The organism is Pseudomonas sp. B21-053 (assembly GCF_026016365.1).
Taxonomy (GTDB): Bacteria; Pseudomonadota; Gammaproteobacteria; order Pseudomonadales; family Pseudomonadaceae; genus Aquipseudomonas; species Aquipseudomonas nunensis.
The window spans coordinates 3,904,002-4,019,344 of record NZ_CP087205.1 but is presented as its reverse complement, the minus strand read 5'-3'; the positions used below and the strand labels follow the sequence as shown (position 1 = coordinate 4,019,344).

Here is a 115,343-nt window from a genome sequence, read left to right as displayed (position 1 = left end):
CATCATAAAAAGACGGGGAAAAATCATGGGAAATCGACGTTTGGCAAACTTCTTGACCGGCGTGGCCTGCGTCATGCTGGCTGGCATGAGCGCGGCGCAAGCCCAACCGATCAGGTTCGCGGTCGCGGCAGAACCCTATCCGCCGTACACCGAGAAACAGGCCAATGGTGAATGGAAAGGCTTTGAAGTCGACCTGATTCACAAGCTCTGCAGCGAAATGAAAGCCGAGTGCGAGATCAAGGAAGTGGCGTGGGACGGGATCATTCCGTCGCTGCTGGCGAAGAAGATCGACGTGATTTTCTCCTCCATGTCCGTCACTGAAGAGCGCGAAAAACAGATCGCGTTCAGCAAGGCTTACTACGACTCGGTGATCGCGATTGTCGGGCCGAAGGGCGCTTCGGTGAAGAAGTACCCGGACGACCTCAAGGGCAAGACCATCGGCGTGCAGAACTCGACGGTGAGCGCGAGTTTCCTCAAGACCTACTACGAAAAAGTTGCCGATGTTAAGTATTACGACACCCAGGACTCGGCCAACGCCGACCTGATTGCCGGGCGCATCGACCTGATGATGGCGGACGGCACGGCCATGGCGGCCTTCGTCAAGACCCCCGATGCCAAGGACCTGGCGTACCTCGGGCCAGTGCCTTATGACCCGATCTTCGGCAAAGGCGTGGGCGCCGGTCTGCGCAAGGACGACACCGAGCTCAAGGCCAAACTCGACAAGGCCATCACCTCCTTGCTGGCCAGCAAGGACTACGACGACCTCTCCGAGCATTACTTCGGCACCAGCGTGAAACCTGCGTTCTGACCTGAACACAGTTCCCTGTGGGAGCGAGCTTGCTCGCGATAGCGGCCTGCCATTGAGCATGGATGTCGACTGACACACCGCTATCGCGAGCAAGCTCGCTCCCACAGGAACTGTGCCAGGCCAGTGATTGCGCTAATTGGAGAGCCAACAATGTTCGAGTTGATCAATTTCAGCGAAACAGGGTGGGGCGGGGCACTGCTCAAAGGGTTGTGGATGACCCTGCAGATTTCGGCCGGGGCGTTTGTGCTCGGGCTGTTGATCGGGCTGGTCGTGGCCTGCCTCAAGCTCAATGCGCCGAAACCGATTGCGACGCTGATGCGCGGCTACACCACGTTGTTTCGCGCAGTGCCGGAGTTGTTGCTGATCCTGCTGCTGTACTACGTCGGCTCCATGCTGCTCAACTCGTTGATGACCCAGTTGGGTTACGGCGTGGTGAATGTCAGCGGACCGCTGGCGGCCATCGTGGTGCTGGGTCTGGTGCAAGGCGCGTATGCCTCGGAGATTTTCCGCGCGGCGATCCAGGCGATTCCGTTCGGCCAGATCGAAGCGGCGCGGGCGTTCGGCCTGAGTGGGTTCGGCCTGTTCCGGCGCGTGACGTTGCCGATCATGGCGCCGTTCGCGATGGCGGGGATGGCCAACCTGTGGATCAACCTGATCAAGGACAGTGCGTTGATCAGCGTGGTCGGCACTAACGAGCTGTTGTACACCGCCAAGCAAGGCGCGGGTTCCACGCGTCATTATCTGTTGTTCTACCTCACGGCTGCGGCGATGTATTACGCGGTGACGTTGGTGTCCAACTACCTGTCGGGACGGCTTGAGCGACGCATTCGTCGCTGGATGCCTTTGGCTGAGTGATTGAAATGATTCCAGCGTGGATAGTTGAATACGCAGCGCTGTTGGGCCGAGGGTTGCAAACGACCGTCACCCTGCTGTTGCTGTCCAGTGTGTTCGGTTTCTTGTTGGCCATCCTGGTCGCACTGGCGCGGATCTCCAGATACAAGGTGATCGCCAAGGCCAGCCTGTTCTACACCAGCGTGTTTCGCGGCACGCCGTTGCTGATCCAGATCTACATTTTCTACTACGGGCTCGGCAGCCTGTTTGCGCAGTTCCCGCTGATTCGCGGCAGCTTCCTCTGGCCCTATCTGCGTGACGGCTACTGGTACATCGTGTTTGCCCTGGTGGTGTCGATGGGCGCCTATGTCGGCGAAGTGATTCGCGGTGGCCTGCTGGCGGTGCCGAGAGGTGAAATGGAAGCTGCTTCGGCGTTCGGCATGACCTCGCGCCAGTCGCTGTTGCGGGTGCGTTTACCCCGAGCGATGCGCTTGCTGTTGCCGACCTTGGCCGGGGAAACCGTGATGTTGCTCAAGTCCACGGCACTGGCCTCGACCATTGCGGTGATCGATTTGCTGGGCGCCGCCAACGTGGTGCGGGCGCAGACCCTGCAAGTCTATGAACCGTTGCTGCTGGTAGCCGGCGTGTATGTTTGCCTGACTTTCCTGATCGAGGCGTTGTTCGGCTTCGTCGAGCGGCGCGGGACGCCCGTGCGCAGGTCGGTGTAATGAGTTCGCCAAAGATCGTCGACCGCTCGTTGCAGGGCATCGGCCTGTGCACCTTGGGCTACGCGTTCCTGGCGTTGCAGGACGCGGTCATCAAGTGGCTGGTGGCCGACTATTCGGTGGTCACTATTCTGTTCTGGCGCAGCCTGGTGGTGGTCGTGGCTTGTCTGCTCGCGGGGCGTCTGCGGCTGGTTCAGCGGGCCTGGCGTTCGCCGAGCCGACGCTTGCTGGTGGTGCGCGGTTTGTTGTCGATCGTGGCGTGGTTGCTGTATTACACGGCCGCCCGGGACCTGACCCTGGCCGAGATGACTACCCTGTATTTTTCCGCGCCGATCATGGTCACCGTGCTGGCGGCGATGATCCTCAAGGAACGCGCCAGCGCCTGGCAGTGGTTCAGCCTGATCATCGGCTTCGTCGGCGTGATCATCGCCTGCCGGCCGAGCCACATCGCCGATCCGTTACCGATCATCCTGACGCTGCTGGCGGCGATGTGCTGGGCGTTCACCTACATCCAGTTGCGTCAGGTCGATGACCAGACCTCGGTGCTGGAGCAGATGCTGATCACCAACGTGGTGTTTGTGATTTGCATGACGATGGCGCTGCCCTGGACCCACACCCCGGCGCCGACCCCGGCCTGGCTGGGCATGCTGGCGGCCGGCCTGGTGGGGGGTATCGGTCAGTTCCTGCTGTTCGCCAGTTTTCAGCGCGCGACCGCGACCTTGTTGGCGCCGTTCGAGTACACCGGGCTGATCTGGGCCTTCGCGCTGTCGAACCTGATCTGGGGTACGTTGATGGACGTGTCACTGATGATCGGTGCCGGGCTGATCGCGGTCAGCGGCACCTTGGCCATGCTCTTCGGGCGCCACGCTTCACAGGATGTCGTCGGTGCTGAATGCTCCGTGACGCAGCCCCTTTATCCAGCAACGACAGATGTGCAGGCCGTTGGCGGGGCTGAAGGTTTCGGGGTTCAGGCACCACTCGATCCAGAGTCCGTCGAGCATCGCCGATAAACCAATGGCCGCCAGGCGCGTGTCGTGGATGACAAAACCTTCGCTGGCTGCCAGATCGTCGAGCAACTGGCGCAGCAGATCGAGGTAGGCGCGGTAACTTTTTTCGTGGGTCTGGCTGACGTGTTCCGAGTGCCGGATCAGGCTCCAGAACACCACCCAGACCCCAAGCAACTGCGGGTCCATGACCCGTGGCGAAAACGAGCCGACGAGGAAGGTGTCCATTTTTTCGGCCGGTGTGTTGGCCTGCTGGACTTCCTGGAGCAAGGCGCTGGTCAGCTCGCTGGCGAGGGTCTGGTAGGTGTCGGCGATCAGCGCATCGATGCTGCCGAAATGGTGATTGAGCAGGCCGACGGACACCCCGGCCTCGGTCGCGATGCGGCGCACGGAAATACCCGCGTGGCCGTCGCGGGCCAGGCAACGCAGGGTGGCGGCGATCAGCAGTTCGCGGCGCGCGTCGGCTTCAACGCGACGGAATTTTGGAGAGTCGGTGGTCACAAGCGAATCCTTGGGTGCAGTGCCTGGTTGGCGAGCTTAGTTGAACGTGCGTTCAAGTTCCAGCATCGGCAACAGCAATCCAGGGTTTTTTAACGATCAACACGGGAGGACAAGCGGATGGCGCAGGATATTTCGTTCAGTGTTCGCAACAACAATGGCGATCCGGCGCGGGTCGGCGCCTGGCGTTTTGAAGGCGATGGCAGTGGGCCGGAGGTGCATTTGCAGGCGGGAGTGCATGCCGATGAAATCGCCGGGATGCTGGTCCTGCACCTGTTGATGCAACGGCTGAAAGTCGCCGAGGCCGAGGGGCGGCTCAAGAGCAATGTGACCGTAGTGCCGCAAGCCAATCCGCTCGGCATCGGGCAGTTTCGCCAGGGGCGAATTCTCGGGCGTTTTCACGACGCCACCGGGCATAACTTCAACCGTGCGTTTGATCTGTCGGCGGTGCTGGAGCGACCTTCGACCAACGTCCAGGAGTGGCAAAAAAGCCTGGTGCAACTGGCGGCCACGGCGGACGTGATGCTCGACCTGCACACCGATGACGAAGCCCTGCCGTACCTCTACGTGCACCGCAGTTTCTGGCCCCGAGGCCGTGAACTGGCCGTGGCGATGAAAATGGAGGTGGCGATTATCTGGGATGACGGTGGCGACGGTTCTTTCGAAGAAACGATCATTGCGCCGTGGCTGCGCGAGGGCGTCACCGAGCAGAAAATGGCCGCGACCCTGGAGTTGCGCGGGCAGGGCGATGTCAGCGATTACTTTGCCGAACAAGATGCGCAGGGCTTGTACGCCTGGCTGAGCGCTATCGGCGCCATCGACGAGGCTGTGACAACCGCTGACTGGCCCGTCGAGACCATGCAGATGAGCCACATGGAAACTCACCTCGCGCCACAGCCTGGTGTGTTGATTTTCGAAAAGGAACTGGGGGATGTCGTCGAGGCAGGGCAGCGCTTTGCGCGGATCCTGCAGCGCCCCGGCGACCCTGCTTCCGAAGTGGTGTTGTACGCCGAACAGGCCGGCCGAATGGTCACGCGCTACCGGGATCGGCTGGTGTCGCAAGGCATGGTCGTCGCCAAGTTCACCGGCAGCCGGGAATCACGGCATTGGAGCGGCGGCTTACTGGATCCAAATTGACGCCGGCGCCTGACCGCATCCAAGCGCCGCTCGAAGGCTTTACGGCGGCGCTTTCCGTCAGATGAGGCTGCGGGAATGAAGGAAATATCTGAAAGATATTTTTCACTTTTGTAACTTTTTGTTTGCTTCACCGCCAAAATCCATGGTTATTATCCGGCGGCGCACCAGGCCAAAAGCCTGGCGCCAAAGGATTGCCATGTGTCCACAGACCCGGCAATCGCAGCCGATCGGGTCCACCCTAGCGCTGTTACCCTTGCGCAGGCCGTTCCCCGTCGTTGACCCTCAAACGAAAGGTGAGGTTTCAATTGGTCAAGCGGTATGCATTCGTCGGTGTAGTGGGCAGGACGACCGAAGTCGCCAATGTCCCCGTCAGTTCCCTTGCTGTTTGCGATTCACGCCTTGCAGCGCTGTTCGCCAGCCAAATCCCCCGCAACCCCTTGCGCGCCACTGCGTCCGCCCATGACGTGAGTCCGCGGGCACGCGCCGCACCATCCCCCTGATTTCGCACGACCGACCCGACACACACTGTCGGGCCTGACTGGCGGGTGATGAACGTCCCAGCCAAACACACAAAAATAATGTAGTCATGGACGGTAGCCTGATGTTCGACAAATCTTCCTTGCGTGGGACGACCTCCGCGCAGCCCAACGCTTTACCCGAAAATCCATCCGACACTGCGGCACTCGCTTACTGGCGTGAACGGCTGGCCGATGCCCCGACGTTGCTGGAGTTGCCCACTGACCGGCCACGGCCGGCGGTGCAGGGTGATCAAACCGCTTCGCATGCGCTGGTGCTGGATGCGCCACTGACCGAAGGGCTCAAGGTTTTGGGCCTGCGTCACGGCAACTCTCTGTTCATGACCTTGCTCGCGGGTTGGGCGGTGGTGCTGGCGCGGTTGTCCGGTCAGCACGAGGTGATGATCGGGGCGCGCACGGGAGATTTAGGCAACACGCTGCCACTGCGTCTGTCCCTGACGGAAGCTCCGTCCACGAGCCAATTGCTCGATCACACCCGCGCTGTGCTGCTCGGTGCCGAGGAACATCAGGACCTGCCGTTCAAGCAATTGCTCGCGCAACTCAACCCCGAACACAGCACCGCTTACCATCCGCTGATCCAGGTGCTGTTCGCCTGGAATCACTCTGAATCACTGCCTGCCGGATTCGACCTGACGCTGGTGCTGGCCGAAACGGACGGGCGCATCAGCGGCCATCTGCATTACGCCTCGGCGTTGTTCGACGCCGCGACCATCGAGCGTTTCACCGGTTACTTGAATACCGTTCTGCAGCAGATGGTCGCGCAACCCGCATGTTCGGTGATGGCGCTGGAAATGCTCAACCCCGCTGAACGCCAACAACTTCTGCACGACTGGAACAGCGCAGAACAACCATTCGACGCCACCCAATACGTACACGGTTTGTTCGAAGCCCAGGTCCTGCGCAACCCCGACGCTATCGCCGCACGTTTGAACGATGAGGCGCTGAGCTACGGTGAACTGAACACCCGCGCCAACCGCCTGGCCCATCACCTGCGCAGCCTCGGTGTCGGCCCGGACGTGCGCGTCGGGTTGTGCCTGGAGCGCTCGCTGGACATGCTGGTCGGCGTACTGGCGGTGCTCAAGGCCGGTGGCGCTTATGTGCCGCTGGACCCGGCGTATCCGCCCGCGCGGCTGGCGCACATGCTCGCCGACAGCGCGCCCGTCGTGGTGCTGACCCACGGTCCGGCCGCTGCGGCCCTTGAACATTCGACCGTGCTGGACATCACCGACACCCGCCCTTGGGCGTCGCAATCACCGGACAATCCCAACCCTCACACTGTCGGACTGACGCCTCGGCACCTGGCCTACGTGATCTACACCTCAGGCTCCACCGGCACCCCGAAAGGCGTGATGGTCGAGCACCGTGGGCTGATCGCCGTCAGCGCCGCGTGGGAAAAACTCTACGCCTTGGGCGAGCCCCTCAATCACCTGCAAATGGCCGGTTTTTCCTTCGACGTGTTCAGCGCCGACCTGATCCGTGCGCTGGGTTTTGGCGGCACCTTGGTGCTGTGCCCGCGTGAAACCTTGATGCACCCGCCAGCGCTGTATCGCTTGCTGAGCGAGGCGCGCATCGGTTTCGCCGACTTCGTGCCGGCGGTGCTCAACCCGTTGCTGGCCTGGGTCGAACAAAGCGGCCACGACCTGTCGTTCATGCGCACCGTGGTCTGCGGCTCGGACATCTGGACCGCCCACAGCGCCCGGCAATTGCGCCGGTTGTGTGGCGATCATGTGCAGATCGTCCAGGCCTATGGCGTCACCGAAGCGAGCATCGACAGCACCTGTTTCGAATTCAACACCGACAGCGTGGCCGACGGTGTGTTGCCGATCGGACGAGCGCTGGCCAACACTCGGATTTACCTGCTGGATGCCTTGGGCGCACCAGTGCCCGTGGGTGTCGCAGGCGAATTGCACATCGGTGGCGTCGGCGTTGCGCGAGGTTACCTGAACCTGCCGCAACTGAGCGCAGAACGCTTTATTGACAGCCCATTCGTGGCGGGCGAGCGTCTGTATCGTAGCGGTGATCTGGCGCGTTATCGGGCGGACGGTAATCTGGAATTCCTCGGCCGCAACGATTTCCAGGCCAAGCTGCGTGGCTTGCGTCTGGAACTGGGCGAAATCGAGGCGCGTCTGGCGGATATCGTCGGGGTGCGTCAAAGCCTGGTGCTGTTGCGCCAGGACACCCTCGGCGAATCGCGGCTGGTCGCTTATTACTGCGAAAGCCAAGGCGCGGCGCTGAATCCGCGCTCGCTGCGTGAGCAACTCCAAGTCAGCCTGCCGGATTACATGGTTCCCACGGCATACGTGCGTCTGGATGCGCTGCCGCTGACCGCCAACGGCAAACTGGATCGCACTGCATTGCCGATGCCGGATGCCGAGGCCTTTGATCAGCGCGACTATCAGCCGCCGCAAGGTCCACTGGAAATCGCGCTCGCCAACATCTGGGCCGAAGTGCTCGGCGTCGAGCGGGTCGGGCGTCAGGATCAGTTCTTCGCCCTCGGTGGTCACTCGTTGTTGGTGATGCGCGTGCTGGCTCAGGTTCGCCAGCAACTCGGTCTGGAAGTGGCTCCTTCGGCGCTGTTTGCCGTGCCGGTGCTGGAACAGTTCGCCGAACGCCTGAAACTCAATCAGGACAAGGCTCGCGTGGCGATAGCGACTGTTGAACGGTCGGGCGCGCAAACGTTGTCGTCTGCCCAGCAGCGCCTGTGGTTTCTCGCACAAATGGAGGGTGGCAACGCGGCGTATCACATGCCGTTGAACCTGCGCTTGCGCGGGCCGTTGCGGATTGCAGCCTTGGAACGCGCCTTCAATCAACTGGTGGCGCGGCATGAAGCGCTGCGCACCACATTCATCGCGGTTGAAGGGGAAGGGCGGCAACTGGTCGCGGCGCTCTGGCAGTTCATCAAGCTGTCGGTGGTTGACCTGCAAGGGCAACCCGAAGCGTGTCTTACGCAATTGATCGACGAAGAAGGCGCGAAACCCTTCGACCTGAGCCGTGGACCGCTGATGCGCGTCAGTCTGGTACGGCTGGCGGAGGACGAGCATGTGTTGCTGTTGACCCAGCACCACATCATCTCCGATGGCTGGTCGATGGGCGTGCTCACCCGAGAACTCGGCCTGTTGTATGAAGCCGCCATTCAGGATCGCGACGATCCGTTGCCGCCACTGCCCGTGCAGTATGTGGATTACGCGGTGTGGCAGCGCCAGTGGCTGACCGGCGAGGTGCTGGCCGAGCAGAGCCGCTACTGGCGCGACACCCTCAGCGGCGCGCCGGTGTTGCTGGAACTGCCGGCCGATCACAAACGTCCGCCGGTGCAGGATTACCTCGGCGGCTTCGTGCCGCTGGTGTTCAACCCGGCATTGACCGCGCAGTTGAAAGCTTTGTGCATGCAACAGGGCACCACGCTGTTCATGACTTTGCTGGCCGCGTGGTCGCTGGTGCTGTCGCGCCTGTCCGGGCAAGCCGATGTGGTGATCGGCGTGCCGTCGGCCAACCGCACGCAGCAGGAACTGGAAGGGCTGATCGGTTTCTTCGTCAACACCCTGGCACTGCGCATGACCCGCTCGGGTTCGCCGTCAGTGGCGCAGTGGTTGCAACAGGCGCGCCGTGTGGCGTTGGGTGCCCAGGAACATCAGGACCTGCCGTTCGAGCAAGTCGTCGAATTGCTCAACCCGCCTCGCAGCCTGGCCCACAGTCCGCTGTTCCAGGTGCTGTTTGCCTGGGAGCAGGATCAGGATTCCGATCTGGTGTTGTCGGGGCTTGAGGTCAGTCCGGTCGAGAGCAGCCATCACGTCGCCAAGTTCGATCTGCAACTGGCGCTGCATGAGCGTGACGGGCAGATTGTCGGCGGTCTGGAATACGCCTCGGGCCTGTTCGAACCGGCCACGGTGGCGCAATTCGGCGAGTACCTGCGCCGGGTGTTGACCCAGATGGTCGAGAACCCCGAGCAGCCGTTGAGCACGGTTGATTTGCTCAGCGGAGAACAGCATCAACAGATCGTCCACGACTGGAACCGCACCGAGCGCGACACCTCGGCCATGCCCGATTGTGTGGCGCGGTTTGAAGCCGTTGCCCGGCAAACACCACAGGCAGTGGCGTTGCTCGCGAATGACCGGCAACTGAATTATGGCGCACTGAATCAGGCTGCCAATCGCCTTGCGCATTACCTGATCGAACAAGGCGTGCGTCCGGAGCACCGGGTCGGTCTGTGCCTGGAACGTTCGCCAGAGATGGTCGTCGGTCTGTTGGCGATCCTCAAGGCCGGCGCGGCGTATGTGCCGTTCGACCCGGCGTACCCGAGCGAGCGTCTGGCCTTTATGTTCAGCGATGCGGCGCCGACCTTGCTGCTGACTCAATCGGCATTGCGCGACGTTCTGCCCACGGACACAAACGCCTGCTGTCTGGATACCGATGCGCAGCGTTGGGCGCACTGTCCGGACACCGATCCGCAAGTGGCCGTCAGCCCCGATAATCTGGGCTACGTGCTCTACACCTCCGGCTCCACTGGCCGCCCGAAAGGCGTCGCCCACAACCGCCGCGCCCTGGATAACCTGATCACCTGGCAGCTCGACCAAGCGCAGGCACCGGGCCGGGTCCTGCAATTCGCTTCGCTGAATTTCGACGTATCGTTCCAGGAAATCTGCAGCACCTTGTGTTCGGGCGGCAGCTTGTTGCTGATGACCGAGGACAGCCGCAAGGACCTCGCCGCGCTGCGTCCGACCCTGGTGGCTGAAGGCGTGCAGCGCGCATTCCTGCCGTTTGCCGTGCTGCAGCAACTCGCCGGACTGACCGAGGCCGACGCGCCGATGCCGGCCGGTGGCTGCGAGATCGTCACGGCGGGCGAAGCCCTGCAAATCAACGATGAACTGCGCGACTTTGTGCGTGGCCTCGGCGGCGCGCAATTGCACAACCAGTACGGCCCGACCGAAACCCATGTGGTCAGCCAGTTCAGCCTGTCGTGCAGTGACGCCGAACACTGGCCGGATGCGCCGCCGATTGGCCGTCCGATTGCCAACGCGCGGCTGTACGTGCTCGACGTCGATATGAACCCGGTGCCGGTCGGCGTGGCGGGTGAGTTGTACATCGCCGGCGCATGCCTGGCCCGGGGGTATCTGAATCGTCCGGACCTGACCGCCGAACGCTTCGTGCCAGACCCGTTCAGCGCCAAACCCGGCGCGCGCATGTACCGCAGCGGTGACTTGGCGAAGTTCCAGGCCGACGGTAACGTGCAGTACCTGGGGCGCATCGACCAGCAGGTCAAGTTGCGCGGTTTCCGTATCGAACTCGGTGAGATCGACAGCCTGCTGCAACAGCAGCCCGGCGTGCAGGAAGCCGCCGTTTTGCTGCGTGAAGATGTGCCAGGGGACAAGCGTCTGGTGGCCTACGTGGTTGGCCCGGCGTCCAGCGAAACCCTGCGCGCCGAACTGCAACGGCACTTGCCGGAGCACATGATTCCCACTGCCTGGGTCTCGATGGCGCAGTTGCCGCTGACCCGCAACGGCAAGCTCGACCGTCAGGCATTGCCCGTACCTGAACGCAACGCCGGGGCCACTTACGTCGCGCCGCGCAATGACACCGAACAGCAGATGGCCGAGATCTGGGCCGAGGTGCTCAAGTGCGAGCGGGTCGGGATTCACGACAACTTTTTCGAACTGGGCGGCCACTCGCTGCTGGCGACTCGGATGATCTACGCGATCAACCAGCGCATGGGCGCGCAGTTGTCCTTGAGCAGTCTGTTCAAGACTCCAGTGCTGATGGATCTGGCGGCGCAAGTGCAGGCCGGGCGCAGCGATGACGCGCAAATCGTCCCGGCCTTCCTTGAAATCGAGGCGGATCGCGATGCCCGGCATGCGCCGTTCCCCCTGACCGATATCCAGCAAGCCTACTGGTTCGGTCGCGAAGCCACGGTCAGCCTCGGTGGGGTGAGTGCCCACGGTTACGAAGAACTGCGCATTCCTGACTTCGACGCCGCGCGTTTCGAGCAGGCGCTGAACCGCATGATCCAGCGCCACGACATGCTGCGCGTGGTGTTTCTCAGCGACGGTACGCAACAGGTGCTGGAGCAGGTGCCGACCTACTGCATGCCCCGCAGCGATTTGCGCGGCGTACCCGCCGACGTCGCGCAACAGACGTTGCAAGCCACCCGCGAGCGCCAGTCCCACCAAGTGCTGGACGCCAGTCGCTGGCCGCTGTTCGAGTTCAGCCTGTCGTTGCTCGATGACGGCATCACCCATCTGCACATCAGCCTCGATGCGCTGATCGTCGATGCCGCGAGCACGCAGATTCTTGCCCGCGAGCTGATGGCGTTTTACGTCGATCCAAACCTGATCCTGCCCGAGCCAGGCCTGACCTTCCGCGATTACGTACTCGCCGAGCATCAACTGCGCAGCGGCATTCGTTACGAGCAGGCGCTGAGCTACTGGGGCGAACGGGTCACCAGTCTGGCGCCGGCGCCGGACCTGCCGCTGGTGCGCCAACCGGACAGCATCAGCAATCCGCACTTCACCCGCCGCGACCGCGACATGCCGGCGGCGCAATGGGCGCAGCTCAAAGCCGTGGCCAAACAGTTTGCGGTGACGCCGTCGGTGATGCTCCTGACCGCGTTCAGCGAAGTGCTGGCGCTGTGGAGCCGGCAGCCGCGCTTCACCCTGAGTTTGCCGCTGTTCAACCGCTTGCCGTTGCACCCGGACGTCGATGAAATCATCGGCGACTTCACTTCCTTGATGCTGCTGGAAGTCAGCATCGCCGGGGCCATGAGTTTCACCGACAAGGCCCGGGCGGTGCAGGCGCAGTTGTGGCAAGACATCGATCACTCGGTGGTCAGCGGCGTGCGGGTGCTGCGGGAATTGTCCCAGGCCCGGGGCGTGCAGCAGACGGCGATGCCGATTGTGTTCAACAGCACGTTGTCGGAGGCAGCGCCGGAGCTGGCGGAGTTCAACCTCGCGGACGCGTTGAACGCCAAACACATGCACAGCATCACCCAGACCCCGCAAGTGTGGCTCGACCATACCTTGCTGGAGCTGGAAGGACGCTTGCTGTTCAACTGGGACAGCATCGATGAGCTGTTTCCGGCAGGCATGATCGAAGAAATGTTCGTCGCCTATAACGCACTGCTGGATCGCCTTTTGGAACCGGCGGCCTGGGAAGCGAGTACGCCGCAATTGCTGCCGATGGCATGTTTGCCGGCACCCCTCGACACTCAAGAAGCGTTGCCGTTGATGCACGAGTTGTTTGAGCGTCAGGCGCTCATAACGCCGGACGTTGTGGCCGTGATCGCTGCGCAGCGGCAACTCACCTACGGGCAATTGCGCACGGAGGCGCGGTCCCTGGGGGCGCTGCTTCAGGCCGAGGGTGTGGTGCCCAATCGGCTGGTCGCCGTGATGATGGAACGCGGCTGGGAACAAGTGGTGGCGACCCTGGCGATTCTGTACGCCGGTGGCGCTTACCTGCCGATTGACCCGACGCTGCCAGCGGAGCGGGTGCGGCACATTCTTGAGCGGGCCGAAGTCAGCCTGGTGCTGACCCAACCGGCGCTGCTCGGCGTGATCGAGTGGTCTGTGCAGGTCAGCGCCATCGCCGTGACCGATGACGTCATGGTCGAACACGCGCCGTTGCAACCGGTCAACGTTGCACCGACCGATCTGGCCTACGTGATCTACACCTCCGGTTCCACTGGCCAACCGAAAGGCGTGGTCATCGACCATCGCGGCGCGGTCAACACCTTGCTCGACATCAACCGACGCTTTGCCGTCGGCCCGGCGGATCGGGTGCTGGCGATTTCGTCGTTGAGTTTCGATCTCTCGGTGTATGACTTCTTCGGCACCCTGGCCGTCGGCGCGGCGGTGGTGGTGCTTGAGCCGCAACTGGCCCTCGACCCGGCGCACTGGCGGGACTTGATCGAGCGTCATCAGGTGAGCCTGTGGAACTCGGTGCCGGCGTTGCTCGGCATGCTGCTTGAATACGTCGAGGGCGAGGGCGGCACGCTGCCGGCCAACCTGCGGGTGGCGATGCTTTCCGGTGACTGGATTCCCCTGACCTTGCCGCAACGGCTGTGGGCGTTGCAGCCGTCGGCGCAACTGTTCAGCCTCGGCGGCGCCACCGAAGCCTCGATCTGGTCGATCTGCTACCCAGTGCAACACGTCGATCCAGCGTGGCGCAGCATCCCTTACGGCAAGGCCCTCGATCACCAGCGTTTTTACGTGCTGGACGAAGCCCTGCAAGTACGCCCGACTTGGGTTGCGGGACAGTTGTACATTGGCGGCATCGGCCTGGCCCAGGGTTACTGGCGCGATGAAAAACTCAGCGCTGGCAGTTTCTTCCCGCACCCGCTGACCGGCGAACGCCTGTACCGCACCGGCGACCTCGGGCGTTTGCTCCCGGATGGCAACATCGAATTCCTCGGCCGCGAAGACAATCAGGTCAAGGTCCAGGGTTATCGCATCGAATTGGGCGAGATCGAAGCCGCGCTCAATCGCCACCCCGGCGTGCAAGGTGCGGTGGTGCAAATCCTCGGCAGCACGCTCGGCGAAAAACGCTTGGCCGGCTATGTGCTCAAAGCCGATCCTGCATTGCAGGCCAGCGACTTCGTCCAGTACCTGGCGGACAAACTACCGGCCTACATGGTGCCGTCGTCGTTCACCTTCGTGGACGCCTGGCCGTTGTCGTCCAACGGCAAGGTCGACAAGAAACGCCTGCCGGAACCCTCGCAACAGCAGGAATCCGGCCCGGCGCTGGAAGTCGAAGGCGCGCAGGAACAACGGCTGGTGGCGATTGTGCAAGGCGTGCTCAAGCGCGATGCCATCGCCGGCAACGCCAACCTGCTGAACCTCGGCGCGACGTCGATCGACATCGTGCGCATCAGCAACGCGCTGTCCAGTGAACTGCGGTTTCGTCCGCACGTGGCGCAACTGTTGGCGCAGCCGACGTTGCTGCACCTGATCGGCATGTACCGCCAAAGCCTGGCGCGCCAGGAACTGGTGAGCAATGCGCAGCAACGTCCGAACAGTCCCGAGGAAGTCATCGAAGATCCGCAACAGCGTGCGCAGTTCAAGGCTGATCAGCGTGGGCGCCGGACCTTTGCCCAGGCGTTGCCGAGCGTGGCGCTGACATTGCCGCAATCCCCGGCATTCACCCAGCGCTTCAGCGATTACCGCTCGGTGCGCCAGTACGCCGCGCAACCGATTGAAACCCGTGCCTTTGCCGAACTGTTGGCGGCACTTGCTCAGGGCCAACTCGACGGCGAAGTGAAGTACCAGTTTCCGTCGGCCGGCGGTTTGTACCCGATTCAGGCGTACCTGTACGTCAAGCCGGAACGGGTGCTCGGCGTGCCCGGCGGCGCGTATTACTACGACCCGCGCGAGCATCGGTTGCTGGCCCTCGACAGCGGGGTGCTCGACCCGGACACCTACGACTATTTCGTCAATCGACCGGTATACGAAAACGCCGCGTTCTCGTTGTTTTTCATCGCCGACATGGCGGCGATCCGTCCGCTGTATGGCGAGCGCAGTCGCGACTTCTGCCACATCGAAACCGGCGCCATCGCGCAATTGCTGAGCATGACCGCCGTCGAGCAAGGCCTGGGCCTGTGCGGCGTGGGTTCGATTGAGGAGGCGCAATTGCCGACGTTGTTCGACCTCGGGCCGAGCCATCAATTGATCTACTCGATGGTCGGCGGCCTGCGTACCACGGATGAGCAACACCGCGCCCCGGTCGAGGTTTTTGCGCCCGACCAGCCCAGTGACGACAGCGACATGGAGGAATTTGAGGTATGAACGCCTATCAATTGCTGGAGCTGTTCGCGCGTCACGCCGTGGTCCTTGAAGTGGACGGCGACAAGCTGCGCTGCAAGGCGCCTCGCGGATTTCTGACAGAAGAGATGCTGCAAGCGCTCAAGCTGCACAAGCCTGAACTGATTGCGTTGCTCGGTGGCCATGACGCCGCTGCGATTCCTTCAAGGGCCGGCGGCGAAGCGCACTGGCCGCTGTCGTTTTCGCAGCGGCAACTGTGGTTTCTCGATCAACTGGAACCGGGCAACGCGTTCTACAACGTGCCCACGGCGGTGACCCTCAAGGGGCCGCTGGAAGTGCCGCTGCTGGAGCGGGCGCTGAACGAGTTGATCCAGCGCCACGAAATCCTGCGCACGACGTTTTGCAGTGTGGATGGCGAGCCGCGTCAAGTGGTGCATCCGGCGATGCCGCTGGCACTGCATGTGACTGATCTACGTGACCTGCCAGCCGCCGAACGCGAGCAGCAGGTCCGAATGGCAGTCGATCACGACGCCCGCGCGCCATTCGATCTGGCTACCGGCCCACTGTTGCGCGCTTCGTTGCTGCGCCTGGCCGACGATGAATATCTATGGCTGTACAGCGTGCACCACATCATCGCCGATGGCTGGTCGATGGGCGTGATCCTGCACGAAGTCGCCAACCTGTACGGCGATTACCTGCGCGGCGAGCCGTCGAGTCTGGCGCCATTGCCGGTGCAGTACGCCGACTACGCCTGCTGGCAGCAGCAACGTCTCGGTGGTGATGCGTTAACCGCGCAACTCGAGTACTGGCGGCGCACCCTGGCCGACGCGCCGGCACTTTCGACCATCCCCGCCGACCGGCCACGGCCACTGGTGCAGCGTTATGCCGGCGCCACGTTCAGCTCATCCCTCGATGGCAACACCCTGCGCGAACTCAATGGGCTGGCCCGGCAAACCCAAGGCACTTTGTTCAATGTGTTGATGGGCGCGCTGGCCGTGCTGCTGTGGCGGCACAGCGGTCAGCAGGATCTGTGCATTGGTACGCCATTCGCCAACCGCAGCAGCCCGGAAATCGAGCCTCTGATCGGGCACTTCGTCAACACTTTGGTGGTCCGCCAGCGCCTGGATCCGCAGCAAACCTTCGCCGAACTGCTGCGTGATGTGCGCGGGCAAATGCTCGACGTTCACGCCCATCAGGACGTGCCGTTCGATCGGGTGGTCGAAGCCGTCAACCCGCCGCGCGATACCACTCATTCGCCGTTGTTCCAGGTGATGCTGGTATTGCAAAACACCCCCGGCGGCGCGCTGGAAATGCCCGGGTTGAGCCTGTCGCCCTACAGCACCAGCAGCGCCACAGCCAAGTTCGACCTGGCGTTTGAATGGGTCGAACGGGAAGGGCGGCTGAACCTGTTGGTGGAATACAACACCGACCTGTTCGACGTGGCGACCATCGAACGCTTGAGCGGGCATTACCGACAGTTGCTTCAACACATCGCCCAAGACCCCAAGCAGCCGATTGGCGCGCTGTCGTTGTTGCCCGAGGCCGAGCGCGAACAAATCCTGGTGGACTGGAACCGTTCCGAACCACTGACGCATCCAGCCGATTGCGTGCACCGATTGTTCGAAGTCCAGGTCGCGCGCAACCCGCAAGCCTGCGCGGTGGCGTTCGAAGCTGAAACCCTGAGTTACGGCGAATTGAACGCCCAGGCCAATCGTCTGGCGCAGCATTTGCGCAGCCTCGGCGTCGGCCCGGACGTGCGCGTGGCGGTGTGTGTCGAGCGCTCGCTCGAATTGCCGGTGGCGTTGCTGGCGGTGCTCAAGGCCGGCGGCGCGTATGTGCCGCTGGACCCGAATTATCCGGTCGGGCGCCTGAGCCACATGCTCAGCGACAGCACCCCGGCGGTGCTGCTGACCCTCGGCTCGGCGCACGCGATATTGCGCCAGGCCCAGCAAGGTTCGACCTGGGAAGCGCCGGTGCTCGACCTCAAGGCCGACGCCGCGCTTTGGGCCGGGCTGTCGCCGGACAACCCCGACCCGCGCAGCGTCGGTGTCACGCCCGATCACCTCGCCTATGTGATTTACACCTCGGGCACCACCGGGTTGCCCAAGGGCGCGATGGTTGCCCATCGAGGCTTGAGCAATCTGCTGCTGTGGTGTTCCCAGGTCTGCGGTGAAACCGGGGTGATGTTGCACAAGATTCCCTTCGGTTTCGACGCCTCGGCCTGGGAAACCTTCTGGCCGCTGACCACGGGCGGGCGCCTGGTTGTCGCGCGTCCCGGTGGTCATCTGGAGCCGGGCTATATGGCGAAAGTGGTGCGTGAGCAGAGGGTCACGGCGCTGGTGTTTGTGCCGGCGATGCTGCAACTGTTTCTTGAGGTCGATGAAGTCAGCCTGTGCACCGAGCTGACCGACGTCTTCAGCGGCGGCGGTGAGCTGTCGCCAGCCCTGGCCCGGCGTTTTCAGGAACGGCTGCCGCATGCCCGTTTGCACAATGTTTACGGACCGACCGAAACCACGGTGATCAACAGCGTCTGGACCCTGGAGCCCGGCGCCGAAGTGCCGGCCCTGCAAGTGCCGATTGGCCGGCCGATCGCCAACAATCGTTTCTACGTGCTGGACGAGCGCGATGCGCCGGTACCGGTGGGCGTGACCGGGCAATTGCACATCGGCGGCGTCGGTGTCGCGCGTGGTTATCTGGGACTGGCGCAACTCACCGCCGAGCGCTTTATCGACAACCCATTCGTGCCGGGTGACCGGCTCTATCGCAGCGGCGATCTGGCGCGTTATCGCCCTGATGGCCAGCTGGAATTCCTCGGGCGCAACGACTTTCAGGTCAAGTTGCGCGGCGTGCGCCTTGAACTCGGCGAGATCGAGGCGCGGCTGGAAGCCTTCGCCGACATCCGCGCCGCCGTGGTGCTGATGGTCGGCGACACGGCGCAGAACCAGCGGCTGGTGGCCTGTTGTGCGGTGATGGAAACGCCGGACGAGTCGGCGGTGCACGCGCACCTGGCGGCGACGCTGCCGAGTGCGGTACTGCCGAGCGCCTATCTGTGGCTCGACACACTGCCACTGACCGCCAATGGCAAAGTCGATCGCGTGGCCCTGACAACCTTGGCCGATCAAGACCTGGCCAATCGTCAGGTCAACCTCAGCAGCCCACGCGATCACATTGAATTGACGCTGTACCAAATCTGGAAAGGCTTGTTGCTGGCGACCCAGATCGGCATCCGCGACAACTTTTTCAATGTCGGCGGGACGTCCATTGCGGCGATCAAAATGGCCCACCAGATCGGCCAGGCGTTCGCCGTCGAAGTGCCGGTGCGCGTGGTGCTCGGCTACCCGACCATCGAAGCCCTGGGCGGCTGGTTACGCGCCGGGGCCAGTCCGGCGGCGGTGCAAAGCAACCTGATCGAATTCCGTCGCGGCACGGGCCAGCGCAATGTGGTGTGCATTCACCCAGCGGGCGGCACTGCGTTTTGTTATTTGTCCCTGGCCAAAGTGCTGCCGGAGGAGGTCGGTGTCTACGGCGTGCAGTCGCCTGGATTGAATCCGGGGGAGGCCACCGAGCCGACGGTCGAAGCCATGGCCGAGGCCTATTTACGCCTGATCGAACCCTTGATTACGCAACCGCTGGTGCTCACCGGGCTGTCCTTCGGTGGTCTGGTGGCTTACGAAATGGCCCGGCGCCTGACAGCCGCCGGAAATCGCCAAGTGACCGTGGTATTGCTCGATACCCAAGGCTCGGATGATCCGGGTTTTCGGCAACAGATCGGCACCGTCGATATGGCCGAGTTCCGCGACAAACTGGTGCGCTTCAACGGCATGTACCCCGGCATCGAAGACGCGCAAGTCGAGCGTTATTTCCACCTCTACAACCACAACCGCCTGGCCATGGCCGGCTACGAATGCGAACCCCGCGCCGGTCGCGTGGTGCTGATCCAGGCCCGGGAAGGTTTCAGTCGCCAGCAGTTGCATGAGCTGCGGGGCTTCTGGCGTCGGCGTGCCGGCGAGGGCTTCTTGGCGAAACTGGTGAACGGCGGTCACTGGGACATGCTCGAAACCGCTGAAGTGCACCGGGTCTCGCAGACCCTCAAGCAGGAGCTGCAACGCTTCGACGCGCAGGAGGCGAAATGATGAATCCACAGATGCTGACGTTGCTCGCACAATTTGCCGGTCAAGTACGGCGCAATCCCCAAGCCCAGGCAGTCGTCGATCATCACTCACGGCTGACCTACGCCGAACTGGCCAGCGCCAGTGAGCGCATCGCCCGAGGTTTGCTGGCCCGTGGCGTGCAACCGGGCCAGTCAGTGGCGCTGTGCATGCCGCGTGGCTGGCAATGGCTCGCGGCGATACTCGGCGCGCTGAAAGTCGGCGCCGTGGTGGTGCCGCTGGATCGGGCCAGCCCTTTGAAGCGCCGGGATTTGATGCTTGCCGACGCCGCGTGCGTGGGGCTGATCACGCTGGATGAGGAGTGGACCCCGGCACCCGCGCTTTGGCAGGCGAGTGTCGAGGCGCTGCTGGATCACCCGGACCAACCGCCACAACCCTTGGCCGACACGTTTGCCGAGATCAGTTTCCTGTTCTACACCTCGGGCACCACCGGCACCCCGAAAGCCGTGGAAGTCGGCGAGCGGGGCTTGCTGCGCCTGGCGCAAACCGCTGGCTATATCGAAATTCGTCCATCAGACCGTTTTGCCTGTCTGTCGAATCCGGCCTTCGATGCGTGCAGTTTTGAACTGTGGGCGCCGCTGCTCAACGGTGGTTGCTGCGTGATGATTGCCGATCACGATTTGCTGGACGCACAACGTCTTGCCCGGGTGCTGGAAGAACAGCGGGTCGATAACCTGTTCATGACCGTTTCGCTGTTCAACACGTTGAGCGCGGAATGTCCCGCATGCTTCGCCAGCCTGCGCCAAGTGCTGATCGGCGGCGAACAAATCAGCGCCGCCGCCGTGCGCGCCTGGTATCGGGCGAATCCGGACAGTCAGTGCCAGATTTTCAACGTCTACGGCCCCACCGAATGCACCACGTTTGCCTTGTGCTACCGGATTGCCCGGGACTTCAGCGGCCTGTCGGTGCCGATTGGCCGGCCATTGCCGGACACTGGCGTGCAAGTGCTGGATGAGCAGCAACGACCGGTGGCGGCTGGTGAAGTCGGCGAGTTGTACCTAAGTGGCAGCGGCGTCGCCCGTGGCTACCGCAACCGAGCCGAAGACAGCGCCCGCAATTTCGTGCGCCTGGCCAACCTCGATGGGGGCGCCCATGTGCACTACCGAACCGGTGATCGGGTGCGGATCAACGCCGAAGGGCTGGTCGAGTACATCGGTCGGGTTGATCGCCAGGTGAAGGTCCGGGGTTTTCGCATCGAACCGGGGGAGGTGGAGCTGCAGATCCTGGAGCATCCGCAGGTGGCGCAGGCGTATGTCTGCACCCGACGCCAAGCTGCTGAGGACCACCAGTTGCTGGCGTTTATCGTGCCGCGCGAAGGCTTGAATCACTTGGAATTCGACGCCCATCTGCGGGCGCGACTGGCGTCGTACATGCGCCCGCACCAGTTGTTTTTGCTGGAGCGACTGCCGCTGACCGCCAACGGCAAGATCGACCGCGACACCTTGCTGGCACAGCCGTTGACGCCATGGCGGCCAACGGTCGAGGTGAGTGATGGCGATGCTTCGCCGGCCCTGAATTGGTTGCTGGAGCAAGTTCGAACCTTGCTTGGCCAACCGACATTGGGCGCGCACGACGACTGGCTCGGCAGTGGCGGCGATTCGCTCAAGGCCATGCGCCTGCGTTCAGCGATTCGCACCCATTGGCAGCGCGAGATTGCCATCGCTACGCTGTTGAGCGAGCCGTTCGCGGCATTGGCCGAACACCTTATCGGCCAACAGGGCAACTTTATCTATCCTCCCGCGCCAGCCATCAGCAACGCACGCCGTCTACCGGCCACCGCTGAACAACGTCGCTTGTGGCTGATGCAGCAGCGCACACCGACATCGACGGCTTATAACGTGCCGCTGATTCTGCATCTGGCTGCCGGTGTCGATGTGTCGGCGCTGGCGCATGCCGTGGGGCAACTGGCGGCGCGTCATCCGGGGCTGCGCACTGCTTTTGTGTCCGGCGCCGATGGCCTCGACCAAGTGATTGCCGAACAAGGACCGGTTTGTCGCACCTTCGAACCGGGGCATTTCACCGAAGACACTTGGCAAGCCTTCGCGGCGCTGGTGTTCGGTACGCCGTTCGATCTGGCCACACCGACGCTGTTCCAGGCCTGGCTGCTGCCGTTCGCCGATGGCAGCTGCCGGTTGCTGCTGAACCTGCACCACATCATCGTCGATGGCTGGTCGATGAACCTGTTGTTCGATGACCTGACACAGCTGTATGAAGACGCCGTGCGCGGGCGCGTCAGCCCTGAACCGCCACCACAACTGACCACGCTGGAATTCGGCCTGTGGCAGGGCCAGTGGAGCGTCGACCCGCTTTACCGCGACCAGCGCCGGGCCTTGGCGCAATTGCACCGCCAGCAGGAAGCGCCGTCGCCCACGCTGATGCCGATGCGTGCCGTCAGCCCGGAAGCCAGGCTCTATCGTGCACCCTTGGGCAACCTGCGCAGTGCGGCCCTTGAGCGTTTTTGCAGCCAACAACGCCAGACCCGTTTCGAAGTGCTGTTCAGTGTCTTCGCCTGGAGCCTTTACGCCCTGACCGGGAGTGAACGACCACGGATCGCCAGTCCGGTGTCGAACCGGCCGCTGGCGGAGTTCGAACAGACGCTGGGCATGTTTGCCAACACCGTGCTGATCCCGAGCGCGGTCGATAATGCCTTGGCGCTGGGTGAGCAATTACGCCGCCAGACCGCCACCGTGCGCGAGGTGCTGGCCTTGCAGGACGTCGCGTTGGCGGATGTGGTGGAAGACCTGCGTCTGTCGTCGGGCACCGCGTTGTTCGATTTCATGTTCGTGCTGGAAAACACCGAGTACGCCGCGTTGGCGGGTTCTGGCTTGCAAGCGACGCTGGAATTCAGCGAGCGGTTACAGGCGAAATGCCCGCTGACCTTGCTTGTCGTGGGGGCTGAATGCTGGTGGGAATATCAGTGCAGCTACTTCGATGAAGCGCAGATGCGCGCGGTGAATGAGCTGTTTTGCCGTGGTCTCGATCTGTTGCTGGAGTCCCCGGCAGCGACCCTCGACGATTTGCTCTGTCCTTATCGCCGTCACCTGCCGGTGGCCAGCGAAGGCGCCAACGGTACGCCGCCGTTCAACACCTTGGCCGACTGGTTCGAGCATCAGGTGCTTTGCACACCGGACGTCACCGCGCTGGTCGCCGGCCAGCAGCGCTTGAGTTATGCCGAACTGAATGGGCTGGCCGACACCTTGGCGGCGACCTTGATCGAGCATCATCCGCTACCGACCCTGGACCACGGGCCGCTGCATGTAGTGTTGTTTCTTGAAGCCTCGGTCGAGCACATCGTTGCCTTGCTGGCCCTGGCCAAACTCAACCTGACCGCCGTGCCGCTCGATCCCGGTTATCCGCTGGCCGTACAGCGTCAGGTGCTGGAACAGGCGAATCCGCATTGCCTGTTGTTCAGCACCGCGACCGAGGCGGCGCTGGAAAACCTCGATGCCAAGCGCTTTGCCCGGCATCGGGTGGAGCTGAGCGCCGAAGCCCAATCTTTAGAACGCCCACGTCATGCTGGCGAACGCGCGTTGTACACGCTATTTACCTCCGGCTCCACTGGCACGCCCAAGGGTGTGCAAGTGCCGGATCGGACCCTGTGCAACCTGTTGCAATGGCAGCGCGCCGAAGGCCAATTGCCGGCGAAATCGGTGACCTTGCAGTTTTCCATGTTGTCGTTCGATGTGTCGTTCCAGGAGATCTTCGGCACTTTGTGCGGCGGTGGCACCTATCACCTGATCACCCCGCGCTGGCGCCAGGATGCTCAGGCGTTGTTGGCGTATCTGGTTGAAGCGCGGATCGAACGCTTGTTCCTGCCTTGCGTGGCGTTGCAGCACCTGGCGCAAACCGCCGTCGCCCAAGGCGTGTACCCGCCAGCGTTACGCGAAGTGGTCACGGCGGGGGAGCAATTGCTGTGCACTGACGCGCTGAAAACCTGGTTCGGTGGTTTGCCGCTGGCGACGTTGTTCAATCATTACGGCCCCACGGAAACCCACGTGGTCAGCGCGTATCGCTTGCCGCCGACGGCCCGTGACTGGCCGCTGCGGGCACCGATTGGCCATGCCGTCAGCAATGCCCGTTTGCTGTTGGTGGATGAGCACGACCGCCCGGTGCCGAACGGCAGTCGTGGCTACCTGCTGGTGGCCGGGCCGATGATTTCCCGTTGCTACCTCGCCGATCCGGCGCTGAATACGGCGCGGTTTATCGAACTGCCGCAAGCTGAAGGTGACACTCGACTGTTCTATCGCACCGGCGATCTGGCCTGGGCCGACCCTGAAGGTTGCCTGCACTATCTGGGGCGTGACGACCAGCAGATAAAACTCAGCGGTCATCGCCTGGAACTGGGGCAGATCGAAGCGGCGCTGATGCAGGTGCCGCAAGTGATCAACGCAGTGGTGACGGTCCAAGCCGATCCGCCGAGCCTGATCGCGTATCTGCAACTGGACGGCGAGCCGGCGACGGCGCAGACGCTGGATCGTCAGGTCGCCCGGCAACTGCCGGCTCACGTTCGCATCGACGAGTATCGACGGATCGACGCCTGGCCACGCACGCCCAGCGGCAAGATCGATCGCAAGGCTTTAAGTGGTTTGGGCGAGGCGTTGGAGCGGCGTCGTTCGACAACTCCGGCCACTGCGTTGAGCCCGCTGGAACAGCAACTGAGCGAGTTGTTCAGCGCGGTGATCGGCCGGGACATCGAGCCCGACCAAACCTTCTTCGAAGCTGGCGCTACCAGCCTCGGCTTGATGCGCTTGCATGCCCGTTACAACCAGGAACTGCCGCACACGGTGGCGATGGCCGACCTGTTCGAACAGGTGACAGTGCGACGCCTCGCGGCGCACTTGTCCAGCGCGCCATCGGCCCCGGTTGAGCGTGTTCGCCAAACGGATGTTGACCAGCAACCGATGGCAATCATCGGCATGGCGGTCAACGTCGCCGGGGCGCAGAACCTCGATGAGTTCTGGTCGATGGTGCAGGGCGGAGAGTTGGGTATCGAGCATTTCGAGGCGGCTGAAGGGCGCGTCGGTGCCCGCAGTCAACTCGCCGGAATGCTCGATTTCGACCCCGAATATTTCGGCATCAGTCGTCAAGAAGCACGCCTGATGGACCCGCAACAGCGGCATTTGTTGATGGCCTGTGTGCAGGCGCTGCAACACGCGGCGATCACGCCGTCCGCCGAAGGCCCGCGCATCGGCCTGATTGCCAGTTGTGGCGAAACCACTTACTTCCAGCAGATGCTGCGCGAGACCGCTGACGGTGATTTGCCGGACGGTTTCCAGATGGCGCTGCACCACGACAAGGACTTCCTGGCGACCAAAGCCGCCTACCACCTCAACCTCACCGGCCCGGCCATGAGCGTGCAGGCAGCGTGCGGCAGTTCGCTGATCGGCGTGCACCTGGCCAGTGCGATGCTGCGTCAGGGCGACAGCGACGTGATGCTCGCGGCCGGGGTGCTGATCGACCCGACGTTGACCGACGGTTATCGCCATCGTTCGCAGCACATCTTTTCCAGTGACGGTCTGTGCCGACCGTTCAGCGACGATGCCAGCGGCACCATCGGCGCCAGTGGTTATGGCGTGGTGGTGCTCAAGCCTTTGGCCAGCGCTCGCGCCGATGGCGACCGAATTTATGCGCTGGTCGAGGCCTCGGCGCTGAACAACGATGGCCGCGACAAGATGAGCTACACCGCGCCTTCAGTGGCGGGGCAGAGCGCAGTCATCCGCGAGGCCTTGAACAAGGCCGGGCTGAACGGTGCGGACATCGGCTACATCGAAGCCCACGGCACCGGCACCTTGCTCGGTGATCCAGTCGAAGTCGCGGCGTTGAGCAAGGCGTTCGGTGCTGCCCCGGCCGGCGGTTGCGCGTTGGCCTCGGTGAAAAGCCAGATCGGCCATTTGGGTGCGGCGGCCGGGGTCGTCGGGTTGATCCGCGCCAGCCTCGCGGTGTTCCATGGTGTGGTGCCACCGAACCTTGGCTTTGGCCGGATCAATCCGCAAATCGACCTCGCTAATTCGCCGTTTTATGTACCGACCACGTCGCGGCCCTGGCCTGAAGGGCGGCGGCGTTTGGCCGGGGTCAGCAGCTTTGGCATTGGTGGGACTAATGCGCATGTGATTGTCGGTGCGGCGCAGCAGGATGAAGTGTTGGCTGAAGACGTGTTGCCGTGCCTGATGATCTCGGCCCACAGTCGTTCGGCGTTGCTGCGCGATGTAGCGGCGATTCAAGGGTATTTGAACGCTTTCCCCGAGCGTCACGAGGCGGTGCTGAGTCACCTGCAGTCCGGTCGTCGTCAGTTGCGCTGGCGCTTGGCGATGGCGTATCGGCCGGGTGATGAGTTGCACACTTCGTCGATCAAGGAAGTGAGCGTGTCGGGCGTGCTATTGAAGGCCAATGGGCTTTCAACTCAGGCGCTGATAGACGCGTGGTATGATGGTGCAACCATCGACTGGCCACAGCGCTCGGCGCCACCGCCGTGGGATCTGCCGCCATCATCCTTCGACCTGGAGACTTACCGCTTCCAGGCTGCAGTTGAGCACGAAAAGGCGACCGTCATTGAGCGACAACCCTTGGCCGACTGGTTCTACCAGCGGCACTGGGTGCGCGTGCGGCGCTTGAACACGGTGGTGGCTACCAAACGGCGTGAAACGCTGGTCATCTGCAGCAACGAAGCGCTCGACGCGACATTGCAGGAGAGCCTGAACACCGTCTATCAACGGGTCATTCACCTGCGTGCCGGCAACGGCTTCAAGCGACTCGGCACCGACCGTTTCGAGCTTGATCCGTTGGACGCGCAGGCCTTGTCGCGTCTGCTCGACGAAGTGGCTGAGCCCGCATTGGGCGAGCTGGACTGGCTGCATGCCTTGCCGATGTCGGTAACGGGTGCGGTCAATGAGCAAAGTCTGGCGGCGGCGCAATGGGCCGGTCTGGACACCGTCAGTGCCTTGATGCAGGCCTGGGGGCAAACCTCGCGGGCGCCGACGCTGCGGCTGTGGCTGATGTCGTGGCAGGCGTGTCCGGTGGAGGGTGAAGTGATGCGTCCCGAGCTGGCGGCGTTGGCCGGAATCACCGAAGTGGTGCCCCAGGAATACCCGGTGCGCTGTCACTGGCTGGATTGGCCGACGTTCCGCATGGGCGCGCAGGAGCTGGCGACGTTGCTCGCTGATCCGGCGTCGTTGCCTCGGCGCATGGCGATTCGTGATGGTTATCTCTGGCAGCCACGGCTGATCGCCAGTCCGTTGCCGGCGAGCGTTCCGATGGCGAACAGACTGCCCTTGGACGGCGCGTTCTTGGTATTGGGCGGCACGGGCGGTATCGGGCGCACGTTGGCCGAACACCTGTTGCAGGCGCCGCAACGGCGCATTGTCGTCCTGTCGCGCCGGGGCGAATTGCCGGCAGCGCTGGCGGCGTATGGCGCGCGGATCGACTGTGTCCAGGCCGACATTGCCGACCTGGCACGTTGGCCCGCCGTGCTCGAACAACTGGCCCGGCGCTACGGCTGCTTTGCCGGGGTGATCCACGCCGCCGGTGTCGGTGCGGGTAGCCTGATTCGCCAGCGTGACGCCCGCAAATTGGGCGAAGCCATGGCGGCCAAGACCCGAGGCATGCTCGCGGTCGAGGCCTTGATCTCAGCGATGAACCCCGGATTTGTCCTGTATTGCTCGTCGATGTCGGCGCTGTTCGGCGGCGCGGGGCATATGGATTATGCGGCCGCCAGCGGCGTGCTCGACGGCTTCGCCCATTACCGCCCGAATGCCGCCAGCGATTGCGTGCGCCTGGGTATCAACTGGGACATCTGGCGCGACGTCGGCATGGCCACCACCAGCGGCACCGGCGATGCCGCGCATCAGGAGCACCTGACGGTCGGGATGTCGGCAGAAGAGGGCTGCCGGGTGTTCGACCTGGCCATGGCGACGCAACTGCCACAACTGCTGATCTCGACCACCGGTATCGACACTGCACGGCGTTTTTATCCGGTTCGGCATGGCGCGGTGATTGCGCCGGTGAATGTGCCGGAAGTGTTGGACCTGCACAGTCATCTGCACGAAAGCCTGTGCAAATGGCTGGGCGTCACCCGCCTCGATGACGACGATTCGCTGTACGAACTGGGGGCGGATTCGCTGACGTTGCTCGACCTGATCGATGAACTGCAAGCGGCCACCGGTGTGGTGTTCCAGCTCTCGCAATTCAGTCACAAGGTCAGCCTGCAAGAGATCCTGGCGCTGGTGGATGCTGCCGCGGTCTGTTTGACGCCAACGGCGCCGGACACCTGGGCTGATGCGGTGCAGATTGATCAATGGCATGCGGGTGCCGGTCGTGAGTGGCTGTACCTGATTCACCCGGTGGGCGGCGATGTTCAGGCCTACCGTGAATTGGTTTCGGCGCTGCATCCCGATCTGGGCGTGTGTGTGATTGCCGATCCGGCGTTGCGTCTGCCGGACTTGCCGAACATCAGCCTTGCCGAGCGCGCTGCATTTTACTTGAAGGCGATTCAGGCCCGGGAACCCAACGGTGGTGCCTGGCGTCTGGCCGGGTGGTCGTTTGGCGCCTGGGTGGCGCAGTCGATGTGCAGCCTCGCGCAGTCATCCGGATTCAGGCAGCCGCTGCTGTACCTGATCGACCCGCCCGCGCCGGATGCCGGGGCAGAGCTGGCGAGCATCGATGATCAGGCGATCGAGCAGGTGTTCCAGCGTGAATTTGCCCAGCGATGGCCGGACGCCGTCGGCCGGGCCTTGCCCGAAGACCGACAGGTCTATATGCAGCGCCTGACCCGTTGCTGCAACCACAACATCGCCAGCATGGCAGCCTTCCAGCCACCGCCGTTGACGAACACTTCAGTGCGGATGTTCATCGCCGCGCAAGCCAATCCCTATGGCGTCGGCAATGCCTGGAACGCCGAAGACCTGAAACACGCCTGGCAGGATTTGCTCCCGCAGTTGCAGAGCTGGCAGCTGCTGGACACCGATCACTACGGCATCGTCGCAGGCCAGTGGGCGCGAGTGATCGCCGACATTATCAGCACCGATTCGCAACCCGAGGAGGGCGATCAGCATGAATGAAACCAACGCGCAATTTGAGGTGGTACGCAACGAAGAAGGCCAGTACTCCCTGTGGCCGGTGGGCAAGCCGACGGCCAACGGTTGGACCGAGGTGGGGCAACGCGGGGAACGGCAGGCTTGCCTGGATTACATCGCTGAACACTGGACCGATATGCGGCCGCGTTCGTTGCGCGAGCACTTGTCCTGACAATGGACAACCCCTGTGGGAGCGAGCCTGCTCGCGAAAGCATTGTGTCAGGCAGCATAAATTTTGACTGTGCCGGCGTCTTCGCGAGCAGGCTCGCTCCCACAGGGTTTGGTATCGGCCATACAAATAATAAGGTGAGGGAACATGGATCAATTGGCATTGAAGGCTATCGAGCGCATCGCGGGACAATCCCGTGCGCCTTACAACAGCATCACAGTCGACCGTCTGACACCGATCATTGGTGCCGAAGTCGGCGGTGTCGACCTATCGCAACCGCTGAGCGAAGAACAACTCACAGAAGTCCGTCGGGCCTTCCTGGAAAACCACGTATTGGTCTTTCGCGACCAGCAACTGACCGTGGACCAGCACAAAGCCTTCGGCCGATTGTTCGGTGAACTGCGGGCCTTGCCGGTGGAGGACATCGATGGCGATGACCCGGAACTGGTGGTGATCCGCGCCAACGCGCAATCGCGGTTCGTCGCCGGGGAAACCTGGCACACCGACGGCACGGCGGACCTGGAACCGTCCATGGGCTCGATGCTGTACGTCAAGGAAACCCCTGCCATCGGCACCGGCGGCGATACGCTGTTTGCCAACATGCACCTGGCCGTGGAAATGCTGTCACCGACGATGCAGCAATTTCTGGGTGAATTGACCGCGATCCACGATGGCGAGATTCCGTGGAAGGGTTTCCAGCCACCGGCCAATCTGCCCAAGACCGAACATCCGGTGGTGGTCCGCCATCCTGAAACCGGGCGCAAGACGCTATTCGTCAACTCAGGGTTCACCTCGCACATCGTCCAGCTGTCCGGTGGCGAGAGCCAGATGCTGTTGAACATGCTGTTCGATCTGATCGCCCGGGAACCGATCCTCAGCTGCCGCGTACGCTGGGCGCCCAACACGCTGGTGTTCTGGGACAACCGCTGCACCCAGCATCACGCAGTCTGGGATTACTTCCCGCATTCGCGCTACGGCGAACGCGTGACGATCCTGGGCAAGCAACCCAAACCTTGAACTCACCACAGAACCCCTGTGGGAGCGGGCTTGCTCGCGAAAGCGCTGTGTCAGTCAATGATGATGTCGACTGACACACCGCTTTCGCGAGCAAGCCCGCTCCCACAAAGGGCGGACCTCAAACCGGGGAGGGAGCTGGCACCACCTCAGGCTGACTAACCCGCAACACCCGATACCCCAACAACCCAATCGGAATGCAAGCCAACGCCAGCCCCCAGAACAACACCGCACCCCCGAAGTGCGCAATCACCACTGCTCCCAACAACGGTGCCAACGCCGAACCAAACCCCGCCAACATCGAAATCCCGATAAAACTCCCACGCATCCCCGGCGGCGCCAGGCGATCAATCAGGGTGCCAAACAGCGGCATCACAATGATCTCGGCGAAGGTCGCGAACACCACCGCAAACAGCCAGCCAGCCCACCAGGCCCCGGTGTTCAACGCAATCAGGGCGTGCGCGACCATCAAGCAACCCAGCGCCATCAAGTAGGCAGTCTTGTCGGCCAGGGCGATCAGCCAACTCATCAAAAACAGATGCACCACCAGCACCACGGCGGCGTTGGTGAAGCTCATCATGGCGATGATGTGGTTGATGTCGTCGACGCTCAATTGCAGCAGGTAGAAGGTCAGCGGCTCATCGATTTGCGCGTAGACCAGCACCAGGAAAAAGTTGGCGACGATGATCGACAGGAACAACTTGCTGCCGAGGATCGCGTGGAAAATCTCCCGCAGCGGTGGCGAGGCGGTTTTGCTCAGGTGCGGGTTACGCAATCGCGCCCGAGCGGCATTGATAATCGTCAGGGTCAGCACCGCGTAGACGCACACGGCAATGCCAAACACGCCATCGCTCTGATGGTTGGCAAACCACAGGCCGATCAGCGGGCCGATGGCCGCCGCGCAATTGACCACGTAATAACGGATGTGGAACAGGAACGTGCGCTGGGCATCATCGACCGCCGTGTCACTCAACAGCATGCGCAGCAGCGGTTCTAGAATGCTCTGGGACAACGCCATGCCGATGATCGCCACGAAGTAACTGGTTTGTCCTGGCAACAGGCCCATCAACAGGTAACAACTGGCGCACAGCGCACAGCCGAACAGCATCAGGTTGCGCGAGTTGAAGCGATCGCCCAGCAAACCACTGAGTGGCGACAAGGCAATCGAGATCAGCGCACCGAGCGCCAGTTGCGCGCCAATCTCGGTGATCGGCGTACCGAAGCGTTTGTTCATCGCCACGGCAATGAATGGCCAGATCATGAACGAAGCGACACGGGCCAGCCCGATCCCCAGCAACAGCCAGCGGGTCGGAGGGGGCAGGGCGCGCAACGAGGCCAGGGTGCCGGAGTTCGGGCGCTGACTCATCAAGTGAGCCGAAGCTGATAGATCAGGTCGTCAAACCATTGATCGCCAATCTGATAGGCGTGGGGCACGCGGCGTTCGAACACGAAACCGCATTTCTCCAGCACCTTGCACGAGGCGATATTGCCGTCGGTGACGGTCGATTCCAGCGATTCGAGGCCGATGGCAGCGGCATAGTCGATGATCGCGCGCCGGGACTCGGTGCCGAACCCTTTACCCTGAAACTCCGGCAGCAGCAGCGTGCCGACCTCGGCGTGGCCCGGCGACAAAATGCGGAAACCGCTGACGCCGAGCTCCTGCTCGCTGGCCTTGTCGACCACCACCAGACACAACCAATGCTCGGACTGCGGGGTCCACGCCGGGAGCCGGTGATCGAAGCCTTTGCGAATCTGTTCTTCTGCAATTTCCCCGAACACGAATTGCATGGTCTGGGGTTCGGAATGCAGCCTGAGAAACAGCGGCCAGTCGGCCTCGACCATGGTCCGGAAATACAGCTGCTCGGTGTGTAACGCCAGCATCCAATGCTCCTTGCGCGATCGAAAAGGGACAGGCTTTTTTACGCGGCGCGACGGCAAAGATCAATGCAAAGGTGAAACAACCGCGATGTGCCTTACCCGGCGTTGAACAGCGCAGTTTGCATCGCCTGTGGCGCTTGTCCGAAGGCCCGCAAAAACGCCTGGCGCATGCGTTCGCGATCACCGAATCCGGTCGTCCTGGCGATGACTTCAATGGGATGGCGACCGGTCTCCATCATGATTCGCGCCGCTTCCACCCGCAGGCTCTCAATCGCCTTGGCGGGCGTTTTCCCGGTTTCTTCCCTGAACAAGCGACTGAACTGGCGAGGGCTGAGCCGCGCCACGGCAGCGAGCGCTTCGACCGACAGATCATCCGTCAGATTCTCCCGTGCGTAGGCCATCGCCAACTGCACGCGGTCAGACTTGGGGTCCAGTTCCAGCAGCGCCGACAGTTGGGAATGTTCGCTGCCACGGCGCTGATAGATCACCAGTTTGCGCGAGATCCGCCGGGCCAGGTCGCTGCCCAGATCGTTCTCGACCATGGCCAGCGTCAAGTCCAGCGCGGCGCTCATCCCGGCGCCGGTCCACACCTGGCCGTCGACCACGAACAGCTTGTTTTCTTCAAGGCGAATGTCCGGGTAGCGCTTCTGGAAGGCCGGCGCGTGAAGCCAGTGGGTGGTGGCGCGTTTGCCGGCCAGCAAACCGGCTTCAGCGAGCACAAAGATGCCGGTGCACAGCGAGACCACCCGTCGCGATTGCGCGGAGGCGGCCCTGACGAATTCAAGCAGGCTGGTGTCCGGCAACTGGAACTCAAGGTAGCCGCTGACAATCAGGGTGTCGTAACCCTCTGCGCGGATCGGCGTGCTGTTCACCGAAAAGCCCTGGGAGGACATGACGGCGCCGCCGGTTTCCGACACGAGATGAAATTCGTAGGCCGGTTCATCGTGCAGCAGGTTTGCACACTCGAATACCGAGCCTACGGACAGGCTCAGCGGTTGAAAATTTGGATAAATCACCAATGCAACGCTGTGCATTCCATCTCTCCAGGGGGCGACAAGTCGGTGATTGTCGGGGTTGGTCCGGCAAACGGCAACTGACATCGTGACAGCCATGTCCGGAATCCTTGCGGATTTGACATTGTGCAACTTTTGCCCGGCTCCTAACATTCAACTCAACGAGCTAGACGACTAGTCTACTCAGACAGTTGGATAAGCAGATGAACGTCAGCAAAAGTGTAAGGCAACATATTCTCGATACTGCGCAACTGATTGTGAGTCATAAAGGTTTTACTGCAGTAGGCTTGAATGAAGTACTTCAGGCCGCCGATGTTCCAAAAGGCTCGTTTTATCATTACTTCAGTTCCAAAGATGCATTCGGTGTTGCGTTGCTGGATAACTATTTTGAAAGTTATTTGAACGACGTGCGGCAGATTTTTCAGGAACCGAAGGCGTCGCAACGCCAGAAGTTAATGCGGTATTGGCAGTGCTGGATCGACAACCAGACGCAGCAAACAGAGGCCGGCAAGTGCCTGGCCGTCAAACTCGGGGCCGAGGTGGCGGATCTTTCCGAGCCCATGCGGCTGGCCCTGGACCGCGGCACGTCGCAAATCATCAGCGTGCTGGCCGCCGCGCTGGATCGCGGCATTGAAGATGGCTCGTTGACGATGGATGAAGCTCCCGAGCGCATGGCGCTGCGCTTGTACGCGTTGTGGCTGGGGGCGAGTGTCATGGCAAAGATAACCCTTACAACCGTTGTATTCGATGAAGCGATGCTGATGACGCGAACGTTGTTGGGATGCGCTGAAAAAAACTGATAACCACACTCTCCGAGGAAACACACATGAAAGTATTAATGGTATTGACCTCCCACGACCAACTGGGCAACACCGGCAAGAAAACCGGTTTCTGGCTCGAAGAATTCGCCGCGCCGTACTACGCCTTTACTGACGCGGGTGCTGAAGTGGTGCTGGCGTCGCCAGCTGGCGGGCAGCCACCGCTGGACCCGAAAAGTGATGAGCCCGACTTCCAGACCGAATACACCGCGCGCTTCAAGGCCGACCCGGCGGCGCAGCAGGCCCTTGCGTCTACTGTGAAACTGGATTCGGTTTCGCAGGCGGATTTCGACACGGTCTTTTACCCAGGTGGTCACGGCCCGCTGTGGGATCTGGCGGAATCGAGCACATCCATTGCGTTGATCGAAGCCTTTGAGCGCGCCGGCAAACCCATCGGTTTCGTATGCCACGCCCCGGGCGCCCTGCGTCACGTCAAGGCTGCCAGCGGTGAGCCGTTGATCAAGAACCGCCGCGTCACCGGTTTCACCAACTCGGAAGAGGCCGGCGTCGGTCTGACCGAAGTGGTGCCGTTTCTCATCGAAGATGAATTCAAGGCACTCGGCGCCCAGTATGAAAAGGGCAGTGACTGGGCATCATTTATTGTCGAAGACGGTCTGCTGGTCACCGGGCAGAATCCGGCAAGTTCCGAGGCAGTTGCAAAAGCACTGCTCAAGTTGCTGGCGTGATCTAACCCGCTAACACTCACGTTTCGAAAGTTTAAAAGTCACGTGCTGACGATTCGTTGGCACGTCGGCCAACTGTTGCCTGAAAAGTTAATATTTTGGAGTCGATATCATGAATAACCTGTCGCGCAGCATTGCGCCGGCCAATCTGTTTGAAGGTCCTTATTATCTGAGCATTGCCGGCGAACTAGTCGAGACGAAAGATTCATTCGCAGTAATAAACCCGGCAACAGGTGAAGTATTGGCTAACGCGCCTGCCGCAACTTCCGAACAACTTGACCAGGCCGTATCGGCGGCCAAGTCTGCGTTCAAGCGCTGGTCGCTGCTCAGTTATGACGAACGCCAGGGCTACCTGAATGCCTATGCCGACGCACTGGAAGTCCATCGCGATGAGCTGGCCCGTTTGCTGACGTTGGAGCAGGGTAAGCCGCTCAAAAGCGGAGCCGAGCCGGAGGTCGACCAGTCGATTTCCTGGATTCGCCAGATTGCCGCCCGACGCATTCCAGTCGAAATCCTTGAAGACACCGACAGCCACATTGTCGAACTGCACCATACGCCGCTGGGCGTGGTTGGCGCGATCACGCCGTGGAATTTCCCGGTGCTTCTGGCGCTGTGGAAAGTCGCCCCGGCGTTGCTTACCGGCAACACCATGGTGATCAAGCCTTCGCCGTTCACGCCGCTGACCACGCTGCGCTTCGGGCAAATTGCGCAATCGGTATTCCCGCCGGGCGTGTTGTCGATTGTCTCCGGCGGCAATGAACTCGGGCCGCACATGACGGCTCACCCGGACATCGCCAAGATCAGCTTCACCGGCTCGACGGAAACCGGCAAGCACGTGATCCGCTCGGCTGCCGGCACCGTCAAGCGCCTGACCCTGGAAATGGGTGGTAACGACGCCGCCATCGTCCTGCCCGATGCCGACTGGAAAGCCGCCATTCCCCAGTTGTTCTGGGGGGCGATTGGTAACTCGGGCCAATGGTGCGTGGGCATCAAGCGCCTGTACATTCATCGGTCGTTCCACGAGGAATTCGTCGCGGCATTCGTCGAGTACGCCCGCCAGCAGAAGCTCGGCGACGGCCTCGATCCGGACGTGACGATTGGCCCGATGCAAAACAAGATGCAGTTCGACAAGGTCCGCACCTTCCTCGACGACATCAAGGCCAACGGGCAGAAAATCGTGCTGGGCGGTGAGGTGGACGAGGGGCGGCCGGGTTACTTCATTCCCGTCACCGTGGTGGACAACCCGCCGGAGAACTCGAAAATCGTTCAAGAGGAACAGTTCGGTCCGATCGTGCCGATCATCGTGTATGACGAAGTGGACGATGTGATCGAACGCGCCAACGACAGCCCGTTCGGCTTGGGCGGCTCGGTGTGGGGACGCGATACCCGGTTGGCCGTGGCGGTGGCGAATCGTCTGGAGACCGGCATGGTGTGGGTCAACGAGATGCACACCCAAGGCGTGGACATTCCGTTCGGCGGCCACAAACAATCCGGTGTGGGCACCGAAGGCGGGCATGAAGGTCGGCTGCTGTTCACCAACCCGAAAACGCTGTTGATCAAGAAGTAAGTCGGCGGTAATGCCCGACGATGTAAACGAAAAATCCCGGAGACATTCACGTGTCCGGGATTTTTTCAGGTTCTCGGCCAAAAATAGATGACATTGCTTGAACTCATGGCGCCAGCGGCCGAATCGATTGAACCCGATCCCGCCGTCGAACTGATCGGCTAAGCCAAATCATCAGCCGCGTGCCGCTCAGGCACCTGGCTCGCCTCATCGCCCCACGTGCGGTTGACTCGCTGGCCACGGATCACCGCCGGCCGATTGGCGATGTCTTCCGCCCAGCGCTGAACGTGGCTGTATTCGTGGGCCGACAGAAACTCCGCCGCCGAGTACACGTTGTCCCGCACCAATTGGCCGTACCAGGGCCAGACCGCAATATCGGCGATGGTGTAGCTGTCACCGGCCAGATAAGGGCTTTCGGCCAGACGACGATCAAGTACATCCAACTGACGCTTGGCCTCCATGGTGAAGCGGTTGATCGGGTACTCAAGCTTCTCCGGCGCGTACGCGTAGAAATGCCCGAAACCGCCGCCCAGGTAAGGCGCTGCGCCCATCTGCCAGAACAGCCAGTTCAAGGTTTCGGTGCGTCCCGCCAGATCGGTGGGCAGGAAGGCGCCGAACTTTTCCGCGAGGTACAGCAGGATCGAACCGGACTCGAAGACACGAATCGCCGGCTCCACGCTGCGGTCCAGCAAGGCCGGGATTTTCGAGTTGGGATTGATCTCGACAAAGCCGCTGGAGAACTGGTCGCCCTCATTGATGCGGATCAGCCAGGCGTCGTATTCGGCCTCGCTATGCCCGAGCGCCAGCAGTTCCTCGAGCAGGATGGTGACCTTCACGCCATTGGGCGTGGCCAGCGAATAAAGCTGCAACGGATGCTTGCCGACGGGGAGTACTTTTTCGTGGGTAGGCCCGGCGGTCGGGCGGTTGATGCTGGCGAATTGTCCGCCGGACGGGGCGTTGTTTTTCCAGACCTGGGGAGGTACGTAAGACGCTTTGCTCATGAGACGAACCTTATGGGTTGCTGACTGTGATCACGAGAACCGTGGATGGACAGTTCTCGTAGCGAACAGGCTTTTTTACGCGGCACGCCTGCAAAGATCAACGCAGCGGTCGAAAGAACGCGCGGATATCCTCGGCCAGCAACTGCGGTTGTTCCATCGCAGCGAAGTGCCCGCCCTTGGGCATGGCGGTCCAGCGCTGCAGGTTGAAACAGCGCTCGACCCAACTGCGCGGCGGCATCGGCAGTTCGGCGGGGAACAGCGCCACGCCGGTGGGCGGCTGCACCCGTTCCCCGGCGGCAAACGCCAGTGGCCGGGCCCGACCTTCGACATACGGCCGCAGCGACGAACCGATGCTGCCGGTGAACCAGTAAACGCTGATGTTGGTCAGCAGCGCGTCGAGGGCCACGGCGCGTTGCAGATCGCCGGAGCCATCGGTCCACGCCTGGAATTTCTCGACGATCCATGCCGCCAATCCGGCCGGCGAATCGTTGAGGCCGATCGCCAGGGACTGCGGCTTGGTGCCTTGGACTTTGGCGTAGGCGCCCTCGGCGTCGGCAAAGGCTGCGCCACGATCGAGAAAGGCTTGTTCTTCTGAGGAGATCGGTGGCTGGTCCGGGCCCAATGGCGGGCGATAGGAACCGGGCACGTAGTTCAGATGAATCCCGGTGATCTGCTCGGGGAACCGCCGTCCCAGCCAGGTCGAGACGCCAGCACCCAGATCGCCGCCCTGAGCGCCAAATCGCTCATAGCCTAACCCGGCCATCAGCGCCGCCCACAATTCGGCCACTTCATACGGGCCAACACCTTTATGTTTCGGCGCAGGCGAGAACGCAAAACCCGGCAGGGACGGCACCACCACATGGAACGCATCCGCCGCGTCGCCGCCATGGCTGGCGGGGTCTGCGAGCAAGGGGATCAGGCGCTGCATCTCCACAAACGAACCCGGCCAGCCGTGGGTCAGGATCAACGGCAGCGGCGCGGGTCCGGTGCCGGGCTGATGAACGAAATGCACCGTTTGTTCGCCGATTTTGGCGAGGTATTGCGGCAATTGATTGAGCTGTGCTTCCTGGGCACGCCAGTCAAAACCCTCGGCCCAGTGCGCGAGCAACGACTGCAAAAAAACCAGGTCCGTGCCCTCGCTCCAACCCTGGCCGTCGATGGGTTCCAGCCAACGAGTGCGCCGCAGACGCTGGTGCAAATCGGCAATGTCAGCGTCGGGGATGGAAATCTTGAACGGCTGGAGCTGCATGGCGTGCGCTTTCCTGGCGGGGGATTAAGGTTCTGTAACTTACGCCAATTTGCGCGTTGTGATCACGCAGGGTTTATTTCCTCAAAAACGATCCAGCCTGTAAGGCCCGATGGCCGGCAACTCATGGGATGTGCTGGTAGCGCTGGGCGCAGCGATTTGTGCGATCAGTTCAGCCGTCACCGCTGCCTGAGTCAGCCCCAAATGCTGGTGACCAAAGGCGAGCAACACCTTGCCATCGCACACCCGGTCGATGATCGGCAGAGAGTCCGGCAAGGACGGGCGAAAGCCCATCCATGGCGTGGCGGCTTCCGCGCTCAGGTCGCGGCTGAACAAGCCTTGGCTCAGGCGATGCAATTGCCAGGCGCGTTGCATGCTCGGCGGGCTGTCGAGACCAGCGAACTCGACGGTGCCGGCCAATCTCAAGCCATCGGTCATCGGCGTCATGATGAACTTGCGTTCCAGCGAGGTGACGGCGAACGGCAGTCGATCATGTTCATGGGGCAACATCAGGTGATAACCGCGCTCGGTGTCCAGCGGGACTTTCTTGCCGGTCAGCGCTGCGGTGAGTTTTGCCGAGTGGGCACCGCAAGCTATCAGCACCCGGCGGGCGGTGAGGCTACCGTGGTTGGTGTTCAGCGAGACACCGTGCTCGTTCAGGTGTGCGTTCTGGACCTGTTGTTTGAGGAATTGCACGCCGCTGGTTTTGGCGGCGTGCACCAGTTCGCCAACCACGCGAAAGGGGTCGAGAAAATGCCCGGTGCTCGGGAAGAACAAGCCGCCCTGTATCCGCTCGCTGAGTTGCGGGGCCATGGCGCTTACGGTTTTGGCCTGCCAGTAATCGACGGGCACTTCCTGCTGGCGCATGCGTGCTTGCAGTGCTTCGATTGCCTGACGCGAGTCGGCGTGCTCGAAGACCAGCAATGAGCCGTCCTCCCTCATCAAATCCGGACGGGCGATGTCCTCCAGCAACCGACGCCAGGCGCCAAGGCTGCTTTCATTGAGCGCGCGGATGCCGGCCACGGTGCGCTGGAAGGGCGCCGGGCGCAGGTTTAGTAGCAGCCGCGTAAACCAGGGCAGGGCGCGAGGCAGGTATTTCCAGTCCAGGCGCAGCGGGCCCATTGGGTCCATCAGCATCGCGGGCAGGCGCTTGAGGATCGACAGGTCGGCGATGGGAAACACCTGCTCGGTGGCCAGGTGCCCGGCATTGCCGAACGAGGCGCCATGACCGGGTTCCTGTTGATCGATGACCACCACCCGCAGCCCCTGGCGTGCCAGGCGCAAGGCGCAAGCGACGCCGATGATGCCGGCGCCGATGACCGCAATGTCGGGACACTCAGCGGCGCGATCAGACATCGTTCTGCTCGGTCGACCAGTGTTCGTACCACTGGCGGAACAGCGCGTATTGGTTCTCGGCATAACGACGCTGGGCAGCGCTGAGCACATCGGTATCGTTGAAGTGCAGGGTGTATTCCTTGTCGCCGTTGAGCACCATCAAGTGCTTGTAATAGAGCACCAGGTCGCAGCCTTCATCGAACGACGACAACACCGACAATGCCGATTCCAGCTCCCGGGCCAGGCGACGAGCCTTGGCATCACCGTTGGCGGCTTGCTTGCTCAGGGCCACGAGTTGCAGCACCTCGCGCGGCAGGGCGTTGCCGATGCCGGTGATGGCGCCGGTGGCGTTGCAGTTGACGAAACCATGCACCACTTGCGTATCGACACCGACCATCAAGGTGACGTTATCGTCCTGGGAGGTGATGTTTTCAGCGGCGTAGCGCAGGTCTGCGGCACCGCCGAACTCCTTGAAGCCGATCAGGTTCGGGTGTTCGCGGCGCAGTTCGAAGAACAGCTCGGCGCGGGTGGCGAAGCCGTAATAAGGGCTGTTGTAGATCACCGCCGGTAGCTTCGGAGCGGCATTCAGGATCGCGGCGAAGTGGGCTTTTTGCGCGGTGGCCGAGGCGCCACGAGACAGCACGCGCGGGATCACCATCAAACCGTGGGCGCCGACTTTGGCGGCGTGGGCCGCATGGGAAATCGCTTCGCGACTGTTCACGGCGCCGGTGCCGACGATGGTCGGAACACCCGCCGCCACCAGGCGTGCCACGCCTTCCTGGCGCTCGGCTTCGGTCAGCAGCGGCCAGTCGCCCATGGAGCCGCAGTACACGACTGCACTCATGCCGATATCGATCAGTTCCCGAGCCTTGGCCACCAACTTGTCAAAGTCGGGTTTGCGCTCGGCGGTGCACGGGGTCATCAGGGCAGGGATGCAGCCAGTGAAAATGTTACCGCTCATGGTGATCACTCCAGAATTATTGAGAGGGAAGTGCCGCGTGGTCGCTCAAATGCCCCACGCGAAAGGATCCTGTTCGTCGATCAGCAGCGTGCTGTCGGCGGTCATGAACGCCTGGCCGGTAATGAACGGGCGGACACGCTCGCCTTCCCATTCGTAACTGCCGATGAACTGGCTGTCGGTGATGCTGGCCTGGACCCAAGGCTCACCGGCGGCGAGTTTTCCATCCGCCGCCAGGCACGCGAGTTTGGCGCTGGTGCCGGTGCCGCACGGCGAGCGGTCGTAGGCTTTGCCGGGACACATGACAAAGTTGCGGCTGTCGGCCTGATCGTCGTCGGCGAACAACTCGACATGGTCGATGACTGCACCGTCTTCGCCATGGATGCCTTGGGCTTCCAGGGCCTTGAGCATCGCCCAGGTGTATTCGGTCAGGGCTTCGACGTTGTCGAGTTGCAGCACTTTTGCGTGATCGGACACCAGGAAGAACCAGTTGCCGCCCCAGGCGATATCGCCGTACACACGGCCATGCCCCGGAACGTCGACCGGCACCTGTTGGCGGTGGCGATAGGCGGGCACATTGCGCAGGGTCACTTTGCCGTCGTCGTGCAACGTGGCGCTGACCGGGCCGACGGGCGTGTCGATCTTGTGCACGCCGGGCTTGATATACCCCAGGTAATGCAACGAGTTGACCAGGCCGATGGTGCCGTGACCGCACATGCCGAGGTAGCCGGCATTGTTGAAGAAGATCACGCCGCAAGTGGCGTCCGGCGACACCGGTTCGCAATACAGCGCGCCAACCAATACATCGTTGCCGCGCGGCTCCAACAGACAGGCACGCCGCCAGTGGTCATGCTCGTCGCGCAGGGCATCGCGTTTCTCGACCATGGTCTGGCCGGGCAATTGCGGAAAGCCACTTATCACAAGGCGCGTCGGCTCGCCGCCAGTGTGAGAGTCAATGACATGAACCAGTTTCATAAACCTTTCCTTGAGAAGTGCGCAGGCAATGGCCATAGCCTGGACTTGGCGCCACGCGGGCGATTGATCTTTTCAGTGGGTGCGGATGACGAAATCAGCACAATGCAGCAGTGCTCGACACTGCTCCCGCGACGGGGCAATCTCGGCTCGGGTATTGAGAGGGTGAAACTGATGACGCAGAACGCGTTGGCGCTGCTGTGCCAGGGGAGCGAGGGGAATCGCCCCGAAACCATCGAAGCATTATTGGCCGGCGTGGCACCGCTGTTGCCGATGCTGGACGTGATTCCGAACGCGACGATTTTTATCAAGGACGTCCAGGCGCGCTACGTCATGGCCAACCGGGCGCTGGTTCAGCGCTGTAACTTGAAACAGCTGCATTCCCTGCTCGGAAAAACCAGCGCCGAGGTTTTTCCAGCACAGTTTGGGCCGGGTTATACCGAGCAGGATCGACGGGTGCTGGAGCAAGGACTGGTGCTGGAAGATCAGCTGGAGCTGCACTTGTACGGCAGCCGCGAGCCCGGTTGGTGCCTGACGCACAAGCGACCGCTGTTCAACCACCACGGTGAAATCATCGGCCTGGCGGGCATCTCGGTGGATTTGCAATCGGCCAGCGACACGCACCCGGCGTACCAGCGCCTGGCAGCCGTGGATGACTACATCCGCACGCATTTCAATCGACGTGTCACCTTGGCCGAACTGACGCGGATTGCCGGCATTTCCGTTGCGCAACTCGAAAGGTATTGCAAGCGGGTGTTCCACCTGACGCCACGGCAGATGATTCAAAAGGTTCGTCTGGAACATGCGCATCGTTTGCTGCACACCGACATTCCCATCACCGAAGTCGCGTTGCAGTGCGGCTACACCGACCACAGCGCGTTCACCCGCCAGTTCAAGGCCCTGACCGGGTTTACGCCGCGTCAGTATCGGCAGGCCACCGGAGATTAACGTTAGATACGCCTGTTGACGAAACTCACTCCAGAAAGCTTCGATCAAACAGGTACAGGCTGGCAGGCTTGAGATTTTCCACGGTGGCTTGTGGCCGGCCACCGTCACCGCTCTTTTTGCGCCCGGTTTCCTTTAAGTAGCCAGCCTCGGCCATTTTCAACAAACGCTGACGAATGCTGGTCTTGAGTACGGGGCGCTCGAGCACCAGCGAGAAGATGTTCACCGCTTCCGGCGCGCTGAACTCACTGCCGAGGAACATCAGCGGCAGGCTGCTGTAGAGGGATTTCGACAGCAGTCGTTCCTGCACGGCGGCCACCAGGCTGTTGTGGTCGAACGGCAGTTTTGTCGAGGCGTCCGCCACATCCTTGAGCGCAAAAAACTTCTGATGCTCTGCGAGCTGTACGTCTTCGCTGACGATGGCGAGATAGAACGTGGATGACGACCAGCAGCGCGGATCGCGGAACGCATCGCCAACGGTGCCGACCTGTTCGATCCAGGCCAGCGGCATGCCGACCTTGTTCGACTGGCGCAGACGCTCAACGGCATCGCCCAGTGTCAGGTCTTCGACACCGCCATTGACCACAATCCCGGGCAGCGCCCAATGGCCGGCGAACGGCTCGGCTTCGCGCCGGTTCAAGAGAATTTCAAGCGCCTGGGTTGCCCGGCAGTAGCGCAAGACGCAGAGGTCGATGGTGTGCAGGTAGGCACTGGCGTGGGCGATGCGGTCTGGCATGTCAATTTCCGTGAGCAGCGTAGAGGTCGTAGTTTACCGGGTTCATGCCCGGCGCCAGCCATTGACTGGGCAGCGACTCGCCCAAAGCCAGGCGTTCGCGTATTTGCGTGCTGTGGACCTGGATTTTTTCTTCCACGCAGAGGATGGAAAAACGCTCCAGCAATTGCGCGCCGCGATAGAACGTGGGTAACAGCCGTGCCACGTCCTGACCCACCACCAGCGCAATCTTTTTGCCGTCCAGAGCGAGGCTATCGGCGAGGTGGGCGAGCAGGGTGTAGCTGTAAATCGGCCCTGCGACGCTGCGCGCCACGTCCTGTTCGACTCGGCTTGCACACAGTTCGGCGTGGCACAGCGGCTGCACATGCTCAACGATCGATTCCAGCCATTCCAGGCGAAGCGCGTAATCGGCCATGCGTTTGCCGTAGGGGTGCCTGAAGCTAGGGGCAACCCATACGCGCCGGGCCTGGGTTGATGCCTCGATCATCGCCTGGACATGACCGGCATGCGGCGGATTGAAGGCGCCGCCATAAAGGGCAATCTCAAACATGGCTGATCTTCCTATTTGGTACATGACGTGTACCTTACCATCAAAATTTCTTCAGGCGAAACACTGCGTCATTCTTTCTTTCCATGCGCATAAAGATTGTTGAACGAAATTATTTTCAGAAAGCGGCTTGTCTTGTAAGTACATGACGTGTACCTTTCGATCCATGCAAAGGAGAGACACGACATGAACAGCCTGACCATGAAAACCGCTTCCTTCGATGTTGATGCACAAAAGAGCTTTACGCCGTTGTGCCCTGATGAACTTCCTGTCACCGGAGGGGACCAGATTGGCGGTGAGCTGAACTTCATGGCGTCCCTCGGTAGCCTGCGTGTCGGCAGCAAGGATGCGCATTCGCCGCACGCCCCTTGGGTGGTTGTGCAGCACTCGCAAATGCTTCAGCCAACCGGTCTTGAGCACGCCGACGTGACGTGGGTCAGCCATTGCGTCCCCGGCACTGAAGGCTTTGGTTTGCTGGACGAGTTGCCGAGCCCTTACGACTACGACTACTTCGTGTGGAAGGGCGTCGAGCTGGACCTTCACCCCTACGGCGCCTGTTACCACGACCTGCACGGCAAGTTGTCTACCGGTGTCATCGAATACTTGAGAAGCCGGGATGTGCAGCAGGTCATTGTCGGTGGCCTGGCCCTGGATTTCTGCGTCAAGACCACCGCGCTGCAACTCGCGGCCGCCGGCTTCAAAGTGATCGTGCATCTCCCGGCCTGTCGGGCCATCAGCGAGGAGGGCGCCACCCAGGCCATTCAAGACATGCAACAGGCGGGCATCGCGGTTGCCGCGACTCGCGAAGCCACCGCCCAATGGGCAAGCGCATAAGGACATCAACATGGACAGTGCATTCGATTCAGGCAATGGCGTGATCCAGAGTCTTCTGGACACCGATTACTACACCTTCACCATGATGCAGGCGGTCCTGCACCAACACCCGAATGTCGAAGTGGAATACCAGTTCATCGTGCGCTCCAAAGAGCGGCTCGGGCACTTGATCCCGCAGATTCGCGAAGAGCTGGAGAAGCTCGCCGGCCTGCAACTGCGCGAAGGTGAACAGCGGTTTCTGTTCAACAAGCGTTTCCGCGAGTACCTCACACCGGACTTCGAGCAGTTTCTGGGGCTGTTCCGCTTCAATCTGCGCTACATCCATGTCTCGGAAGTCGATGGTCAACTGAACATCCGCGTTCGCGGCCCGATGCTGCATTGCATCATGTTCGAGCAGCCGGTACTGGCGATGGTCAGCGAGTTGCGCAACCGCGAGAAGTACCCCGAAGTCGAACTGGCCGACGTCACTCGCCAGCTGTACCAGAAGTTCGAATGGCTGGAGAAACACGCCAGTCGTGAAGAACTCGCCGAGTTGCGTGTCTCGGACTTCTCGACCCGCCGGCGCCTGTCGTTCCGGGCCCAGCGTGAAGTGGTGAACGTGATGCGCAGTGATTTCCCCGGTGTGTTTGTCGGCACCAGCAATGCTCACCTGGCGTATGAATTCGACTTGCCACTGATCGGCACCATGGCCCACCAATGGTTGATGGTGCACCAGCAACTCGGGCGGTTGCGCGAGAGCCAGAACGCCGCCCTGGAAAACTGGGTGCACGAGTACCGTGGCCGGCTCGGTATCGCACTGACCGATTGCATCAGCACCGATTTCTTTCTCAAGGATTTCGACCTGTACTTCGCCAAGCTCTACGACGGTCTGCGCCAGGACTCCGGCGACCCGATTGTCTGGGCCGACAAGGTACTGGCGCGTTACAAGGAACTGGGCATCGACCCGCGTACCAAGGACTTGATGTTCTCCGACGGCCTCAACTTCGAAAAATGCCTGCCGATCCTGCGTCACGTTCGCGGCAAGGCAAAATTCGGGTTCGGCATGGGTACCAGCCTGGCGTGCGATGTCGAGGGTGTCGAACCGTTGAGCATCGTGATGAAACTGGTACGGGTTCACGGTGAGCCGGTGGTGAAGTTCTCCGACGACCCGATCAAAAACGTCTGCGAAGACGCCTCGTTCCTGCGCTACGCGGCCCAGGTGTTCAACGTCACGATGATCAATCCACAACTGGGAGCCTGATATGACTACGCAACGGCAAGACACCATCGCCCGGGAATTGGGCATCAACCGTCAACTTGCATTGGGTGGCGAGGCCGCGGAAATCATCCGGCGTGTCGACTTTATCAAACAGGTGTTGCGCGACTCCGGATGCAAGGCGCTGGTGCTCGGGATCAGCGGCGGCGTCGATTCGCTCACGGCTGGGCGCCTGTGCCAGTTGGCCGTGGAGCAACTGCGAGACGACGACTATGACGTGCGCTTTATCGCTGTACGCCTGCCTTACAAGACTCAGGCCGATGAGCGCGACGCCCAGGCTTCCCTGGATTTCATCCGGCCGGACTTGATCACCACCAGCAATATCGCCGCGTGCGTTGACGGACTGATGGCCAGTATCGCCATCGACGGCTTGCAGCCCAGCGCCGAACTCGTCGATTTTGCCAAAGGCAACGTCAAGGCCCGGGCCCGGATGCTGGCGCAATACGCGATTGCCAACTTCAGCAACGGGCTGGTGGTCGGCACCGATCACGGCGCGGAAGCCTTGATGGGGTTCTTTACCAAATTCGGCGACGGAGCCTGCGACCTGGCGCCGCTGTCGGGCCTGACCAAGACCCAGGTGCGGCTGCTGGCCGATGGACTGGGCGCGCCGGCTTACCTGGTGCGTAAGGCGCCGACGGCGGACCTAGAAGATCTGGCGCCGGGCAAACTGGATGAAGCCGCGTACGGCTGCACTTACGAGGAGATCGACGCCTACCTGATGGGCGAAACGGTATCGCCGCAGGCACGGCAGATCATTGAGGGCGCCTACCTGAAAACCGCGCATAAGCGCGCACTGCCTCGCGCCCCTGTTACCGACAATCCAACGGTAACCGGCATGTCTTGAACCGTCTCCTATACTGTCTCGCGTCGACAGGTTCAACGCAGTTCCTGAACGCCGTTGAACTTCCCTCTGAACTCACAGTAAGGAGAACGAACATGGCAATCCGCATAGGCGACGAAGCACCGGACTTTACCGTTGAAAGCACCGAAGGCACGCTGCATTTCCACGAGTGGATCGGCGACAAGTGGGCGATTCTGTTCTCGCACCCCAAGGACTTCACCCCGGTGTGCACCACTGAACTCGGTTACATGGCCGGCCTCAAGCCTGAGTTCGACAAGCGCAATACCAAGGTGGTCGGGCTCAGCGTCGACCCGGTTAGCAATCATGCGAGCTGGGCCAAGGACATTGAAGAAACCCAGGGGCATGCGGTCAATTACCCCATGATCGGCGATGAAAACCTGGTGGTGGCCAAGCTCTATGACATGATCCATCCGAACGCCAGCGGCGGTAACCGGACCGCAGTGGACAACGCCACCGTGCGCTCGGTGTTCATCATCGGCCCGGACAAAAAGGTCAAGGCGATGCTGATCTACCCGATGAGCGCCGGGCGTAATTTCGATGAAGTACTGCGCCTGCTCGATGCCCTGCAATTGAACGCCAAGCACACCGTCGCCACGCCGGTGAACTGGCGTCCGGGCGAAGACGTGATCATCCCGACGTCGGTCTCCGATGAAGACGCGCGCAAGAAATACCCGGACGGCTTCAGGACGGTGAAACCGTATCTGCGCACGGTGGCGCAACCGAAGTAATACGCCCCAGGCTTGAAAAATGGATCTGTGAAAACAGGTCCATTTTTTTTGCCTGATCAAGGCGTGCTGGTGTCGAGCACACTTTGCGAGGCGATATACATCCCATGTGGGAGCGGGCTTGCTCGCGAAGGCGGTGTGCCAGTCAATACTGATAGCGACTAACACTCCGCCTTCGCGAGCAAGCCCGCTCCCACAGTTTTCGTGTATTTATATGCAATAGTTAAATATAGAGAATAATTATGATCATTGTTTTTCATAATTAGGATAGATCAACAAAGCATTTCACAAGCGTATTCCCAGCGCCTAAGGTCGTCCTTCAACGGCCAGCAGAGCTGCCATCTCCCGGGGAATATCCACATGTCCACTTCACCACGACAACTCAAATTTGGCGCCATTCTCACCGGCGTCGGTACTGCCCAGAACGAATGGCTGCACCCCGAAATACCCGGTGATGCAAGCATCGATATCGACTGGTATCGCCAGCAGGCGCAACAAGCCGAGGCGGCGAAATTTGACTTGATCTTCATTGTCGACAGCCCGTACATCACGCAGGATTCGGCGCCGCATTATCTGAATCGCCTGGAACCGCTGACATTGCTGTCCGCCGTCGCGGGGGCGACGTCGAAGATCGGGCTGGTTGCCACGCTGACGACGTCCTATACCGAACCGTTCAACGTGGCCCGGCAATTTGCCTCGCTGGACCTGATCAGCGGCGGTCGGGCCGGCTGGAACGTGGTGACCACCGGGCTTGAAGGCGCCGCCGGGAATTTCGGGCGCGAGCAGCACATCGACCATACCGAGCGCTATCGCCGGGCCGGTGAGCATCTGCAAGTGGTGCAAGGGTTGTGGGATTCCTATGAAGACGACGCGTTTGTGCGCGACAAGCAGAGCGGGGTGTTTCTCGACCCTCAACGCCAGCACCGTCTCGATCATCAGGGCGAGTTCTTTTCCGTGACCGGGCCATTGAACATCGCCCGTTCGCCCCAGGGCCAACCGGTGATTTTCCAGGCCGGGATTTCCGAGTCCGGGCGCAACCTGGCGGCGAACTTTGCCGAGGGCATCTTCGCCGGCGTGGACAATTTCGAGGACGCCCGCGCTTACTATCAGGACATCAAACAGCGCACCGCTGCGGCCGGTCGCAACCCCGATCACGTCACGATTCTGCCGGGCATCGCGCCGATCATTGCCGACACCGACGAGCAGGCCCAAGCCATCGATCGCGAACGCCACGGTGAACTGGATCTGAACAAGGCACTGGTGCAACTGGGGCGGCCGTTCAACTATCACGACTTCTCTCAATACCCGCTCGACGAACCCTTTCCGGAGTTGGGTGAGCTGGGCAGCAACGGTTATCGCGGTCATGCCGAACACATCAAACAGGTGGCTCGTGAGCAGGGGCTGACCCTGCGTCAGGCGGCCTTGCGCTTTGCCGCTCCGTTTTCGAATTTTGTCGGCTCGCCAAAAACCGTGGCCGACGAGATCGAGCGCTGGTTTGTCGAAGGGGCGGTCGACGGGTTCAACATTCGCGTCGGTGCGCCAGGGGAGTTTGCCCGATTCACCAACGAAGTCCTGCCGTTGCTACGCGAACGCGGCCTGTTCCGCAGCGAGTACAGCCACAGCACGTTGCGTGGGCATCTGGGCTTGCCGGTGCCGGTCAATCGCCACAGTGCCGCGCGTGCGGCACAAGCTGTTACCGTCACTGAATCTTTACAAGCAGTGGGTGCATAAATGTCTTCATCTTTGAACAGCCGCTACCGACACGGCGAGTGGCCGCAAGGCGCGCCGTGGAATGACGTCATCGAGTCACTGTTGCAGCACAGCAGTGTGCGCAGCTACCTGGACAAACCATTGCCGGAAGGCACGTTGCACACGTTGGTCGCGGCCGCGCAATCGGCGGCCACGTCGTCCAACCTGCAAGCCTGGAGCCTGCTGGCGATCGAGGACCCGGCCCGCAAGGCGCGCCTGGCCGAACTGGCCGGCAACCAGGCGCATATCCGTCAGGCACCGCTGTTTCTGGTGTGGCTGGCGGACCTGTCGCGCATTGACCGCCAGGCTCAACGGCAGGACGTCGAACTGGGCGCGCCGGCCTATCTCGATAGCCTGCTGGTCAGCAGCATCGATGCGGCGCTGGCGGCGCAAAATGCCGTGGTGGCATTGGAATCCCTAGGGTTGGGCAGTGTGTACATCGGCGCGCTGCGCAATAACCTCGCGGCCGTCATCGACGAATTGCAGCTACCACCGCTGGTGTTCCCGGTGTTTGGCCTGTGCGTCGGTTACGCCGATCCGACACGCCCGAGCGCGGTCAAACCGCGTCTGCCGCAAAAGGTCGTGCTGCATCGCGAGACTTACGGACAGCCTGTCGAGCAGCAGTTGGTCGACGACTATGACCAGCATATTGCTGCGTTCTATCGGGAGCAGGGACTCAGCACGCCGAGCTGGTCGCAGCAGGCCGTCGAACGCCTGCGCAGCATCCACACGTTGAACGGGCGTGAACACATCAGTGCCGTGCTCAAGGGGCAGCGCTTCGAGCAGAAATGAGGCGATGCTGGTCCTGACGCCGAGGCTGCCGACTAGTGTATCCCGTCGGTTGTCACCGGCGGTTCACTGACGGGGCTTTCCGCCAGTTCAAGAGGAATCTCCAGGGTGAACACCGCGCCCAGTTCAGGGCCATCGCTGTAGACGTTAAGGTGCCCGTTCATTTCCACGGCGGCGAGTGCGCAGCTGTGCAGGCCAAAACCATGGCCTTCTTTGCGCGTGGTGAAGCCGTGATTGAAGATGCGCGACAGGTTCTCGGCAAGAATGCCTTCACCCTGGTCCTTGACGCTGAAGCGCAGCGTTTTACGGTCGATGACGCAGACACTCAGGGTCATTTCCCGTTGCTGCTCGGTGACCTTGGACATCGCATATTTGGCGTTGCTGATCAGGTTGATCAGGATCAACAGCAAGCGGTGCTTGTCGCCAATGATGGTCGGCACTTCGTGGTAGTCCTTGACCACCGTGACATGGTGCCGGCTCAAGGCGCCGGAGTTCATCCGCAACGCATCTTCAAACAGATTGATCACATTCAAGGGTTCAACCACTCGGGCCGCGCCGGCGTAGGCCTGCTGGGTGGAAACGATGTCCTTGATGTGGTCGATACTCTTGGTCAGTTGCGACAATTCATCGACGATGCCGGACTGCTCGACCGCGATCGAATCCACCAGTTGATTGAAGTACAAGGGCAACAACTTGCCTTTCTCGTCGTGGGTGATGAATTGCCCAAGGTCTTCGGCATGCGCATTCATCATGTTTACCGCTTTGCCCAGACCCAGGGTTTTACTGGTCGACAAGCGATGGGCGATCACATCGGCGGAGACGTTAACGCTGTTCAACACATTGCCGACGTTGTGCAACACATTGGTGGCGATTTCCGCCATGCCGGCCATTCGCGCGGCATCCACCAGTTCGCGTTCGGCCTCGATCAATTCCCGTGTGCGTTCTTCGACGCGTTGTTCAAGGCGCTCGTTGGCGGTTTGCAGCTCCTCGTTGATGTTGTTGATCACCGTGTAACTGCGAATCAAACGTCCGGCCAGGTACACCAACAGGATCGCCATGAGGCTGGCGCAGATGGCCAGGTAAATATGGTATTGGCGATCCTGTGCTTCCGTTCGTCGTTGGGTTTCGTTCAACAGCTCATTGATGCTGTCGAGTTGCTGCGCGACGGGAATCACATTAATCCGGTCGAGCAGGTCGTTAACAATGGGTTGTTCCCGAACGATAGTACTTACATGACTGACATAGGCGTCGAAGGGGGCTCGGCGCTCGGGAGGGAGTTGGCTCATGTACTGGTTGATAACGCTCAGTTGGGTATCGATGGCCTGAGCGTTGTCGTTGGAGGCATATAACGCGTATTCGAGGGTGGTCAGCGTCAGATTCAGAATATTCCAGGAGTTGGACAGGTATTCCAGCTGTTGTTTATCGGTGATTTCTTTCAATAAGTCCTGAATCGAGTCTTCTACCTCGGGCAGGGCATCCAGGGCGGTGCGCAGTGCGGTGTTGTGTTGCTTGAACTGATCAACCAATAGCGTTTTGTTATGTACGGCATCCAAATAACCCTGACGGCGATCATTCCATAAGGTGGCCAGCGGGCCGGAATTGTTCAATTTGTCCAATTGGTCCCAGCGGTTACCTGATTCGGCCGGCGCTCCCAACTGCAAACTGCTGTTGATACCGATTTTAGCCCTGAGGATTTTCACCGCCCAGTTGGCGTCCAGCTGTTTGAGTTGACGAACAAAGTCCCGGGATTCGAAATAAGTGGAAGTTTCATAGGAATACGATTTGATCAGCAGGAAGATCAGCGCCGCAAAAATAATCAGCGTTATGGCCGTCAAGCCAGTCCATGTGTAACGGCTGCTGATTTGCATAATGTTTTTCAACTCCCTGAAAACGGTGATACCCACATCATGCAAATGCCAATGTTGTGCAGATTCTAGTCGTACGTGGGGAAACTGCTTGCATCAACAGCGAAAAGCCCCGGAACCTGAGAAAGGCGCCGGGGCTTTTCATTTCATCTTGAAGGCAGTACACATCCCCTATGGGAGCGGGCTTGCTCGCGAAAGCGTCGTATCAGCCAATACTGATGGCGACTGACACACCGCCTTCGCGAGCAAGCCCGCTCCCACATTGATTACTGGCAGGTTCAAGCATTGGGCTTGAACGACAAGATATCCAGGTTCTTCTTGCGAAAACTGCTTTGCGGCGTCAGGCGGAAATACCAGTCGCGCAGCCAGCAGGCGACTTTCGATTCAGCCTGTTCGATACCGCTCATAAACCGCGCGGCCTTCACCACCCCGTTGGCTCGCGGGTGTCGAAATGCCTGGTACTGCTCCAGCGCAGCGTTCAGGTCGGACGTTTGCGTCAGGTATTGCGCCAGCACCACGGCATCTTCGATGGCCTGCGCCGCACCCTGGCCCAGGCTCGGCAACATCGGATGCGCCGCATCGCCCAACAGCACCACATGCCCGTCGCAGAATTGCTCCACCGGGTCACGATCCCGGGCCTGCATTTTCAGGATCGCGCTTTCGGGCGTGGCGGCGATGGCCGCGACCACTTCCGGCGCCCAGCCGCTGTAGGCGTCGAGCACCTCCTGTTTGCTGATGTTCAACGCGGCATCCGCCGCATTCGCGTGGTTACAGGTGCCCCACCAATACGCCTGGCCATCGCCCACATCGCAGAGCCCGAAGCGTTTGCCGCGCCCCCAGTAATGCGCCACGTAGCCTTCGCTCATCGTCGGATGGCTGAAGGGCACGATGGCCAGCCAGGCGATGTAACCGCAGGGACGCGTCGGTGTGTCGCCGAGCATCTGCTGGCGGATCACCGAATTAAGGCCGTCCGCGCCAATCAGCAAATCCGCCTGCCGGGTGCTGCCGTCTTCAAACGACACCAGCACGCCATCCGGGCGATGGGTATAGCCCACGCAGCGCAAGCCGGTGGTCAGCGTGTCCGGCGCCAGCTGTTGGGCCAGGGCCCGCAGCAGGAGAGGGCGCTGGATATTCACACTCGGATGACCCAGTTGTTCGCCAATCTCGTGGATCGGCATGCGCGTGATGGCGTCGCCATTCTGCTTCTTGAAATAAAACTGTCTGATCACCTGGCCGGCTTGCTCCACCGGAACGTCGGCGTCAATTGAATGCAGTGCCGCCATGGCGTTGGCCATGATCGACAGGCCGGTGCCACCGGTGCGCAGGGTCTGGGCCGCTTCGAAGACCTCGACCTGCCAACCCGCGCGTTGCAGGGCAATGGCGGCGGTGAGCCCGCCGATGCCGGCGCCTGCCACAATGGCTTTCTTGAGTGCTGTCATGCCGTTCCACCTGTTTCGAGCCCGGATTGACCGGGCGTTGAGTTGTGACCGTCGGTGACGGCTATGCGAATGCAGCCACGCTGCCGGCGCTTTTCACCCGTGCCGCATCAATCCGCGCCTTGATAACCTCGCCGACCCGCTGGATATGCGGCTCGCGCATCATGGTCAGATGGTCGCCTTCGATGGCGATCCGCTCCACGTGCGGCGCAACCGTGCGCCAGCCGCGATACGGATCGCGGAATGCGGTGCCGACCAGTTCATGCGGGGCTTGCAGTACATCCGGCAACTCGACATCCGCCGCAAACAGCGTCAATGGCAAATCGAGTGGCGGGAAGCGGTAGTCCAGCAGCGATTGCCAGTTGGCATGGAACACCCGGTACAGCTGATCCAGCGTCGCCAGGGTAATGCTCGCGTCGAAAATCCCTTGGGCGATGCCGTGTTGTTTGATCGCTTCGAAGGCTTGCGGATCGCTCATGGTCGAGAAGTCCAGGGCTTGATAGGCGTAGTCTTTCTGGCCATCGCCGCTGAGCAATTCCCACATGAACCAGTTCATGAACTCGCTGCGCTCGATCTGCACCTCGCCCTGGCTGATCCGCACGATGGTGTCGAGCAAAAACACGTTATGCAGGCGCCGGCCGCGACGCTTCAACTCGCTCGCCAGTTCATAGGCGACCACGCCGCCATAGGACCAGCCGCCAATGTTCAGCGGACCGGTGGGGGCTACCTGCTCAATCGCATCGGCGTAATGCACGGCCTGAGCCTGCACCGATTGCAACGGCGCGCGACCGTCCCAAGTGCCGGGTGCTTGCAGCGCGTACAGCTGAACCCGATCTTTGAGCACCCGCGCCAATGCGGCATAACACAACACGTGCCCACCGATGGGGTGCACGAGGAACAGCGTCGGCACACGCTTCGCGTTTTTGAAATCCACCAGCGCACCGGTCTGCCCGTGGCCGGCCTCGCTCTGCTGCAACACCTGGGCAAACTCGGCGATGGTCGGCGCCTGGATAAAGTCGGACAGCGACGGCTCGCAACCTTGGTGCCTGGCCAGCATCGCAATCAGTTGGACGGCCTTCAGGGAGTTGCCGCCCAGCTCGAAGAAGTTGTCATGGACGCTGATCTCTTCCAGCTCCAGGGTTTCCTGCCAATAGGCCTGCAACAGGTCTTCCCAAGTGTTTCGCGGCGCGGTGAACGGCCGCAGCAAGGTGGTTTGCACGTCGACCTTTTGCAGGCGCTGGCGATCAATCTTGCCGGTCGGGCCGAGAGGGATATGCGCGATGCTGACCAAGGTGTTCGGCAGCATGTAATCGGGCAGCGTCAGGCGCATTTCGGCCTTGAGTCGATCCAAGTCCAGCTCGCGTCCCGGCATCACTTGAACAAAACCGACCAGATAACGACCGCCATCCGCTGCCTGCTTGTCGATCACCGCCACTTGCTGAATATCGGCACCGAACTGTGCGGAACCGAGCATCGCCACTTCAATCTCGCCCAACTCGACGCGATAACCACGAATCTTCACCTGGGCATCGCTGCGACCCTGATAGATCAGGTCGCCCCAAGGCAGGTAAAAGCCGACGTCGCCGGTCTCGTATAACCGACGGTTCTCACCCTCCAGTTCGCGATAGACAAAGCGTTCGGCGGTCAGGTCCGGTTGATTCCAGTAACCGTTGGCCAGGCACAGGCCTTCGATGAACAAATCACCGCTGACCCCGACCGGACAGGCATTGCCCGCCGCATCCAGCACGTGCATGCGCACGCCATCAATCGGCACGCCAATCGGTGGCATGTTCGGCCAGTCCGCGCTGGCGCCTTCAAGCCGCAGGCTGGTGACCACGTGCGCTTCGGTCGGGCCGTAATGGTTTTCCACCCGGCAGTCGTCGAGGCTGTCGATCAGGTGACGGATTTCAGCGGTGATTTTCAGCTGCTCGCCCGCCACGTTGATCTGGCGCAGCGAAGCGGGGCGGATCCCCAGTTGCATCGCGACTTCGGCCAAGCCCTGGAACGCGACGTAGGGCAGGAACAATCGATTGATCTCCTGCGCGCCGACAAATTTCAGCAGCCGAATGAAGTCGTAACGCAGCGCCTCATCGATCATCACCAGTTCTGCGCCGCTCGACAGGGTCGAGAGGATTTCCTGGAACGAAACGTCGAACGAGATCGGCGAATATTGCAGGGTCTTCAGCGGCGCGTTCGTGGCGTCCTGCTGGCGGGTTTGCCAGCGGATCATATTGCCCAAGGCGTGATGCGGCATCGCCACGCCTTTCGGCCGTCCGGTCGAGCCGGAGGTGTAGAGCAGATAAGCGTTATCGTCGCCGCAAATCCCGGCCGCTATCGACGCCACTTGCTGATGACAGCGCGCCAGATTGTCATCGAACTCGGCGACCACACCTTCCCAGTGCCGCCGCTCGACCTGGCTGCCGAGGGTCGCCACCAGATTGGTCGAGCCATCGCCGGACAGCACCAGACGCGGCTGCGAATCGTCGAGGATCAGCCGAATGCGGTCCTGCGGGTAACTCATGTCAATCGGCACATACGCCGCGCCGGCCTGGATCACACCAAGAAGCGCGATGATCAGTTCGGGGGAACGCGGCATCATGATTGCCACTCGGTCACCCGGACCGATGCCGCGCCGGTGCAGCCAACTCGCCAGTTGGGCGCTGCGGTCCGCCAGTTGCCGGTACGACAGGCGAGTCTGGGCAAAACTCACGGCGACTTGCTCGTCATAGCGCGCGAAGCTGTCCAGCAGCAACGTCGAGAGATTGCCGTGGGTCGCGGGCGCCGTGTGCTCGATGCGCGGCATCCAGTCCGGTATGCGCGGCGGCGCGTCGGGGTTGGCGATCATCAATTCAAGGGTGCGCAGCATGTAATCGGCATAGACCTCGACCTGACTGGTCGCGACACGCGCCGTGCGGTAGTCGGTCTTCAACATCAGCGAACCGTTGGACGGGTGACGGCCCGCCGTGGTCAGCAAGTCATAGTTGCTCGCCTCGGTGGTTTCCCAACCGGTGAGGATTTCCTCGCCCGGCGCCAGCATGTCGTTGAGCACATAGAAATCGACGTAGTTGAACACCACGTTCAGCGCCACCTCGGTTTCCCGGTGAATCAGCGCGAACGGGTAGCGCCTGTGCGCAAACACCTGTTGTTCCTGGTGCATCAGACCGCGAATCACATCGAGCCAATTGCTGCCCTGGGTGCTGAAGCGTATGGGCAAGCTATTGAGGAACAGCCCCAGCACTTGAGCGCTGTCCTCAAACTCGGGGCGACCATGGCTGATCACGCCGCACAACACCTCTTGCTGATTCGACACGATGGCTTGGGCAAAACCGTGCGCCGCCAGCAACACCGCGCGCAAGGGCAGGTCCTGGTCGCGGCAGAACGCTTCGAGCCGGGCCACATCGGCAGCGGGCATCTCGCGGTAGGCCGAACGGTGCGGCGTCGGGTCTGGGGCCACCGCATGGGTCCAACTGGTCATGGACGCGGCGGGCGCGTCGTGCAGGTAATCGCGCCAGAATTGGCGGTGCACCTCGCTGGCCATGGCGGCCTGTTCGAGGACGACAAAGTCGGCGGGTGTGGTGCTCAGGGCCGGCAGCGGGGTTTCGGAGGTGTAGAGCGTAATCAGGTCACGCATCAACGTGGCAACGCTCCAGCCATCGAGAATCGCGTGGTGGAAGCTGAACACCAGATCAATCTCATCCGTGCCGACGGCTACGCCAAACTGATACAGCGGCGCTTGATGCCAGTCTTCGCGGTGACGTTTGCGTTCCTCGATGTAGGCCGCAACCGCCTGCTCGCGATCAGCAGGGCTCGGCGAAACGATGAGCTGCACCGGCGATTCCACCACCGAATGCACCCGCGCCATCGGCGCTTCGGTATGCCCGACATCGAACGACATGCGCAACGCCGGGTGACGCTGGATCAAGGCGCGACACGCCCGGTCCCAGGCCACGGCGTCCCATTTGAGGCGCATTCGATAGCGGAAGATGTCGTGATAGATCGCCGAATCCGGGTGCATCATCGAGTGGTAGATCATCCCGACTTGCAGTTGCGACGCGGCAAACACGTCATCGAATTCACCAGCGCTGGCCAGGCGAATTGCCTCCGGCACTTGGGCAAACGGCGCCACATGTGCCAAGGGTGCAAGGCGGGTGGAAGTGCCGCCCTGGGCCTCAACACTTTCGGCCAGTTGCGCGATGCTCGGGTGCTGGTAAATCTGCGCCAGCGTCAGGGCGATCCCTTGTTCACGGGCTTTGACCTGCAAGTGGATGACTTTCAGGGAGTCGCCGCCGAGCATGAAGTAGTTGTCGTGGATGCCCAGTTCCGAGCGCTTGAGGTTGTCCCGCCAGAGTTCGGCCAGCGTGTGTTCCAGCGCCGAGCGCGGCGCCGTTGCATCACGGCGGCCCAGGGTTTCATCGGGTTCGGGCAGGGCCTTGCGGTCGAGCTTGCCGTTGACGTTCAACGGGAATTGCTCAAGCTGAATCAGATGCCGGGGCACCATGTAGTCGGGGACTTGCTGCTGCAAGGTTGCCTGCAATGTTTGCGGTGACAGCTCAACGCCCGGCTCGCCGACAAGGTAGGCGCACAACCAGGCATCGCCTTCGGTCTGCTGACGGGCGATCACCACCGCTTCCTTGACGCCTTCGCACGCCACCAGCCGCGATTCAATCTCGCCCAACTCGATGCGCAGTCCACGAATCTTCACCTGGAAATCGTTTCGCCCCAGGTATTCAAGGCTGCCATCCGGCAACCAACGACCCAGATCACCGGTCTTGTACAGGCGCGCTTGAGGATCGGCCTGGAATGGATCACGAATAAACCGCTCGGCGGTGAGTTCGGGGCGATTCAAGTAGCCACGCGCAACACCGATGCCACCGATGTGCAGCTCGCCGGCAATCCCCGGCGGTAGCGGTTGCAGGTTGCCGTCGAGCACATGCAGTTGCGTATTGGCGATGGGCTGGCCGATTGGCACGATGCCGTTGTGCACGCCGGGCCGGCAATGCCAGGCCGTGACGTCGATTGCCGCTTCGGTGGGACCGTAGAGGTTGTGCAATTGCACGTTCGGCAGATACTCGAAAAAACGCTCCTGCAAGGCATACGGCAAGGCTTCGCCACTGCACAGCACCTGTTTGAGTGCAGGCAAACGTTGGGGCTCGGCCTGGTCGAGAAACACCTGCAACATCGACGGCACGAAATGCAGCAGCGTGATGCCGGCGCCCGCCATGATATCCATCAAGTAGCCGGGATCCTGATGCCCGCCGGGCGCCGCCACCACCAGTTGCGCGCCGCTGAGCAGCGGCAGGAAAAACTCCCAGACCGACACATCGAAACTGAACGGAGTCTTCTGCAGAACAACGCTGTGCTCATCGACACCATAAGCATCACGCGCCCAGAGCAGACGATTGACCACGCCGTCATGCTGATTCATCACGCCTTTGGGCAGGCCGGTGGAGCCGGAGGTGTAAATCACATAGGCGAGGTGTTGTGGCGTGAGGTTTAGGACGGGGTTTTCATCCGGTTGCCGGGCGAGCTGTTCGCGGTCGGTGTCGAGGCACAACACCGGCACCGTCACGGTAGGCAGGCTGTCCAGCAAGGCGCGAGTGCTGATCAGGACGCCGGGCTCGCTGTCGCTGAGCATGTGGCTCAAGCGGTCGGCGGGGTAGCCCGGATCCAGCGGGACGTAGGCGGCTCCCGCTTTCAGAATGCCCAACAGACCGGCCACCATCTCCAGACTGCGCTCCACGCAAATGGCCACGCGGTCGTCCGGGCGAATCCCGCGTTCCAGCAAGGCATGCGCCAACTGATTGGCCTGGCGATTCAGTGCGTCGTAGGTCAGGGTTTGATTGTCGAAGCGCACGGCAATCGCGTCCGGGCGAGCCGCGACTTGCGCTTCGATCAACTGATGCAGCAGCGGTTCTTTAGGGTAATCGACTTCGGTGCGATTCCATTCGTCCAGCAGCTGTCGTTCAGTGGCCGGCATCAGCTCCAGGGCGTTGACCGGCACATCGAAATCAGCCGCCACGGCGTGCAGGAGGCTCATGAAGCGTTGTTGCAGCGCCTCGATCTGTGCGGCATCGAAGTACGCCTCGTTGTAGATGAAATGCATCCACACGTCGTCCTCCGGCCCGGCTTCACGCACGTGCATCGCCAAGGGATTCTGTTCGTAGCCGTTACTCAGTTTGACCGGGTGGGCGAGGGTGGCGTCGTACCACGTGTCCTGGTCTTGCTCGAAGGACACCACCAGGTCGAACAACTGCCGCCGACCCAGGTTGTGCAAGCCGAGTTCACGGTTCAGTTCGCTCAACGGGTAACGCTGGTAGCGGTAATCCTGCTTCAGCGTCAGGGCAATCTGGCCGACCAGTTCGGCAAAGGTCAGGTCGGTGCCGAGGCTCAGGCGCACCGGGCTCATGCCGACGAACAACCCGACCGTGGCCTTGTGCGCGGCATTCGCGCGGTTGAGGATCGGCAGGCCGATCACGATCTCGTCGCGTTGGGCCATGCGAGCAAAGTAGCTGTACAGCGCGCCCAGCATCACATGGAAAATCGACCCCTGGCCGCTGGCTTTCGTCAGTTCACCGAGACGGTTGTACAGCGCACGCGGCAAGCGCCAGGTGTGGTTCTGGCTCGGCACCAGGCCTTGCCCGACACGGCTTTCAGTACGCGGCGCGAGCAACGGTTCGGGCAGCGTGCGGTATTTTTCCAGCCAGTAGTGGCGCTGGCGCTGGAGTGCCGCCGAAGCTTTTTCGCTGCCTTGCTGTTCGAGATAGGCCTGATAACTCGGCGCTGGCAGCATCGGTTCCGAGGCGGTATAGGCCTCGCTGATGGCTTTGCCAATCATGGCAAATGACCAGCCATCAACGATCAGGTGATGGCAATTGAAAAAGAAGTAATACAGGTCTTCCCGCACTTTCAGCAATTCGGTGCGATACAGCAGACCGTCGTCAAACGAGAAGGGCGTTTGCAGGTTTTCTTCCAGCAGCGCCAATGCTGCGGCTTCGGGATCGGCCTGTGCCGAGACGTCGATCAAGGAATACGCCGCGCTGACCGAGGCCAGGAAGCGTTGGCGCGGCAACGGATGATCAACCGAACCCAGCACCAGTTGCGTGCGCAGCGCGTCGTGGCGACTGACCACCTGGTCGATCGCGTGCTGCATCCGCGTGGCATCCACCGCGCCATTGATCCGGGCATAGCCGCCGATGTTGTACAGCGGCGAATCTTCGTGCAACCGCTGGTCCAGCCAGATATCCAGTTGCGGAGCCGTCAGCGGGTAAAGCAGGTCGCTCGAAACGGGCGTGGCCTGAGTCATAAAGTTCTCCGTGGGCCGGGCCCAAAACTGATGAAAAGCATGAAGACCTTGGCTTCGCGCAGGCGTGGCGAAGCAACGGAGGTCAGGAGTCCGTTGCCGGGATCAGCGATTAGGGTGTGTTCGGGAAAACCCGATTACGCGACGCGATACGTCTTCAGGCGAGCGAGTGCCAGTGCCTCGACCTGCAATGCCGCCGCTTCGCTGGCGCTGTCGCCGCCGGGAATCAGCGCGCGATAACGAGCGCAATTGGCGCGCACTTCAGGGCTGGTCAACACCGAGTCGAGTGCCTTGGCCAGCGCTTCGCCGGAGGCCGGCGGCGATAAGCTCACCCCGCAACCCAAACGCTGCATGCGCGCCGCGTTGTCGAACTGGTCATGGGCAAACGGCGTCGCCACTTGTGGTACGCCGGCGGCCATCGCCAGCGCGGTGGTGCCGACGCCACCGTGGTGCACCAGTGCGGCGGTGTGGGGCAGGATGCGGCTCATCGGTACGTAGCGACGCACCAGGATTTGCCCGGCGGCAGCCATCGCCGGGTCCACCGCTTGCCGGGTCAGGAACACCCCGCGACGGTTGACCGATTTCAGCGCTTCGACGGCGGCGGCAAAATACTCTTCGCCATTGACCTGGGTCGAGCCGGGGGTGAAGACCACTGGCGATTCTTCGCTGAGGAAGTCATCCAGTTCGCTGTCGGGTGGCTGGAAGCCGGATTCATCGAACAATGGAAAACCGGTCAACACGGTCTGGGCTGGCCAGTCCGATTCGATCTTGGCGAACCACTCCGGGAACAGTCCCAACACCCCGTCGGGTGAGCAGATCCATTCGCTGATAATCCGTTTGGTCGGTGGCAAGCCCAACTCGCGGCGGAAGCGGTTGAGTTCCGGTTTCATCAGCCCGTCGAGAAAGGTTCGCTCGACCAGACGCAGCACCAGGCGTTTCACCGGAAATGGCACAAAGGCTGGCAGGTTGGTGCCCGGCGGATGCACCGAGGGCGAAGCGGCCGACCAGAAACCGAACGGCGAGACTTGCGCGGTGATCAGCGGGATGCCGCGTTTTTCCTGGAGCAGTCGCGCCGAAAACGCCCACAGCGAACCGAGCATCACCGTCTCATCGTCACACGCGGCCTCCAGCAATTGGTACTGCTCGCGCAGCGTACTGGCGACGGTTTTCCAGAGGGTAGGCAGCGAGGTTCGCGTGCGCCACAGCGCCGGGTCAGCCATGACCGTCTCATAGTCTTCGGCAGTGCCCAGTGGCAAAAACCTGAAGCCACAACGCTCGATCAACGGCGCGAATGCCGCGCTGGCACAAAAAGTAATCCGGTGACCGCGTGCGGCGAGCGCGCGGCCGATACCGACAAAAGGATGAACGTCACCGGCAGAGCCGATGGCCGTAATGATCACATGCATAAGAATCCGTCCTGTTGAGTGATCTGGCGGTCGAGGCCTAGGCCGGGGCGGCGATCAGGTCGCGCGCCGAATAGAAGCCCAGTACCGTGCGTTTTTTCTCCCGGTATTCACAAGGCACCAGCGGCGTGCCCGGCAGGTCGGAAGTGAAGGAGGGATGTTTGACGATCATTTTCCTGCCGCCCGCGCGTAAGCGAACGTATTCACCCGGTTCGAATGTGTTCATTTTCATTGCCCTCACAATGCAACATTCAGTCGTTCGGCCCAGCCTCCGCCCAGCGCCTTGTACAGCCCGACCTCGGAGGTCAGCTGTGCGAGCCGGTCGGTGATCAGCGTTTGCTGGGCACTGAACAGGGAGCGTTGCGCGTCGAGAAAGGTCAGGTTGTTGTCTACACCGATGCGATAGCGACGCTCGGCCAACCGGTAGTAATCCTGGTTCGCCTGCACGAGGTCGCGTTGCGCGGTCAGTTGTTCGCTGTAGGTCTTGCGCGCCGCCAGGCCGTCAGAGACTTCCTGGAACGCGGCCTGGATTGATTTCTCATACTGCGAAACCCGGATGTCTTTCTGGATCTTCGAGTAATCCAGGCTCGCCCGCAGGCTGCCGGCATTGAAAATCGGCAGGTTGATTTGCGGCTGGAACAGCCAACTCCCCGAGCCACCCTTGAACAGCCCGGACAGTTGCGAGCTGGAAGTGCCCGCGTTGGCCGTCAGGGTGATGCTGGGGAAGAACGCGGCACGGGCAGCGCCGATGTCGGCGTTGGCGGACTTGAGCAGGTATTCGGCTTGCAGAATGTCGGGACGCCGTTGCAACAGGTCCGACGGCAGCCCGGCCGGTACTTCGCTGAGCAGGTCGGAGGCGAGCGGCAGACCGGGCAGGTTTTCCGGCACCGAGGTGCCGACCAATAGCGTCAGGCCGTTGATATCCTGCGCCACTTGCCGCTGAAATTTCGCCAGATTGGCCCGGGCACCTTCGACGGTGGTCCGCGCCTGGCTGACATCCAGCGCCGAGGCCACGCCAACCGCATTGCTGCGGGTGGTCAGGCGCAGGCTTTCTTCGTAAGACTTGAGAGTGTCCTGGGTCAGCACCAGCAATTCCTGGTCGGCGCGCCAGGTCAGGTAAGCCGTGGCGACGTTGGCCACCAGGCTCAACTGGGTGCTGCGCCGGGCTTCTTCACTGGACAGGTAAACCTGCATGGCTTCCTGGCTCAGGCTGCGGATCCGCCCGAACAAGTCCAGTTCATAGGCACTGATGCCCAGGCCTGCGGAGTAGGAACCACTGGTGACCGCTTCGCCGGTGGACGACAGGCTGCCCGGCGTACGCTGGCGCGTCCCGGAGCCGCTGGCCGACACTGCCGGGTACAAATCGGCGCGCTGGATCTGGTATTGCGCCCGATAAGCCTCGACGTTCAACGCCGCCACCCGCAGGTCGCGGTTGTTGCTCAAGGCGCTCTGAATCAACTGCTGCAATGCCGGATCGCGGAACTGGTCGCGCCAGCCTTGTTCGGCAGCATTGCCGTCAGCCTGGGCCGGCGCATAGGCGGCGCTTTGCGGGTACTGCTGGGCGATTGGTGCGGCTGGCCGTTGGTAGTCCGGTATTAACGAACAACCGCCGAGAACAAACGCAACGGCCGCCAGGGACATCGGGGACTTGCTCATTACCAGCCTCATCGTAAGGGAGTCGGGCTTTGCTTTAACGCAGAAGGGTTCGGGGCATTACGCCCCGATCATCCATTTGGCCAGTCCGTGTCGGCCGCTCACGCCAAGCTTGGCCGCGGCCCGCTTGAGGTAGGTTTCGACAGAGCTGTTCTTGACGCAGAGTTTTTCCGCCATCTCCGGCACGGTGCCGCCGGTTAACAGCCCCAGACACACCTCTTTCTCCCGCGCCGACAAGGCCACGTCACACAGGGTCAGCCGTTCGTTGAAGTCGCGTTGCAGCGGGGTCTGTTCGAACGCGACGACGGGCCTGGCCATGGGGCTGCCCGTCTTGCGCACGCTGACCTGACGACTGATCCGCGCATGCCGCTCAACCAGCGGCAACAGGGTCTCCGAGAGGTTTTTCAGAAACGATAATTCGCTCAGGGAAAAGTCGCGGTCCGCCAAAGGTCGGTGCAACGTGATGACGCAACGCCGATTGCCCTTGCCCGACACCAGATTGCATTGATGAGTCGCGTTGGTGAGCTGATAGCCCTTGGCGTCCATCATCGGTGCGTTCATGTGAATCAGGATGGAATCGTCCACTTCAAGAATCCGTTGCAAGAGTGGGTGTTCGTCTCGCTGCCGGGGAGTAATGGAACAGGGAAGGGAGGAGGGCGACGACAGTTCCTCGGGGAGGCCTGCATTACCCAGGGACTGAATGTCGATGACGCTTCCCTGGTTATCGTCTGTAGTCCATTCGCTGAGTTCGACCAGGCTGATGGAAACCGATGTCCCGATCAGTTGGTGCATATTCGCAACGAAGTGTTCATGCCCTACGCTTGAAATCAGTTTCCCTAGTTCGAAATAGATATGCGGATTCTCTATATTTCGTACGCTACTGATTCGATTCATAAGCCTGCATACCAAAATCGCTGGCTGACCTGGTTTCCGACCGCCCGGTCGAAAATAACCCTGCCCCCATGTCAAATTTCCACCGTTGCGTTTCATTGATTTAGTGCACGACTAAATCGATTCAGCGTGGGTGAATTATTAAAACCTACACGTTTATAGGTGTATGTAGGGGGATACAGGGACAGGCATGTCACAAAATTGGCGTCAATAAGCATAGAAGACGGCCTCCGTGCCGTGAGAAACATTTGTTCGAAACTAGCGTTTGTCAGCGATATAAGCATTTGAAAGGTAGAACCTTTTTTGAAGTGCGCAAGCTGATCGGAGTAAATGATGTGCAAATGGCCATCATTTGTAAGTTGTAGGACAAATTTGTAGGACAAAGCCGACCAACGGTCGGCTTTGAACACGCTGTTATTTGAATTTTCCCTTCAGTGCGTAGGAAATTGCCTCACCGAGGGCGTCGACGTACGGCGCGCGCACCAAAGTGTGGTGCGTGCCAGGCAGCGCTTTGATCGTCACGCGGTCACCCTGCAAGGCGCGCCAACCCAATGTCCGGTCGGATCGCTCCTGCTGCCGCGCGGTGAACAGCGACACCGTCACCGGCAGCTCGGGGCTGACGTAGGCACCCACGGCCAGCCGTGTCGCGTAGGCCACCGCCAGATGGGTGCGTAACGTCGCCGCATCGATTCCTAGACTCAACTCCTCAGGCAACAAGCCATGGGTCGTGCACAGTGCAAGCATCGGCTCGATCTCGCCGCTCGCCACCAGTGGCGACAACTGATCGAACAACCCAGGGTGCATGTCTTCGGGCAGCCACGACATCAGGAACTGCGCTTCCGTCAGCACCTCGCGTTCCTCGGCGCCGACCTCGGCCGAGGTGTCGATGATCCCGATGAATTCGACCTGCTCGCCGCTGGCGATGACCTGATGGGCCATCTCATAGGCGATCAAGCCGCCAGCCGACCATCCTGCGAACCGATACGGACCTTGGGCCTGCACCTCGCGAATCGCCGCCAGATAACGCGCTGCGATCGCGGGGAGGGTTCTTAAGGGCACTTCACCCGCCACAAACCCCGTCGCAGCAAGACCGTAGACCGGCACCTCGGGGTCCAGGCTCGGCGCCAGGTCACGTGCATAGCCGACCTCACCACCGAGTGGATGCACCAGGAACAGCGGCCGTTGGGACCCACCGCGACGGATCGGCACCAGGTTATTGCGCGATGTCGGCCGTGATTGCGTGTCGAGAGTCCGCGCGAAACCCGCGATGGTCGGTTCGACAAACAGGTCACGCACGGCGATCGGTTTGCCCAATACCTTGCGCAGTCGCGAAGTCATCTGCACCGCCATCAGCGAAATCCCGCCGAGCCTGAAGAAATCGTCATGCCGACTGACCTGCTCAAGTTTCAGCAACTCCAGCCAGATCTTCGCGATGGCCAACTCGGTGTCACCTTGAGGCGCTTCGAAGGGCAGTTCCTGCACTTCAAGTACTTCCGCGGCTGACTCGGAGCGGACCAGCGTCGGCAGTGCCTCAAGCAACGCGCCCACCGGTTGTCGGGCGTCGCTGACCAGGGTTTCCAGCACCTGGACGAACAGCGCGATGATGTTCTGCACCGTGGCGGTATCGAACAGATCACTGGCGTATTGCAGGCTGCCGGTGATGGTCTCGACGTCATCGATCAACGACAGCGACAAGTCGAACTGCGTGGTGGTGTGCGCGCTGTCCACCGATTGCACCGTCAGGCTCGGCAATTGCAGCGGTGCCGGTGGCGTGTTGTTGAGGCTTAGCATCACCTGGAACAACGGGCTGTGGCTCATGCTGCGAGTCGGTTGCAACGTGCTCACGACTTGTTCGAAAGGCAAGTCCTGATGGCTGAAAGCCGCCAGGGTCAGGCCTTTGATGCGGGTCAGCAGATCGCCGACGCTGGCTTCGCGCTCCGTGTTCACCCGCAGAGCCAGGGTGTTGGCGAAGAAACCGATCAAGCCTTCCAGTTCGGTGCGCGGGCGGTTGGCGACCGGCGTGCCGACCACCACATCGTCCTGGCCACTCAAGTGCGTCATCAGCGTTGACCAACCCGCCAGCAGGGTCATGAACAGCGTCGAACCCTGGGCCTGACTGAAGGCGCGCAATCGGCTGCTGAGCTCTGGCGGCAACACGCAATCGATGATCCCGCCGGCATAGCTTTGGACAGCTGGGCGCGGACGATCCAGCGGCAGGTTCAGCAGGCTCGGCGCACCGTCCAGATGCGCGCGCCAGAAGTCGGTTTGCGCCTGCAACGCCGGGCCGTTCAGCCACTGGCGTTGCCACACCGCATAGTCGGCGTATTGCAGCGGCAGCGCCGGCAACGGATCTTTCAAGCCTTGAGCGAATGCGGTGTACAGCACGGTCAGCTCATGGGCGAGCACGCTGTTCGACCAACCGTCCGAGACGATGTGATGCAGCGTCACGAACAGCACATGTTCCTCGTCGTCGAGCCGGACCAGATGGCCGCGTACCAGCGGGCCGCTGCTCAGGTCGAACAACTCGGATGCGTTGGCATCGCCGAACCTGGCGAGCGCCGCGTCGCGTTGCTCGGTGGCGAGTTCGCGCAGGTCCTGCTCCAGCAGCTGGAAGCGCTGGTCAGCCGGCGCGATCTTCTGCACCGGTTCACCGTCGATCAACTCGAACGTCGTGCGCAAGGTTTCGTGGCGCACCACCAGCCGATCGAGTGCCTGGCGCAACGCCGGTGTATGCAGCACGCCGTTCAGGCGCAGGGCCAGCGGCAAGTGATAAGCCGCGCCCGCCGCGTGATCGAGGTGATCGAGGAACCACAACCGTTGTTGCGAGAACGACAGCGGCAGCCGCGCCTTGCGGTTGGCCAGTGGAATCGGTTGCGCTTCGGTCGGCACCGCGGCGTTGACCAGCGCGGCGAGGCCACGCACGGTCGGGGCGTCGAACAACTCGCGCAGGGTCAGGCGTGCACCGAGTTTGCGGCGCAGTCGCGAGAGCAGTTGCACCGCCAGCAGCGAGTGACCACCGAGTTCGAGGAACCCGTCGTGACGCCCGACCTGATCCAGGTGCAGCAGGTTTTCCCAGATGCCGGCGATGGCGATTTCGGTTTCACCTTGCGGCGCTTCATAGGCACGGCTGGCCAAAGAATCCTGACCCGGCGCGGGTAGGGCACGGCGGTCGAGTTTGCCGTTGGAGGTCAGCGGCAGCGCGTCCAACTGAACGTAGGCACTCGGCACCATGTATTCGGGAAGGTTTTTCAGCAGTTCGGCGCGCAGTTGCTCAACAGTCACCGCGTCGCCACACACGTAAGCAACCAGGCGTTTGCCGTCCTCGGGATTGTCTTCCCGGGCGATGACCACCGCTTCACGCACGCCAGGGCAGGCGAGCAGGGCGTTTTCGATCTCGCCCAGTTCAATGCGGAAACCCCGGATCTTCACCTGGAAGTCGTTGCGTCCCAGGTATTCCAGGGTGCCGTCGGCCTGCCAGCGGCCGAGGTCGCCGGTCTTGTAAAGGCGAGCCTGTGGAAGACTGGAGAACGGATCGGCGATAAAGCGCTCGGCGCTCATCTCTGGACGGTTGAGGTAACCGCGAGCCACGCCGGCACCACCGATATGCAGTTCACCGGCCACACCCAACGGTGTCGGTTGACCGTGAGCGTCGAGCACATGCACTTGAACGTTGGCGAAGGGACGGCCAATGCTCGGTTTTTCGCCGAGGTCGCGAATCAGGTCGATAGTCGCATCCACGGTGGCTTCGGTCGGGCCGTACATGTTGTAGAAGCGGATGCTCTGGCAATCGCGCAACTTGCTCCACATCGCCGCGTTGATCGCTTCACCGCCGAGCAACACGCTCACCGGTTGGTAGCTTCTGCGCTCCAGCAAACCGGCGTTGAGCAGACCGTCGAGTTGCGAAGGGGTGGAGTCGAAGGCATGCACCCGGTGCTGTTCGAGGAAGTCGAGCAACTCGTTGCCACTGCCGCGAATCTGTTGCGGGATGATCACCAGTTTGTGGCCGGAGAACAGCTGCGAAATGCCCTTGATCGACATGTCGAAATAGAATCCGGCGTTCAGCGCGACGGTGGCGTATTCCGGGCAATACTGGTGGGTGGTGCGTTGCAGCACTTGCCAGAAGTTGTGCACCGAATGGTGCTCGACCATCACGCCTTTGGATTGCCCGGTGGAACCGGAGGTGTAGATCACGTAGGCCAGGTGATTCGGGGTCAATCCTGGAATAACCGGGTCGAGATCGTAAACAGGATCATCGGCAGCCAGCAGCGATTCGCGCTCATCCAGCAACAACAATGGCGTCTCACCGACCGGCAGTTGCGTGGCGAGAGCCTGTTGGGTAAGAACAGCCAGAGGCGTGCTGTCACTGAGCATGAACGCCATGCGCTCAACCGGATGCGCCGGATCGATCGGCACATAAGCGCCGCCGGCCTTGAGTACACCGAGCAGCCCGACAATCATCTCCAGACTGCGCTCGGCACACAACGCCACACGCTGATCCGGTTGCAGGCCAAGGGCAATCAGGCGTCGAGCCAAGTGGTTGGCCCGGCGGTTGAGCTGCGCGTAGGAGAGTTGCTGATCCTCATGAACCAGCGCAATCGACTGCGGACGGGCTCGTACCTGCGCTTCAAACAACGCATGGATCGGCTGCGCCGGGGCGAACTCGGTAGCGGTGTCATTGAAGCGATTGAGCAGTTGCTGACGCTCAGCCGCCGGCAGCACGTCGAGTGTGTTGGCCAGTTGCGCCGGATTGCGTTCCAGCGCTTCGACCAGCGCGGTCACCGCATGCGCCAGGTAAGCCGCAATCCGCTGCGGATCAATCCCGGCAATCGACTGCGCCGTCAGCGAGAACCCGGTCTCCTCAGCCGCCACGGCAATTTCAATCGGATAGTTGGTGCGCGTCTCGGAAGCCAAAAACTCCACGCCTTGCCAGTCGTCCATTTCATCGACGATCTCACCCGACGCCGTGACCATATCGCCATGGCGGCAGTTGAGAATCACGGTGAACAATGGCAACGCCGAATCCACACCGCTGCAACGCTGGGCGAGGGCGAGTGACGCTTGCTCGTGAGTCAGCAATTCGCTGAGTTGCTGATAAGCGTCCTGCACAATCGCGCTGACGCTGCTGTCTTGCAGGCGAATGCGCATCGGCAAGGTGTTGATGAACATGCCCAGCGCATGGTCGGCGCCGGTGGTGCCTTGGGAGCGACCGGACAACACCGTGCCGAAGATCGCATCGTCGCGACCGCTGGTGGCCGCAACCACCAGGCCCCATGCCGCATGGAACAGCACCGACGTCGGCACTCCTTGAGTGCGCGCCGTGCGGTGGATCGCGGCGTTGACCTCGTCACTCAAGTGTTCAATCGCCCGAGTCACACTGGCGCCATTGCCGCGCACGTCCAGCACCCCGTAAGGCGCGGTGGTTTCATCGACATCCGCCAGCAAGCGGCGGAAGTAGGTTTCGTGTTCCTCCTGGGAAATCGCCGCCGCCTGGGCGATGAAATTGCGATACGGCTGGGACGGCGGCAGGCTGTCGCGGCGCCCGGCGAGGATGCTCTGGATCTCGAGCATGATCAGGCGCAGGGTCACGTTGTCGCTGATCAGGTGATGGTCGAGCAGGGCCAGCAGCCATTGCTCGCGGACCGGGTCATAGGTCACATACGCCGCGATCAACGGTGCGACCTGCAAGTCGAGGCGCAGATGGTGGGTGTCGGTTTTATCGCGCAGCATCTGCAAGGCGTCTTCACCTTCAGTGCTTTCCAGCGTGATGACCGGCAGGGGTGCATGCCGATGAACGATTTGCACCGGTTGTGGCAGGCCGGACCAGCGCAAGGCACTGCGCAGGATGTCGTGGCGGTCGATGACTATTTGAACTGCAGCGAGGAAGTCATTGAGCAGGCTGCGCTGGTCAAACATGATCACCGAGCGCATCAGATACGCATCGCCTTCCGCCAGCAGCAAGTGGTGGAACAGAATCCCTTCCTGCAACGACGACAACGGGTAAATGTCCTGCACATTGCTCGCGCCACCGGGCACATCAGCAACGATCTGATCGATCTCCGCTTGGCTCAAGGTCAGCAGCGGCAGCATTGACGGGTCGATGGCAGCGCAATCGGCTGGAATCAGGTTCGGTGGCACGATAAACGCCGCGCTGCGCTCGCCAGCCAGCACTTTCGCCATGGCCCGCAGCGTCGGGGCGGAGAACACGGTGCGCACATCGAGCTGCAACCCGGACTGACGCAACCGTTCAATCAGGCTGATCACCAGGAAAGAATGGCCACCGAGTTCGAAGAAGTGGTCATCGCGACCCACCTGTTCAACCCCGAGCAATTCCTGCCAGGCCGCCGCCAGTGCGGTTTCAATCGCACCTTTCGGCGCTGCATATTCACGGCTCACCAGTGCTGACAGGCCCGGCGCGGGCAGGGCAGCGCGATCCAGTTTGCCGTTGGTGGTCAGCGGCCAGGTGTCCAGCGTGACGAAGGCACTCGGGACCATGTGTTCGGCCAGCACATCGGCCAATTGCGTGCGTAACGTGGCCGATTCCGGCGCGGCGTCATCCTCGGCAATCAGGTAGGCGACCAGACGTTTATCGCCCGGCACGTCTTCGCGGACCGTGACCACGGCTTCGCGCACGCCGGGGCAGGCCAGCAGTTGCGCTTCGATCTCGCCGAGTTCGATACGGAAACCACGGATCTTGATCTGCGAATCGTTGCGGCCGATGTAGACGATGCCGCCATCCGCGCGATAACGCGCGACGTCGCCGGTGCGATAGAGACGCTGCGGCCCGTAAGGATCGGCAATGAAGCGCTCGGCATTCAGCTCCGGGCGGTTCAGGTAATTGCGCGCCACACCGGCACCGCCAATGTAGATCTCGCCGTGCACACCGACAGGCACTGGCCGCTGATAGTCATCGAGGATGCGCAGGCACAGGTCCGGCAGCGCGGTGCCGATCAGGCTTGGCGCACCGGCATCGATTTCACTTTGGGTCACTGCGTGATAGGTGGCGTGCACGGTGATTTCGGTGATCCCGTACATGTTCACCAGCCGCGTTTGCGCCAGTGGCGTGCGGGCGATCCATGGCCGCAGGCTGATAAAGTCCAGCGCCTCGCCACCAAAGATCACTTCGCGCAACCCATGCACCTGGTCGCTGCGGCCACTGGCGTCGATGAACTGGCGGAAGGCACTTGGCGTCTGGTTCAGCACCGTCACGTTCTGCCGACAGACCAAGCCATAGAACTCATCGGCCGAGCGGGCCACGTCGGTCGGCACGATCACCAGTTTGCCGCCGTAACTCAGCGCGCCCCAGATTTCCCAGACCGAGAAGTCGAAGGCAAACGAGTGGAACAGCGTCCAGACGTCATCGCGATTGAAGCGGAACAGCTCGCGGGTGGTATCGAACAGCCGCGCCACATTGCCATGCTCGACCAGCACGCCTTTGGGCAAACCGGTGGAGCCGGAGGTATAGATGACATAAGCCAGATGCTGCGGCAGCGTATCGACCACAGGATTGATATCGAACGACGCATCCGACAGCGAATATTCGTCGCTCTCGGTATTCAACAGAACCACGCGGATATCCAGGGCCGGCAGCACGTCGAGGCAGTCTGGTTGCGCGAGCAACACCACCGGGGCGCTGTCGCTCAGCAGATAGTTGAGGCGTTCGGCCGGGTAGGCCGGGTCCAGCGGCACATACGCGGCGCCGGCCTTAAGCACACCGAGCACGGCGCAAACCATTTCCAGCCCGCGACCGCTGAGAATCGCCACCCGATCATCGGCTTTCACCCCGAGCGCCAGCAGTTGCGCGGCGATGCGGTTGGCCCTGCGATTCAGTTTGCGGTAACTCATGTGTACGTCGCCAAACACCAGGGCAACGTTCTCTGGATGGGTGGCCGCGAACTGCTCGAAACGTTGATGAATCAGCAGCCCCGGCGCACGCACCTGTAACGGCGGACGCAGCGCTGGCGACGCCTGGCTTTGCGCCGGATTCAGCAACGGCAAGGCGCGCACTGCTTGATCGGCGTTGTCGAGCATGGCGCCGAGCAGGGTCTGGAAGTGCTGGGCGAAGCGCTCGACCGTCGCGCGGTCGAACAGGTCGGTGGCGAACTCGATCACACCGCTCAACTCGCTGCCTTCATCGGCGAGGGTCAGCATCAGGTCGAACTGCGAGGTTTCCCGGGCTTGCGCCAGGGCGGTCAGGGTCAGCCCCGGCAACGCCAGTTCGCCGCCGTCCGGGGTGTTGTTCAGCGACAGCGCCACTTGGCACAACGGGTTGTGGCTCAGGGCGCGGGGCGGTTGCAAGGCGTCGATCACTTGCTCGAACGGAATGTCCTGATGTTCGTGGGCGGCGAGGGTGGTTTCCTTGATCTGCGCCAGCAACTGGGCGACGCTCGGGTTGTCTTGCAGACGAACGCGCAGGGCCAGCGTGTTGACGAAGAAACCGATCAGGGCTTCGACTTCAGTGCTGCCACGGTTGGCGGTCGGCACGCCGATCACCACGTCCGGCTCGTTACCCAGACGCGCCAGCACCACCGACCACGCAGTCAGCAGGGCCATGAACAGCGTGACATCGTGTTCCCGGCAGAACTGCTCCAAGCGTTCGCGCATTTGCGGCGCAATCACCACCGACACGTCGCTGCCACGATAGCTTTGCATCGCCGGGCGTGGACGGTCAGTCGGCAGGGACAACAAGGTCGGTGCGCCGCTGAGGTGCTCACGCCAGAACTCGACTTGTCGGCTCAGGCGTTCGCCGCTCAGGCAACGGCGTTGCCACGCCGCGTAATCGGCGTACTGGATCGCCAGCGGCGGCAACGGGTCAGGCTGGTGTTGGCTGAAGGCGCCGTAAAGCGCGGCGAACTCCTTGACCAGCACGCCAATCGACCAGCCATCGGAGATGATGTGGTGCTGGGTGATCAGCAGGATGTATTCGTCATCGGCCAGGTGCAGCAGGCGACCGCGAATCAGCGGGCCGTTGTGCAGATCGAACGGCGCGCTGGCTTCGCTGTGACTCAGGCGTGCCGCCGTGTGACTGGCTTCTTCGTAAGGCAGGGCCCGCAGGTCCTGCTCGACGAGGGCAAAACCGGACTCCGGCGCGGCAATCCGTTGCACCGGTTGCTCACCAATCCGTTCAAACGTGGTGCGCAGGCTTTCGTGCCGCGCCACCAGTTGATCGAGCGCAGCCTTGAGCGCGGGCAGATCCAGCGTCCCGCGCAGAAGCAAAGAGGCGGGCATGTGGTAAGCGGTGCTCGCATTCGGATCGAGCTGATCGAGGAACCACAACCGTTGTTGGGAAAAGGACAGCACCAGCGGCGCGTCGCGGTCGACGACGGTGATCGCGTCGGGCTGGACTGTTTCGAGGGTGCCGACGCTTTTCGCCAGCTCCGCCACCGTTGGATGACTGAACAATTCCCGCAACTTCAATTCGCCACCCAAGGTTTGGCGAACCCGGGCAACCAGTTGCGCAGCGAGCAGCGAATGCCCGCCCAGTTCAAAGAAGCCGTCGCGACGACCGACGCGCTCCAGGCCCAGCAGCTCCTGGAAAATCAGCGCCAGGGCTTGCTCGGTGGGGCCTTCCGGCGCCTCGTAGCTGCGCTCGGACATGGCATCCAGATCCGGTTCCGGCAACGCGTTCTGATCCAGTTTGCCGTTGGCGGTCAGTGGATACGCCGACAAGCTGACGAAGGCGCTGGGGATCATGTAATCCGGCAAGGTCGCGCCGAGTTGCAGGCGCAACGCGGCAATTTCCAGCACCACGCCGGGTTGCGGAATCAGATACGCGATCAGGCGTTTGCTGCCGGTTTTGTCATCGCTGGCCAGCACGCGAACTTCAAATACGCCTTCGCAGGCTTGCAGTTTCGCTTCGATCTCACCCAGCTCGATGCGGAAACCACGAATCTTGACCTGGGCATCCATCCGTCCCAGATGCACGATTTCGCCATTGCCGAGCAACTTGCCCAGGTCGCCGGAGCGGTATAGCCGCTCGCGGGGGCGGAAGGGATCGACGATAAAGCGTTCGGCGGTCAGCTCGGGACGGTTCAGGTAACCGCGGCCGACACCCTGGCCACCGACGCAGATTTCCCCAGGCACTCCGACCGGCATCAGGCGTTGTTGCGCGTCCATGATGTAGGTCACGGTGGTCGGGATCGGCCGCCCGACATTCGAAATGCCCTCGGCAATATCTGCCGATTCCAAGTGTTTGTAGGTCACGTGGACGCAGGTTTCGGTGATGCCGTACATGTTGATCAGCGCGACATGCGGGAAGGCCCGGTGGAACGCATCGAGACGGGCCGGTTCGAGGCTTTCGCCGCCGAGGATTACGTAGCGCAAATTGGCCAATGTGACATCGGGCCGGGAAGTCGCGACGCCGCTCAGCTGATGGAACGCCGACGGCGTCTGGTTGAGCACGGTGATGCCGTCGCTTTCGATAAACGCGAGGAAATCCAGCGGATCCCGGCGCAGGGCTTCGGGCACCAGGCTCAGGCGAGCGCCGTGCAACAGCGCGCCAAACATCTCCCAGACCGAAAAGTCGAAGGCGTTGGAATGGAACAGCGACCAGACATCATCGGCGTCGAAATGGAACGGCGTGCGGCTGTTGTGCAGCAGGCGGATGACATTGCGATGTTCGAGCAACGCGCCTTTCGGCTGCCCGGTGGAGCCCGAGGTGTAGATCACGTAACACAGATGATCCGGCGCATTGACGTTCGACAGGTTCACCGAGGCGCGCTGCACTTCGGGCGAAGTCTGAGTGCTCAGGGGTTTGGGGTCGAACACTTCGATACCCAGTTCGCCCAGTTCTGCGGCCATGTCTGCCAGGGCAATCGCCTTGCGCGCGCCACTGTCCTGCAACACATACGCGATGCGGTCGGATGGCGAGGTTGGATCGATCGGCACATACGCCGCGCCGGATTTGAGCACGGCGAGGGTAGCGACGATCATGTCCAGCGAGCGTTCGAGCAGGATCGCGACGAGGTCTTGCGGCACCACGCCGGCGGCGCGCAGTCGGCGGGCCAGTTGGTTCGACAGTTCGTTGAGCGCGCGGTAGGTCAGGTTTTGCGTGCCCATGCTCACCGCGATGCTTTGCGGCGTGCGCCGGGCCTGTTCTTCGAACATCTGATGCAGGGTGGTTTCTTCAGGGTAGGCGGCTTCCGTGTCATTCCAGTCCAGCGCCTGGTGTTGCTGTTCGCGAGCATCCAGCAGCGGCACCTCATCGACGCGCTGCGTGCTGTCATTGGCGAAGGCTTCGAGCAGGCGCACGTAGTGCCGCGTCATTTGCTCGATGAAGTCTTCGTCGAACATCTGCGCGTTATAGGTCAGGCGTCCCATCCACTGTTGTTCACCGGCCTCGACCAACAAATGCAGGTCATTCTTGCCATAGCCAAGGTTGGTTTCCAGCGTTTGTACTGTCAGGCCAGCAATGACTTCCGAGGCTTTGGCAGCTTGTTCGAAGTTGAACAACACATCGAACAACGCGGTGCGGCTCATGTCCTTGTCGGGATTCAGCGCGAGCACCAGTTGATCGAACGGCATGTAGCGATGACGCGAGGCTTGCGCCTGGGTGTCGGCAACCTGTTCAAGCAAGGCCTGCAAAGTCGTGTGGTCGTCGCAGGTGTTACGCAGCACCGACAAGTTGCCGATGGGGCCAACCAGTTCTTTGACTGTCAGGTCTTCGCGGCAAGTGGCGGTGGTGCCGATCACCAGTTCATCGTGCCCGGCATAGCGGCGCAACAGCGCGGTGAAGGCGCTGAGGGCCAGGGTATTGGCGCCGACGCCGGCCTGTTCGGCGGCAGCGTTCAGGCGATTGACCAGTTTGGTGTCGATCAGGAACGCATGCGTCGCCTCGGCGTAGGTGTGCACCGCATTACGCGGACGGTTCAGCGGCAACTCCATCGCTTGCAACTTGCCGCGCAATTGATAGGCCCAGAATGAACGCAGGGTTTCGCTGACCGCTGCCGGGAACTGGCGCTGCCAGGCGGCGAAGTCGCGGTAGCGCACTGTCAGTGCCGGCAATCGGGCAGGGCGGTCGGCGCAGGCAGCAGCGTAGAGTTCCAGCAGATCGCGGCGGATCACCTGCATCGACGCTCGGTCAGCCAGCAAGTGGTGCACGGCAATCGCGAGCACGGCGTCGTGCTCGTCGCTGTGTACCAACGTGGCCCGCACCAGGCTGCCACCGTCCATTTGCAACGGTTGGCGCGTGGATTCCAGTGCCCGCGCGGCGATTTGCTCCGGCAGGGCTTGCACCACCGTCAGCGGCAACACCGCCTCGCCGTCGAAATGCTGCCAGGCACTGGCGCCGTCGGAAACTACCCGGCAACGCAGGATGTCATGCCGGGCCAGCAACCCGTTATGGGCGGTTTGCAGCGCCGGCTGATTGATCTCGCCACGCAGCTCCAGCAGCAGCGGAATGTTGTGATAGATCGGGTTGGCGTCGTAGAGATAACCGGATTCGAAGGTGTCGACGAACCAGATGCGCTCCTGGTGGAACGACAACGGTGTGCGGGCTTCTTCGGGCTGAGGCTGCAGCGTCGGGAGATTCAGTTCAGGGTCAAGGTCGAGCGCGCCGATGCGGGTTTGCGGTGCATCGGTGAAGCAGCTCAACACCCGCTCGAAACGCTGGGCGATACGCTCAATCGTGGCGGCATCAAACAGCGCCGTCGAATACGACAAACTGCACGACAGGCAGTCGCTGGAGTCATCGATGTGCAGCGACAAATCGTGCTGCGTCTGGTCCTTGCGCGACGGCAGGAATTCCAGGGTCAAGCCCGGTAGGCTCAGGGTTTCCGTGTCATTCGCAGCGTTGGTGTAGAGCATGGTCTGGAACACCGGGCTGTGCCGGGTGCTGCGCGGTGGTTTTAGTGCTTCGACCACTTGTTCGAATGGCGTGTCCTGATAAACCGACGATTCCAGCATCAGCGTGCGGACTTGCAGCAACACCTCATCCAGCGTCGGGTTGGCGTGCAGCTTGACCCGCAGCGCCAGGGTGTTGACGAAGAAGCCGATCAACGACTGCACGTCCTGCCGGTCCCGATTGGCCGCGACCGTGCCGATCACCAGGTCCTGCTGGCCACTGATGCGCGCCAACAACACCGCCCACACGGCCATCAAGGTCATGAACGGCGTGGCCGCGCGGGCCTGGGCGAAACGGGTGATGTTGCTGGACAAGTCTGCAGGCAGATCGAAACTCAGGGTCGCACCGCGATAATCCTGCACCGCCGGGCGCGGGCGGTCGGTGGCCACCGTCAGCAAGGCCGGCGCGCCTGCGAGGTGACTGCGCCAGTATTCGACGTTCTTCGCCAGGCGCTCGCCGTCGAGATGTCGGCGCTGCCAGGCGGCATAGTCGGCGTATTGGATGGAAAGGGGCGGCAGCGGGTCCGGCTGTTGGCGGGCAAAGGCTTCATACAGCGCGGCGAATTCCTTGACCAGCACATCGATGGACCAGCCATCGGAGATGATGTGGTGCTGGGTGATCAGCAAACGGTATTCGTCATCCGCCAGGCGCAGCAGGCGACCACGAATCAACGGGCCGTTCAGCAGATCGAACGGTGCAGAGGCCTCGGCGTCGCTGATGCGCTCGGCACTGCGCGCGGCTTCTTCGGCGGACAGCGCGCGCAGGTCTTCTTCGATCAGGCTAAAGCCACACTCAGGGCTGGCGATCACCTGCACTGGTTCATCACCGACCCGTTCAAACGTGGTGCGCAAGCTTTCATGCCGGGCGACGAGACGGTCCAGGGAGGCCTTGAGCGCCACGAGGTCCAGCGTGCCCCGCAGACGCAGCGCCGCCGGCATGTGATACGCCGTGCTGGCGGTCGGATCGAGCTGGTCGAGGAACCACAACCGTTGCTGCGAGAAAGACAGGGCCAGGGGCGCGCTGCGGTCGGCGATGCTGATCGTGTCCGGCGCCTCGGCGACCCGTGCCGCGCCGCGTTGCTGGAGAAGTCGCAGCAGGGCGGCACGTTTGAGCTGTTCCAGACTATCGTTTTGGCTGTTCAATTTTTAAGCATCCTTGGAGACGATAGCGAGCAAGTCGCTTTCTGATAACGAAGCCAGTTCCCGCTCGAGATCGAGCAGCACTTCTGACTCGTACAGCGCCAGTTGCAGGGTCGTGATGAGGTCGGCCAGTTCGCGTAGCGACGGGTGTTCGAACAACGCCTTGAGCGTGACTTCGACGCCGAAGTGTTCCCGGGCCCGCAGGGTCAGTTGCACCGCGATCAGGGAATGACCGCCCAACTCGAAGAAGTGGTCGTTGCGGCCGATGCGCTCGATGCCGAGCAGGTTGCTCCACAGCGCCGCGAGTTTCTGTTCCGTGTCGCCTTTGGGCGCTTCGTATTGCAGCGCTTCGGCGGCTTCGATTTCACCGGCGTCACCGGTCAACACTTCAAGCGTGCCATCCGCCAGCCAGCGGCCGAGATCGCCGGACTTGTACAGGCGCGCTTGTGGATCGTCGCTGAACGGATTGCTGATGAAGCGTTCGGTCCCGAGGTTTTTCGCACCACCGATATGGATCTCACCGGTGACACCGATAGGCGCCAACTGGCCGGCCGCGTCCAGCACATACAGGCGTGGCTCGCTGATGGACAGGTTGTGTTGCGCCAGCCACTCGGCATCCGGCTTGGTCTGGCTGAGTTCGCCCAACAAGCGTTCGCGTTCCTGCACTGGCAACAGATCCAGTTGCGTGAGCAACACGTCCGGCGTGTTTGCCAGCGCCTGGGTCAGTTGCTCCAGGGCGCGCTGCATCATGTCGCAGATGCGCTGCGGGTTGATGCTCGGCGAGCACTGCACGGTCAGGCCCAGGTCATGCTGGTAATCGTTGACCGACACCGTCAGCGGATAGTTATCGCGCTCCGCTTCGGAGAGGATCCGCGCGCCCGGCCATTGCGTCGGCGCGGCGTCATCCTCCAGTTGATGGCGATAGTTGAACAGGCTGCTGAACAGCGGCAGCGAGGCAGGCACCGCGCTGCAACGCTGGGCCAGCGCAAGCGAAGCCTGTTCGTGGGCGAGCAATTCGCTGAGGTCGCGGTGCGTCTCGGCGACCAGCGCATTGGCACCCAATTGCGCCAGGTTCACCCGCACCGGCAGGGTGTTGATGAACACCCCCAGCGCCCGTTCGGCACCGGCCGAGCCTTGCAAGCGACCCGACACCACGGTACCGAACACCACGTCATCGCGACCGCTGCAACGGCCGATCAGCTGCGCCCAGGCCACATGGAACAGCACGGCCGGGGTAATGCCGCGTTCGCGAGCCTGGGCCCGGATCAAACGGGTGAGGCCATCGTCGAAGCGCATGCTGACTTCTTCGACATCGCTGCCGTCGCCCTGCACATCGAGCAGGCCGAACGGTGCGGTGGGTTGGTCGATATCCGCCAATCGGCGCTGGAAATATTCCTCGTCGGCTTCGATTGGCGTCGCCAGGATCTGCGCAACGAAATCCCGATAAGGCATCGGCGCGGTCAGGCTGTCGCCCTGGCCCTGCAAGATGCTCTGGATTTCTTCCAGCACGATTTCCAGAGTGACGTGGTCGCTGACCATATGGTGGTTGAGCAAGGCCAGCAGCCAGCGTTGGCTGTGCGGATCACGCCCGATGTAGGCGCGCAGCAACGGCGCCTGGCTCAGGTCGATGCGCAATTGACGCGGGTCGCTGATGTTTTCCAGTTGCGCGAGGGCGTCGCTTTTTGGATCGAGCGTGACCGTGTGCACCGCCAGCTCGGCGTTGCGCTGCACGATTTGCACCGGTTCCGGCAGGCCATTCCATTGCACCGACGTGCGCAGGATGTCGTGGCGATCAATGACCTGTTGCAGCGCCGCGACGAAGCGGTCGAGGCCGCTGCGCTCATCAAACTCGATCATCGAGCGGATCAGGTACGCGTCGCCGGTATGGCCGAGCAAGTGGTGGAACAGAATGCCTTGTTGCAACGGCGCGAGTGGGTAGATGTCCTGGATATTCGCGATGCCGCCGGGCACGTTGGCAACGATGGTGTCGATCTGCGCTTGATCGAGTTCGATCAGCGGCAGCATCGGCGGGGTCAGTTGCGCAGTGTCCGGCAGGATCAGGTTTGCCGGCGCGTGGAAGATTTCCCGCGCATCACGGCCAATCGCCCGGGCCATTTCTCGCAGGCTCGGTGAGGCGAAGACCATGCGCACATCGGCACCGAGGCCGTGTTCACGCAGACGATCGATCAGCGCCACGGCCATCAGCGAGTGACCGCCGAGTTCGAAGAAACGGTCGTGGCGACCGACTTGTTCCAGGCCCAGCAGGTCCTGCCAGATACCGGCAATCACGGTTTCGACTTCACCCTGCGGCGCCTCGTAGGCACGGCTGGCGAACGCGTCGGCTCCCGGTGCCGGCAGGGCGCGGCGATCCAGTTTGCCGTTAGGCGTTAGCGGCAACACGTCGAGGTAAACGAAGGCGCTGGGCACCATGTACTCGGGCAAGTGCGCTAGCAATTCACTGCGCAGCAGTTCGGCGAGCACCGGTTCGCCGCACAGGTAGGCGACCAAGCGTGTGCTGTCGGATTGGCCGGGGCTGACCTCGCGGGCAATCACGGCGACGTCGCGCACACCTTCGCAACCGGCGAGCACGGCTTCGATTTCGCTGAGTTCGACACGGAAGCCACGGATCTTCACCTGATGGTCGTCGCGACCGAGGTATTCGAGGGTGCCGTCCGCCAGCCAGCGACCGATGTCACCGGTCTTGTACAGGCGCGCGTCCGGCGTGGCGGCGAACGGATCGCTGATGAAACGCTCAGCGCTCAGCTCGGGTTGGTTCAGGTAGCCACGGGCCACGCCGGTGCCGCCAATGTGAATCTCGCCGCGAACACCGATCGGCACCAGATGCCCGAGGGAATCCAGCACATGCAGTTGCATATTGCGGATCGGTTTGCCGATGGGGATTGCCTGCTCACGATAGACGTCGAGGTCGGCGTCAACCGTTTGCCAGGCCACCACGTCGCTGCACTCGGTCGGGCCGTAGCTGTTGATCACGGTGGGCCGTGGCGCCTGGAGTTTTTCCAGCATGGCCAACGGGATCGGCTCGCCACCCAGCACCACACGTTTGAGGCTGGCGAGGGCGTGGATTTTGTCGGCGTCGACCAGCGCGTGAAAGGCGCTCGGCGACATGTTGATGTGGGTGATGCCCGACTGCGCGATCTGCTTGACGATTGCGGCGGGGTCGAACGGTTCTTCGGCCAGGTGCAACACACCGCCAACCATCAACGGCGCGAGGATGTTTTTCTGGGTCAGGTCAAAGTTGTAGGAGGACGCGAGCAGCACCGAATCCTTCGCGGTGAACGCCAGGTCCTTGAGGTACCAGTCGAGCAGGTTGCGCAGACCACGGTGTTCAACCATCACGCCTTTCGGCAGGCCGGTGGAACCGGAGGTGTAGATCACGTAGGCGAGATGGCCCACGGTCAAACCGGCGATCTGCGGGTTGCGGGTGATTTCGTCGCTGCCGATCTCGATGGTGGCGAGGTCAACCGGCACCGCCAACTCAAGCCCTTGCTGGCGGACCAATACACGCGGTGCGCTGTCGGCGAGCATATGGGCCAGACGTTCCGCCGGGTACTGCGGATCGAGCGGCACGTAGGCGGCGCCGGCCTTCAGGATACCCAGCAAGCCGATCACCATGTCAGCACTGCGGCGGGCGCACAGGCCCACGGTGTCGTCGGGTTTGACCCCAAGTTTGATCAGGCGATGGGCGACGCCATTGGCCCGTGCGTTCAACTCGGCGTAAGTCAGGGTTTCGCCGGCACTGACCAGGGCAATCGCTTCCGGCGTGCGCGCAGCCTGGGTTTCGAAGATTTTCTGCGGCAGGCGATCCGGGTCTTCGTCGAGAGGCTCGGCACTCGGGTTGAAGTCCTTCAGCACCTGCAGGTACTGTTCAGCGTCCAGCAGCGGTAATGCGCCGACCGCTTGGCTGGTGTCGGAAAGCATGGCCTCCAGCAGACGCAGGAAGTGCCGGCCCCAACGCTCGATGGTGCTGGCGTCGAACAGGTCGGTGGCGTATTCGAACTGCCCGGCAATGCTCTCGCCATCGTCGTTGAGCGACAGGCTCAAATCCGTTTGCGTGGTGCTGAGTGGCAGGGCGACCGGGCTCAATTGCAGGCCCGGCAGTTCCAGTGTGCGGTTATGCGGCGTGTTGCCGAACACCAGCATTGCCTGGAACAGCGGGCTGTGGCCCAGGCTGCGTTCCGGTTGCAGGGCTTCGACGACTTGCTCGAACGGCAATTCCTGATGGCTGTAGGCGTCAAGGGCGGTGGACTTTATCCGCGCCAGCAATTGCCCGACGCTTGGCTGGTCGCGCAGGTCAACCCGCAGCGCCAGGGTGTTGACGAAGAAGCCGATCAGCGCTTCGGTCTCGGCCCGTGGACGGTTGGCCACCGGCGTGCCGATCACCACGTCCGGCTGGTTGCTCAGGCGCGCGAGCAGCACCGACCAGGCGCCGAGCAGGGTCATGAACGGCGTCAGCCCTTGTTGCTGGCTGAAACGGCGCACTGCGCTGCTCAACTCTGGCGACAGGCGCAGCGGTACGCTGGAGCCGATGTAGCTTTGCACTTGCGGGCGTGGTCGGTCAGCCGGCAGTTCGAGCAGCGCCGGCGCACCGTCCAGGACCCGGGTCCAGTAACGGGTTTGGGTGTGCAGCACGTCACCTTTCAGCCATTCACGCTGCCACACCGCATAGTCGGCGTATTGCAGCGCCAAGTCCGGCAGCGGATCGTCCAGGCCCTGGCTGAACGCGGTGTACAACGCATTGAACTCTTCGATCAGCAGTGCGACGGACCAGCCATCGGTGACGATATGGTGCTGAGTCACCAGCAATACATGCTCGTTGTCATCCAGGCGCAGCAGGCGGCCACGGATCAGCGGGCCACGGCTCAGATCAAACGGCGCGTGGGCTTCGATTTGCGCGAGTTCCTTGACCGCGTGTTCTCGTGCCTCGTGCGGCAGGCGCTGCAAATCGTGTTCGGTCAGGGTGAAACCGACGTCGGCCGGGGCGAAGAATTGGCCGACCTTATCGTCGTGGCGTTCGAAGGTGGTGCGCAGGCTTTCGTGGCGCGCCACGATGCGATCGAGGGCGCGGCGCAGGGCGGTTTCGTCGAGTCTGCCGCTCAGGCGCAGTGCGGCGGGCAGGTGATACGCCGCGCTGGCGGCGTGATCGAGTTGATCGAGGAACCACAGGCGTTGCTGGGCCAGCGACAAGGGCGGCGCCTGTTTGCGCGGAACCAGCGGAATCGGTTGCACCAGCGACAGGCCTGCGTGGCTGACGCACTCGGCCATGGCACTCAGCGAACCCTGGGCAAACAGCGTGCGCAAAGCGATTTCGACACCGAGCACTTGATGCAGGCGAGCCTGCAATTGCACGGTCAGCAGCGAATGCCCGCCGAGTTCGAGAAAACCGTCGTGACGCCCGACCTGCTCAAGGTGCAGCAAGTCTTGCCAGATGCTGGCAATCGCGATTTCGGTTTCACCTTGGGGCGCTTCATACGTGCGGCTGGCCACGGCATCCTGACCCGGCGCGGGCAGGGCCTTGCGGTCGAGTTTGCCGTTCGGGGTCAGGGGCAGGGCGTCCAGCTGTACGTAGGCGCTCGGCACCATGTAGTCGGGCAGGCTTTTCAGCAATTCGGCGCGCAGCAATTCCGCTGGCACCGGGTTACCGCACAGGTAGGCGACCAGACGCTGGCTGTTGGCGACTTCCGGGGTGTCGTCGCGGGCGATCACCACCGCTTCACGCACACCGGGGCAGGCCATCAGGGCGTTTTCGATTTCGCCGAGCTCGATGCGCAAACCGCGGATCTTCACCTGGAAGTCGTTGCGTCCCAGGAACTCCAGGCTGCCGTCGGCCAACCAGCGGCCAAGGTCGCCGGTGCGATACATCCGCGCATTCGGCACTGTGCTGAACGGATCAGTGAGGAAGCGTTCGGCGCTGAGGTCGGGACGGTTCAGGTAGCCACGGGCCACGCCGGTGCCGCCGATAAACATTTCACCCGAGACACCGACCGGTACGGGGTTGCCTTGCGGGTCGAGCACATAGAACTGGGTGTTGGCGATCGGTCGGCCAATGCTGACCTGATTGCCAAGGGTGTCCTCGGTGCTGACCTGGATCGCCGATGACCAAATGGTGGTTTCGGTCGGGCCGTAGACGTTGAACAGGCGCTTGACCTGCCCGGACAGACGCCGGGCCAGATCGGCAGGCAAGGCTTCGCCGCCACACAGGGCGGTCAGCGATGTATCGCCCGACCAGCCCGAATCGAGCAGCATGCGCCAGCTCGCCGGAGTGGCCTGGGCCAGGGTGACTTCGTTGCGCGCAATCACTTCGGCCAGCAGGCGACCGTCGTGGGCCTGATCGCGGGAAGCCAACACCACCCGCGCACCGCAGATCAGCGGCAGGAACAGTTCCAGGCCGGCAATATCGAAGCCGAGAGTGGTCAGCGCCAGCACGCGATCATTGGCATTCGCCCCGACTTTTTCAGCCATCGTGCGCAACAGATTGACCACGTTGCGGTGTTCGACCATCACGCCTTTCGGTTTGCCGGTCGAGCCCGAGGTAAACATCACGTAGGCCAGGTGCGCCGGGGTCAGCTCCGTTATCACCGGGTTCAGGTCGAAGGCCGGGTCGCTGCCGGCGTCCAGGGATTCGCGCTCATCGAGCAACAACAGCGGCGTTTCGCCGACCTGTAATTGCGCCGCCAAACTGTGTTGGGTGAGCACCACCAGCGGTGCACTTTCGCCAAGCATGAACGCCGTGCGCTCAACCGGCAGGGCCAAGTCGAGGGGCAGGTAGGCGCCGCCAGCCTTGAGCACGCCGAGCAAGCCGATCAGCATCTCGGGGCTGCGCTCGGCACACAGCGCAACACGCTGGTCCGGTTGCAGACCGAGGGCGATCAGGCGTCGGGCGAGCTGGTTGGCGCGGCGGTTGAGTTGGGCGTAGGTGAGTTGCTGATCCTCGTAGACCAGCGCAATCGCCTCGGGCCGCACGCGTACTTGGGCTTCGAACAGTGCTTGCAGCGGCTGGGACAAGTCGAAGTCGATGGCGGTGTCATTAAAGTCGCCGAGCAGTTGCAGGCGCTCGGTGGCGGGCAGCACGTCGAGGGTGTCGGCCAGCTGCTCGGGGTTGTGTTCAAGGGCCTCGACCAGCGCGGTGACGGCGTGGGTCATATAAGCGGCGATGCGCTGTGGATCAATGCCTGCGGTGGCTTGGGCGCTCAGGGAGAAGTCTTCGCCTTCATCCGCCACGGCGATCTCGATCGGGTAACCGGTGCGCTCTTCGTTGCTCAGGAAGCGGATGCCTTCCCAGGCCAGCACTTGATCTTCATTGGCCAACGACGCGTCGCCGGTCTGATGGCGATAGTTGAGTAGCGTGGTAAACAGCGGCAGGCCAGCGGACAGGCCGCTGCAACGCTGGGCCAGCGCGAGCGATGCCTGTTCGTGGGCGAGTAGGGCGCTCAGGTCGCGATAAGTATCGGCGACCAGCGCGGGGGTGGTCTGTGCGTCCAGGCGCACACGCACCGGCAGGGTATTGATAAACACGCCGAGCGCCCGTTCGGCACCCGCCGAACCTTGCAAACGGCCCGAAACCACGGTGCCGAACACCACATCGTTACGCCCGGTGCAGCGTGCGAGCACCAGCGCCCAGGCAATATGGAACAGCACTGCCGGAGTGACGCCACGTTTGCGCGCGGCGACGCGGATGTTGCGGGCCAGCGTGGTGTCGAGGCGCACGTTGACCATCGAAACGTCGCTGCCGTCGCCCTGGATATTCAGCAAGTCGAACGGCGCGGTGGGTTCGTCGATATCTGCCAGGCGTTGGCGGAAATAGGCTTCATGGACCTGTGGCGGACTCGCGAGGGTCTGCGCCACGAAGTCACGGTAAGGCAGCGGGGTCGGCAGACTGGCGCTGTCGCCGTTGAGGATCGCTTGCACTTCCTCGAGGAGAATCCCCAGCGTGACGTGGTCGCTGACCATATGGTGGTCGAGCAGTGACAGCAGCCAACGTGGCGACTGCGGATCCTTGGCAATATGGGCGCAGAGCAGCGGTGCCTTGGTCAGGTCGAGGCGCAGGTGACGCGGATCGCTGATGTTTTCGAGTTGGGCCAGCGCGTCTTCTTGATCATTGAGCGTGACGGTATGCACCGGCAGCGCGGCGTGGCGCTGAACGATTTGCACGGCGTGCGGCAGGCCGCTCCATTGCACGGCGGTGCGCAGGATGTCGTGGCGGTCGATGACCTGTTGCAGCGCCGCGACGAAGGCGTCGAGACGGCTGCGGTCATCGAACTCGATCAGCGAGCGCACCAGATAGGCGTCGCCTTCATGGCCGAGCAAGTGGTGGAACAGAATGCCTTGCTGCAACGGCACCAGCGGGTAGATGTCCTGGATATTCGCGGCGCCGCCGGGGGTGTTGGCAACGATGCGGTCGATGTGCGCCTGTTCGAGCTCGACCAGGGGCAACAGGTCCGGGGTCAATGCAGTGCAGTCGGCCGGAATGCGATTGGCCGGAGCCTGGAACAGGTCGCGGGTGTCGCGATCAATCGCCTGGGCCATGTCGTGGAGGGTCGGCGAGGTGAACACGGTGCGCACGTCGGCGACCAGATTTTGCTGGCGCAGGCGTTCGATCAGGCTGACAGCCAACAGCGAATGGCCGCCGAGTTCGAAGAAGTGGTCGTGGCGGCCTACGGCATCGACCTTGAGCAGGTCTTGCCAGATTTGCGCGAGGGCGATTTCGGTCGAGCCTTTCGCGGCTTCGTGGGTGCGGTTGGCGAAGGCTGCGGCGTCGGGCGCTGGCAGTGCGCGGCGGTCGAGTTTGCGGTTGGGTGTCAGTGGCAGCGCGTCTAGGCTGACGAACGCGCTTGGCAGCATGTATTCGGCCAGCAGCGGAGCGAGTTGGGCGCGCAGGTTGGCGGCGGTCAAAGTTGTATTGGCTTGCGGGACCACATAAGCGACCAGACGTTTATCGCCCGGTGCGTCTTCGCGGACGATCACGGCGGCTTCTTTCACGCCGGTGCAGTCGCCAAGCTTGGCTTCGATCTCGCCGAGTTCGATGCGGAACCCGCGAACCTTGACCTGGAAATCGTTGCGGCCCTGGTATTCGAGGCCGCCGTCCGGACGGTAACGCGCCAGGTCGCCGGTTTTGTAGAGGCGGGCGCTGGCGAGGTTGCTGAACGGGTCAGGCAGGAAACGTTCGGCGGTGATTTTGTCGAGGTTCAGATAACCCCGCGCCACGCCGTCGCCACCGATGTAGATTTCGCCGGTAACGCCGAAGGGTACTGGTTTCAGGTGCGTATCGAGCAGGTAAATCCGCGTGTTGGCCATCGGCGTGCCGATGCTCGCATTGCTGTTCAACGCTTCGAAGGTCACGTAGCTCGCGGTGCAGGACACCGTGGCCTCGGTTGGACCGTAGGTGTTGACCAGTTTGGTGTGCGCCGGACGAATCTGTTCCCACATTTGCAGTTTTTGCGTGGAGAGCGCGTCGCCGGTGACGTTGATCAGGCGTACATCGCGCAACTGGTCCTGGGCCAGTTTCGGGTTGTAGTGCCATTCGGCGGCCAGGGTGTGCCAGTGGGCGGCGGTCAGGTGCAGGAAGGTCGGGCGGATGTCGTCCTGGGAGGTGCCGAAGATATTGCGGCTTGGCGCCAGGGTCGCACCAGCGATCAGCGCCGGGAAGATTTCCTCCACCGACAAATCGAAGTTCAGGGTGTTTTGTTGCAGCACGGTGTCGGCACTTGTGAGCCCGAATAACCGAATCGCGTCGAGGGTGTAATTGACCAAGCCTCGGTGTTCGATCATCACGCCTTTTGGTGTGCCGGTGGAGCCGGAGGTGTAGATCACGTAAGCCAGGTGGCGCACGCCTAACGACAGGATTACCGGGTTATCGTCGTAGCCGTCGGCGATGTGCGCGCGTTCTTCGCGATCAAGCAGCACCACCGGCACATCGAGCACCGGCAAACGGTCCTGCAACGCACGTTGGGTCAGCAATACCGCCGGAGTGCTGTCGCTCAGCATGTAGGCCAGTCGTTCAGCCGGATACGCCGGATCCAGCGGTACATAACCGGCACCGGATTTCAGAATCGCCAACAAACCCACCAGCATTTCGGCGCCACGTTCGACGCAAATCGCCACCCGATCATCCGGACGAATGCCCAAACCGATCAAGTGATGCGCCATCTGGTTAGCTTGACGATTGAGTTCGGCGTAGCTCATCTGCTCGCCGTCAAACACCACCGCGATGGCATCCGGTTGCGCTTCGGCCTGGGCTTCAAACAATTGGTGAATAGTTTTGTCGCGCGGATATGGAGCGCGTGTGGCGTTGAGGTCCACCAGCAACCGTTGACGTTCACCCGCATCAAGCAACTCGATCTGATCGACCTGCGCCTGATCGTCGGCCACCATGCCACGCAATACCCGTTCGAAATACCCGAGATAACGCTGCACCGTGCGTTCATCGAACAACGCCGTGGCGTATTCCAGCGTGCCGAGCAGTTGCCCGCCGACCTCACCGAGTTCCAGCGACAAATCGAACTTGGCCACACGGTTGGTCATGCCCAGGGTTTCGAGTTTCAGCTCACCGAGCACCAGGTCGTCGCCGTTGGCGGTCTGCCACGACAACATCGCCTGGAACAACGGACTGTGAGCCAGACTGCGCACCGGGTTCAGCGCTTCCACCACTTGTTCGAACGGCAGATCCTGATGGGCCTGGGCGCCGAGGGTTTGGGCCTTGACCCGAGCCAGCAGGTTTTCAACATTCAGGGCGTCGGAGACATCCACACGGACGGCCAGGGTGTTGACGAAGAAACCGATCAAGCCTTCAACTTCGGCGCGCAGACGGTTGGCCACCGGCGAACCGATCACCACTTCGTCCTGGCCAGAGAGTCGGCTTAACAACGCCGCCCAACCCGCCATCAACGTCATGTACAACGTGGTGCCGTGACGTTGGCTGAGGTTTTTCAGGTCTGCGGTCAGATTGGCGTCGAACGCGACTGACAACGCAGCACCGGCGTAATCCTGTTCCACCGGGCGTGGCCGATCGGTCGGCAGCATCAGCAGCGCCGGCGCATCGGCCAGGGTTTGTTGCCAGTAATTGTTCTGGTTTTGCAGCACTTCGCCGCTCAACCAGCAGCGCTGCCACACGGAGTAATCGGCGTATTGCACCGCCAGCGCTGGCAGTGGATCGTCGAGACCATGGCGGAACGCTTCGTACAGCGCCGCCAGTTCAGTGGTCAGCACGCCAATCGACCAGCCATCAGAAACGATGTGGTGCATGGTCACCAGCAACACATGGTCCTGGGCATTCAAGCGAATCAAGCGCCCGCGAATCAACGGGCCGTGTTCCAGATCAAACAGCTCGGCTTCTTCCTCAGCCGCCAGAGCCTGCCATTGCGCTTCGGCATCGGCCTGACCGCGCAGATCGTATTGGCGCAAGGCAAATCCGCTATCCGCCGGGGCGATTCGCTGGACAGCGTCCTCGCCTTGAGCCTGGACGAAAGTGGTGCGCAACGCTTCGTGACGGAACACGATGCGATCCAGCGCCCGTTGCAGAGCATCGGTGTCCAATGTCCCGCGCAAACGCAGGCCCGCCGGCATGTGATATGCCGCACTGCCACCTTCCATTTGCGCCAGGAACCACAAGCGTTGCTGGGCGAAGGACAGCGGCAGGTCTTCTTCGCGGGAGACCGTAACGATCTCCGGCAAGGTGCTGCGACTGGCCTCGGCGACGGCTTGCGCCAGAGCAACGAGTTCAGGCTGGGCAAACAAGTCAGCCAGACCCAGCTCCACGCCCAGTTGCAGACGCACTTGGGAAATCAACTGAATCGCCAGCAGCGAATGGCCGCCCAATTCAAAGAACTGATCCTGACGCCCCACCTGCGGCAAACCCAACAAGTCTTGCCAAATCTGCGCCAGGGCAATTTCGACTTCACCGACCGGGGCTTCGTAAACGCGAGTCACCAGCGACGCCAGATCCGGCGCCGGTAATGCCTTGCGATCCAGTTTGCCGTTGGAGGTCAGTGGCAGCGCATCGAGGCGCACATAAGCCGCCGGCACCATGTACTCCGGCAACAACGCTTGCAGGTGCGAACGCAGGGTTTCAGTCTCCAGCGCTTCATCGGTGGTGGTGTAGTAGGCCACCAGACGTTTCTCGCCCAACGCATCTTCGCGCGCCAGGACCACGGTTTCTTTCACATCAGGGTGGTTGGCCAGCTTGGCTTCGATCTCGCCCAACTCGATACGGAAACCGCGAATCTTCACCTGGAAGTCATTGCGGCCCATGTATTCGATCGAACCATCCGGCAACCAGCGACCCAGGTCACCGGTTTTGTAGAGGCGCGCGTCAGGATCCGTAGAAAACGGATCGGCCACAAAGCGCTCGGCACTAAGCTCCGGCAGGTTCAGGTAACCCCGGGCCACGCCGACGCCACCGATATTGATTTCCCCGGCGACGCCCTTCGGCGTTGGCTCGCCAAAGCTGTCGAGGATGCGGATCTGGATATTGGCGATGGGTCGGCCAATCGGCACGCTGTCGCCGCGATCGGTCGGACGGCAGTGCCAGGCGGTGACGTCGATGGCGGCTTCGGTCGGGCCGTAAAGGTTATGCAGCTCGACCTCGGCCAGTTGCTGCTCGAAGCGCTTTTGCAAACTGCGGGGCAGGGCTTCGCCGCTGCACAGTACCCGACGCAGGCCGGGGAAGCCTTGGCTGTCGCGATCTTCGAGGAACAGCTCAAGCATCGACGGCACGAAGTGCAGCATGGTGATGCCGGCGCTGCGAATCACTTTTGCGATGTAGACAGGCTCCTGATGGCCGCCCGGACGCGCCATCACCAGTTGCGCACCCGCGAGCAACGGCAGGAAGAATTCCCAGACCGACACGTCGAAACCGAACGGGGTCTTTTGCAGGACCCGGTCGGTTTCATCGACGCGGTATTCATCACGCGCCCAGAGCAGCCGGTTGACCACCCCGCGATGTTCGTTCATCACGCCTTTAGGCATGCCGGTCGAGCCCGAGGTGTAGAGCACGTAGGCCAGGTGCGTGGCGTTGAGGCCCGACACGTGCGGATTGGTGTCAGGGAAATCATGGGTGTCGCGGTCCAGCACCAACACCGGCACGTTCAGCGCGGGCAGGGTCGCCAGCAGCGCTTCGCTGCTCAACACCGCCAGTGGTGCGCTGTCATCGAGCATGTATTCGCGGCGAGAAACCGGCAGATCCGGATCAATCGGCACGTAGGCGCCACCAGCCTTGAGGATCGCCAGCAGGGCAATCACCATCTCCGGACTGCGGCGCAGGCATACGGCAACCCGTGCGTCAGGGCCGACACCCAGTTCGATCAGCCGATGGGCCAGCTGATTGGCCCGGCGGTTGAGTTCGGCATAGCTCAGCACTTGACCGCTGTCGTCGCTGACGGCATTGGCTTCCGGGCGGCGGGCGGCTTGCTGTTCGAACAGTTCGTGAATCAGAAGATCTTGCGGATAGTCGCGCTCGGTGGCGTTGAACTCGCCGAGCAGTTGCTGCCGCTCTGTCGCAGGCATGATCGGGAAGTGCCCGACCGGCAACGCGTGGTGTTCGATCACCGTTTCCAGCATCGACAGAATGCGTTGTTGCAGCTGCTGCACTTCGTCGAGGGTGAAGAACGCGGTGTTGAAGTTGAAGTCCAGGTACACGTCTTCGTTCGGGTGGTAGTCACGCACAAAAATCGCCAACGGCGTGCGCTCATATCCGTTGTCGAGGGTGAACACCTCCGACGGCATGCCGCCGAAATGAATGTCGCCGTCGAGGCTTTCGAAGGACAGCGAGATATCGAACAGTTGCCGACGGCCTTGCTGGGCCAGCTTCAGGGAACGGTTCAACTCGGCAATCGGGAAGCGCTGGTGGCGGTAGCATTTGCGCAACTGCGTGGCGACGACCTGCATCAAGTCCAGCAACGACGCTTGCGGATCGACTTCAAGCAGGATCGGGCTCAGGGAGGAAAACATCCCGACCGTGGCTTTCTGGCGCGCGGTGGTGCGGTTGTGCACGGGCATGCCGATCACAATCTCGTCGACACCTTCGGTGCGGCAGAAGTAGGTGGCGAGAACGGTCATCAATACGTGGGCGAGGGACATGCCGTGGCCGCTGGCGAACTGCGCCAACCCGTCGAACAGCGCCCGGGGCATCATCGCTTGCGCCTGCGCACTCGGGGCGATGCCGCTGCCGGCGACTGCAACCCTTTGCTGCAACAGCGCCGGTGGCAACTGGGCAAACTTCTCATGCCAGAACGCGCGGTCGCGTTCGAAACGGGTCGATTCGATGTAGCTGCGGTCTTCGGCCAGGAAGGAAATATAGGAATGGCCTTCGGGCGGGTTGTCGTCGCCAGCGAGTAAACCGTTGTAGGCATCACTGACCGCATGGCCGATCAACGAGACACTGGCGCCGTCCGTGACGAGGTGGTGATAGCGGTTGAGCCAGTAGAAACGTTCCGGGCCACAGCGCACCAATCGCGCTTCCCACAGCTTGCCGGTCAGTTTGTCGAACGGCTTGCGGAAGGCTTCACGCACGTAGGCCATGGCCAGTCCGGCGGCGGTGTCTTCCTCGGAGAAATCGACGACGTCGAGCTTCACTTCGATCGACGGCAACACGCTCTGACGCGCGACGCCACCTTCATGGCTGAAGCTCAGGCGCAGGGCATCGTGCCGATTGGCGATCAGTTCGATGGCTTTTTCCAGCAACTGGACATCGATCCGACCCTTGATCTCCAGGACCATGCCGATGTTGTAGTAGGGCAGTTCCGGGTGGGCCATCTGATCGAGCCAGATGCCTTGTTGGACCGACGCCAGCTCATGGGGCTGGTTGTCATTTTCGAGGTCGTTGGAAAGCGCCATATCGGTAGACGAAGCCATATCGGAAACACCTGTTTCTAAGTCAATTAAGGCTCGTCTCCGTTCGATGGGCAGATATACCTGAGGGGCTGGGCTGAGCATCGACGTGACGAAACGTAGGTCGTGGAGAGGGCGGTTTTCGCGGCGCGGACTGGTCGTTCGAGCGCCTTGACGGTCTCTCCACAGGGTCGGAAAAAATTAGAACATCCACGGCCGACTGTCTGTCATGGGAAGCAGGGACAAGCGTGCCGATGCGCCCGTGCGGCGCTTTGGATCTGGGGAGGGGGCTGCTATAAAAGCCCGAGCAAAATCTTCAGCCAGCCGTGTCCGGCTCTCGACTGTCTCGAGAAAAATCGATGCTTTCCCAGAGACCGAACGCCATCCCTTGGGTGTACTTGCGAGAGCCATTGAAATGAACATGACAGCCGAAACGGACCGTCCCGCGGTCAAGCCCTGGAGCCTGACCCGGTTCCCCAATTACGCTGAAGCCGCGGCGGTTGAAGTGATCGATGCGCATGCAATCTCCAAAGCCGATTTCATGCGTATCTATGTCACCAAGAACCGTCCCTGCCTGATCAAAAACGCAGTGCGCCACTGGCCGGCGTTCACCAAATGGACCGACACCGAATACTTGCGAGCCAACTCGCCCAATAGCCCGGTGGTGGTGCGTTCGGCGATGGTCTCAGAGGTGATCGGCTGGTCCGGGCCCGAGGTCAAAGCTGCGTTGACCGAGCAGGCGGACGCACGGCACCGGGACATCCTGTTCCATGATTTCCTCGACGAGTTGAAGGTTGAGGGGGGACCGTTGGTGGCTGACAGCTGCGGTTTCACCGAAGGCGCAGCGTTCGAGAAGATGAAGGATGACGTCGCGGGCATGCCGTTCATGCCGGTGCTGAGCAAGGCCCGGCGTTACCCGTCCTATCGCGGTTTCCTGTACCGCGATTCCTATACCGATTGGCACTTCCACGCCACTGACGAAACCTTTATGACCCAGGTGATCGGTGCCAAGGAAATTCTCTTGTTGCCGCCCGACGATGCGAGTTGGGAAGGCTTGCGGCCAGTGATCGAGAACGAGGGATACCTGTTCAATATCGACACCGAGCGTTTCCCCGGTACCCGCGCATTGCGCCCGACCCGCGCCGTGGTCGAACCGGGCGATGCGCTGTATATCCCGGCGCTGTGGTGGCATGCGGTGGAGTCGATTGGCGAAGACTTCGGCATCACCGTCGCCGCGACTTTCGGCACGCCGTTGCACATCAACGGTGACTTGCGTTATCCCATCGCCCGCAAAGTGGCGCGCACCTATCTGTTCACTCCGGCGGCACCGCTAGTGCTCGGCGCGGTGGTGTATTCCCTGGCGTACCGCTTGCTGCATGGCGTTGCGCGCCTGGTCAAACGGTGATCTTCAAGTCGGCCCGCCCAGACTTTTCCCTCGGGCGCGGTTTCTATTTCCTATGGATGGGCGAATCCCTCGCGGTGATCGGTACCGCGCTGATGGAGTTCGCCCTGGGCGTCTGGGTTTACAACCACACCGGTTCCGCCGTGGCGTTTGCCAATGTGGTGTTGGCCGCGACGTTGCCGGCGATCATCTTCCTGCCGTTGGCCGGAGGGTTGGCGGATCGGGTCAGCCACAAAGTCATCATTGTCTGTAGCGATGTGCTGCTCGCGGCGATGCTGTTCGTGGTGATGGCGCTACTCTGGACCGATCGCCTGGAACCGCTGCATCTGTATGTGTTCAACGCGTTGGCATCGATTGTCAGTTCGTTCCGGCAGCCGGCTTATCAGGCAGCGGTCAATTCGATCGTCAAGCCGGACAAATTCACCCGCGCCTCGGGGCTGATGGGCATCAGCAAGAACGCTTCGGCGCTGGTGGGGCCGCTGTTGGCCGGTATCCTGATGGCCCAGGCCGGGCTCGTGACGATTGTTGCGATTGATCTGATTACCTTCTGCTCGGGCACGTTGCTGGTGATCAAGGCGTTTTCCCATGCGCGCCAACCCGTGATTAAAAGTGGCGGTGCGAGTGCGGGATCGGTGATGCGTGGCGCCGTGCGCAATGTCACTGATGCGTTGGGCTTCTTCAAAACCGAACGGTTGATGGCGGGGTTGCTGGTCTACACCATGCTGCGCAATGCGTTGTTGTCGATGGTGACGTTGATGATCACGCCGTTGCTGCTGTCGATGCACACCAGCCAGACGTTGGGCGTGGTGTACACCTGGGCGGCGTTGGGCGGATTGTCTGGTGCCGGGTTGTTGATCTTCGTCGGAAATCCGGGGCGGTTGATGGTGTTGATTGCGTGTGCCGACCTGGTGTTGTCGCTGTGCGTGGTCAGCATTGGTTTGGTGTCGAGTACGACGGCCTACTGCGCGGTGGTGTTTGTTGCCATTGCGGCGGCCAGCGTGGCGGATGGCGGCGTCAGTGCATTGTGGATGCGCAAGATCCCGACCGGATCGCGGGCCAGTGTGTTTGCGCTGATCAGCATGTTGATCATTGCGGCTACCAGCATTGCGATCTTTGGTGGCGGCTTGATTGTCGATCACTGGTTCCAGCCGGCACTTGAGCCGGGTGGGCGATTTGCCGAGTCCATCGGTGGCTGGCTGGGCGTCGGCAAGGGCCGGGGCGTGGCGCTGCTGTTTGTGGTGGCGGGGGCAGTGAGTGTGCTGCTGTGCCTGGGCACGCTGATCTACCGGCCGATGCGGCGGCTGGATCGGCTGGTGCGGGATGAGGACAGCAGCGCATTAACCCCGGCCGACGCGGTTTAATCGGACACTGAGGTGAGCGCGTTCCCCTGTGGGAGTGGGCTTGCTCGCTAAGGCGACCTGTCTGACACATCAATGTTGGATGTGCCACCGCCATCGCGAGCAAGCCCGCTCCCACAGGGGCCGGTGTTGGTCACAAATCCTGCGAACACCACCCACCCAATGTAGGAGCGAGGCTTGCCCGCGAAGGCGGCGTGTCAGTCAACATGAGTAGTGACTGGTGCGACGCCATCGCGAGCAAGCTTCGCTCCTACAGGGTCCGGCGATGGTCACAAATCCTGCCAACGACACGAAACAAATGTGGGAGCGGGCTTGCTCGCGAAGGCGACCTGTCTGACACATCAATGTTGGATGTGCCACCGCCTTCGCGAGCAAGCCCGCTCCCACAGGGGCCGGTGTTGGTCACAAATCCTGCGAACACCACCCACCCAATGTAGGAGCGAGGCTTGCCCGCGAAGAACGATGACGCGGTGTGTCAGGCCTGACGCCTTCGCGAGCAAGCTTTGCTCCTACAGGGATCTGTGCCGACCACAGATCTTGTGAACATCCCAAAACAAATGTGGGAGCGAGCCTGCTCGCGAAAGCGGTGTGTCAGCCGACGATAATGTCGACTGTCATGCCGCCTTCGCGAGCAGGCTCGCTCCCACAGGGTTGGTGTTACTTCAGCACAATTCCTGTTTCAGACCTCAGCCAATTCAAGCGTCGCATCAATGAACTCAAACGCTGTTCTCTTCGACTCCGCCGCCCGCTCGAAGAACGCCAAATGGCTGCCGTCCTTTTCGATATGCAACGTCGCCCCTTCAATGGACTGCGCAATCAATCGCGAGCCACCGATATGCGTGGTGCTGTCACTGTCCCCAGCCACCACCAGCGTCGGCACTGTGATTTGGGGCAGGATCGGGAGCAACTCGGTTTTGTTCAGCGCGTCATTGAGGCGGGCGTACCGATAGAACAGCTCCGGGTTGACGTAAGGAAACAGCACCGTATGAGCGATCGGTTCCGGCGTGGTCGCCAGGGTCTTCTGGTCGACAAACATCGCCTGCAGGTCCTGAGCCTCAGCCCGGTCCTGCGTGGCGGTTTCCATCAGCCATTCGAAGTTTTGCTGGTGCGGCGTGCGCAGGCTCTCATCGCCCAGGTTGTAGTCGCCGTGCCACAGGCTCAACGACTGCGCGCGCTCGCCATGCACGGCCGCGGCGCACAGCACAATCGCCGCACCACCGCAGATGCCCATCAGGTGTGCACTGTGCAACTCGAAATGATCCATCACCGCGAACAGATCGGCGACCTGGTCATGGGTATCGACACCCACCTGGTCGAAGGCTTCACAGTCACCAAACAACCCCCGAGTCTCCCAGGTCACGACAAAGTAACGCTCACTCAGCGCGTCGAACCAGTCGCGGCAAAGGTCAAACGGCATGCCGCAGGGCAGGGCGAGGACGATGGGCGGGCGTTGCCGATGGTTGCTGGCATACACCGCCAGCGGGACGCCATCCCGGGTGATCAGGCGCGACGTTTCGATCTGCGGCACGGCGCCGCTGAAATCGAAAGACGCCAGCACGGCCTCAAATCGCTCCGACGCATCGAATGCGTCATAGCGAAAGTCGAGGGCCTGGGAAATCTTCTTGCTGATAAACAATTCGAACGACGACAGTTGCGCCGACGCGCCGTGCAAATACTGCACGGCGCTGACGCCAACGTGGGCCAACGCGCGAGTCACGGCGTGCTCTGTGGCGATCAGCGCCGGGGCGGCGGCGACAGGTGTGCTGTCGTCTCCCCCGGCGAAGAAACACAGGCGAACCGGAGCCGGCAGGTTGGCGGCAAGATGCCGGAGCATCCTGACTGTCTCGCACAGGCGCGTTGCGGCGTCGGTGGGAAGGGACATGGAAAGGGTGCTCCTGTTTGGCAACGTTGCTTGAACCGACTTTATTCCGAGCCGAATTTCTTACCTCGGGTGGTCTCGGTCACCAGGCGGTTGTAGTCCGGAGACGAATTGCCGAGCACCTGCACCGCGCCGTATTTCTCCAGGCTGATCTTGCCGCCGTACTCTTCGATGTGGTCGGAGTCCGGGTAGATCTTCACGAAGGACGGCACGTAGCGCGAGGCAAACCCCATGCGCATTTCCTGGGATTCGCCGCTGTGCGGGTAGGAGGCGTGCATCAGCGTGGACCAGAAAATGATGAACTGGCCGGCCTTCATTTGCATTGGCACGGCAGCGGCTTCGTCAGGCTTCCAGTTCTCGTCGATCTGCAACTGGCGGTAGTCGTAGCCGAAGAAACCACGACGAACGCCGTCCTTGACCACCCCGGTGGCGTTCTCGGGGTCATAGCTCATGCGCTTGGTTTCGTCGTAATTCATGCTGTTCTGCGTGCCCGGAATGAATTGCAGGCAGCCGTTGGCAATATTCGCGTCGGTAAACGCAGTCCACACGGTGATGGTGCCGCCGAACTCTTCGTTCTCCGGCCAGATGATCTGCGGTTTGCCCGAGGCGTTCGCGAAGGTGTCGGCCTGGTGCCAATCGGTGCCTTCATCGCCCGGGTATTTCGGGAAAAACTCGGTACGCCAGCACAGCACTTCAGGGCCGAGGATGCTTTGGATGCGGTCGGTGATTTCGGCGCGGCAGATATGGTCGGCGAGGAAATCGTCATCCAGGTGGCGATCATAGTTGGCGATGTTGGTGGCGCCGGAAATCGCATCCAGATCCTGATAGGCCGCAGCGCTGCGGTCGAGCAGGCGCAGGCGGGTACGTTTCCAGGCTTCTTTCATCTCTTCCGGGGTATAGGCCGTGAAGGGGCCGATGAAGCCATTCTTTTCGAACGACTCTCGTTCTTCCTTCGTCAGATTGAATGTTCTAACCGCGACTTCAGACATTTGCTTCTTCCTTTTGTTGGTGGGCGTGAACAAGCGAATTAATGCAGCCAGCGAGGACCTTGGCGGTCGCACCATCGGCAAGAACGCCTGGGTCCAGATTGATTTGGTAATGCGTCTTCAGCTTGCTCAGCGAACGGATCAGGGCCAGGGAGGTGCCGCCGAAGTCGAAGAAGTCATCGTTGAGACCGATGCCCTTCAGGCCGATGTCGTCGGACCAGACCCGCAGCACGAATTGCTCATGCTCGGTTAGCCCGGATTGCACAGGCGCGGACGTCTCGGCCAGCGGCGAAGGCAGCTGCGCCTTGTCGATCTTGCCGTGGGCGGTCATCGGCAAGGCCGCGAGCACGATGTAGGCGGAAGGGCGCATGTAGTCGGGCAGGTTGTCCGACGCCAGTGCCGCGAGTTGCGCACGGGATTGTTCGGTCCAGGCACTCGGGCCATCGGTCGGCACGACGTAGGCGATCAGGCGCCAGTCACCGTCGCCGTAATCGTGAGCGCCGACGTGGCAGGCCGAGAGGGCGGTGCTGGTTTGCAGGCAGGCTTCGACTTCACCCGGCTCGATGCGGAAACCACGGATCTTCAGCTGTTCGTCGCAACGCCCGACGTAGCGATATTCGCCGTCGGCGCCCTGCATTAACAAATCGCCAGTGCGATAGGCCGGGCTGGTGTGGCCGGGCAGGGTGACGAAGCGTTCGGCACTCAGCGCAATTCGATTCAGATAACCCTGTGCGACGCCGGCACCTTCGATATACAGCTCGCCGGTCGAACCTTGGGCTACCGGCACTTGATTCACATCCAGCAGGTTGAGCTTCCAGCCATCCAGCGGCTGACCGATAGACACCATCGCCGAGCTTTCCAGATCCTGGCCGCGCACCCGTTTGTAGGTGGTGTGGACCGTGGCTTCGGTGATGCCATACATGTTGATCAGCGCGGGCTTTTCATCGCCGTGACGCTCGACCCAGGGACGCAGCACAGTGGCCGGCAAGGCTTCGCCACCGAACACCACATAGCGCAGGGCCAGGCGATCCTTGGCCAGGCGGTCAACCTCATCGAGACCACGGAACGCCGAAGGGGTCTGGCTGAGCACGGTCACGCCGTTGCGCACCAGCCACTTGCGGAACGACTCCGGCGAGCGCGACACGTCGTAAGGCACCACGGCAACCTGGCCGCCATGGGCCAGCGCGCCCCAGATTTCCCACACGGAAAAATCGAAGCCGATGGAGTGGAACATCGACCAGACGTCGGTCTTCGAGAAACCGTACGAGCGTTGCGTGCTCTCCAGCAAGCTACTCACGTTGCCATGCGCGACCAATACGCCCTTGGGTTCACCGGTCGAGCCGGAGGTGTAGATCACATACGCCGGTGCTGTCGCGGCGTTGAGTTTCGGTGCGGTTGTTTCGACTTCAGGGCCGCTCAGCAGAGCGTCAAGGTGCAGCACACGCAGCGACGGAGTAGCCGGTACGCTGGCGACATCCTTCGAGGAAATCATCAGGCTGATGCCGCTGTCGCGCACGATGTGTTCGAGGCGTTTGGCCGGGTACAGGGGGTCAACCGGCACATAGGCGGCGCCGGCTTTCAGGATGCCGAGCAGGCCGATCACCAGGTCGGCGCTGCGCTCCAGGCACAGGCCCACGAGCATGCCGTCAGTCACCCCTTCATGTCGCAGGCGTGCCGCGAGTTTCGATGAAACGGCTTCCAGTTCCGCATAGCTCAAGGCCCGGGTTTCGTCGGACACGGCCGTTCGCTCGGGAAATTCGCGGGCCTTGGCACTGAACAACTCATGCAGCAACGCTGCGGGTTTTAGAAGCGATGACGCGGAGTTCAGCGCCCCGCCCGTGTTGGTGATCGGCATGACTTACGCTCCAGTGAATGGGGAAAGGTGTATCGCGGTGGCCTCGACAGGCGAGGCCATTCGACAGCCCACCGGACAGGTATCCAGGGACCGACCGCGATTCGCAGCTGCCGTATTTCAGCACCGTGTTCAAGCGCATGTCTGTCGCGGGAAATGGGGACAAGCGCAATACACGAAAGGGATAGCGCAAATCCCGTAGCAGCTGTCGAGCGAAGCGAGGCAGCGTTCGGCGGCGCAGCCGTCGCAAAATCCGCCAACGCGGTGTTTCAGGTAGACCGCGTGCTTTGGGTTGACGACGGCTTCGCCGCCGAACGCTGCCTCGCTTCGCTCGACAGCTGCTACGGGGGCAATGTATGGCCGGTGATTCAGTGGGGTGTCCCTGTTTGCGGTTACAGACATGACCCACCCGCAATGTTTTGATCCTTGCGCGATCGATCCATATGGCTTGGGAGTTGTGCATGAATCTTGAAACTGCGGCTGTTGGTTGGGCTGACAACGGTCTGGATGAATCAGTCCGGCTGTCTATGTTGAACCCCGGGCTGACCTTGCCGGTGGTGATCGAACCGGTCACCCCTGGCCTGGATTTCGCGGCGTGGGCCTCGGCCCGGCGCGAGGCGGTCGAGGCCTTGCTGTGTCGGCATGGCGCCGTGCTTTTTCGCGGCTTCGGGCTCGACACGGTGTCGTCCTTCGAAGCCTTCGCCGAGGCGCTGTCACCCGGTCTGCACGGCAGCTACGGCGACCTGCCGAAGAAGGAGGGCGGGCGCAATGTCTATCGTTCGACGCCTTACCCCGAGCGCGAAATGATCCTCTACCACAACGAGAGTTCGCACCTCGAAAGCTGGCCACGCAAGCAATGGTTCTTCTGCGAAAAACCTTCCCGAGTGGGCGGCGCAACGCCCCTGGTGGACATCCGCCAAATGATCCGCCTGCTGCCCGCCGAGATCGTCGAGACCTTCGAGCGCAAGGCGCTCTCGTACAGCCGCACCTTCACCAAAGGCGTCGAGCCGAGCTGGCAGAACTTCTTCGGTGTCGATGACCCAGCGGTGGTCGAGGCCCGTTGCCGCGAGCAGGGCACCGATTGCGCCTGGCTCGACGCCGACACCTTGCAGATTCGCACCCGCTGCCCGGCGGTGATCAAGCACCCGGTGACCGGCGAATCGGCGTTTTTCAATCAGGTGCAGCTGCATCACCCGTTCTGCCTGGGCGAGGAAATGCGCGAAGACTTGCTCGACATGTTTGGTGAGGATCGCTTGCCACGCATGGTCAGTTACGGCGACGGCACGCCGATTGAAGACGAGGTCATGGCGTTGCTCGGCGAAGCGTATGAGTCCTGCGCGGTGCGCTTCGATTGGCAGAAAGGCGATGTGGTGATGCTCGACAACATGCTCACCGCCCACGCCCGTGACCCGTATGAAGAGCCGCGCCTGATTGTGGTGGCCATGGGCGAGATGACCGCCAGAAACGATGTCTGGCAGGAACAATAGCAGCGGCCGGGTGCCAGGCATTTGCGGTTTTGTACCGGCAATCCGGGACAGCCGTTTTGCTCACGCTCCGTACACTTGATGCCCTGCGGTGAGCCCATTTGAGGATAGCGATCAATGAAAGGCGAGAAGAAAGAGAAGAAGCCACAGAAGGACAAAAAGCCGAAACCCGGCTCGGTCATGCGCCTGCTGTGGCGCAGTCATCCTTGGCTGACCTTCTTCACCTTGATCACCGGCATCATCAGCGGCGTGGCGTCCATCGCCGTGGTCAGCGTGATCAACAAAGCCATTCATGAAGAAGGCTCGCGCACCGATGCACTGATCTGGTTTGTCGGCCTTAGTGTGGTGGCGCTGATCTTCCGTAATGGCGCCGCGCTGTTTCCGGCTTACGCCAGCATGCGCATCATGACCCGGTTGCGCATCGCCCTGTGCCGCAAGATTCTTGGCACGCCGCTGGAAGAAGTCGACCGCCGTGGCCCGCCCAACGTGCTGACCATGTTGACCAACGACATCCCGCAGCTGAACACCACACTGGTGGTCATGCCCACGGTGTTGATCGAGGCGACCGTATTTATATTCGGCATCGCTTACCTGGCGTACCTGTCGTGGGTGGTGTTCGCCTTGACCCTGACGCTGATGGTCGTCGGCGTCATCCTCTATATGTTCTTTTTCCTGGGCGGCATTCGTTATTCAGGCCGGGTTCGCGATGAGTTCACCTCGTTCAACGAATACACGCATGCCCTGGTGTTCGGCCTCAAGGAACTGAAACTCAACGGCATCCGCCGCCGCTGGTTTGCCCGTTCGGCGATCCAGGCGTCTTCCACGCGGGTGGCGCGCTTCAATTTCATCGAGCGTCTTTGGTACACCGCCGCCGACAACGTCGGCCAGTTCACCTTGTCGCTGTTGATCGGTTGCCTGCTGTTTGCCGCGCCATTGGTTATCGCCCTCGACCCGAAAGTCATGACCGCCAGTGTGCTCGCGGTGCTGTACATCATGGGACCGTTGTCCTTGCTGGTCGGCGCGATGCCGGTCCTGGCGGGTGGACGGATTGCGTGTACGCGCCTGGCCGAGTTCGGTTTCTCGATCAACGACCCGCACCCTGACCCGGTTGATCCTGAAGTACCCGCGACACTGTTGCTGGAACACAAGAAATACTGGGACAGCATCGAACTCAAAGATGTGCGCATGCACTACCAGGACAAAGTCACCGGGACCGGTTTCGGCCTGGGGCCGATCGATTTGAGCATCCAGTCTGGTGAGTTGATCTACATCGTCGGCGGCAACGGTTGCGGCAAAAGCACCCTGGCCAAGGTGATCTGCGGCCTCTACATCCCGCAAAGCGGTGAAGTCCTGCTCGACGGCACGGGCATCACCGATGACAGCCGCAGTGATTTCCGCGATCTGTTCTCCGCGGTGTTCTCCGACTTCCACCTGTTCAATCGCCTGATCGGGCCGGACGAGGAAGAGGGCAGTCCCGCGCTGGCCCAGAAGTACCTGGAAACCTTGGGTCTGGCGGACAAAATCAAGATCGACGGGCTCGGTTATTCGACCACCAAGGAGCTGTCGTACGGCCAGCAAAAACGCCTGGCGCTGGTCTGCGCGTACATGGAAGACCGGCCGATCTACGTGCTGGACGAATGGGCTGCCGACCAGGATCCGCCGTTCAAGAAATTCTTCTATGAAGAGCTGCTGCCGGACCTCAAGCGACGCGGCAAAACGGTGCTGATCATCACCCACGACGACCAATACTTCCAACTGGCCGACCGCATCATCAAGTTGGCCGACGGGCACATCGTCTCCGATATCAACTGCACCGCCCGCGACAAAAGCTTGAGCTCCCTGGCGTAGCACCACGCCAAATCTTCCGACACCGCCCCCGAGCCTGACCACAGGCCGGGTCGGCGCATTGATTCCGTACCCACTCCAAGCGTGCCCGGTGCTGTGTGTTCCGGGCGGCACTGACAAATCTTCGAGAAGGAACTTATGAAATTTATCGCTGCTCGTGCGTTGGGCGACTTTGTCGCGACAGGTTTTTCCTTGGTTGAGGCCGTGCGTGCCATGGAGTGCGGAGCATGAATCAACGTCTCGAACTGTCCGAAACCTACCCGCTGACCGCCGCGCAGCGCGATATCTGGCTGGACCAGATGACCCAGGGCGATTCGCCCCTGTACACCATCGGTGGCTACATCCAGATCAAGGGGCGCATCGACCCCGAGCGCTTCCAGCGCGCCATCGAGTTGCTGATTCAAAAGCACGATGCCCTGCGCACCGTGCTGCTGCCCAACGTGGGCGAGGCGGGCGCGCCGATGCAGGCGCTGGCCGCCGCCATGGTTGAACAGGTCGAGCTGCAGGACTTTTCCGGTCACGCTGATCCCGAGGCCGCGGTGCAGGCCTGGATGCAGCAACAAATCGAGATCGCGTTTCCACTGGATGGCCGTCGGTTGTTCCGTTTTCACCTGGCCAAGCTCAGCGAAACCTCGTTCTACTTCGTCGCCCATGTGCATCACCTGATCCAGGATGGCTGGGGCATCAGCCTGATGTTCGATTCGGTGGGCGAGCTTTACAGCGCTCTGGAGAATAACCAGCAGCCTGACCTGTCGGCGCCGTCCTATGTGGAATTCATCCACGACGATGCGCGGTATCGCGACTCTCCGCGTTTCGCCCGTGACCAGGCGTACTGGCTGGAAAAATACCGCGATGTGCCGGAGCCGTTGTTCGTCGCGCGTTACCGCGACCGGTACCCGGATCGCGGGGCGCCGAGCCGCGTGGTGACCCAGCGTTATGCGCATTCGTTGAACGACCGCATCGACGCCTTGGCGCAATCGCTTCAGGTCTCGCGCTTCCACGTGCTGCTGGCCGCGCTGTATGTCTATTTCGTGCGCACGCCTGAACGTGATGAGCTGGTGATCGGTTTGCCGATCCTCAACCGTTCCAACGCGAATTTCCGCAACACCCTGGGCTTGTTTACCCAGGTGAGTGCCGTGCGTTTGCAGTTCAGCGATGAGCTGTCGTTCGCCGAGCTGGCGCAAGAAATCGCGCGCACGCTCAAGCAGGATTATCGCCATCAGCGTTATCCGCTCAGCGACATGAACCGTTCGTTGGGGTTGCGCCGTGATGACCGCGCGCAGTTGTTCGACCTGTCGTTTTCCTATGAGCAGGTTGACCATCAGTTCATGTACGGCCAGGCACCGGCCAGTGTGGTCAAGAGTTCGAGCAACCATGAACAGACGCCGCTGACCATCCATATCCGCACCAGCCCCCACGATGAAACGGCGTGGATGCACTTCACCTACAACGAGGCGTATTTCAAGCAAACCGACGTTGAGGCGATGGTTGAGCGCTTCATGTATGTGCTGGAGCAGGGGTTGGCCGATGACGCCATGCCTGTTCATGGTTTTCTGCTGCCGACGCCGAAAGAAGCGCTGACGCTGCAAGACTGGAACGCGACCGAGACGCCGTATGAGCAGGACCGCACGATCCATGGTCAGTTTGAAGCCCAGGTACTGGCGCAACCCGATGCGGTGGCGGTGGTTTACGAAGATCAACAACTGACCTACAGCCAGTTGAATGCCCGGGCGAATCAGGTCGCGCATCAGCTGCTGGCGCTGGGCATTCGCCCGGATGACCGGGTGGCGATTTGCGTTGAACGTGGTTTGGAGATGATCGTCGGCCTGCTGGGGATCCTGAAGTCCGGCGCAGGTTATGTGCCGCTGGACCCGGCGTATCCGTTGGAACGCCTGACGTTCATGCTCGACGACAGCGCGCCGGTTGCGCTGCTGACCCAATCGGGCCTGCGTGAATTGTTGCCGGCGCTGGAGGCCCCGGTGCTGTTGCTCGATCAGCTCGAAGCGTCGGATCCGCAGCACAATCCCGATGTAAACGTGCTGTCGCATCACTTGGCCTACGTGATCTACACCTCCGGTTCGACCGGTCTGCCCAAAGGCGTGATGGTCGAACACCGCAACGTCGCGCGGCTGTTTTCGGCGACGCAAGACTGGTTCAACTTCGGCCCGCAAGACGTCTGGGCCTTGTTCCATTCCTTCGCTTTCGACTTCTCGGTCTGGGAAATCTGGGGCGCTTTGATCCATGGCGGCCGTTTGTTGGTCGTCCCGCAACTGGTCAGCCGTTCGCCGGCAGATTGCTACGCGCTGGTGTGCGAAGCCGGCGTCACGGTGTTGAACCAGACGCCAAGTGCCTTCCGCCAGTTGATTGCCGCCCAGAGCGCCACGCAGCATAACCTGCGGCAGGTGATTTTCGGCGGTGAAGCGCTGGAAACCGGGATTCTCAAGCCGTGGTATGCCCGCGAAGCCAATGCCAAGACGCAACTGGTCAACATGTACGGCATCACCGAAACCACGGTGCACGTGACCTATCGCCCATTGACCGCCGCCGACGCGCAACTGGTCGGCATCAGCCCGATCGGCAAGCGCATTCCTGACTTGCGCCTGTACCTGCTCGATTCCCACGGCCAGGCAGTGCCGGTAGGCGTCGAAGGCGAGCTGTATGTCGGTGGCGCGGGCGTGGCGCGGGGTTACCTCAACCGCCCGGAACTCAACGCCACGCGATTCCTGGACGATCCGTTCAGCGACACGCCACACGCTCGGATGTACCGCACCGGCGACCTCGGCCGCTGGCTGGTGGACGGCAACCTCGAATACCTCGGTCGCAACGATGATCAGGTGAAGATTCGCGGTTTCCGTATCGAACTGGGTGAAATCGAAGCCAAACTCGCGGCCTGCGACCACGTGCGTGAAGCCGTGGTTATCGCCCGTGAAGACGAGCCGGGCGATAAACGCCTGGTGGCCTACGTGATCGCGAAGGACGGTGAACAACTGTCCGCCACCGAACTGCGCACCCAACTGCTCGGCACCTTGGCCGAGTACATGGTGCCGAGCGCGTTCGTGACGCTGGCCTCGTTCCCGCTGACCGCCAACGGCAAACTCGACCGCAAGGCCTTGCCGGCGCCGGATTCGGCGGCTTATGCCAGTCGCGACTATGAAGCGCCGCAGGGCGCGGTGGAAATCACCCTGGCCGCGTTGTGGGTCGAATTGCTCGGTGTCGAGCAAGTCGGGCGCCACGACCGCTTCTTTGAACTGGGCGGGCATTCGCTGTTGGCGGTCAAGCTGATCGAGCGCATGCGTCAGGTCAACCTGAGCGCGGATGTGCGCGTGCTGTTTGGCCAGCCTACGTTGGCAACCCTGGCCGCTGCCGCCGGAGCGAGCGCAGGGATCGTCGTGCCGGAAAATCGGATTCCCACCGATTGCGCACGCATCACTCCGGACATGCTGCCGTTGGCCACCCTGCGCCAGGACGAGATCGATCGCATCGTCGCCACGGTGCCGGGCGGTGTGGCGAATGTGCAGGATATCTACGGATTGGTGTCGTTGCAGGAAGGCATCCTCTATCACCATTTGGCCACTGAAGTGGGCGATCCGTATTTGCTGCAAGCCACACTGCGCATGGGCAGTCGCGCGCAACTGGATACCTTCGTGCAGTCCCTGCAATCGGTGATCGAGCGCCACGACATCCTGCGCACTTCGGTGGCGTGGGAAGGTCTGGACCAACCGGTGCAAGTGGTCTGGCGCGAGGCTCGGCTCGGCGCTTTCGAAGTGGCGCTGGACCCGAGTGAAGGCGACATCTCCGAGCAATTGCAGACCCGTTTCGACCCGCGTCACGCCCGTTTCGATTTGCGCCAGGCGCCGTTGATGCGTCTGCACTTCGCCGAAGACGTGGCCGGCGCGAGCTGGGTGGCGATTCTGTTGTTCCACCATTTGATCGACGATGCGACTTCGCTGGCGTTGCTCGGCCAGGAAATCGAAGCGTTCAGTCACGGCCGTTCGGCGCAGTTGCCGGTGTCGGTGCCTTACCGCAATTACGTGGCGCAGGTCCGACTCGGGGCGAGTCAGGTGCAGCAGGAAGCGTTCTTCAGCGAGATGCTGGGGGACGTGGACGAGCCGACCTTGCCGTTCGGTTTGCAGGATGTGCAAGGCGATGGCAGCGGGATGGAAGAGGCGTCGCTGCCGCTGGAAGCCGGGCTGGGCCAGCGTTTGCGCGCCCAGGCCCGGCGTCTGGGCGTCAGCAGCGCCAGCCTTCATCACTTGGCCTGGGGCCAGGTGGTCGGGCGTTTGGCCGGACGTCAGGACGTGGTGTTCGGCACGGTGCTGATGGGGCGCTTGCACAGTGGCGAGGATGCCGAGCGTGCCCTGGGCATGTTCATCAACACCTTGCCGTTGCGCGTCGATGCCGGTGATCAAGGCGTGTTGGCAGCGCTGAAAACCACCCACGCACGACTGGCCGCGCTGATGGGCCACGAACATGCACCGCTGTCCCTGGCGCAGCGTTGCAGCGGCGTTGCTGCACCGGCGCCGCTGTTCAGCGCGCTGATGAACTACCGCCACGGCGCTGTCGGTGCGCAGGCGCCAAAAGATGCCGGCAATGCGCGGCTCTGGGCGGGCGTGACGCTGCTTGGCGGTGAAGAACGCACCAACTTCCCGCTGTCGTTGTCGGTGGATGACCTGGGCCAATCGTTCGGCTTGACGGTGCAAGCCGTCGCCGGCATCGGCGCTCAGCGGGTCTGCGGTTACATGCACACCGTGCTTGAAGCGCTGGTCGATGCGCTCGATCACGACACGAATACACCGCTGCATCACCTCGCGTTCCTGCCGGATGTCGAACGTCGGCAGGTGCTTGAAGACTTCAATGCCTTTGACGCGAACTATCCGTCGGGGTTGATTCATCAGTTGTTCGAAGCGCATGCGGCGGAGCAGCCGGATGCTATTGCGGTGACCTATGAAGGTCAGCGCCTCAGTTATGCCGAGCTCAATCAGCGCGCCAACCAGATCGCCCATCGCCTGATCGAACTGGGGATTGGCGCGGATGATCGCGTGGCGATTTGCGTGGACCGCAGCCTGGAAATGATCGCCGGGCTGATCGGCATCCTCAAGGCTGGCGCCGGTTATGTGCCGCTGGACCCGGCGTATCCCGCCGAGCGTCTGACCTACATGCTCGACGACAGCGCGCCCAAAGTACTGCTGACTCAACGCAGCTTGCAGGAACGTTTCCCGCAACTGAGCGTGCCGATGTTGTTGCTCGACGCCGAGCCTGGTCTCAGCGATCAGCCGCAGTCCAATCCCGATGTGCGTGAACTGACTTCGCAGCATTTGGCCTACGTGATCTACACCTCCGGCTCGACCGGCCAGCCCAAAGGCGTGGCCATGGCCCACGGGCCGCTGGTCAACCTGATGCAATGGCAGATCGCGCAATCGGTGCCGGCGCGCACGTTGCAATTCGCGGCTTTGGGTTTTGACGTGGCGTTCCAGGAAGTCTTCAGCACCTTGTGTGCCGGGGCCGAGCTGTCGCTGATCCATGCCGACACTCGCTTGAATTTCCACGCGTTGTTCCAGCATATCGCCCAGCAGAACATCGAACGCCTGTACCTGCCGTGTGTCGCGCTGCAAGCCTTGGCTGAGTCCGCGATCAGCGACGGTGCAACCGAGCCTCTGGCCTGTGGGCTGCGCGATGTCATCACCGCCGGCGAGCAGTTGCGCATCACGCCACAGATCCGTGCTTTCTTCGAACGTCTGCCGGGTTGCCGTTTGCATAACCATTACGGCCCGACCGAATCCCACGTCACCACGGCGCTGACGCTGCCGGATGATGTGGCGAACTGGCCGATCTTGCCGGCCATCGGCTATCCGGTGGCCAACACCCGGATCTACTTGCTCGACGAGCACTTGCAACCAGTGCCAGTCGGCGTGGCAGGCGAGATTCACATTGGCGGCGCCTGCGTGGCGCGTGGCTATCTGAATCGCCCTGACATGACGGCCGAACGGTTTATTCGCGATCCGTTCAACGCTGATGGGCGTCTGTACAAGACCGGTGACCTGGGTCGTTATCAGGCTGACGGTTGCGTCGATTACCTGGGCCGCAACGACGATCAGATCAAGATTCGCGGTTTCCGCGTCGAGTTGGGCGAGATTGAGTCGCGCCTCGGTCAGCATCCTGGCGTCAGGTCGGCTGCCGTACTTGCCCGCGAAGACAGCCCAGGCGACAAGCGTCTGGTGGCGTATTTCACCGCACAAACACTGGATACAGCGCCGGACGCTGATTCGTTGCGCGCGCATCTCCAGGCTCTGTTGCCGGACTACATGGTCCCGGCAGCCTACGTGCTGCTGGAAAAACTGCCGCTGTCGCCGAACGGCAAGCTCGACCGTCGCGCCTTGCCGGCGCCCGACGCCGACGCGTTTGCCAGCCGCGAATACGAAGCGCCGATCGGTCATCTGGAAACTACCCTGGCCAGCCTGTGGGCCGAGGTGCTGGGTGTAGCGCAAGTCGGTCGGCATGACCATTTCTTTGAACTCGGCGGCCATTCATTGCTGGCGGTGAAGCTGATCGAACGCATGCGTCACGCCGGATTGAGTGCGGATGTGCGGGTGCTGTTCGGTCAACCGACCCTGGCGGCACTGGCTGCGGCGGTCGGTGGCAGCACTGAAGTGTTGGTGCCGGCCAATGGCATTCCGCTCGATTGCGCGCGGATCACCCCGGCGATGCTGACGCTGGTCAGACTGAGCCAACAGGCGATTGATCAAGTCGTAGCGAAAGTCCCGGGTGGCGTGGGCAATGTGCAGGACATCTACCCGCTTGCGCCGCTGCAGGAGGGCATTCTTTACCACCATATTTCCGCTGAACAGGGCGATCCGTACCTGTTGCAGGCGTCGTTCGCCATGACCAGTCGCGCTCAGCTCGATGGGTTTGTAGAAGCGTTGCAGGCGATGATTGATCGCCACGACATTCTCCGGACCGCCATGGTCTGGGAAGGATTGGACGAACCGCTGCAAGTGGTGTTGCGCCAGGCTCAACTGAGCGTCGAAGAAATTGCCGTCGATCCCGCGTTGGGCGACGTTGCCAAGCAATTGGGCCAGCGTTTCGACCCGGCCCACACGCGTCTTGATCTGGGTAGCGCGCCGCTGATGCACCTGGCCTGCGCCTGGGATGCGAGTAATCATCGCTGGGTGGCGATTCTGCTGTTCCACCACATCGCCCTCGACCACACCGCACTGGACGTGATGCACGACGAGATGCTGGCGTACCAAAACGGTGAAGCTGAGCAGCTGAATGCGGCCACGCCGTATCGCAACTACGTGGCCCAGGCCCTGCTGGGCGTGAGCCGCGAGCAACATGAGCGGTTCTTCCGCGACATGCTCGGCGATGTCGATGAACCGACGCTGCCGTTCGGCCTGCATCAAGTGCAGGGTGACGGTCGCGGCATTCAGGAGGTGAAACTCAATCTCGATCCGATGCTCAGCCAGCGTCTGCGCACTCAAGCGCGGCTGCTGGGCGTGAGTGCGGCGAGCCTGCATCACCTGGCCTGGGCTCGGGTGCTGGGGCGCGTTTCCGGTCGCGACGATGTGGTGTTCGGTACGGTGTTGCTGGGGCGGATGCAGGGTGGCGTGGGCTCGGACCGCGCCCTCGGGATGTTCATCAACACCTTGCCGTTGCGGGTGAAAGTTGGCAGCCAGGACGTGCGCAGCGGTGTGAAGGCCACTCATGCACGGCTGACCGCGTTGCTTGGTCATGAGCATGCTTCGCTGGCACTGGCCCAGCGTTGCAGCGGGGTGCCGGCGTCGTTGCCGCTGTTCAGCGCACTGCTGAACTACCGCCACAGTGCGCACCAGGACAACGATGGCGTTGAGCTGTGGGGCGGCACTGAAGTGTTGGGCGTGATGGAGCGCACCAACTATCCGTGCATGTTGTCGGTGGACGATCAGGGCGAAGGCTTCCTGTTGAGCGTGCAGACCGCGGGCGCGGTGGATGCGTGGCGGGTCGGCGCTTACATGCAGACCGCGTTGGCGAGTCTGGTGGATGCGTTGGAGTTTGCGCCTGAGTCGGCAGTGGATCAGCTGGATATTTTGTCGGCGGATGAGCGTCGGCAGGTGTTGATCGGGTTCAATTCCACTGAGGCGATGTATCCGCTGGATCAGACGGTGCATGGGCTGTTTGAGGCGCAGGTGGAGCGGACGCCGGATGCGGTGGCCGTGGTTTATGGCTTGGAACCGTTGAGTTATCGCGAGCTGAATGAACGGGCGAACCGGTTGGCGCATCATTTGCGCGGGCAGGGTGTGAAACCGGATTCTCGGGTGGCTATTTGCGTTGAGCGTTCGGCGGAGATGGTCGTCGGGTTGCTGGCGATTTTGAAGGCGGGCGGGGGTTATGTGCCGCTGGATCCGGCGTATCCGCTGGATCGGATTGCCTACATGCTGCAAGACAGCGCGCCGGCTGTGGTGTTGGCTCAAGCTTCGACGCTGGGCTTGTTGGCCGACGCTTCGATGCCGGTGATTGATCTCGACAGCAGCACTTGGCAGGCCGAATCCGTCTCCAATCCCGTGGTTGAAGGGTTGACGTCGTCGCATCTGGCTTACGTGATCTACACCTCCGGCTCTACCGGTTTGCCGAAAGGCGTGATGATCGAGCACCGCAATACGGTGAACTTCCTGACCTGGACGCATCGTTCATTTGATGAGGCCACGTTGGCGAAAACGCTGTTCTCGACCTCGCTGAACTTCGACTTGGCGGTTTATGAATGCTTCGCACCGCTGACCTCGGGCGGCAGCATCGATGTCGTGACTAATGTGCTGGAACTGCGAGATGACATCACGCTGATCAACACGGTGCCGTCGGCGCTTAAAGCCTTGCTGGAATCAGCGGGTGTGAGCACCAATGTGCACACGGTCAACGTCGCCGGTGAAGCGCTCAAACGTAGTCTGGTGGAAAGTCTGTTCGAACAAACCAACGTGCAGCGCCTTTGCAATTTGTATGGTCCGTCGGAAACCACTACGTATTCGAGCTGGGTCTCGATGGACCGCGAAGACGGTTTCGCCGCCCACATTGGCAAACCCGTCGCCAACACCCAGTTCTATTTGCTGGATGAACATCAGCAACCGGTTCCTTTGGGCGTGCCGGGTGAAATCTACATCGGCGGAGCGGGCGTGGCGCGTGGTTACCTGAACCGCGACGACCTGACTGCCGAACGCTTCCTCAGCGACCCATTCCGGCCCAACGCCCGGATGTACCGCACGGGCGACCTCGGCCGCTACCTGAATGACGGCAACATCGAATACCTCGGCCGCAACGACGATCAGGTCAAAATCCGTGGCTTCCGCATCGAACTCGGCGAGATTGAAGCCAAACTCGCCCAGCACGCCGATATCAACGAAGCCGTGGTGCTCGCCCGCGAAGACGTGCCGGGCGACAAACGACTGGTCGCTTACTACACCGCGCCTGAAGCACTGGACATCGACGCACTCCGTCGTCACCTGCAAACTCAATTGCCGGATTACATGATCCCGGCCGCCTACGTCCATCTCGACAAACTGCCGCTGACCCCCAACGGCAAACTTGACCGCAAGGCTCTACCAGCCCCGGATCTGGAATCCGTGATCACCCGAGGCTACGAAGTCCCGCAAGGTGAAACCGAAATCACCCTGGCGCGGATCTGGGCCCAAGTCCTCAACGTCGAGCAGGTCGGCCGTCACGACCACTTCTTTGAACTCGGCGGCCACTCCCTGTTGGCCGTCAGCCTGATGGAGCGGATGCGTCAAGCCGGATTGAGTGCCGACGTGCGCGTGCTGTTCAGCCAACCAACCCTGGCCGCACTGGCGGCGGCAGTCGGTGGCGAAAGCAGCGAGGTCAGCGTCCCGACAAACCTGATCCCGTTGAACTGCGAACACATCACCCCGGCCATGCTGCCGCTGGTCACGCTGACTCAGGCTGCCATCGAACGCATCGTCGCCACGGTGCCCGGTGGTGCCAGCAATGTGCAAGACATCTACCCGCTGGCGCCGTTGCAGGAAGGCATCCTCTATCACCACCTCGCCGCCGAGCAGGGCGACCCGTACGTGCTGCAAGCGCAATTCGCTTTCGACAGCCGCCAGCGTCTGGATGATTTCACCCAGGCCTTGCAGGGCGTGATCGACCGCCACGACATCTTGCGCACCTCGATGGCCTGGGAAGGGCTGGATGAACCGGTGCAAGTGGTCTGGCGCCAGGCCCAATTGTCTGTGGAAGAAGTGACGTTGGCCACCGCTGAAGGCGATATCGCCGGTCAGCTACGCGAGCGTTTCGACGCGCGTCACCATTGCCTGGATATCCGTCAGGCACCGTTGATGTGCATCCGTTTTGCCCAGGATGACCAGCGCTGGATCGCGACGTTGCTGTTCCACCACATGGCCCTCGACCACACCGCGCTGGAAGTCGTGCGCCAAGAAATGCAGGCGCACTTGCTGGGTCAGTCGGACCAGTTGGGCGCCGCCGTGCCGTATCGCAACTACGTGGCCCAGGCACGCCTGGGTGTCAGCCGTGAAGAGCACGAAGGGTTTTTCCGCGACATGCTCGGTGACATCGACGAACCAACACTGCCGTTCGGCTTGCAGGATGTGCAGGGCGATGGCCGCGATATCGAAGAAGCCAAGCAGTCAGTAGACGCGGCGCTGAGCCGGCGCCTGCGAGCCCAAGCGCGGCAGCTCGGTGTGAGTGCGGCGAGCCTGGTGCATCTAGCGTGGGCGCAAGTGCTGGGTCGGGTATCGGGTCGCGAAGAAGTGGTATTCGGCACCGTGCTGATGGGCCGGATGCAGGGCGGCGAAGGGGCCGAGCGTGCGTTGGGCATGTTCATCAATACCTTGCCGCTGCGGGTCAGTGTGGGCGGGCAAGGCGCACGGGCCGCCGTCAAGGCAACCCATGCGCGATTGACCGGGCTGTTGGGGCATGAACACGCTTCGCTGGCGTTGGCCCAGCGTTGCAGCGGCGTGGTCGCACCGACGCCGCTGTTCAGCGCGTTGCTCAATTTCCGGCATTCCGGCGCGGAACCTACGGCGTTGGGCGATTCTGCGGCCTGGAGCGGTATTGCGGCGTTGGGTGGGGAAGAGCGCACGAACTATCCGCTGACGTTGTCGGTGGATGATTTGGGGCAGGGGTTCAGCCTGACGGTTCAGGCTGCTGCCGGGATTGGAGCGCAGCGGGTCGGCGCGTTTATGCAGGCAGCGCTGGCGAGTCTGGTCGAGGCTTTGGAAAGCACACCGGATGCCGCGTTGTTTGATCTGGCGGTATTGCCGGTGGCGGAGCGTGAGCAGTTGTTGGTCGGGTTTAATGCGACTGAGGCTGTGTACCCGTTGGACGAGACGGTTCATGGGTTGTTTGAGGCGCAGGTTGAGCGCACGCCGGATGCGGTGGCGGTGGTTTATGGCCAGCAGCGTCTGAGTTATCGCGAGTTGAATGAGCGGGCGAACCGGTTGGCGCATTACCTGCGCGGGCAGGGCGTAAGGCCGGATTCGCGGGTGGCGATTTGTGTTGAGCGTAGTGCCGACATGGTCGTTGGGTTGCTGGCGATTTTGAAGGCGGGCGGCGGTTATGTGC

At 61.8% G+C, this 115,343-nt stretch carries 46 protein-coding genes and 2 pseudogenes (1 of these 48 only partly in view); 25 read left to right on the top strand and 23 right to left on the bottom strand.

Annotated features, from left to right (window positions below; translation table 11 throughout):
• Positions 1-25 precede the first annotated feature (25 nt).
• From LOY68_RS17840 to LOY68_RS17825, 4 genes are all read left to right on the top strand, one after another.
• Positions 26-808, top strand: coding sequence for a transporter substrate-binding domain-containing protein (locus LOY68_RS17840; protein WP_265038819.1), 783 nt, complete (start codon positions 26-28; stop codon positions 806-808).
• A gap of 150 nt (positions 809-958) precedes the next feature.
• Entirely contained in the window at positions 959-1,663 is a 705-nt protein-coding gene (locus LOY68_RS17835) for an ABC transporter permease (protein ID WP_054050840.1), read from the top strand.
• Between the two features lie 5 nt (positions 1,664-1,668).
• A complete protein-coding gene (locus tag LOY68_RS17830; RefSeq protein WP_054050925.1) occupies positions 1,669-2,367 on the top strand; it encodes an ABC transporter permease in 699 nt (232 codons plus the stop codon).
• Positions 2,367-3,374, top strand: a complete 1,008-nt coding sequence (locus LOY68_RS17825) for a DMT family transporter (RefSeq protein WP_265038817.1) — start codon at positions 2,367-2,369, stop codon at positions 3,372-3,374. Before LOY68_RS17830 ends, LOY68_RS17825 begins: the two co-directional genes overlap by 1 nt.
• Here LOY68_RS17825 and LOY68_RS17820 read toward each other — a convergent pair.
• Positions 3,330-3,758, bottom strand: a pseudogene (locus LOY68_RS17820) (TetR family transcriptional regulator C-terminal domain-containing protein); the annotation flags it as partial. The gene LOY68_RS17825 and the pseudogene LOY68_RS17820 sit on opposite strands and share 45 nt — an antisense overlap.
• 228 nt (positions 3,759-3,986) lie before the next feature.
• Between LOY68_RS17820 and LOY68_RS17815 the strand changes: the two are divergent.
• The 6 genes from LOY68_RS17815 to LOY68_RS17790 all read left to right on the top strand — a co-directional run bounded on the left by LOY68_RS17815 (position 3,987) and on the right by LOY68_RS17790 (position 29,705).
• Positions 3,987-5,003: a succinylglutamate desuccinylase/aspartoacylase family protein gene (locus tag LOY68_RS17815; RefSeq protein ID WP_265038816.1), complete on the top strand. Its 1,017-nt coding sequence runs from the start codon at positions 3,987-3,989 to the stop codon at positions 5,001-5,003.
• A 601-nt stretch (positions 5,004-5,604) separates the two neighbouring features.
• The gene (locus LOY68_RS17810) at positions 5,605-15,306 is read left to right on the top strand and encodes a non-ribosomal peptide synthetase (protein WP_265038815.1); all 9,702 of its coding nucleotides are present in this window, start codon (positions 5,605-5,607) and stop codon (positions 15,304-15,306) included.
• Positions 15,303-19,415 (top strand): amino acid adenylation domain-containing protein, encoded by a 4,113-nt coding sequence (locus LOY68_RS17805; protein ID WP_265038814.1) that lies wholly within the window; start codon positions 15,303-15,305, stop codon positions 19,413-19,415. The genes LOY68_RS17810 and LOY68_RS17805 overlap by 4 nt, the downstream gene beginning before the upstream one ends.
• Positions 19,412-28,504 carry a hybrid non-ribosomal peptide synthetase/type I polyketide synthase gene (locus LOY68_RS17800; protein WP_265038813.1) on the top strand — a complete coding sequence of 3,031 codons (9,093 nt, stop codon included), beginning with the start codon at positions 19,412-19,414 and terminating at the stop codon, positions 28,502-28,504. Before LOY68_RS17805 ends, LOY68_RS17800 begins: the two co-directional genes overlap by 4 nt.
• Entirely contained in the window at positions 28,497-28,691 is a 195-nt protein-coding gene (locus LOY68_RS17795) for an MbtH family protein (protein ID WP_265038811.1), read from the top strand. Before LOY68_RS17800 ends, LOY68_RS17795 begins: the two co-directional genes overlap by 8 nt.
• Before the next feature lie 144 nt (positions 28,692-28,835).
• The gene (locus LOY68_RS17790; RefSeq protein ID WP_265038809.1) at positions 28,836-29,705 is read left to right on the top strand and encodes a TauD/TfdA dioxygenase family protein; all 870 of its coding nucleotides are present in this window, start codon (positions 28,836-28,838) and stop codon (positions 29,703-29,705) included.
• Between the two features lie 118 nt (positions 29,706-29,823).
• Here LOY68_RS17790 and LOY68_RS17785 read toward each other — a convergent pair whose 3' ends face one another.
• From LOY68_RS17785 to LOY68_RS17775, 3 genes are all read right to left on the bottom strand, one after another.
• Complete coding sequence (locus LOY68_RS17785) at positions 29,824-31,068, bottom strand: MFS transporter (RefSeq protein ID WP_265038808.1); 1,245 nt, start codon at positions 31,066-31,068, stop codon at positions 29,824-29,826.
• A complete protein-coding gene (locus LOY68_RS17780) occupies positions 31,068-31,583 on the bottom strand; it encodes a GNAT family N-acetyltransferase (RefSeq protein ID WP_265038807.1) in 516 nt (171 codons plus the stop codon). Before LOY68_RS17780 ends, LOY68_RS17785 begins: the two co-directional genes overlap by 1 nt.
• Before the next feature lie 92 nt (positions 31,584-31,675).
• Positions 31,676-32,614 (bottom strand): GlxA family transcriptional regulator, encoded by a 939-nt coding sequence (locus LOY68_RS17775; RefSeq protein WP_265038805.1) that lies wholly within the window; start codon positions 32,612-32,614, stop codon positions 31,676-31,678.
• Positions 32,615-32,796: 182 nt separating this feature from the next.
• Here LOY68_RS17775 and LOY68_RS17770 point away from each other — a divergent pair, with 182 nt between their 5' ends.
• From LOY68_RS17770 to LOY68_RS17760, 3 genes are all read left to right on the top strand, one after another.
• Positions 32,797-33,393: a TetR/AcrR family transcriptional regulator gene (locus LOY68_RS17770; RefSeq protein WP_163914655.1), complete on the top strand. Its 597-nt coding sequence runs from the start codon at positions 32,797-32,799 to the stop codon at positions 33,391-33,393.
• 26 nt (positions 33,394-33,419) lie between these two features.
• Positions 33,420-34,097 carry a type 1 glutamine amidotransferase domain-containing protein gene (locus LOY68_RS17765; RefSeq protein ID WP_265038802.1) on the top strand — a complete coding sequence of 226 codons (678 nt, stop codon included), beginning with the start codon at positions 33,420-33,422 and terminating at the stop codon, positions 34,095-34,097.
• Between the two features lie 109 nt (positions 34,098-34,206).
• A complete protein-coding gene (locus tag LOY68_RS17760; protein ID WP_265038800.1) occupies positions 34,207-35,661 on the top strand; it encodes an aldehyde dehydrogenase family protein in 1,455 nt (484 codons plus the stop codon).
• 158 nt (positions 35,662-35,819) lie between these two features.
• Here LOY68_RS17760 and yghU read toward each other — a convergent pair whose 3' ends face one another.
• The 5 genes from yghU to LOY68_RS17735 form a co-directional block, all read right to left on the bottom strand.
• Positions 35,820-36,659, bottom strand: coding sequence for a glutathione-dependent disulfide-bond oxidoreductase (gene yghU, locus LOY68_RS17755; protein WP_265038798.1), 840 nt, complete (start codon positions 36,657-36,659; stop codon positions 35,820-35,822).
• Positions 36,660-36,756: 97 nt separating this feature from the next.
• The gene (locus tag LOY68_RS17750; protein WP_265038796.1) at positions 36,757-37,908 is read right to left on the bottom strand and encodes an epoxide hydrolase family protein; all 1,152 of its coding nucleotides are present in this window, start codon (positions 37,906-37,908) and stop codon (positions 36,757-36,759) included.
• 81 nt (positions 37,909-37,989) lie between these two features.
• Positions 37,990-39,261, bottom strand: coding sequence for an NAD(P)/FAD-dependent oxidoreductase (locus LOY68_RS17745; protein WP_265038794.1), 1,272 nt, complete (start codon positions 39,259-39,261; stop codon positions 37,990-37,992).
• Positions 39,254-40,201, bottom strand: coding sequence for a dihydrodipicolinate synthase family protein (locus LOY68_RS17740; RefSeq protein WP_054050870.1), 948 nt, complete (start codon positions 40,199-40,201; stop codon positions 39,254-39,256). The genes LOY68_RS17745 and LOY68_RS17740 overlap by 8 nt, the downstream gene beginning before the upstream one ends.
• A 45-nt stretch (positions 40,202-40,246) precedes the next feature.
• Positions 40,247-41,173, bottom strand: coding sequence for a 4-hydroxyproline epimerase (locus tag LOY68_RS17735; protein WP_265038792.1), 927 nt, complete (start codon positions 41,171-41,173; stop codon positions 40,247-40,249).
• A 171-nt stretch (positions 41,174-41,344) separates the two neighbouring features.
• Here LOY68_RS17735 and LOY68_RS17730 point away from each other — a divergent pair, with 171 nt between their 5' ends.
• Complete coding sequence (locus LOY68_RS17730) at positions 41,345-42,118, top strand: AraC family transcriptional regulator (protein WP_265038790.1); 774 nt, start codon at positions 41,345-41,347, stop codon at positions 42,116-42,118.
• Between the two features lie 25 nt (positions 42,119-42,143).
• Here LOY68_RS17730 and LOY68_RS17725 read toward each other — a convergent pair whose 3' ends face one another.
• Positions 42,144-42,851, bottom strand: coding sequence for an NUDIX hydrolase (locus LOY68_RS17725; protein WP_265038789.1), 708 nt, complete (start codon positions 42,849-42,851; stop codon positions 42,144-42,146).
• Between the two features lies 1 nt (position 42,852).
• The gene (locus LOY68_RS17720; protein ID WP_265038787.1) at positions 42,853-43,398 is read right to left on the bottom strand and encodes an adenylyltransferase/cytidyltransferase family protein; all 546 of its coding nucleotides are present in this window, start codon (positions 43,396-43,398) and stop codon (positions 42,853-42,855) included.
• A 183-nt stretch (positions 43,399-43,581) separates the two neighbouring features.
• On the opposite strand from LOY68_RS17720, the gene LOY68_RS17715 reads away from it, so the two are divergent.
• The 6 genes from LOY68_RS17715 (at position 43,582) to LOY68_RS17690 (ending at position 49,612) form a co-directional block, all read left to right on the top strand.
• Positions 43,582-44,229: a nicotinamidase gene (locus LOY68_RS17715; protein WP_265038785.1), complete on the top strand. Its 648-nt coding sequence runs from the start codon at positions 43,582-43,584 to the stop codon at positions 44,227-44,229.
• A gap of 10 nt (positions 44,230-44,239) precedes the next feature.
• Positions 44,240-45,469 (top strand): nicotinate phosphoribosyltransferase, encoded by a 1,230-nt coding sequence (pncB, locus tag LOY68_RS17710; protein WP_265038783.1) that lies wholly within the window; start codon positions 44,240-44,242, stop codon positions 45,467-45,469.
• Between the two features lies 1 nt (position 45,470).
• On the top strand, positions 45,471-46,328 hold the full coding sequence (nadE, locus tag LOY68_RS17705; protein WP_265038781.1) for an ammonia-dependent NAD(+) synthetase: 858 nt from the start codon (positions 45,471-45,473) through the stop codon (positions 46,326-46,328).
• 92 nt (positions 46,329-46,420) lie between these two features.
• Positions 46,421-47,074 (top strand): peroxiredoxin, encoded by a 654-nt coding sequence (locus tag LOY68_RS17700; RefSeq protein ID WP_054050904.1) that lies wholly within the window; start codon positions 46,421-46,423, stop codon positions 47,072-47,074.
• A 357-nt stretch (positions 47,075-47,431) separates the two neighbouring features.
• On the top strand, positions 47,432-48,802 hold the full coding sequence (locus LOY68_RS17695) for an LLM class flavin-dependent oxidoreductase (RefSeq protein ID WP_265038777.1): 1,371 nt from the start codon (positions 47,432-47,434) through the stop codon (positions 48,800-48,802).
• Positions 48,803-49,612, top strand: coding sequence for an NADPH-dependent oxidoreductase (locus tag LOY68_RS17690; protein ID WP_163914696.1), 810 nt, complete (start codon positions 48,803-48,805; stop codon positions 49,610-49,612).
• Between the two features lie 32 nt (positions 49,613-49,644).
• Here LOY68_RS17690 and LOY68_RS17685 read toward each other — a convergent pair whose 3' ends face one another.
• The 9 genes and pseudogenes from LOY68_RS17685 to LOY68_RS17645 all read right to left on the bottom strand — a co-directional run bounded on the left by LOY68_RS17685 (position 49,645) and on the right by LOY68_RS17645 (position 92,999).
• Positions 49,645-51,477: a DAHL domain-containing protein gene (locus tag LOY68_RS17685; RefSeq protein ID WP_265038775.1), complete on the bottom strand. Its 1,833-nt coding sequence runs from the start codon at positions 51,475-51,477 to the stop codon at positions 49,645-49,647.
• Between the two features lie 275 nt (positions 51,478-51,752).
• On the bottom strand, positions 51,753-52,913 hold the full coding sequence (locus LOY68_RS17680; protein WP_265038774.1) for an FAD-dependent monooxygenase: 1,161 nt from the start codon (positions 52,911-52,913) through the stop codon (positions 51,753-51,755).
• A gap of 61 nt (positions 52,914-52,974) precedes the next feature.
• Positions 52,975-60,213, bottom strand: coding sequence for an amino acid adenylation domain-containing protein (locus LOY68_RS17675; protein WP_265038772.1), 7,239 nt, complete (start codon positions 60,211-60,213; stop codon positions 52,975-52,977).
• Between the two features lie 134 nt (positions 60,214-60,347).
• A complete protein-coding gene (locus tag LOY68_RS17670; protein ID WP_265038770.1) occupies positions 60,348-61,616 on the bottom strand; it encodes a glycosyltransferase in 1,269 nt (422 codons plus the stop codon).
• 37 nt (positions 61,617-61,653) lie between these two features.
• Positions 61,654-61,839 carry a hypothetical protein gene (locus LOY68_RS17665; protein ID WP_054049663.1) on the bottom strand — a complete coding sequence of 62 codons (186 nt, stop codon included), beginning with the start codon at positions 61,837-61,839 and terminating at the stop codon, positions 61,654-61,656.
• Positions 61,840-61,850: 11 nt separating this feature from the next.
• The gene (gene adeC, locus LOY68_RS17660; protein WP_265038767.1) at positions 61,851-63,269 is read right to left on the bottom strand and encodes an AdeC/AdeK/OprM family multidrug efflux complex outer membrane factor; all 1,419 of its coding nucleotides are present in this window, start codon (positions 63,267-63,269) and stop codon (positions 61,851-61,853) included.
• Between the two features lie 57 nt (positions 63,270-63,326).
• Positions 63,327-64,160: a helix-turn-helix transcriptional regulator gene (locus tag LOY68_RS17655; RefSeq protein WP_054049653.1), complete on the bottom strand. Its 834-nt coding sequence runs from the start codon at positions 64,158-64,160 to the stop codon at positions 63,327-63,329.
• A gap of 411 nt (positions 64,161-64,571) precedes the next feature.
• A pseudogene (locus LOY68_RS17650) lies at positions 64,572-78,041 on the bottom strand (amino acid adenylation domain-containing protein); the annotation flags it as partial.
• Between the two features lie 99 nt (positions 78,042-78,140).
• Complete coding sequence (locus LOY68_RS17645) at positions 78,141-92,999, bottom strand: non-ribosomal peptide synthetase (protein ID WP_265038762.1); 14,859 nt, start codon at positions 92,997-92,999, stop codon at positions 78,141-78,143.
• 397 nt (positions 93,000-93,396) lie between these two features.
• Here LOY68_RS17645 and LOY68_RS17640 point away from each other — a divergent pair, with 397 nt between their 5' ends.
• Positions 93,397-94,380 (top strand): cupin-like domain-containing protein, encoded by a 984-nt coding sequence (locus LOY68_RS17640; RefSeq protein WP_236708572.1) that lies wholly within the window; start codon positions 93,397-93,399, stop codon positions 94,378-94,380.
• Positions 94,377-95,738 carry an MFS transporter gene (locus tag LOY68_RS17635; protein ID WP_265038760.1) on the top strand — a complete coding sequence of 454 codons (1,362 nt, stop codon included), beginning with the start codon at positions 94,377-94,379 and terminating at the stop codon, positions 95,736-95,738. Before LOY68_RS17640 ends, LOY68_RS17635 begins: the two co-directional genes overlap by 4 nt.
• A 676-nt stretch (positions 95,739-96,414) precedes the next feature.
• Here the strand turns inward: LOY68_RS17635 and LOY68_RS17630 are convergent.
• From LOY68_RS17630 to LOY68_RS17620, 3 genes are read right to left on the bottom strand one after another with little or no spacing between them, the layout of a single operon-like run.
• Entirely contained in the window at positions 96,415-97,617 is a 1,203-nt protein-coding gene (locus LOY68_RS17630; protein ID WP_265038758.1) for an alpha/beta fold hydrolase, read from the bottom strand.
• 41 nt (positions 97,618-97,658) lie between these two features.
• The gene (gene syrB2 / locus LOY68_RS17625) at positions 97,659-98,603 is read right to left on the bottom strand and encodes a syringomycin E biosynthesis L-threonyl-[L-threonyl-carrier protein] 4-chlorinase SyrB2 (RefSeq protein WP_054049640.1); all 945 of its coding nucleotides are present in this window, start codon (positions 98,601-98,603) and stop codon (positions 97,659-97,661) included.
• A complete protein-coding gene (locus tag LOY68_RS17620) occupies positions 98,596-100,455 on the bottom strand; it encodes an amino acid adenylation domain-containing protein (RefSeq protein WP_265038755.1) in 1,860 nt (619 codons plus the stop codon). Before LOY68_RS17620 ends, syrB2 begins: the two co-directional genes overlap by 8 nt.
• Before the next feature lie 458 nt (positions 100,456-100,913).
• Here LOY68_RS17620 and LOY68_RS17615 point away from each other — a divergent pair, with 458 nt between their 5' ends.
• From LOY68_RS17615 to LOY68_RS17605, 3 genes are all read left to right on the top strand, one after another.
• Positions 100,914-101,939 carry a TauD/TfdA family dioxygenase gene (locus LOY68_RS17615; RefSeq protein WP_239512095.1) on the top strand — a complete coding sequence of 342 codons (1,026 nt, stop codon included), beginning with the start codon at positions 100,914-100,916 and terminating at the stop codon, positions 101,937-101,939.
• Between the two features lie 114 nt (positions 101,940-102,053).
• Positions 102,054-103,784, top strand: coding sequence for a cyclic peptide export ABC transporter (locus LOY68_RS17610; protein ID WP_265038753.1), 1,731 nt, complete (start codon positions 102,054-102,056; stop codon positions 103,782-103,784).
• 224 nt (positions 103,785-104,008) lie between these two features.
• A protein-coding gene (locus tag LOY68_RS17605) for an amino acid adenylation domain-containing protein (RefSeq protein WP_413787158.1) crosses the window boundary here: on the top strand, positions 104,009-115,343 show its 5' portion. The gene runs 3,599 nt beyond the window's last position; the window shows 11,335 of its 14,934 coding nt (coding positions 1-11,335); its start codon is at positions 104,009-104,011; its stop codon lies off the right edge, out of view.

What these genes read in the sequence shown, in the direction of transcription:
- LOY68_RS17700 (WP_054050904.1), top strand. Translation starts at nt 46,421, where the DNA reads ATGGCAATCCGCATAGGCGACGAAGCACCGGACTTTACCGTTGAAAGC.
- LOY68_RS17760 (WP_265038800.1), top strand. Translation starts at nt 34,207, where the DNA reads ATGAATAACCTGTCGCGCAGCATTGCGCCGGCCAATCTGTTTGAAGGT.
- nadE (WP_265038781.1), top strand. Translation starts at nt 45,471, where the DNA reads ATGACTACGCAACGGCAAGACACCATCGCCCGGGAATTGGGCATCAAC.
- LOY68_RS17770 (WP_163914655.1), top strand. Translation starts at nt 32,797, where the DNA reads ATGAACGTCAGCAAAAGTGTAAGGCAACATATTCTCGATACTGCGCAA.
- LOY68_RS17740 (WP_054050870.1), bottom strand. Translation starts at nt 40,201, where the DNA reads ATGAGCGGTAACATTTTCACTGGCTGCATCCCTGCCCTGATGACCCCG.
- syrB2 (WP_054049640.1), bottom strand. Translation starts at nt 98,603, where the DNA reads ATGTCTGAAGTCGCGGTTAGAACATTCAATCTGACGAAGGAAGAACGA.
- LOY68_RS17745 (WP_265038794.1), bottom strand. Translation starts at nt 39,261, where the DNA reads ATGTCTGATCGCGCCGCTGAGTGTCCCGACATTGCGGTCATCGGCGCC.
- LOY68_RS17675 (WP_265038772.1), bottom strand. Translation starts at nt 60,213, where the DNA reads ATGACTCAGGCCACGCCCGTTTCGAGCGACCTGCTTTACCCGCTGACG.
- LOY68_RS17795 (WP_265038811.1), top strand. Translation starts at nt 28,497, where the DNA reads ATGAATGAAACCAACGCGCAATTTGAGGTGGTACGCAACGAAGAAGGC.
- adeC (WP_265038767.1), bottom strand. Translation starts at nt 63,269, where the DNA reads ATGAGCAAGTCCCCGATGTCCCTGGCGGCCGTTGCGTTTGTTCTCGGC.
- LOY68_RS17720 (WP_265038787.1), bottom strand. Translation starts at nt 43,398, where the DNA reads ATGTTTGAGATTGCCCTTTATGGCGGCGCCTTCAATCCGCCGCATGCC.
- LOY68_RS17655 (WP_054049653.1), bottom strand. Translation starts at nt 64,160, where the DNA reads ATGAATCGAATCAGTAGCGTACGAAATATAGAGAATCCGCATATCTAT.
- LOY68_RS17840 (WP_265038819.1), top strand. Translation starts at nt 26, where the DNA reads ATGGGAAATCGACGTTTGGCAAACTTCTTGACCGGCGTGGCCTGCGTC.
- LOY68_RS17670 (WP_265038770.1), bottom strand. Translation starts at nt 61,616, where the DNA reads ATGCATGTGATCATTACGGCCATCGGCTCTGCCGGTGACGTTCATCCT.
- LOY68_RS17615 (WP_239512095.1), top strand. Translation starts at nt 100,914, where the DNA reads ATGAATCTTGAAACTGCGGCTGTTGGTTGGGCTGACAACGGTCTGGAT.
- LOY68_RS17715 (WP_265038785.1), top strand. Translation starts at nt 43,582, where the DNA reads ATGAACAGCCTGACCATGAAAACCGCTTCCTTCGATGTTGATGCACAA.
- LOY68_RS17725 (WP_265038789.1), bottom strand. Translation starts at nt 42,851, where the DNA reads ATGCCAGACCGCATCGCCCACGCCAGTGCCTACCTGCACACCATCGAC.
- LOY68_RS17785 (WP_265038808.1), bottom strand. Translation starts at nt 31,068, where the DNA reads ATGAGTCAGCGCCCGAACTCCGGCACCCTGGCCTCGTTGCGCGCCCTG.
- LOY68_RS17775 (WP_265038805.1), bottom strand. Translation starts at nt 32,614, where the DNA reads ATGCACAGCGTTGCATTGGTGATTTATCCAAATTTTCAACCGCTGAGC.
- LOY68_RS17830 (WP_054050925.1), top strand. Translation starts at nt 1,669, where the DNA reads ATGATTCCAGCGTGGATAGTTGAATACGCAGCGCTGTTGGGCCGAGGG.
- LOY68_RS17610 (WP_265038753.1), top strand. Translation starts at nt 102,054, where the DNA reads ATGAAAGGCGAGAAGAAAGAGAAGAAGCCACAGAAGGACAAAAAGCCG.
- LOY68_RS17790 (WP_265038809.1), top strand. Translation starts at nt 28,836, where the DNA reads ATGGATCAATTGGCATTGAAGGCTATCGAGCGCATCGCGGGACAATCC.
- LOY68_RS17765 (WP_265038802.1), top strand. Translation starts at nt 33,420, where the DNA reads ATGAAAGTATTAATGGTATTGACCTCCCACGACCAACTGGGCAACACC.
- LOY68_RS17640 (WP_236708572.1), top strand. Translation starts at nt 93,397, where the DNA reads ATGACAGCCGAAACGGACCGTCCCGCGGTCAAGCCCTGGAGCCTGACC.
- LOY68_RS17815 (WP_265038816.1), top strand. Translation starts at nt 3,987, where the DNA reads ATGGCGCAGGATATTTCGTTCAGTGTTCGCAACAACAATGGCGATCCG.
- LOY68_RS17680 (WP_265038774.1), bottom strand. Translation starts at nt 52,913, where the DNA reads ATGACAGCACTCAAGAAAGCCATTGTGGCAGGCGCCGGCATCGGCGGG.
- LOY68_RS17825 (WP_265038817.1), top strand. Translation starts at nt 2,367, where the DNA reads ATGAGTTCGCCAAAGATCGTCGACCGCTCGTTGCAGGGCATCGGCCTG.
- LOY68_RS17620 (WP_265038755.1), bottom strand. Translation starts at nt 100,455, where the DNA reads ATGCCGATCACCAACACGGGCGGGGCGCTGAACTCCGCGTCATCGCTT.
- pncB (WP_265038783.1), top strand. Translation starts at nt 44,240, where the DNA reads ATGGACAGTGCATTCGATTCAGGCAATGGCGTGATCCAGAGTCTTCTG.
- LOY68_RS17780 (WP_265038807.1), bottom strand. Translation starts at nt 31,583, where the DNA reads ATGCTGGCGTTACACACCGAGCAGCTGTATTTCCGGACCATGGTCGAG.
- LOY68_RS17630 (WP_265038758.1), bottom strand. Translation starts at nt 97,617, where the DNA reads ATGTCCCTTCCCACCGACGCCGCAACGCGCCTGTGCGAGACAGTCAGG.
- LOY68_RS17735 (WP_265038792.1), bottom strand. Translation starts at nt 41,173, where the DNA reads ATGAAACTGGTTCATGTCATTGACTCTCACACTGGCGGCGAGCCGACG.
- LOY68_RS17800 (WP_265038813.1), top strand. Translation starts at nt 19,412, where the DNA reads ATGATGAATCCACAGATGCTGACGTTGCTCGCACAATTTGCCGGTCAA.
- yghU (WP_265038798.1), bottom strand. Translation starts at nt 36,659, where the DNA reads ATGAGCAAAGCGTCTTACGTACCTCCCCAGGTCTGGAAAAACAACGCC.
- LOY68_RS17690 (WP_163914696.1), top strand. Translation starts at nt 48,803, where the DNA reads ATGTCTTCATCTTTGAACAGCCGCTACCGACACGGCGAGTGGCCGCAA.
- LOY68_RS17665 (WP_054049663.1), bottom strand. Translation starts at nt 61,839, where the DNA reads ATGAACACATTCGAACCGGGTGAATACGTTCGCTTACGCGCGGGCGGC.
- LOY68_RS17750 (WP_265038796.1), bottom strand. Translation starts at nt 37,908, where the DNA reads ATGCAGCTCCAGCCGTTCAAGATTTCCATCCCCGACGCTGACATTGCC.
- LOY68_RS17695 (WP_265038777.1), top strand. Translation starts at nt 47,432, where the DNA reads ATGTCCACTTCACCACGACAACTCAAATTTGGCGCCATTCTCACCGGC.
- LOY68_RS17810 (WP_265038815.1), top strand. Translation starts at nt 5,605, where the DNA reads ATGTTCGACAAATCTTCCTTGCGTGGGACGACCTCCGCGCAGCCCAAC.
- LOY68_RS17685 (WP_265038775.1), bottom strand. Translation starts at nt 51,477, where the DNA reads ATGCAAATCAGCAGCCGTTACACATGGACTGGCTTGACGGCCATAACG.
- LOY68_RS17835 (WP_054050840.1), top strand. Translation starts at nt 959, where the DNA reads ATGTTCGAGTTGATCAATTTCAGCGAAACAGGGTGGGGCGGGGCACTG.
- LOY68_RS17805 (WP_265038814.1), top strand. Translation starts at nt 15,303, where the DNA reads ATGAACGCCTATCAATTGCTGGAGCTGTTCGCGCGTCACGCCGTGGTC.
- LOY68_RS17730 (WP_265038790.1), top strand. Translation starts at nt 41,345, where the DNA reads ATGACGCAGAACGCGTTGGCGCTGCTGTGCCAGGGGAGCGAGGGGAAT.
- LOY68_RS17645 (WP_265038762.1), bottom strand. Translation starts at nt 92,999, where the DNA reads ATGGCTTCGTCTACCGATATGGCGCTTTCCAACGACCTCGAAAATGAC.